The following is a 111461-nucleotide window of genomic DNA, read 5'->3' as shown; positions in this document are numbered from 1 at the left end:
GAGCGGTTGGCCTTCGAACCGGCCGATGGCTTCCCCCAGATGTGTCCCGCTGGTGTACATCAGCGCCGCGCCCGGCGCGGCAAGGCGTGCGAAGGTCTGGAACATGGGCCGCTGGTCTTCAGGCCGCAGGTGAAAGAAGCTGTGCCAGGCGATCAGCCCCTGGAAGGGCCGCAAGGGCGGCAGGCTGCGCATGTCCGCTTCAATCCAGCTGTGTCCTGGGAACGAGGCTCTTGCCCTCGCCAGCATCGCGTCCGAGGCATCCACGCCGGTCAGCCTGCAGCCGCGTTCGATCAGATGGCGGGCGATGGGGACGCCGTTGCCGCAGCCTATGTCCAGCACCTGGGGAGCGGGGCCGGGCAGCAGATCCAGGAACGCGTCCAGCCAGGCGCGTTCGGCCAGCTGCGTGCCGCGCAGTTTCTCGAAGGCGTCGGCATGTTCGCGATACAGCGTGATCACGTTGTCGGCGGGGGAGGTGGACATCGCGGCGTTCCCTAGTAGAGTTGCAAATCCCGATAAGCGAGCAACGCCCGCGTTGCACAAGGACTTCCATGAGCAAGATCGAGCGCCTGCGCCTTCCCGATGACGATCCCGCCTTTGGCGGCAACCGGATCTTCGACCTGTTCCAGTACTCGCCTGCGGTCACGGCCAATGGGCTGGTTTTCATCGCCGGGCAGATCGGATTGCGCGCTGACGGTTCCGTGCCCGAATCGGCTGCGGAGCAAGCCGACGTGGCGTTCCGGCGCATCGCCGCGGTGCTCGGCCATCTGGGCCTCGATTTTACCGACGTGGTCGAAATGGTCTCGTATCACGTCGACATCGGCGCGGACCTTGCCGGGTTCCGCGCGGTGAAGGAAAAGTACATACGGTCCGAGTTCCCGGCCTGGACCATACTCGGCGTCGCCGCGCTGGCGCGACCCGGTCTGGCGGTGGAGATCAAGGTGGTCGCGGCGGTGCGCGATTCGAAATAGGGGGGCCGGAAGCGGCGACTCGTCAGCCGGGATGGTTGATTCGTCATCTTGGACTTGTACGGCGCGCGGTGAACGGCGAATTTCTCAATTTGCCCAATTCCGCCGCTGCAGCCATGATCTCCCCGCAAGATATTCCAAAGCCCGGCCGCAACGGCCTGCGGCTTTCCAGGCTGGCATTGCTTTTGCATGCGGGAATCTCCGCCCTCTACGTCTTCGGGCGGCCGGCATTCTCCCAGACCGCGCCGCTGTCCTATCAACTGCGCGGCGCCGACGGCGCCTGTTGTTCCAGCGGCAATCATCCCAACAATGGCCATGACGGCCAATGGGGCCAGCGCGACTTCGTGCAGACGGACCGCAACCAGCGCATCAGCGCCAATGGGGCCGGCCAGACCGGCATCCTGATCGACGTCAGCGGCGGCCATGGCGGCAACGGCAGGGATGCCAACCAAAATCACTGGGGGGGCAATGGCGGCGGCGGGCGGATCATCGACTACATCTTGTCGGCCAGCACGGTCAACGCTGCTGGCCGCGGAATAGACTTGTATTCCGCGGGCGGCAATGGCGGCCTGTGGGGCAATGCGGACGGACCCAATGGCGGTTACGGCATCGGCGGCGACGGGCATCAGGCGCGCATCACGCTCGACAACGCTACGGTAATGGGCACGGGGTTCGGCGTCGCGGTCCAATCCTGGGGCGGCGCGGGGACTGACAGCGCCATCGCCGACGGCTTCAGCGGCGCTTACACGTCCGGCCACGGCGGCAGCGCCGGACTCGCGTCCGTGATACTGCAAGGGACGAGTTCGGTGACGGCGCGCGGACCGGGGCCGGGTGATGTCAGTGCCGCGGTGGGTCTGATCTCGTCGGGCGGGCCCGCGGGCGCGGCCGAGCACACGGGCGATTTCGGCGGGCATAGCGATGCGGGCCGGGGCGGCGATGCCTCGACGGTCATGTTCACGTCCTCGGCCGGAACGTCAGTCAGCGGCCACGGCGACGGCGTGTACGGCGTGATCGCCCGTTCCATCGGCGGCAATGCGTCGACGTCCAATGGCGTTGACACCAAGGCCGCGGCGGGCGGCAATGCCGGCCAGGTCAGCGTGACCAACGGCGGCGCCATCAGGACCGACGGCAACCGGGGGATCGGCGTCTATGCGCTGACCCAGGGGGGCAATGGCGGCAACGGCGGCAACGGTTCGTGGTCCGGCGGACACGACGGCGGCGCGGGCGGATCGCCTGGCGCCATCTCGATCGTCAATACGGGGAAGATCACGGCTGGCAGCAACGGCAGCGTCGGCGCGAAAGGCATCGTGGCCAGCGTGCTGGGCGGAGAAGGCGGCCCCGGGGGCGCCAGCGGCGCTTTTGGACGGGGCGGGGACGGCGGCGCGGGCGCGGTTGCGGGCCAGGCGATCTCCATCACCAATGCGGGCGTCATCAGCACCTACGGCAACGATGCGGCCGCCGTCATTGCCAACAGTGCGGGCGGCGGCGGCGGGCTGGCTTCGTCCAGCAACGGCATCATCGCCGTGGGCGGCGGGCATGGCGGCACGGGCGGCGCGGGAGGCGGCATCGCCATGGCCAACAGCGGCGGCATCGACACCTCGGGCGACAACAGCGCGGCGGTGCTGCTGCAGAGCATAGGCGGAGGCGGCGGCGTGGGCGGCGACGCCAACAGCACCGGCGTGATCGCGTCGGTCGCCATTGGCGGCACGGGCGGCGCGGCGGGCAACGGCGGCCTGATCCAGTTTTCCTCGCAAGGCAGGATTCTGACCCGCGCGGGCAATGCTTCGGGCGTGATCCTCCAGAGCATAGGCGGCGGAGGCGGCAGCGGCGGTTCGGCCAATGCGGTCGGCGTGGGCGTGGGGCTGAACGTGACGGTGGCGACGGGCGGCAAGGGCGGCAGCGGCGGCTCCGGCAGCACCGTGTCATTCACGCAAGCCCGCCAGGGCACGATCACGACCATGGGCGCGCACAGCAATGGCGTGCTGGCGCAAAGCATAGGCGGCGGGGGCGGCAGCGGCGGACTGGCGAATTCCCGCGTCGTCACGATCGCGCCTCAATTGGGCGACAACCCGAGCGGCGCGGTCACGGTCGCGGTATCCAACGGCGGCGCGGGACAAGGGGGCGGTGATGGCGGCTCGGCGTTGGTCACGAATGAGGGCGGCATCCGCACCTCGGCCGCGCAAAGCAACGGCGTGGTGGCCCAGAGCATAGGCGGGGGCGGAGGCAATGGCGGGGGAGTCCTGGCGCCGGTCAAGACGCCGGTCATCGGCAATTCGCTGATCGATCTGCAACTGTCCGTGCGGCATGGCGGGCAGGGTGGGCAAGGCGGCAGCGGCGGCCGGGTGCAGGCAGCGAACGCCGGCACCGGCGCCATTGCCACGGCGGGGGCCGGGTCGGCGGGCATCGTCGCGCAAAGCATAGGCGGGGGCGGGGGCAATGGCGGCATCGTCCAGATGCACGACGCTGCCAGTTTCAACGACATCCTGGGCGCGCCGGGTAGTCTCGCCGGCCTGTTGGAGAAGGCGGCGGACTGGCTGGAAAAAGGGCCGCAGTTGGCGTTCAGCAAGGCCGTCAGCCTGTCCGTCGGGGTCACGACCGGCGGCAGCGGCGGCGCGGGTAGCGCTGCCAGCGCATTCGACGTGCGCAACGATGGCGCCATCGCGACGGCGGGAGACCAGGCGCCGGGCATCCTGGCGCAGAGCATCGGCGGTGGTGGCGGCAATGCCGGGGCGATAGATTCGGCTGGGGCGTCCACGCTGCTGTCCAGCATCGATGCGCTGATCAAGGCCGCCGAGTCCGGCGCGCAGGACCTGTTCACGGTCGCGTTGCCGCAGACCAGCATCACCCACCAGACCGGCGGCAACGGCGGCGCGGCGGGAGTGGGCGGAGGCAGCGCGTCCGATCCGGCCATCGTGACCAATACGGGAACGATCGCCACGCAAGGCAGCGGCTCGGCAGGCATCGTCGCCCAGAGCATAGGCGGTGGCGGCGGCAGAAGCGCGGCCAGCGGACAGGACCTGCAGGCTGTCGTGTCCGCGGGCGCCGGCAGCCAGGCGCCCGAGATCATCGACAAGATCACGCGCATCGTCGGCATCCTGGGAACCAAGGGGGGATCGCTGCTGGGATCCCTGATCAATGTGCGCAACGGCGGCGTGGCCGGGGCCAGCGGCGCGGGCGGCGCGGTCACGGTCGACGCCGGCGCCTCGGCCAGCCGGATCAGCACGCAGGGCTATCAGGCGCCCGGCATCCTGGCCCAGAGCGTGGGCGGCGGCGGCGGCATATCGATGGTCGACCAGCCCTTGTTCCTGTGGAGCCAGACCGCCGCCACCGTCGCATTGGGGGCCACGGGCGACTCGTGGCAGAGCATGACGACGAGTATGGGCGGCGCGGTCAACGTCAGCCATGGCGGGACGCTGGCGACTGGCGCGGGCGGCTCCGCCGGGATCATGGCGCAGAGCGTGGGGGGAGGGGGCGGCGTCAGCACGCTCGCCTTGCGCAACGCCAGCCTCGCCGCGATCCAGCAGAACGCGTCCCTGTCGATCACCTTGGGCGGCGATTATCCGTCGAACAACAGCAGCGGATTCGGCCTGGCCCAAGTTGCCGGCGGTACGGTCAGCGTCGCCAACAACATCGGCCGCATCGCCACGCAGGGGTGGTTTGCGCCGGGAATTCTGGCGCAAAGCGTGGGCGGCGGGGGCGGCATGGCGGCGGTGTCGTCCAGCGCGGCGCTTAGCGGCGTCGATATCCGGGTGGGAAGCGCGGCGACCGATACGGGTGGCCCTTTTTCGAGCAGCGTGAACGGCGCGGGCGGCACGGTTGCCGTGTCGAACCTGGGCGGCAGCATCGCGACCCACGGCGCGCTTTCCTTCGGCGTGCTGGCGCAGAGCGTGGGTGGGGGCGGCGGCCTGGTGACGATGGACAACGGCTCGGGGCCCGCCTCGAGCGTGGCGAACATCACGTTCGGTTCCAGCGCGCCGATGGCCGGCCCGGGGGGAACGGTCAGCGTGACGCAGGACGTGGGCGGAAGCATCGTCACCGCTGGCGTAAATTCGCACGGCATCGTCGCGCAAAGCATAGGCGGCGGGGGCGGCATCGCCGGCCTGGCAACGCGGCCCGGGCTGGTGACCTTGAAGCCCGTCTCGTCTCCCGCGCAAGGCGGTGACGGGAACGTCGTCAGCTTGTCGATCGCGGGCCGGATCGTCACCTCGGGCAGCGGCGCCGCCGGGATACTGGCGCAGAGCGTGGGCGGCGGCGGCGGGCTGGCGGGCGACCAGTCAGCCGCGCACTACACGACCGGTCTCATACAGAACGCCGGCCTCATTGGCGGCATGGGCAATGGCGGGGCCGTCAACGTGGCCATCGGCACGGGAGGCACGGTCCAGACCTCGGGCGCGAACGCGCCTGCGATCCTGGCGATGAGCGTGGGCGGGGGCGGCGTGTTCAAGGACGGCAGCCTCTATCAGTACAGCACTCCCGGCAACGAACCGGCCTATGGCGGGCCGGTAAGCGTGGACATCGGCTACGCGGCGCAGGTGGTCGCCACCGGCGCCAATTCGCCGGCCGTGGTCGCCATCAGCAATGGCGCCTATGGCGGAGGCCGGGCCATCTCGATCAACCTGGGTCAGAACGCCCTGGTCAGCGCCAGCAGCACATCCGGCACGGGCATCCTGGCGATCGCGCCGCTGGCCAGCGCCACCATCACCAACGCCGGCGTCATCCAGGCGCAGACCGCCATAGACGTGGCCGGCGCAGCCGTCGTCAACAACAACGGAACCGTGGCGGGCGACGTGCTCATGGGTGGCGGCAGCCTCTTCCACAACAACGCGGGCGGCGCCTTGTACAGCGGCGCCCGCTTCCAGGGCGACCTGGACAGCGCCGGCCTCCTGAATCCGGGCGGACCGGGCGTGTACACGACCACGCGCATCACGGGCGCGCTGAACCATACGGGAACCTACCGGCCCGATCTGAATTTCGGCGGCCATAACAGCGACTTCATTTCGGTGACGGGCGCATCGACCTTCGCAGGCACCGTCAAGCCGGTGCTGCACAATCCCGTGAAGAATGTATGGCTGGGAATAGGCCATTTCGCCGCTGCGCAAACCAGCATGCCCGCGACCGCCAGCGACAGTCCCTTGTTCAGCTACGCGCTGAAGAACAATGGCGCGGGCTTCCTGCGCGACCCGCTCGTTTCCGTGGATGCCAATTTCACGCCCGCGGCGTTGCCGCTTTCCGCGGATCGCGCGCGGATCGCGAATTCCCTGCAGACGCTGTGGGACCAGGGGAAAGCGAACGATGCGTCCACCTTCGACAAGTTCACGGGCGTCCAGAACGCGGACCAGTACCGCGACGCCCTGAACCGCATCGCCCACGACGGCCAGTTCGCCCGCGCCGCCAACCAGATGCATGCCTCCTACGCGTCGATGAACCGGATGATGAGCTGCCCGGCCTTCGTCGGCGAAAGCACGATCCTGCGCGAGGGCGATTGCGTCTGGACCCGCCTGGACACGAACTGGACCGAGCGCAAGGCCACCTCGGACGACGAGGGGTACCGCGTTCGCCAGAGCACGCTCACGCTGGGCGCGCAACGCGAGTTCGCCACCAATTGGTTCCTGGGCGGTTCGTTGAGCTATGCCTATGGCAAGACCACGTCGGCCGCCGACTTCTCTGGCAACAGCGATACCTACGCGGGCGGCCTGGCCTTGAAGTACAACAATGCGCCGTGGCAGGTCTCGCTTGCCGTGCACGGCGGTGTGGAGAAGAGCAGGATGTCGCGCGGCACGCTGGACGGCACGGCCAGGAGCAAGCCGGAGTCGTCCTTTCTTGCGGCCAGGCTGCGCACCGCCTACGAGTTCAGCCAGCCGTCCTGGTACTTGCGGCCCTATGTGGATCTGGACGTGAATCATATCCGGCAGGACGGCTATAGCGAACAGGGCGCGGGCGCCTTGAACCTGAAGGTGCGCGGCAACGACACGACCTCGGTCATGGCTTCGCCCATGATCGAGCTGGGCGGGCGCAAGGACCTGGCCAACGGCGCGACCTTGCGCTCATACGTGGCCGGCGGGATGAGCTTTCTGAGCGGCGGCGACGTGGTCACGACGATGCAGCTCAATGGACCGGGCGCGACGCCCTTCACGTTGCGGTCGGGCATGCCCAGGACCTACGGCAACCTGTCAGCCGGCCTGGAATACGTCACGCCCAAGGGCGTGGAATTGAAGACGGAATATGCCTTGCGCGGCAACGGGGAATACCGCGACCAGTCCCTGACCCTGCGCGCCGCCTACCGCTTCTGAGCAAGCGGCGCGGCAGGGTGGAAGGCTACTTGCGGACCCAGCGGCCCAGGCCGTTGTCGTCGTAGAACTTGATGTCGAAGCCCTGGGCCCGCCCCTGGCCCATCTTGAACACGATGGACGCCAGCGAGGCGACCAGTTCGGCTTCGCCCGCGGGCGAGAAGGCGTAGGTATCGCCGTCCCAGTGCCGCAAGGGGAAGCGCATGCCCTTGGGCCCCAGCACCAGGGTCAGCGCGCCGTTGGCCTCCTGGATCTCGGCCGGGCCGTAGTAGGGATTGTCGAACCTGCCGGTGTACTGCGACAGCGCTTTCGACGCCGCCGGCTTGGCGGGATCGGCCTGTCCGGACAGATCGGCCTGGGGTTCGAAGAACGCCTTCATGGCGCCGTTGTAGGCCGCGAACCAGTCGCGCGTGGGCTTGCCGTACAACGCAGTGTCTGTGAACGATGCCGCGACGGATTCGGCCGCGCCCACTGGCGCGCCATTGGTCAGCACCACGATGCCGATGCCGGCGGAAGGGACGATGCGGAAGGTTGTTCCCGTTCCCATCAGGAAGGCGCCGGAATGTCCCATCGAAGGACGTCCGCCCAGTTCGGTGTTGACGTTGAAACCATAACCGTAGAAGCCGGAGCGCGAGTCCAGGTCATGCGCACGGGCGCTGTATGCCTGGGGCGACAGGGCCGGCAGCAGGGCGCCTGGGGCGATCAGGGTCTTGCCCTGGTATTGCCCGTCGGCGAGCAGCAGCTTCAGCCATTCCGCGAGGTCGACGACGGTGGAGGACACGCCGCCCGCGGGCGCCTGCTGGTCGGCGTCGCGCTGGCCCGTGGGAACGAAGCGGCCGTTCTGGTAGGCGTGCAGCACGGCGCGATTGCCGCGCGCCTCGAAGTCGCCGTAGCGGTAGCTGGTCGACTTCATGCCCAATGGTTTGAAAAGCTGTTCGTCGGCCAACTGCTCCCAAGGGCGTCCGGCCGCCTTGGCCACAGCCTGGGCGCCGATGGTGGTGCTGAAGTTGGCATAGTGGTAGGACGTGCGGAAGGCGTCCAGCGGCAGCAGGCGCAGGCGGGCGATCACGTCGTCGCGGCTGAAACCCAGGTCTTCGAGATCGTCGCCCGCCGTGCCCGGCAGGCCGGAGCGATGCGCGAAGAAATCGCCGATCGTGGCGCGTTCGGACACGTAGGCATTGCTCAGCTTGAAGTCCGGCAGGTAGCGCGAGACCGGATCGTCCCAGGCTGCGCGGCCCTTGGACACTTCAATGGCCGCCACCGTCGCCGACAGCGACTTGGAGATCGATGCGATCTGGAACACGGTCTGCGCATCCACCGGCGCCTGTTTGCCGGCCTCGCGCGTGCCGTAGCCCTGCGCCAGCACGGTCTTGCCGTCGATGACCACGGCCACGGCCATGCCCGGAACCTGGCTGCGCTGCATGATGTCCGCGATGATTTGCGGCAGTTCCCGCAGCGCGCGTTCCTTGCTGCCTGCAGGGATGGCGACGGCGTCCGCGGGCGGATTCGGCGCGCTGGCGATGGGCACGGACTGCGACCAGGCTGCGGTGGCGCCGCCCAGCGCAAGAAGGATGACTCCGGTGACGAGCGTGTGTTTGCGGTTCATGATGGCCTCAGAATCCTGCTTGGTAAGCGATGCGGAAAACGCCCTGGTTGATGCGCAGGGCCTGGTCGCGCTGATGCGTGAGCCCGGCCTGCACGATGAAGCCCATGGGCGTGACGTAGGTAACCGCGCCTGAAATGCCCCAATCCGTATCGTCCAGCAGGCCGTACTGCGCCAGCTTCTGGCCGCTGCCGGAAAGCTTGCGCACGGCTGCTGTCGCGGTCAGCTGCCAGCGTTCGCGCGACAACGAGACCGAGGTCACGCCGTTGCCGTTGGACACGGGGGCGCCGCGAAAGGCGCTGGAATAGGTGGCTTCGTTGAACCAGCTCAGGTTCCACGAGTTGGCCAGCGGCGCGTCGTAGCGCAAGCGGGCCGATACCGTGTTGGCGCTTTTTCCTTGATCCGGATCCAGATGCAGCCGGCCCGCGTCCACCCCGCCCGACCATCCTTCCAGTCCGGGCAGATCGCGGAAGTCGTAGGAGAGAATGAAGGACTTCAATTGGTCGCTGAAGAGCGGCGGCTGATCGGGCCCGATGAGGCCGCCGTCCAGGCTGAAGCGTCGGTTCATCGCGGTGTTGTCGCGCTTGAACAGCATGGCGGCCACGGAGTGCGTTCCGCGGCCCGCGGTATCCAGGGTGTAGCGTCCGCCCACCCCGATCGAGCCGCGGAATTCCGAGTTCTCGTTGAAGCCTGTGTACAAGCCGTCGACCACGTGCCAGGCGTCGCCAAAGCCCAGATCCATCTTGCCGCCGTACAGCGCGTAGTTGTCCGCGGTATAGGCGGCGAACAGGTTGTCCAGGTCCAGGCCCAGATCGGAAAACGCATTGTCCTTGGTGTCGTTGGTGGACGAGTTGAAGGTCGCCTTGGTGCGGATCGAAAACTGCCGCGTCAGTTGCAGCACCAGGGCCGCCTCCGCCGTGGGTTGCACGCTGCTCCAGTGCGAGCGGGGAAGCTGGCCGTTGTCGTCCTGCACGCCAAAGAAGCCGGTGTAGCCGGTCATCAGCAGGAAGCGGCCGTTGAGCCGTGGATAGCTTTCACCGCCGTCGCCCAGCTCGCTGTAGGGCGTGAGGAAGATCTCCGTTTTGAAGATGTCCCGGGCTTCCTGCGCGCATGCGCCTTGCGCGGCCATGCTCAGCAGCGCGGCCGTTGCGGCCTGGCGCAGCGGCCGGCAGAATCCGTTCACCGCGCCAACTCGGCCGCCAGTTCACGCACCTGGGAATGGATGTTGTTGAACATGGCGAAGTTCACGCGGCTGGCGACGACGAACACGCCCAGCCCGCGGTTGGGCGACAGCACGGCGTAGGACATGAAGCCGCCCAGGCCGCCGCTCTTGCCCAGCAGCAAGGGCGCGCCATTGCGCGGCAGGGTCACGACCCAGCCCAGGCCCATGCCGTCGGCGTCGGTGACTTCCGTGCCTACGACGGACTTCAGTCCGTCATAGGGCAGCCACATCGTGTGCGCCAGCAACGACGCCTGCTTCGATTGTTTGGCGCCGTCCAGGTGCCAGCGCATCCAGCGCGCCATGTCGTCGGCGGTGGAGTAGATGCCGGCGCTGGCGTACATCACGTCCGGCACCGGGGCATTGGGATCGGGCTTGTCGAAGGGATCCAGCCCGGTCATCAGGCGCTTTTTCTGCGCGTCGTCAAGCGCATTGGTGGTGTCGGTCATGCCGGCGGGCTTCAGCACCTCGTTGGCCAGCACGGTGGAATAGTCCGCGCCGCCGGCCTTGGCCAGCGCATCGCCCAGCAGGCCGAAGCCCAGGTTGGAGTACAGCGTGGTGGTGCCGGGCACATAGGCCGGCTTGTGGCTGCCGATCCATTTCCAGTAATAGGCGCGGTCGAACGCGGCGAACGGATTGTCGGAGGGCTTGGCGTCAGGATTGGGCAGTTCACGCGGCAGGCCGGCCGAATGCGTGGCCAGGTCCAGCAGCGTCAGCGGGCGGCCGTTGGTTTCGACCTTGGCGTTTTCCGGCGCATATTTGGCCAGCGGATCCGTCAGCTTGAGCTTGTCCTTGGCTGCCAACGCCGCCAACACGTCGCCAGCGAACACCTTGGATACTGAAGCGATCCTGAAAATGGAGCGGCCATCCGGCTCCACGCCGCTGCCGGGCGCGGTTTCGCCATAGCCCTGAATCACGACCTCGTCGCCGCGCACGGCCGCGATGATCATTCCTGGCGCACCCGAGTTCAGGTACAGCTGCATGCCGGCCATGGAGACGGCATCCTGCAGCGCCAGGTCGGCCGCGCGGACCTGGCTGGCGCCCAGTGCGCAGGCGGCGCTCAAGGCTAGGGAGGTGATGCGCGGCAGTATGCGGGACGTCAGCATGCGGTTCTCTCTGCGGGACTTCGGGAACGGATGTTCCTTCGCCTGCGATGATCCCAAAAACTCGTTGCGCGGCCACTTGCGGCAGGACGAAACAACATGCCGGCATGACGAACTGCATATTTCAGAGGCGCGCCGGGTTCAGATGCCCATGCGTTCGCGCAGCGGCTTGCGGTAGGAGCGCGACACCGGCCAGGTCTCGTCCACGGCCCGCATCCGGATCAGCCACTTGTCCACGCTGCGGCGGTCCACGTCCATGACATGCAACGCGTTCGCAATGGCGGTGCGGTGCACCCGGAAGAAGGTTTGTTCCGGCAGGAGGGTCGACCATATGCCCAGCGCGCGCGAGTCCAGCACCATCGACCCGTCTTCCAGCCAGATTTCGCTGTAGTTGCCCGCCGAGCGCACGCCTACGATGGTTTCAGGCTGCACGCCGCGGACCACGCCTCGCATGCTGAGATAGATCACCGATGTGGCGCTGTCGTAGCGCGGCGCGCGGCCGCGCTCGCGGCTGTTGCCGTATTTGGCCTGGCCTATCAGGTTGGCGCATTGGTAGAGGGCGCGGACTTCGGCGGCGGACCAGGCCCGGTGCCGCACGGTGGTGTCGAAGCCGATGATGCCGTAGAGCTTCCCGTCATGGAAAACCGGCACGCTCAGCACGCTCTTGTTGCCCTGGCGCTGGAATTCGACCTGGATGGCGCGCGCGGTGCGGGGCAGGTCGTTGACGTCGTGGATGGCGACCGCCTGGCCTTTGACCATGAATTTGTGCAGCCAGGCGATCAGCGTGGTCGGCACGTCCTGGAGTTCGGCGACGAAGGGTTCGGTCTTTCCGCGGCACCATTCATGGGTATTGCGCAGGCGCAGCATGTCCGGGCGGTACTCGATCATCCATGACCGGTCCACGTCCGAGGTCTCGCCCATGTAGGCCAGCTGTTCGGAGATCGCGTCGTCGGCGGGGAGCTTGAGCAGGCTCATCGCGCAGTGGTAGAGCCAGTCCGACGAGGGATCGGGTTCAAGCAGGGTGGCGGGGTGAGTCTGGTACTGGACTGCATCCTTCACTTGCGGTTCCCCCCTGCGGCGACATGGCGCTTGGCGCGCTCGCGGGCCGGGCCCCGCGGCTAGGCTGGATTTTCCCTCTGGTAACGAGGGATGACAAGATCTGAAATCATCATCGCACCGTGGTCGGCGTCGCCGCCTGGGAGGCCTGCGTCGGCATGCGGCCCACGCTGAGCGTGCCGGGATCCTCTGCAGAGGGGCGCACCACCGCCGCCTTGTTGGCGTCGTTGGCGCCGAGCTTGGGCAGGTCGATGGGGCGCGCGGCCACGGTTTCGAAGGGGCCGCCGCCGGCCGATGGCACACCCTCCAGGGTCACGCCGCGGGTCCAGTTGCCATCGTGGCGCGACAGCACCTCGTAGCGCTGCGGGGCGCCGGTGGCGCGGGCGACGATGTAGAGCGTGCCATTGACCAGATTGAGCGCAGGCGGCGAGGCGGCCTGGGCGTCGAGCTTGGACGGCCTGCCGTGTTCCACCAGCCACAGTTGTCCGCCGGCGCGTTCCAGCACGGCAATCATGACGTTGCCGCCGGCGTCGGCGCTAATGGCTGGGCGGCCGATATAGGGCACGCCCATGTCGGTCGGCGCGCTCCATTCCATGTCGAGATCGGTGGTGTCGCCGGTCTCCATCAGGCGGGTCAGATGGTTGTTGCCGCGCTGGCGGAAATAGAGTTCGACGCGGTCCTGGTGATTGCGGATCGCCGCCAGGCCGCCGGCGGCCTGGGGCGCGGGCACGCGGCGCCAGTCCTGCCATTCGGGGAGCTGGCCTTTGGCGGCCGGCAGTTGGCGGGTGTAGTGGAGCTCGCCGGTCCCGGTGAGCGCGAAGATGATGTAGCGTCCGTCGCCGCCCAGCGCCGCAGCGGGGGCGCCGGTCACGCCCTCCAGCGGCGGCAGGTCCTGCCAGGCGCCCCAGCTGCCGTCGACGCCGGAGGGCGTGATCCAGTGCAGCAGGCCGTCGTAGCCCAGCGCCACGGCGGCGGCTTCGCCGCGCGGCGCAACCGCCGGGATCTGGGTCACGCGCAGGCCGCCCAAGGCCTGCCAGCCTTGCCAGGTGCCGTCGTGGCGCTGTTTGTTGGCCCACACGCCGCCCAGCGGGTCGCGCGCCATCAGGCCGGCCGTGCCGTCGGTATGGGTGTACGACACCAGCGGGCCGTTGGTGCGCCCGCCCAGGCTTTGCCAACGCCGCTGGTCCGCGTCCCAGCGGTTGACGGCGCCATTGGTTTCGCCGGCAGCGAACACCACCAGGCCGCCGCGCCCGTCCGGGTAGAGCTGCGGCGCGATGTCCTGGCGCGACACGTAATAGGCGCGCTGCACCCAGGCGGCCGCGGGGCCGGCGGGCTCCTTGCAGCCGGTGGGGCCGGCGCAATAGTGGTAGTCGTTCCAGGCGTAGTGCTGGAAGGTCAGCGACTTGCTGGCGATTTCGGCCTGAGTCAGGTTGGTGGCGCGCTCCTGGCTGGGGTAATCGACGTAGCCCATCTCGGCGTAGTTGCCGGGCGCGCGCAGCATGGCTTCGCGCGCCAGCCGCGCGCTGGCGATATGGTCGGGATGGCCATGGCCGGCGCAGCGCCAGCACAGCTGCGTGTAAGGCACGGCGATCGTATCGTCGAGATGGCGTACCGTGGTCGGCGCGTACTGGCGGATCAGGTCGGCCAGGGTGTCGATCAACTGTTCGCGCGTGTAGGACTCGGCATAGGGGCCGAGCGTGTCGACGTTCTGGCCGGGTACGGATTCAGTGCGGCTCAGCGGCGTCAGGCTGCCCCAGCCCTTGCCCAGCCAGGGATCCTTCAGGCGCATGTGCCAAAGCTGCACGCGCGGATTGCCCTTGAGGGTAAAGCGCGCGATGTGCCGTCCGCCCGCGATGCCGGCGTCTTCCTTCCATTCGTCCGGTTGATGCGCCATATAGGCATAGGCGGAGCGCACGCCGCGCTCGCGTCCCAGCATGTAGGTATCGCCTTCGCCGGCATCGCTTGCGGTCAGGTAGACCAGCCGCACGCAGCCGCCTGCCTGGATGTTGGAGGCGATGTCCGGGTTCATGAACAGCAGGTCGTCGTCCAGGTGGGCGACGAAAGCCATGTCCTTGATGCCATGGCATTGCGCCAGCGTCGGCGGAGCGGCGAACGCTTGGGCGGAGAGCAGAGTGGCGACGGTACAGAGTAGCGCCCGGCCAAGGGGGCGCAGCATGGCCAACAAGACGTGCATAACGGGGCGCAGCAGAAAAGGCGCGGCGCGTAAGGGGTATTGAGGTGGGACCAGTATAGCGGTGCGGGATGGCGGTAAATGGGGGCGGTACAGACGGCCCCGTGGCCCTCATTCCGGCATGGCGCGGCCGGTCCGCCCGCGCTAGCGGTTGGGCGCGGCCATGGCCTTATCGCCCTGGTACGGGCTGAGATCCAGCCCCGCCTGCTGGAAGCGCCGCACGATTGCCGGCAGTTGCTTGCTTTGGCTTGCGCCGTCGACGGCCTGGATGGCCTGGCGGCATGTTTCGATGTCCTTCGGGCAGCCGTGGCCGGGCGCCAGCAGGCTGGCGTACACCGATATGTTGACGGCCAGCTGGGACACCTGGACGGCGGTCGGCTTGCCCAGGTAGAAGTCGTCCAGGTCGCGCTTGAGGCGGGCAGTCTCCTCTTTGCCGGCAAGCGCGCCGTCGCGGCAGTCCATGAAGGTGGGTGACTCGTCGATCAATTCCATGCGGCTGCATGCCAAGGCCAGGCGTGGAGCGGGCAGGAGGCCCGCCGGCAACTGGGCCTGGACAGTCGGCGATCCCGAGGTGGCGAACGACACTATCCGTCCGTTCGTGCGCTTGCCGGCATCGACCGGGCCGGCGATCAGCATGGTCACATCCAGCGACGCAGGAAAGCGCGCAGTCGGGCCGTTGGCATAAGCCCGGGACACGGTTTCGGCGGTCGCGGCGGGCAGGCCGAGCCTTGCGCCGATAAGGCTGTTGCCGCCTTGCAGGTAGGTGTCGAGCTCGTCGCGCAGCACGGCTTCCAGCACGGCCGCCTCGGTGGCGGAAAGACTGTAGGCGGCGCTGGCCAGCGTGGGGACCAGCAGGCCCAACATCGCGCAGAGCTTTTTCATGGATACGTTGCGGCAGTGTGGTTCGGCGCGCAAGGGTAACCGGTTTGCGCGCGCAGCGTGGAGGGCGTCAGTTCGCGCCGGCGCTGGCCAGCAGCCAGTCGCGCAGGCGTTCATGCGCGGCGTCGGCGCGGACCGCATCCTTGCGCAGGCACAGGCTGAAGGCCGCGCCGCTTTCGATGAAGCCCAGCGGCGCGGCCAGCCTGCCTCGGTGCAGTTCGGCCTCCACCAGCACCGCCGGCGCGATGGCCACGCCCAACCCGGCCGCGGCGGCCTCCAGCATGTGGCCCAGATGGTCGAACTCGCGCCCCGCTTGCCGTGGCGTCAGCGCGATGCCCTGGCGCGCCGCCCAATCCTTCCAGGCGTCGGGCCGCGAACTGGTGTGCAGCAGCGGCGTATCCAGCACGTCGGCCGCATCGCGGATATGCGCGGCCAGGGTCGGGGTGCAGACCGGGCCTATGGTTTCGGCGAAGAGCGGGGTGACGCCCCATTCTTGCGGCCAGGCGCGCCCGGCCAGGATCAGCGCATCCACGCGCTGCGTGTTCAACAGGGCGGCATCTGCGGCTGTCTGCAGCCTGATGCGGATGTCCGGATGCAGGGCTTCGAATTGTTCAAGCCGCGGGATCAACCAGTTGGAAAGAAAGCTGGCGGGCGCACCCACCGCCAATTCGGCCGGCTGCGTGCCGCGCCTGAGTTCGTCGCAGCGGCGCTCCAGCAGGTCGAAGGCGTCATGCGCCGCGCGCTGCAGGTCCAGGCCCGCCGCGGTCAGGTGGACGCGCCCCGCGCGCCGCTCGAACAAGGCGCAGCCCAGCCATTCTTCCAGTTGCCGGATCTGCTGGCTGACTGCGCTATGGGTCACGCAGAGTTCCTTGGCGGCCAGCGTGAAACTCGCCTGGCGGGCCGCGCTGTCGAAGAATCGCAGGGCATTGAGGGATGGCAGACGTCTCATGATTGTTAGCTGAGCTTACATATATGGGAAATAAATCATTGATTCAAATAAGTATTTTGTGACGATAGCATAAGGAAAATCCTACTCATCCCGTCACGGAAAACCTATCCATGCCACTCGCCATCCATCCGGCCGCGCCCGACAGCCGAGGCCAATTCGGCCCCTACGGCGGCCGCTACATGCCCGAAACGCTGGTCCCCGCCCTGGACGAACTTGAACGCCAGTTCAAGGCGGCGCTGGCGGACGAGGACTTCTGGCAGACCTACCGCGGCCTGCTGGCCGACTATGTGGGCCGGCCGAGCCCGCTGTTCCTGGCGCGCGGCGTTTCCGGGGAGCTGGGCGGCGCGCAGGTCTACCTCAAGCGCGAAGACCTCAACCACACCGGCGCGCACAAGATCAACAACTGCCTGGGGCAGATCCTGCTGGCGCGCCGCATGGGCAAGCGCCGCATCATTGCCGAAACCGGCGCGGGCCAGCATGGCGTGGCGACTGCCACCGTCTGCGCCCTGTTCGGCCTGCAGTGCGTGGTTTACATGGGCGCCGAAGACATGGAGCGCCAGTCCGTCAACGTGCGCCGCATGCGGATGCTGGGCGCCGAGGTGCGCGCGGTGCACGCCGGCACCGCCACCCTGAAGGACGCGATGAACGAGGCCTTGCGCGACTGGATCGCCCATCCCGCCGACACGTACTACCTGCTGGGCACCGGCGCCGGACCGCATCCTTATCCCTGGCTGGTGCGCGAGTTCCAGAAGGTGATCGGGGAGGAGACGCGCCAGCAGATCGCGGCCAAGACCGGCCGCGTGCCCGACGCCATGGTGGCCTGCGTAGGCGGAGGCTCCAACGCGATGGGGTTTTTCTACCCCTTTCTGGAACTGGCAGACGTGCGTCTGTACGGCGTCGAAGCCGGCGGGCTGGGCCTGGCCAGCGGGGCGCATGCGGCCAGCATCAGCGCGGGCCACGAGGGCGTGCTGCACGGCTGCCGCAGCTATTACCTGCAGGACGAAGACGGCCAGATCGTCAACGCGCATTCGATATCGGCCGGCCTCGACTATCCGGGCGTCGGGCCCGAACACGCCTTGCTGCATGACCGCAAGCGCGTGGACTACGTGTCGGTCACGGATGCCGAGGCCGTGTCGGCCTTCCATTGGCTGACGCGCAAGGAAGGCATCCTGCCCGCGCTGGAAAGCGCGCATGCGCTGGCCTATGTGCGCAAGCTGGCGCCGCGGATGGCGCCCCACGAGATTCTCGTCGTGTGCCTGAGCGGACGCGGCGACAAGGACATGGACACGGTGACTCAATTTGGCGAGGTGGCGGCATGACCCGGCTTGATCGAACCTTGGCGGAGCTGCGCCAATCTGGACGCAGTGGGCTGGTGACCTATTTTGCGGCGGGCGATCCCGATCCTGCCGCATGCCTGGAGCTGCTGCGCGGCTTGCGCGCGGCGGGTGCGGACGTGATCGAACTCGGCATGCCGTTCAGCGATCCGGTCGCGGACGGTCCCGTGCTGCAGCGGGCCAACGTGCGTGCGCTGGCCGGCGGCCAGACCCTGAAGCGCACGCTGACCCTGGTGCGCGATTTCCGCGAGGCGGACGCGCATACGCCCTTGGTGCTGATGGGCTATCTGAATCCCATCCTGCGGCATGGGGTTGAAGGCTTCATCGAGGACGCGGCCGCGGCGGGCGCGGACGGCCTGATCCTCATTGACCTGCCGCTCGAACATGCCGACGAGATCAGCCGCGCGGCGCGCGCGCATGGCCTGCATCTGATCCGGATGTCCGCGCCCACGTCCGAGGACGCGCGGCTGGCGGGCTTGCTGCGCGACGCCAGCGGGTTTGTCTATCACATCATGCTGGCCGGCACGACGGGTGCGGACTTGCCTGACGAGCGCCGCATCGCGCAGGATCTGGACCGGCTGCGCTCGCATACCAGGCTGCCGGTGGCTGCGGGCTTCGGCGTGCGTTCGCCTGATGAAGCCCGGCTCGTCGCGCGGCATGCCGATCTGGTGGTGGTCGGCTCGCGGCTTGCGCAAGTGCTGGCGGAGCAGGGCGTGGCGGGCGCGCTGGGCGAGGTGCGGGGGCTGGCGGCGGCGCTGCGGGGGTAGACGGCGCGTGCGCCGTCCTGAAAGGCCGGGCAGCGCGCATGCCTCAGGCGTACCGCTCCAGCCGGAACGGCCTGATATCGACGGGTGTTTCGTTCCCCTGGATAAGGGCGGCCAAGGTTTCACCCACCGCGGGACCGATGCCGAATCCGTGTCCGGAGAAGCCGGATGCCAAGTAAAGCCCCGGCACGGCGGCGACCGGCGCGATGACAGGCATGGCGTCCGGCGTCACGTCGATGTAGCCGCCCCAGGATTGCGCGATGCGGGCCTGCTGGAACACGGGGAAGGCGCGCAGCAGGCGCTCCCAGGCCTGGTCGATCCCGCGTTTGTAAGGCGCGGGATCGAGCACGCGGCAGCGCTCGTAAGGCGTTTCGCGGTCGGCCGGAAAGCGGCGCGGCGTCGCCAGTTCTTCGAAGAAGCGCTTGCTGAAGCGGATCCGGACCAGCGAGTTGTTGGCGATCCAGGCGCGCAGGAACTTGCCCATCAGGCGGAAACTGTCCGGCACCAGTTCGGCCAGCGAGGCCGAGAACTGCGAGACGGTATAGCCGCCGTCGGCGCGCTTGCGGCAGGTGAAGTCCTTGCCGTTGATTGCCAGCGAAACGCCGGCGTCGAAAGGTTCGGTGCGCAACACCGAACCGCGCACCTTCAACTGCGGAAAGTCCACGCCCAGATTGCCGCAGAACAGGCGCGACCAGCCGCCGGCGGCCACCAGCACCGCCTGCGCGCGCAGCGTACCGCGTTCGGTGATGACGGTGTCGGCGCGGCCGGCGCTGGTCTCCACGCCGCGCACGGCGCAGTTTTCGTATATCAGCGCGCCGGCTTGGCGCGCCAGCGCCGCGACGCCCTGGGTGGCGATCTGCGGCTCGGCCACCCCGTCGGCGGCGCTGTAGAGCGCGCCCGTCCAGGCGCGTCCGGAACTGGGCAGCAGGCGCAGGGCTGCTTCGCGGCCCAGCATGTCGGCCTCTACGCCATAGGCGCGCGCCTTGGCCAGCCAGCTTTCGTGCTCGGCGGCGTCCGTCTCGTTTTCTTGCAGGTAGACCAGCCCGTTGCGGCGGTAGCCGACTTCGACCTGGGCCTGGATCTCGCGCCAGAGCTGGTTGGCGCGCAGCGCCAGCGGCACTTCGGGCAGGTCGCGTCCCAAGGTGCGTACCCAGCCCCAGTTGCGCGAGGACTGCTCGCAGGCCAGCGTGCCTTTCTCGAACAGCGCGCAGCGCACGCCGCCGCGCGCCAGCGCGAGCGCCGTGCTCACGCCTATGATGCCGCCGCCGATGATGGCCACGTCCACCGTGGCAGGAAATTGCGTTTGTGTCGTCATGGCAAAGTGAAAGCGCCAGGGCAGGGGGTCAGGCGGGGTAGCCCAGCGCGTCGCGCAGGCGGTACCAGTTGATGGCCAGCGTGGCGCCGAATTGCCGCGCCGGGTAGAAGGGCATGCGCTCGATGGGCGTGACGGGGAAGTCGAGTTCACCTGCCGGCACGCCGCGGATGGCGTCGGTCAGCACGCGGCCCAGCGCCGTGCCCATGGCCACGCCGCGTCCGCAGTAGCCGTAGGCGGTCCAGATGCCCGGCGCCAGCCGATGCACGCGAGGCAGGTCGTCCATGGTCATGCCCACGCGGCAAGCCCAGCCATGGCGCCAGGCGGCGTCGGCCAACTGCGGGAAGCGCGCGACCGCAGCGCGGCGCAGCTGCTCGCCAGTTGACGGGTCCAGGCGCTCGGACGAGTGCCCGCGGCCGCCGATGACGAAGCGCCCCTCGGGGTCGATCCGGCAGTAGTAGGTGATCTTGCGCGTCTCGGAGATGCCGGCGCGCAGCGGCAACAACTGCTCCTGTAGCGCTTGCGGCAGGGGATCGGTGGCGATCTGCGCGCTGGATACGTTGACGTACGACTGCGCGACGGCCGGCCACAGCCGGTCGGTGTAGGCGTCGGTCGCCAGGACGACGTGGCGCGCCTGGACCGCAAAGCCGTTGACGCTCAGCGTCGCGCCGCCGTCAGGCGTGGGCGCGATGGCGGACACCGGCGAGTGGTCGTGCACCGCCGCGCCTGCGTCCTGCGCCGCGCGCGCCAGTCCGCGCGCGAAGGCCAGCGGCTGCACCGCGCCCGCGCGCTTTTCGCGCAGGCCCGCGGGCCAGAACGAGGATCCGGTGGCTGCGCGCATCGCGCCGGCGTCCAGGTATTCGACGTCGCCGCCATGGGTGTTCAGCTCCCGCGCGCGGTTTTTGAGATAGCTGCCCGATGCCGCCGAGAACGCGCCCTGGATCCAGCCGTTGCGGGTGGGCGAGCAATCGATGCGCAGGCGTTCGGCCAGTTCGAAAAGGTAATCGGCATTGCCGTAGGCAAAGCGCATCATGCGCGTCGCCGTGTCCGCGCCGAAGCGGCGGATCAGCGCGGCAGGGCCGGGCTTGAAGCCCGGCACCACCTGGCCGCCGTTGCGTCCGGAGGCGCGGTGGGCCACTTCATGGGATTCGAACAGCGCCACCTTGAAGCCGGCCTCGGCCAGATGCAAGGCGGCCGACAGGCCGGTGAAGCCGCCGCCGACCACGGCGGCGTCGACATGCAGCGGACCGGCCAGCGCCGGCGAGGCGGCGCGCGCAGGCGCGGTCGCGGCCCACAGCGTGGCTGCGGGCGAAAACAGATCGTTGTTCATGGTGCCGGAGCTACTGGGCGTGGGTGACGCGTTTGAGGAAATCGCGCATGCGTTCGTTGCGGGGATTGGTCAGCACTTCGCGCGAGGGGCCCTGTTCGGCGATACGGCCGTTTTCCAGGAACAGAACGCGGTCAGAGACGTTGCGCGCGAAGTCCATTTCGTGCGTGACGATGACCATGGTCATGCCCTTCTCGGCCAGCGTGCGCATCACGGACAGCACCTCGCCCACGAGTTCCGGATCCAGCGCCGAGGTCGGCTCGTCGAACAGGATGGCCTCGGGTTCCATCGCCAGCGCACGGGCGATGGCCACGCGCTGCTGCTGGCCGCCGGAGAGCTGCTGCGGATAGTGGTTCATCTTCTCGGCCAGGCCGACCGACGCCAGGATCTCGCGGCCGCGCGCGGTGGCGGACTCGACGCTTTCGCCCTTGACGTGCACCGGGCCTTCGATGACGTTCTCCAGCGCGGTGCGGTGCGGGAACAGGTTGAAGCGCTGGAACACCATGGCCACGCGCTGGCGGATGTTCTGGATGTCCTTGCGGCGCGCGTCCACGGTGACGCCGTCGATCGTGATACGGCCGCCGTCGTAGCGTTCCAGGCCGTTGATGCAGCGCAGGAGCGTGGATTTGCCGGAGCCCGACGGGCCGATCAGGCAGACCACTTCGCCCTGCTGGATTTCGGCGTCGATGCCTTCCAGCACGCGGTGGGCGCCGAACGACTTGCTGAGGTTTTCGATCTTGATCATTGGCGGCGCCCCAGTCGGCGTTCAAGTTTGCCGATGAAGTACATCATGGGCAGGCTCATGGCCAGGTACATGAGGGCTACCAGCGTGAAGATGGTGGCGCTCTTGAAGGTGGAAGATGCAATCAGCTTGCTCTGCATGGACAGCTCGACCACGGTGATGACCGCTGTTTGCGAGGAATCCTTCAGCATCATGACCACGTTGTTGCCGTAGGGCGGCAGCGCGACCTTGAAGGCCTGCGGCAGCACCACGCGGCGCATCAGCTTGGCGCGCGACATGCCCAGCGACTGGGCAGCTTCGAACTGGCCGGGATCGACCGCGTCGATGCCCGAGCGGAACACTTCCGACATGTACGAGGAGTACGCGATGCCCAGGCCCAGCGCGCCGGCCTGGAAGGCGGTCAGGCTGATACCGATTTCGGGCAGCACGAAGTACATGTAGAACAGCACGACGATGATGGGAACGCCGCGGATGATGTTGGTGAGGATGCGGCTGGCGTGCGATAGCGGCGCAACGCCGCTGACCCGCAGCAGAGCCCAGAACAGGCCGAGCGCCGTGGCGATGACCAGCGCCGCCGCAGTAATGGCGATGGTCGTCAGCACCCCCTGCATCAGCACCGGGAAGAACTCCGCGGCGTCACTGAAAAATGACTGGAACATCTTGGATACCTGTTAGGCGGCGCGCCGCGGCGGATCGGGCCGCGGCGCTCGGGATCAGGGCGCGACGCCCCACTTCTTCATGATGGCGGCAAGGGTGCCGTCCTGGCGCAGCACATCGATGGCCGCGTTGAGCTGCTTGACGCGTTCGGCGTCTCCCTTGCGCACGGCAAGCGCGATGTTGGTGGGCATGGCAGGCTGATAGCTTTCGACGTAGCGCACGTTGCGCACGCCCTGGGTGCGGACCTGGTAGGAAATCACCGGTCCGTCGCCGAAGGCCGCGTCCAGGCGTCCGAGCGCCACGTCGCGCACCAGGTCGGACATGGTTTCGTACATCTTGATTTCCTTGAGGCCGGGCGCGGCCTTCAACGGCTCGACGTAGAGCGTGCCGATTTGCACGCCGACGGTCTTGCCCTTCAGGTCGGCAATGCTCTTGTAATCGGTCTTGTCCTTCTCCGGCACGATCAGGGCCTCGCCGTACTCCACCACCAACTGCGTGAAATCGACCACTTCGGCGCGCTGCGGCGTCTTGGCGAAGGCCGAGGCGATGATGTCGATCTTGTTGGTCTGCAGGGCCGGCACCAGCGAGGCGAACGGGATGGGCATGACTTCCGCAGTGAAGCCGGCCTGCTTGCCCACTGCGTGGGCGATGTCGATCATCACGCCCTGCAGGGTATTGGTCTTCGGATCCAGGAAGTTGAACGGCACCGCGGTCGGCGTGGCGCCTACCTTGACGGTCTGGGCGTGCGCGCCCGACAGGGCGGCGGCGCACAGCGCCGTCGCCACCAACGTTTTCAACACTTTGTGCAGCATCGGAATCCCCTTGGAAGCTGGAATCGCGCGCCTGCACGGTGTACCGGACGTCCGATTTCGTCCTTGTCAGGTGCGCATTATCGTATCGAATAGCGATAAGCTTATATCGCATGTAGATTTTATAATCCGGCCAAGGAAAGCCTGTCAATCAACTCCGGTTTTAGCTAAGCGCTTTTTATTTAAGGGTTTTCCCGAGATTACCTGATGCGAAAAAGGTAGAATGCATCAAAAGAACCGCGGCTTTTTCTTGCATTCATTTGAATTGGAATGCAATCTCTGCGTATCGAACATTAATAGACTGGGCGGCCTGCGCCGCCCAGCCCAGCCATGAATCCGGAAACCTCCACGCTGTACGTCCAATCGCTGGCCACGGGCATCGCCGTGCTCGATGCCTTCGATGCCGAACACACCTCCATGAGCCTGCCGGACATTGCCGCCGCAGCGGGCATCACCCGCAGCGCGGCGCAGCGCTTCGCGTTCACGCTGGAAGCGCTGGGGCTGCTCAACAAGGACCCTGTCAGCAAGCGCTATTCGCTGTCGTCCCGCACGCTGGACGCAGGTTGCCGCTACCTGGAATCGCATCCGCTGCTGGACCGCGCCAATCCCTTCCTGCTGGAACTCAATCGCAATGCCGGCGAAACCGTGAACCTGGCGGAGCCGGCCGGGCAGGACATGATCTACATCGGCCGCTTTCCCAGCCCCTTGCGGTTACTGGTGCACATGCCCGTGGGCCGGCGCATCCCGATGTACTGCTCCTCCACCGGGCGCGTGTACCTCGCCGGCATGAGCGACGAGCAAGCTTGCGAGGCCCTGGAGGCCAGCGAGCGCGTGAAGTACACGGCCAACACGCTGACCGGCCTGGATGAACTGATGGCGCAGATCCGCCTGTCGCGCGAGCAGGGTTACGCCTGCTGCAAAGAGGAGTACTACCGCGGGGATCTGGCGCTGGCGGTGCCGGTCTACGACCTGAACCAGCGTGTGGTGGCGGGCCTGCAGCTGTCCGTGTCGGCGGCCAAGTGGACGGTCAAGCGCGCGGTGTCGCGCTTCGTTCCGATGATGCTGGAAACGGCCAGGCAAATCTCCACGTCGCCACCCACGCCTCGCGCCTTGACGGCGTTCGGCGGCGGCGCTGCGCGCGACCTGCACGCCGAGCCGCCAGGGCGCGTCAGCGGACGCAAGCCGTGAGGCTGGCGGCCGCTCCAGGCAGTTGCGGCTTCAAGCCGTTTGCGGCGTCTTTGTGCCCGGCTCGCCGCGGCGACCAGGCTTGCCATACAGCAGGCGCGCGCACAGGAACGCGCTGAGCGCGCCGGGCGCCGCGCCGATGGTCAGGGGGAAGCCCAGCTCTTCCAGCCAGGGCCTGCCCTGGGAGATAAAACCCGTCAGGAAAACGAAGCCATAGACGGCGCCGACCAGCGCCATCGCGGCATAGGCGCGCCAGGACGGATGCGCCGGCCGCAACGCGCCGGCCACGATGCCGCACAGCAGGGCGGGCACGAAGCCGAAAATGTAAAACCAGGGCAGGGCGTAGACCAGCATGAGCAGGTTCTCGGGATCCCGGGTCACGGCCGTCAGCGCGATGATGACGCCTGCGCCGCCGATGGGCGGCGCGGCCACGCCGTAGAGTGCGCCGCCCGCGACCAGATCGCTGCCCAGGCGCCGGCCGGCAGTGCCCATTGTGTGTTGCCGCCTGCGGCGGTAAGCGATGGCGGCGAGAGCGCCTAGAAGCAGTATGCCGGCCGAGATATAGGGGGTCATCGCGTCATGCAGAATGTGGGCGGGAGTGGCATGGCCGGCTTGCCGCGGGAAAGCGGCAAGCCGGCGCAACAGGTCTGATGATACCGTGGCGGCCGGCCAGGTTTTCCTGCGCGCGCCGCGCCCGCATCGCACGCAGCGCCATTCTGCGGCGGCGCGGCGCTCAAGTCGGGTCGTTGCCGGCGCGCGCGTCAGCGGCGCCGGCGCTGTCGTTCAATGAGCTGGCCAGCGCGGGGGCGGCCTCGTCCGCTGCGGGCTGTTGCTCCGTGCGCCGCATCAGCCGTTTGCTCACCATGGCGGCGACGAAGGCATTGCGTTGGGCCGCGTTGTAACCGGGGTGGCTGAGTTCGCGTACGTATTCGTTGATCACGGGTTTCATGGATGTTCTCTCGTCTTGAGGCCAGGCAGGGGCCGGGCGTGTTGGCTTGCATCGGCGCGGACGGCTTGCAGCAGGCGCGCCATGGTGACTTCGGCGCCGGTGTCGGCGGTAAAGAGCGCGCGGCTCCAGCGGCGCGCGCGCTGATCCGGCGCGGGCGCCGGAAACTGGACCACGAAGCGCAGCCGCCTCAGGAATGCGCTGTCCAGGTTGGACTTCAGGCTGGCGGCCCGCGACGCCAGGCCGCGGTAGGACTGCATGGGTTGCAACAGGTAGCTGACCTCGATATTGGCGTAGCGGTCATGGCTGTCCTTGACGTTCGCGCGCTTGCCGAAGAGAGCGTCGGCTTCGTCGAAGTACAGGACCGCGCCGCGCTGCTCGACCGACTCGAACAGGCGGCTCAGGTTTTCCTCGGTTTCGGCGATGTATTTGCTGACGATCCTGGACAGGTCGATGCGATGCAGCGCCAGCCCCGTATCGCGCGCCAGTTCCTCGGCAGCCTCGAAGGCCTGCGCCCGAGCGCGCGGGTCATGTTGGACGCCGGTGTCCCAAAACGCGAGGATGCGCGGTTCCGTGGGCGCGTTCATGGCGGACTTCCTTCCGTTTGCCCGGCGCGTTGCTGGACCCGGATGACCACGAACTCGGCCGGCTTGAGCGGAGCGAATCCCACCAGGATGTTGACCATGCCGCGATCCCTGTCCTGTTGCGTGGTGGTCTCGCCATCGCACTTGACCAGATAGGCATCGCGGGGCGTGCCGCCCTGGAAGGCGCCCTGGCGGAACAGTGCATTCATGAAGGCGCTGACGTTCAGCCTGATCTGCGCCCAAAGCGGCTCGTCGTTGGGCTCGAACGCGGCCCACTGCGTTCCGCGCAAGAGCGATTGTTCCAGGTGCAGCGCCAGACGGCGCACCGGCACGTACTTGTATTCCGAGGCGAAGTGGTCCGTGCCTTGCAGGGTCCGCGCGCCCCAGCAGACCGCGCCGCGTCCGGCAAAGGTGCGCAGGCAATTGACGCCCAGGGTATTCAGGTTGCGGCTCTCGTCGTCGCTGACCGCCGCGGCCAGGGACAGGACGCCAGCGAGGCCCGCGTCGATGCCGGCTGGCGCTTTCCAGACGCCGAGGTCGGCGTCGGTGCGCGCATACAGGCCCGCGATCGTGCCGCAAGGCGCGGTCAGGCGCGGCAGGCCATTCTTCAGCGGGTCGGCCGCGCGGGTCCAAGGGAAATACAGCGCGGCATGATCGGACCTGGGCAGCGCCGCACCCATGACTGCGGCCGCCATGGAGGCCGCATCGGCCGCCGCGGGCGGCGCATCGATGATCATGAAGGCGTGCAGCTCTTTGCAGTAGGACACGGCATCGGCCAGCACGATGCTGTGCGTGATGCCGGGCAGGCATAGCAGGTTGAAGGCATGGGCATCGTCCAGCGCGTAGAGGCCCCGGCGCTGCGCGCGCTGGCCGATGAAAGCGGCATGCGCCTCCAGCGGATCGTTCTGCGCAGGCTGCGCCACGCGCACGACCCAGGCTTGAGCGCCGCCGTTCAGGAAGAATTGAAGCACCGCGTAGCCGAGTTCACAGCCCTCGGCCAGCCCGCCGAACTCGCGTTCGTAGTCGGCGAAATCCTGGATGTGGACGGGATGGTTGAGCGGTCCGCGCATGGCCGTGCCCAGGAACGCGGCAACCGAGGTCGGCGCGCCTGCAATGGTGCGCACGCCTGCGGGAATTTCCTGGACATACACCCCGGGATGAGTCAGGGCAGGGACCATGAACTGCTCCTTTCCACGGCGACTTGATGGCGTGAACCTGCAGCAGGAGAGTCTTCGCGGGACGGCCGAAGCGCCGCGGACAGAGGGCCGGGCGTGGGCGCGACACGCCGTAGCGCGGGCGTCTGGCGGGCGTTGCGCCGCGCTTCTAGTTGGATTGCAGCGGAAAGGCAATCGGGCATAAGCAGCAGCCCTGATGAGATGTTTTATAGAAGGTCTGATAAAAGCGGGCAATAGCTTTTCAGCGGTGTTAACGTTCTGTTGCTTATTCAGAAGCCGGCCCTTGCAGGACGCCTTGCAGGCAGGCCGGTCGAGGCTTGGCCCGTAGCGGCGGCGCTGCGGGAAATCAGAGTGGCCGGGGGCCCGACTGGCGGCCGCGGCCCTCAACGAGGAGCGCGAGATGTGTAGCCTGACCCGACTGTGGCGCGTGCATGTTTTCCCGACAACGACGTCTGCGCCCGCGGGTCCGCCCGGGCGCCTGTCTCGCCTCGCTCTCGCGCTTGCCGTGGCCGGCATGGCAGCCGGCGCGGGCCTGACGCCGACCGGCACGGCGCAAGCCCAGGGACAGACCCCGGCGCAAACGGCGCCTGCCCAATCCGATGCGCAGGAAGAGGCCGCGCGTTCGCTGCAATGGCCGCGCAGCTTCGAAGCCGCCGACGGCACGCGGGTGGAGCTCTATCAACCCCAGATCGATACCTGGACTGCCGACCGCATTACGGGCCGCATGGCGGTGGCGGTCGGCGCAGCCAAGGGCAATCCCACCTACGGCGTGGCCGACTTTTCCGCCCGGGCCGAGGTCAACAAGCCGGCGGGCCTGGTGCATCTGTCGGACATCCGGATCGAGCGCGTGCAGGTGCCCACCGCGCCGGAAGCCGCCGCCAAACTGCGCAGCCAGCTTGAAGCCCGCCTGCCCGCCAAGGGCGTGGTCACGCGGCTTGATGCGCTGCAACTGAGTTATACGCTGTCCCAGAACAACCCGGCCACGAAGACCGTCCCGGTGGACAACGCGCCGCCGCGCATCATCTACCGCACCGTGCCGACCGTGCTGGTGCTGATCGACGGCGGACCCGTGCTGGCTGAGGTGCCCGACGCGGCAGGCTGGCGCCGCGTGGTCAACACGCGCGCGCTGATGCTGGCGGACAATGCGGGCCGCTATTTCCTGCAGGCGGCCGGCCATTGGTACGAAGCGCGCACCGCCACCGGGCCGTGGACGGATCTGCCGCAGCCGCCCGCCGCCCTGTTGGCCGCCGCCGACGCGGCGCGCCGCAAGGCCGAGCCGGACCCGATGCTGCCGCATGGCGGCAAGGCGCCGCACCGGGCGCCGGCCATCGCGGTATCCACCGCGCCGGCCGAGTTGCTGGTGACCGTCGGCCAGCCTGAAATGCGGCCGGTGCCAGGGACTTCGCTGCTGTCGGTGGCCAATGCCGATCACGCCCTGTTCATGAATCCGGGCGACAACCGCTACTACGTGCTGGTGTCCGGCCGCTGGTTCCGCGGCGCCAGCCTGGACGGCCCCTGGTACTACGTGCCGGGCAAGCAGCTGCCGCGCGATTTCGCCAAGATTCCATCAAAGGATCCGCAGTCGGGCGTGCTGGCTTCGGTGCCGGGCACGCCGCAGGCCAAGGAGGCGCTGATCGCCTCCACCATTCCGCAGACCGCCACGGTGTCGCGCAGCGCGGCGAAACTGCAGGTGGAATATGCCGGCGGCTCCCCGACGCTGCGGCCCATCGAGGGTACGGCGCTGTATTACGCCGCCAACTCGCAGGTGCCGGTGATACAGGCCGAAGGCCGCTACTACGCCTTGTCGCGCGCGGTCTGGTTCGTGTCGGATTCCCCCCTGGGGCCGTGGCGCGTGGCCGACCATGTGCCGGCGGTCATCTACGCCATACCCGTCAGCTCGCCGCTGCACTACGTCACCTATGTGCAGGTGTACGGCTCCACCCCGCAGAGCGTGGTGTTCGGCTACACGCCAGGCTACATGGGCGTGGTGGCCAGTCCTGACGGCACCGTGGTGTACGGCACCGGTTACGCGTATCCGCCGGTCATCGTGCAGGACACCTGGGTCGGCTATCCGCCCAGCTATGGCTACGACGCGGCTTTCGCCACCGCTACCGGTTTCGCCTTTGGTTTCGTCGCCGGCGAGACCTGGGGGGGCGCCGCTCCCTATTGGGGGCCGTATTGGGGCGCGCCCTATTGGGGTGGCGTCAACGTGAACCAGGTCGACGTCTATGGCGCCTGGGGCGGCTCCGGCGTGGTCACGCACGCGGCCGGCTGGAACGGCTGGACCGGCACCGAATGGCAGGGCACCCACGCCGAGGGCTACAACCCGCAGACCGGCGCAGCCTTCGAAGGCACGCGCGGCGCGGCCTATAACGAGTACACCGGCAATGCGGCTGCCGGGCGGCGCGACGCCTATACCAACCCGACGACCGGCGCCTCGGGCGCGGGCCGGGCGGGCGTGGTCGCCAACGACGACGGCCAATGGGCTGCCGGCCGCCAGGACGTGCGCACCAATACCAACACCGGCCGCAGCACCATCTCGTCGGCCACGGCGACCGGCACGGCGGGCGACGGCGTCAACAGCGTGGACCGGCGCGGCGCCACGTACGACCGCAACACGAATAGCGGCATGGCGTGGAACAACGGCAACGTGTACGCAGACCATAACGGCAATGTCTACGAGCACAACGACAACGGCTGGCAGCAGCACACCAGTTCGGGTTGGCAACCGGTGCAGCCTAGCGCGCAGTCCGGCGGCAATTACCTGAACGGCCAGCGCCAGGCGCGCGACTATTCCGACGACCGCATGGGCGGCACGGAGGGCGGCTGGCAGGACCGCGGCATGCAGGGCGGCGGCTGGCGCGACCGTGGCATGGGCGGCGCGGAAGGCGGCGGCTGGCAGGGCCGCGGCGGGGGTGGCCGGGGTGGCTGGGGCGGTGGCTTTGGCGGATTCCACGGCGGAGGTTTCCGCCGCTGAACGGCAGGCTGCCGGACCGGGCGGTACGGAAAGAGGGCGTGGCGCGCCTGCGGGCCCGCCTTCCATTCCGGCCGCATTTGCGCAGCCCTGGCGCCGCGGTCTAGACTGGCCGCTTTCCCTTCTTTCACGCACTCCGCCATGGCGCTGCATAGCTGGCTCATCTACCTGGTCGCGGTCATTGGGCTGTCGATAACTCCCGGACCGAACACGCTGCTTGCGCTCACGCATGGCGCGCTGCATGGGCACCGCAAGGCGTTGTGCACCATCGCAGGCGGCGCGGTGGGCTTTGTCGCGCTCATCGCCTTGTCCATGCTGGGCATCAGCGCCTTGCTCAAGGCCTGGGGTCCTGCGCTGACGGTATTGAAGTGGGCGGGCGGCGCCTATCTGATCTGGCTCGGTATCCAACTCTGGCGTGCGCCGGGCGTGCAGTTGCAGCCGGCCCCCGACATGCCGCGCATACGCGGCATGCGCATGTTCAGTCAGGGCCTGTTGTCGGCGATCTCCAATCCCAAGGCACTGCTGTTCTACGGCGCCTTCCTGCCGCAATTCATCGATCCGGCCCGCAGTCTGTACACGCAGTTCGCGATCATGGCCGGCACCTTCGTGGTGGTGGAGTTCCTGGTCGAGTACGTGTTGGCGCGTCTTGCGCATCGCGTGCGCCCCTGGCTGGAGCGCGCCGGCCGGCGTTTCAACAAGGTGTGCGGCGGTTTGTTTGCCGCCATGGGGGCGGCGCTGCCAGGGTCTTGATCGCCGGCGTGGTGCGTTGCCGCTTCAGTCCTCAGCGAGCCACCGCCCGGATTCCGGATCGATCGCCGCCCGGGCTCCATCCATCCGCACTTGTTCCTCATCCAGCCGCGCGGCGGTAGCCGGATCGACATCGAAGGCGATGCCGAGCGCGCTTGCGACGCGAGGGTCCTCGATCGGCAGTTCCCACGTCAGGAACAATTGCGCCAACTCCAAACCGGCCGCGAAGTCCGCTTCGCGAAAACCCGTGCCATCGCGCGGGATGACGGCATGCGGCTGGCAGGTATCGAAGATCATGGCGGTGCCGCGCAGGAGCGGAATGCGCAGGCCGGCGGCCGGGAAATGCACGTCCAGGCCCCGGTCTTCGCTCAGGAACAGATTGCAGAAGGCGGCGCCGCCATATTGGCCGCCGTCATGGTGGTAGCGGGCGCCGCGGCAGGCCATGAGGGCGATGTCGGCGTTCGCCAGCACGCCGGGCAATCCCAGATCGCGCGTCCAGCCGCGCATTGCCTGCAGGCATAGCCCGTATTCGGGCCAGCGCGCCTGCGTGCGCGCCAGCGGCATCTGCTCCACGTCCCCGGGCTCCAGGCACAGGCGGGTGGCCATCTCGCGCTCCCAATCCGACTGCACGCGCGCGGGCGGCGCGGGCACGTCCAGCGTGGCGGTCAGCACCGTGCTGCTGACGCTGCGGCTGCGCATGGCGTCGCCGCTCCAGTAAAAGGAGGTCAGGCGGCCGGGCGCGTGGCGCGGGTGCGAAACGTGATTCATCGGACCGGAGGATCCTGGCAGGCGGGTGCGGTGCCGGGACCGGCAAGGAGAGCGGCTGTGGAAAGCCGCTATGTTAACGGCGCCGTATCCAACAGCCCATCGTCGGCGCCCTGTCCGGCGGGCGCACGACGGAGACGCTATTCCCGCATCAGCGCGGCCAGCCGCTCGACCTCGACCGCCAGGCGGTAGGCGCGCTTCAGGTAAAGCTGAGCGTCGTGCTCCCAGGAGAAACCGATGCCGCCGTGCACTTGAATGGAGAGCTTTACCGCGCGCCGCGCCGCGCCGGCGGCCAGGCGGGCGGCCAATGCGGCCAGCTCGGCATCGGCCGAGCCGCGCGCGGCCAGCAAAGCCTCCACGGCGTAGCGGCTGTTGTCCAGCCCGGTCCAGGCGTCGACCAGGGCGTGCTTGATCGCCTGGAATTGCCCGATGGGCCGGCCGAACTGTTCGCGTTCCTTGGCGTAGGCGATAGCCAGGTCCAGCGAGGCGCTGGCGGTGCCGACCAGCTGCGCCAGCAGGAAGGCCAGATGATTCTGCAGCGCGGGCAGAGCCAACGTCGAGGGCAGCGCGGCCTGCGCAACCGCGGGTCCGCACAGGCGGGCCAATGCCGTGGTGGGATCCAGGCCCTGTACGGATTCGAGCATTGCCGGGTCGTAACGCGCCAGCAGCCAGCCCTCGTCCTGACGGGTGAGGCGCAGGTACTGGGCCGTGGACCCGTAGGCGTCTATCCAGCCTTGTTCGTCGCCGGCACGGTCGCAGCGGAGGCTGGCAGGATGTGCCGCCAGGTCCAGCACGACTTCCGACAGGGCAGGCGCCTTTTCCAATAGCGCGCTGGCGAGGAATGCCGACGCGCCATAGGGTAGGGTGAGCAGCGCGCGTCCCGCCCATTCACCCATGAGCTGTGTGCCTGGGCCGTATTCGGCCTGGAAGGCTTCCGATCCCGCTTCCAGCCAGCCGCCCTCGGCCAGCTCCTTCCACAGGGCGCGCTGGGCGGCGTCGTCCGCAGGTAGCGCGCGGCGGGCGTAGGCGGCGGGATGCTGTTGTTCCAGCAGGCGGCCGAAGGTGGAGGACAGCAGTGTCCTGATTTCGCTATGCATGTTGTCCCCTGTCCTTGGGCAGGCCGAGCAGGCGTTCGCCCACGATATTGCGTTGGATTTCCGAGGTGCCCGCGACGATGGTCTCGGCGCGCGACCACAAAAATTCGCGCAGCACGCAAGCCGTGGCTGCATGCGGCGCCGCGGCTTGCGGGCCCAGGATGGCGGCTTCGTCCAGCAGCTCCAGGCGCTGTTCCCAGATGCGCTGGCGGGTTTCGCTCCACAGCAGCTTGAGCATGGCGCCGTCGATACCGGGCGTGTCGCCTGCGGCGACCTGCCGCAGCACGCGGTCCACGCGCCAGCGTATGACCTGGCACTGGTCCGCCAAGTCGCGCACGCGGCGCGTTTGCACGGCACGTTCGTCTGCGTCCAGCGGGGTCTGCGCCAGCGCCTCAGTCAGTTGCCGCAGTTCGTCTTCCAGCTGGACGACGCGCGGCAGGAAGTAGATACCGCGCTCATACTCGGCGGCGGCCATGGCGATGCGCCAGCCTTCGCCGCACTCGCCCAGGATGCGTCCTTCCGGCACCGGCGTCGCGTCGAACAGCACTTCGTTGTAGTCGGCCTCGCCCGTCATCTGGCGTATGGGCTCTACTCGCACGCCCTGGGCCTGCATGTCGATGAGCATGAAGCTCAGGCCGCGGTGAGCCTGGCTATCGGGATCGGTGCGCACCAGCGCGAAGCACCACTTGGCCAGGTGCGCCTGCGTGGTCCAGATCTTGCGGCCGCTGACGCGCCAGCCGGAGGCATCCGGCTTGGCGCGGGTGCGCACGGACGAGAGATCGGAACCGGTCTGGGGTTCGGAGTATCCCTGGCACCAGATCTCGCTGCCGTCGCGGATGCCGGGCAGGAATTGCGTCTTTTGCGCGGGCGTGCCAAAGCGCAACAGGGTGGGGGCGAGGATGGCGTGCGCGATGCTGTTGATGGGCTGCGGCGCATGCAGGCGCGCGCTCAGTTCGTGGAAGGCGATCAGCGTGGCGGTGCTGAGTTCGCGCCCGCCGTACTCGCGCGGCCAGGTGAGCGCGATGAGGTCGGCCTCGCACAGCATGCGGTTCCAGGCCTGGCGGCATTCCTGGGTGTGCGAGGCGGTGACCGGATACCGCTCGCGCAGCTGGACCAGCGCGGTGCGCAGCCATGCCCCGGCGTCTTCGAGAAAATGTTCGGTGCGTATCATGGTTGGGAACAATCAGAAGTTGGGATGGAGGACGCGCGGCGTGTCCTCGATGCGGACGGGCGCATCGATCCAGCGGTTCAATTCGGAGGGCGCCAGGCCGTCCACCAGGGCGAGCGGCACAAAGGCCCCGCCGCGCACGTCGAAGATGCCGATGTCTGCATAGACGCGTCCGACCACGCCCGCGCCGGTCAGGGGCAGGGCGCAGCGGCCGCGAAGGCGCGGCGCGCCCTCGCGGGTCAAGGCTTCCATCATGACCCAGACGTTGCGCGCGCCCACGGCCAGGTCCATGGCCCCGCCCACGGACGGCATGGGATCGTCCACGCCCAGCGACCAGTTGGCTAGGTCGCCCTGGCAGGAGACCTCAAACGCACCCAGCACCGTGATGTCGATGTGGCCGCCGCGCATGATGGAAAAAGAATAGACATGATCGAAGATGGCCGCGCCTTCGGTGAGGGCGATCGACTGCTTGCTGGCGTTGATGAGATCGCCGTCGGCGGTCTCGTGGTCTTGCAGCAGGCGCATGCCGAGGATGCCATTCTCGCTGTGCAGCTGCACGCCGCGCGCGGGGTCGAGGCGGTCGGTGACCATGGTGGGCATGCCTATGCCCAGGTTGACCACGGCGCCGGCGGGCAGGTCGGCGGCCACCAAGGCGGCCAGTTGCTCGCGTGACAGTCGTTTCATTGCGGACTCCCCAACAGGCGGTGCACGAACAGGCTGGGCGTGACGATGGCGTCGGGATCGAGCGCGCCGCAGGGCAGGATCTCTTCGACCTCGACAATGGTGTGGCGGGCCGCCATGCACATGACGGGACCGAAGTTGCGCTGTGCGCGGCGATAGACCAGATTGCCCGACTGATCAGCCCGATGGGCGCGGATGAAGGCGTAGTCCGCGCGGAGCGGCTCTTCCAGCACGTAGCCGCGGCCGCCGAACACACGGGTTTCGCGGCCCTCGGCCAGCGGCGTGCCATAGCCCGTGGGCGAGTAGAACGGTCCCATGCCTGCGCCGCCCGCACGGATACGTTCGACCAGGGTGCCTTGGGGCATGACCTCCACGGCCAGGCTGCCCGCCTGCGCCCGCTCACGGATCACGTCATTGCCCGGCATGCGCGGATAGGAGCAGACGATGCGGCTGACACGTCCCGAGGCCACCAGGGCCAGGAAGCTGGCTTCGCCCGCGCCGGCATTGTTGTTGATCAGGGTCAGGTTATCCACGCCTTGCTTGGCCAGCAGGCCGGCCAGCAGGCGCGCGGGAATGCCCGAGCCGCCGAAGCCGCCGACGAAGATCACGGCGCCGGATTCGATGCCGCGCAGCGCTTCTTCCACGTTTGCGCAAGTCTTGTCTTTCATTGTTCCTCCTTGGCCCAGGCCGCGCGGCCCTGGGCGCACAGGGCGCCGGCCTGGTGGCAGGCCAGGGCCATTTCATCTGACTGGCGCCATAGCGACACCGCCACGTCCAGGCCGGGATAGACCGGCGCCATGAAGCGCAGGTCCAGCTCGCCCAGCCGCCGGCCGGGCAGCTGCCGCAGGCAGGCTTCCAGGGCGCGGTTGACCATGCCCAGCAGCGCCGCGCCGTGCAGGATGGGGCGGTCATAGCCCGCCCGCCGGGCGCTGGCCGGATCAACGTGCAGCGGATTGCGGTCCGCGTTCAGGCGGTACAGCGCGCCTTGGTTGCGGCTGGTGGGCAGGACGATGATGCTGTCCGGCGGCGTCGCGGGAGGCGCGGGGATCGGAGCGGCCAGCGCGTCGCTGAGCGCGGCGTCGCCGCCCGAGTAGCCGCCGTCGCCGCGACAGATGTTCAGTTGCTCGATGACGGCGAATTCCTGTCCGGTGGCCGCGTCGCACAGCGTGCGCCGCGTCACGAAGAAGGCGCCGGGACTCTTGTCGGCGATGCGCGCGACTTCCATCTGGCACAGAACCTCGCCGTGCGGCGGCAGGCGCCGCGGGAAGCGCATGCGCTGTTCGCCATGCACGACCTGGCTCCAGTCCAGGCCGTGGCGCGGATCGCGCATCCAGAAGCCGGGATAGGCCAGCACGCAGGCCATGGCGGGCAGGGCGCGCAGGCCCTGTTCGTAGATGAACCGGGTTTCGTCGCCGACAGGGTCGTCTACGGCCAGGCCCGCGCCCACGCCCAGGGCATAGAGGATGCAGTCGTCCTCGCCGTAGGCCTGGCGTTCCGGCGCGAAGGCATGGGCCTTCAGGCTGCGGTAGTCCAACGCCATGGGAGCCTCAGACCGGATCCCAGGCGAATACCTGGGCGGAGGTGTCCAGCGGCATGAAGGAGGCGCGCAGCGCGGCCATGCCGTGTTCGGCGATGCTCTCGGTGGTCCAGCCGTCCGAGCGATGCACCGAGCGCACCGGGCGCGACTGGCTCATCAGGAAGATCTCGTTCAGGCGGATCGCGAACACCTGTCCCGACACCTCGGCGGAAGCATCCGAAGCCAGGTAGCAGATCAGCGGCGCGATGGTTTCGGGTCCCATGCGGCGGACTTTCTCGACGTGGCGCGCCTGTTCCTCGGTCTTGGCCGGGATGGTTTCGGTCATGCGGCTCCAGGCCAGCGGGGCGATGCAGTTCGAGCGTACGTTGAAGGCGGCCATGTCCAGCGCCATGGCCTTGGACAGGCCGACGATGCCGAGCTTGGCCGCGCAATAGTTGGCCTGGCCGCGGTTGCCGATGACCGCCGAGTTGGAGGTCATGTTGATCAGGCTGCCACTGCCCTGCTCGCGGAAGTGCCGCGCAGCGGCATGGCTGAGGTTGAAGCAGCCGTAAAGATGCACCTTGACCACGGCGTCGAAGTCCTCGGGCGTGAGCTTGTGGAACATCTTGTCGCGCACGATGCCGGCGTTGTTCACTACCGCGTCCACGCGGCCGTAGGTGTCCGCGGCGGCCTCGATGATGCGCTGCGCGCTGGCGTATTCGGCCACCGAGTCGCCGTTGGCGACGGCCTCGCCGCCGGCGGCGCGGATTTCCTCGACCACGTGCGCCGCCGTGCTCTGCGAGGCGCTGGTGCCGTCCAGCGATACATTCAGGTCATTGACCACCACCCGCGCGCCCTGCGCGGCCAGCGCCACCGCCGCGGCGCGGCCGATGCCGTTGGCCGCGCCGGTGACGACCACTACTTTTCCTTCCAGCATGTCGAATCTCCTTCAGTCCATCCAATTGGTCAGCACGGTGGTGGCCTGGGCGCTCAACACCCCGCCATTGCCGTGCACGAGCGCCGTGCGCGCCTGTTTAACTTGCCGTTCGCCGCATTCGCCGCGCAGCTGGCGCACCGCTTCCACCAGGCCGAACATGCTGTACATGCCGGGATGCACGCAGGACAGCCCGCCGCCGTTGGTATTGACAGGCAGCTCGCCGCCGGGAGCGATGCGTCCTCCGGACACGAAGGCGCCGCCTTCGCCCTTGGCGCAGAACCCCATGTCTTCCAGGAACAGGATGGGATTGATGGTGAAGGCGTCGTAGAGCTGCACCAGGTCGATGTCGGCCAGCGCCACGCCGGCGCGTTCGCGCGCCAGGTCGGCGCTTTGGCCGGCGACGGTGCGTGTCAGGTCCGCCATGCAGGCGATCTGCCGGTGCGAGTGCGCCATGGCCGTGCCTTGCACATACACCGGCCGGGCGGCATCGGCGCGGTCCGCCGCCGTCACCACGATGGCGCCCGCGCCGTCGGTCACCAGACAGCAGTCGCGCGCGGTCAGCGGCGAGGAGATCACGCGCGCGCCCAGCACATCGTCGATGGACAAGGGTTCGCGCTTATAGGCTTCCGGGTTCAGCCGCGCCCAGGCGCGCGCGGCCACGGCGACCTCGGCCAGTTGCTCGCGGGTGGTGCCGTATTCATGCATGTGGCGGCGCGTCGCCAGCGCGTAGCTCGTCGGAGGGTTGAAGGGCTGGAACGGTTCCTCGTAGGGAAACGGGTCCAGCCGCGCGCGGGCGCCGGAGGTCGCCGAGACGCCGTTGCCGCCGCGCGGGGCGGCGCCGTATGCGATCACGATGTTGCGGCACAGGCCGGCCTGGATCGCCCCCGCGGCGGTCAGCAGGTGGCCGACGAAGGACGCGCCGCCGATCTGGGTGCTGTCCATGAAGCGCGGGTACAGGCCCAGGTACTCGGAAAGTTTGTTCAGCCACATCGACGAAGACAGGCTGGCGCTCATCAGGCCGTCGATGTCCTCCATGCGCAAACCCGCGTCGCGCACGGCGGCGTGCACGGCCAGCGAGGTGATCTCCAGGTCGTTCAGACCGCCCGCGTCGCCGATGCCGGCCGTGGCGCAGCCGGTGATGGCGATGGCGCCGCGCAGGTTCTTGTTCCAGTCCGTCATGGCGCTTCCTTGCCGAATACTACGCGGGCGCGCTGCGGGTCGGGTCGGGCCGTCAACCGCATGCCGATGCGCGGCTCGCCTTCGTCCAGCAGCGTGGACATCATGCGGAAGCCTTCGTCCATATCAGCCAGGATCACGTTGCGCGCGGGCGCCTGCGGCGTGGCCGGAATCTCGGAATAGGAATAGAGCGTGGCGCCGGCGCGCATGGGCCGCCAGGCGTATTCCTGCGAGCGGCAGTGGGTGCAGTGCGTGCGCGGGAAGAAGAACGAGAGCCCGCAGCTGCGGCACACCTGGACCTCCAGGCGTCCCGCGCGCAGCGCCTCGGCAAAATAGGCCTCCGGCGACAGTGAGCCGATGCGGACCTCACTCATCCTTGACTCCGGCCTGGTTGATGACGGCCTGCCATTTGTCCATCTCGTCGCTGACGAACTTCTGGTACTGGGCCAGATCCATGTCGCCGGGCTCCGACCCGGTGGAGCGGATGTAGTCCTGCGTGGCGGGCTGCATCACCGACTTGCGGATCTCGCTGTTCAACGTCTGCACGATGTCGGCGGGTGTGCCGGCCGGAGCATAGACGCCCACCCAGGTGCTGAGGTCGAAACCTTTGTAGCCCAGCTCGTTGAGGGTAGGCACGTCCGGGTAGCGCGGCTGGCGCTGCGCCGAGGCGATGGCCAGGGGCACGATCTTGCCGGACTGCAGATAGGCGTTGGCGGTCACGGACTCGGCCATGCCGAAGGGCACCTGGCCCGACACCAGATCGGTCATCGCCGGACCCGCGCCGCGATAGGACACGTGCATCAGCGGCAGGCCGCTCTGCGCGCGCAGCAGTTCGCCCACGATGTGCGGCGCGCCGCCAGCGCCGGCCGTGCCATAGGGCACCGAGGCCTGCTTCTGCGCATAGGCCTTGAAGTCGGCGAAAGTCTTGATGCCCTGGTTGGCGTTGACCAGCAGGAAGTTGGGGCTGACGGCCAGCAATGCCACGGGAGCGAAGTCCTTGCGGGCGTTGTACGGCAGCTTCTTCATGGCGGGGTTGATCACGTGGCTGGTCGCGCCTACCAGGATGGTGTAGCCGTCCGGCTTCTGTCGCGACACGTACTCGGTGGCGATCTGGCCGGTTGCGCCCGGCTTGTTCTCGACCACGAAGGGCTTGCCCAGGCGGGTCTGCAGATCGGCCGCGATGCGGCGCGTCAGGATGTCGGTCATGCCGCCCGGGGCATAGGCCACCACCAGGGTGACGGGCTTGGCCGGATAGGTGTCGGCGGCGGCAATGGCGGGAAGGGCGGCCAGCAGCGTCAGCAGCTGCTTCAGGCCAGGCTTGAGTTTCATGTCGGAGGTCTCCTCGTCCTGCGGGCTGGTTTGCCCTGCTTGGTTATGGCGTCGAGGTGACCTTCCGGATGGCGCGTAGGGCGGTGTGCCTCGACGCGCTAATGATGGAAGCGGCCCATCATGCAAACAATTGATTAATTGTCATGAAGGCATTCAAGAAAGAGATGAATGGCCGGCGGCAGCGGGCTGCCCCTGCTCTGCAAGATGGGCTTCGAAAGCAGCGAGAAATGCGGCAGCGGCGCGCGACAGCCGGTAGTCGGCACGGCGCAGGACGGACAGTTCGTGCAGCGCCTGGGGCCGGTCGGCGATGCACAGCGCCTTCAGCCCCATTTCCTGGCAGACATGGCGCACGTAGCCTGGCATGACCGTGATGCCCATGCCGCCGCGGATCATGGCAAAGGCGGTGGTCAGGCTGCCGGTCTGGGCCACGCTGCGCACCGTCAGCCCCTGGTCCCGCAGGATCTGGTCCATCTTGCGGCGCACGGTGTAGGTGCCGCGCAGCAGGATGTGCGGGTAGCGCGCCAGTTCGCGCCAACGCGCCTCTTCGTGCAGCGCCAGCGGGTGGTTGGCCGGCACCACGGCATACATGGGGCCGCGGTAGACGACGCGGCAGTCCAGCCGCGGATCCTGGCTTTCCAGCGCCACCAGCCCCAGATCGGCCTTGCCGTGCAGGACATGCTCGGTGGCCTCGTCGCCGGTGAGCTCGTGCAGGTCGAAGACGATGTTGGGATGACGCGCATGGAATTGCGCCACCACGGGCGCGATCAGCGTGTGCATCATGATGGGCGAGGCCGCGACGGAGACCTCGCCGCGCTCCAGCCCGGCCAGGCTGCTCAGGCTGCGTTCGGCCGCGCGCAGCGATCCGAAGGTTTCCTGCGCGTAGGCATACAGCTCGGCCGCGCCCTCCAGCAGCTCGACGCCGCGCGCGGAGCGCTCGAACAGCGCCATGCCTATCGCCTTCTCCAGTTCGGAGCAGAGCTTGCTGACGGTGGATTGCGTCAGGTTGAGCGCCTCGGCGGCGCGGGTGAAATTCTTCAGCTCGTACACGGCGCAGAAGGCCCGGAGCTGGCGCAGCGTGATACCCATGGTGCGACTCCCGCAAGAGGCGGCTATCGTACCCAAGCCGCCCGTGCTTCGGTATTTATTCCATTCCAGACTTATTTAATGAAAATTACTCGCTTGTTGTGATGAAACCTCGCCCTTAGCATCGGTGACGATAACCCTAGCTGGAGTTTCCATGACCGCGCCTATTCCCGCCTTTTCCCATGCCCTCGTGACCCGCGACGAGCGCGGCGTCTACACCTTGCAGATCCACGATGCCAAGAGCCTGAACATCCTGGCCTCGGCGGTCACGTTGAGCCTGACCGAGGCCGCCCGCTGGATTGGCGCGCAGGACGATGCCCGCGCCGTCGTCATCCGCGGCTCGGGCGAGCGTGCCTTCGTGGGCGGCGCCAACATCTATGAAATGGCCGAACTCGACCCGCAGGGCGCGCGCGAGTTCATTACCCGGCTGCGCGACCTGTGCGACGCCGTGGCCGCGATTCCCGTGCCCACCATTGCCCGCATTCCCGGCTTCTGCCTCGGCGCCGGCATGGAGCTGGCCGCGGCCTGCGATATCCGCCTGGGCTCGGCGGACGCGGTTTTCGGCATGCCCGAGGTGCGCGTGGGCATTCCGTCCGTAATCCACGCCGTGCTGCTGCCGGCCATCATCGGTCCCGGCCCCACCAACTGGCTGCTGCTGACCGGCGAGACCGTGGACGCGACCCAGGCCCGGCAGTGGGGCTTCCTGGAATTCGTCAGCGAGGCCGGCGCGCTGGACGCCCTGGTCGAACGCACTGTGGCGCCCATCGCCGAAAGCGGTCCGATCGCCGTGCGTTCGCAGAAGGCCCTGCTGCGCTACTGGAGCGAGTCGACTGTCGAGGCCGGCCTGGATCGCAGCGTGGCGGCGTTCGGCGAGGCCTTCACCACCGACGAGCCGCGCCGCTACATGGCGCCCTTCGTCAATCGCAAGAAGCAGCAGGAGGCCAAGTAATGGCCGGTCCGCTCGCAGGCGTGCGCGTCATCGACCTGACGTCGGTGGCCATGGGGCCGTACGGCACGCAGATCCTCGCCGACATGGGCGCGGAGGTCATCAAGGTCGAGGCGCCCGAAGGCGACGTGTTCCGCACCTCGGCTCCGGCCGCGAGTCCGGGCATGGGGCCGGCTTACCTGAACCTCAACCGCAACAAGTACAGCGTGACGCTGGATGCCAAGACGCCGGCCGATCGCGAAAGCCTGCTGCGCCTGATCGATGGCGCGGACGTGTTCGTGTCCAACGTGCGTCCGGCGGCCCTGGCGCGCCTGGGCCTGGACGCGGGCACGCTGCGCGCGCGCAACCCGCGCCTGATCCATTGCTCGGCCGTGGGCTTCGGCCAGGACGGCCCCTATGCGGCGCGGCCGGCCTTCGATGACATCATCCAGGCCATGAGCGGACTGGCCGATTTGCAGGGGCGCAACAGCGGCGCGCCGGCCTATGTGAACACCATCCTTGCCGACAAGGTGGCGGGCCTGACGCTGGCCTACGCCATACCCATGGCGCTGTACGAGCGCGAGCGTTCGGGTCAGGGGCAGGCGGTTGAGGTCCCCATGTTCGAGACCCTGGTCTCCTTCACGTTGATCGAACACATGAGCGGCCACAGCTTCGTGCCGCCGCGGGGACCCATGGGCTACAGCCGCGTGCTGTCGCCGCAGCGGCGTCCCTACCGTACGCGCGACGGCTACCTGGCGCTGCTGCCCTACACCGACGCGCAGTGGCGGCGCTTCTTCGCCCTGGCCGAACGTGCGGACCTGGCGGCGGACGCGCGCTATGTCGACGCAAGCGCACGCGCGCGGCACTTCGACGAGCTCTATCAGGACCTGGCGGACATCGTCGCCTTGCGCGGTACCGAGGAATGGCTGGCGCTGCTGGCGGACGCGGACATTCCGCACTCGCGGGTGAACACGCCGGAAGCCCTGTTCGAGGATCCGCACCTGAAGGCGACGGGCTTCTTCCAGCGCGTGGAACATCCGACCGAAGGGCCGCTGGTGGCCGCCGGCATCCCGGTGCGCTTCTCGCGCACGCCGGGCGAGATCAGGCGCCAGGCGCCGCGCCAGGATGCCGATCGCGATATGCTCGAGCCTGCGCGCTGAGGCCGGCATGGCCGGCGGCGCCTGGCGGCGACTTCGACCATGAACATCACTCTCAAGCAATTGCGCGTGTTTTGCGCGCTATACGAACTGCGCAGTTTCACGGCGGCCGCGCGCGCGGCCTTCGTGACGCAATCGGCCGTCAGCAAGCTCTGCGCCGAACTTGAGGCCGAGGTCGGCCAGCCGCTGTTCGAGCGCTCCACCCGCAGCGTCACGCCCTGCGACGGCGCGGCGGATTTCTACGCCTATGCCCAGGAAATCCTGGGCACCGTGCGCGCCGCCGAACGCAGCATGTCGGGCCTGCGCACGCTGGAGCGCGGCACGGTGGGCGTGGCCACTTCGCCGCTGATGATGGTCGGCCTGCTGGGCGAGGTGGTGGCCGACTATCACCGCGCCCATCCCAGCGTGAAGCTGGATTTGTTCGAACTTTCCACCGACGACACCATCGAGCACGTGCGCAACGGCCGCGCCGACTTCGGCATCGTCTCGGTCGAAATCCCTTCGGAAGAACTGGCCACCCGGGTCATCTATCGCGACACCATGTACGCGGTGTGCGCACCGCGCCATGCGTTGACGCGCAAGCGTTCAGTGTCATGGGCCGACGTGGCCGCCCATGATCACATCATGCTACGCAACGTGTATAGCGTGCGGCGCAGCCTGGACCGCGTGGCGGCCGACCTGAACCTGGAATTCCGCTACCGCATCGAGGCCGGCATGCTGACCTCGGCGTTGAAGCTGGTCGGCGCGGGCCTGGGGATAACGGTCGTGCCCGGTTATGCCTGCGATCTGGCGCGGCAGTTGGGCCTGCGCATCCTCGCCATAGACGGCGCTCGCAAGCACGGGCACGAACTCTGGCTCATCCAGCGCCGCAACGCGCGGCTGTCGCTGGCGGCTTCAGCCTTCCTGCAGGCGACCGAGGAATATCTGCGGCAGCGCCAGGCTTCAGAGAATTAATCCCGGTTTGGAATAAGTCTATGAAAATTAGTCCCTTGTTGGGATAAACGGGTCGCAAGCATCATACGGTCAGAGTTCAAGAGGCCGACCCGCGGCCCCTCACAGGAGACAAGCATGATCCGACCGTTCGGCGTCCGCCGCCGCCTGCTGGCCGCTGGCAGCCTCACCGTCCTGACCGCGCTGGCTGGCGCACTGCCGTCCGTGGCATTGGCGCAGGGCGCCTATCCTGACAAGCCCATCACCATCGTCGTGCCGTTCTCTCCGGGCAGCGCCACCGACACCAGCGCGCGCATCATTGCCGAGAAGCTCGGCCCGCGCCTGAACGTGCCCGTCGTCATCGAGAACAAGCCCGGCGCGTCCGGCACCATCGGCGCCTCGTTCGTCGCGCGCGCGCAGCCCGACGGCTACACGCTGATCCTCACCAGCAGTTCGACGCACTCGGCCACGCCGGCGTTGTTCCGTAAGTTGCCGTTCGATCCCACCGGCGACTTCACGCACGTCGTGCGCATCGCCACCATCCCGATGATGCTGGTGGTGCGCGAGGACGTGCCCTACAAGTCGCTGCAGGAACTGGTCAAGGCCACGCAGGCCAAGCCCCTGAACTACGCGTATGGCTCGCCCACCAGCCAGATCGCCGGCGCCACCTTCAACACGGTGGCGGGCGCCGCGGCCAACGGCGTGCCGTACAAGAGCCAGCCGCCGGCCGTGACCGACCTGCTGGGCGGCCACGTCGACTACCTGTTCGCCGACCTCTCTGTCGTGACCTCGTTCATGCAGGCCGGCAAGCTGCGCGGCCTGGCCTACACGGGCCATGAACGCGCCAAGGAGTTTCCCAGCGTGCCGACGCTGGCCGAGCTGGGCTACCAGAAGTTCGACCTGGTCGTGTGGGTCGGCGTGGCCGTGCCGGCCAAGACGCCCGACGCCATCGTGCAGAAACTGAACCAGGAAGTCGCCGCCATCCTGCGCGAGCCGGACGTGCTGCAGCGCTTCGAATCCCTGGGCATGCAGGTCTCGCCCAACAGCGTGGCTGAACACCAGGCCTTCGCGCAGTCGCAGCGCCAGGTCTGGACCCAGCGCGCGATCGACGCGAAGATCGAACCGCAATAAACGGCGGGAAACGAACAGGGCGTCCGACGGGCGCCCATTTTCCATGAGACGGGGTGACCGCTCCTTGGCCGCGCCCCGTGCCGGCCGCCGCCAAAACGAATAAAGTGCCAGACAGCGTCCGCCCGATCGCGGCGGGCAATCATCAAGACACGGAGACAACATGGATACGGCAGGCAAGGGCGCCAGCGTGCGCGAACAGGTCAGCGCAACGGAATGGGAGGTCCGCAAGGATCTGGCGGCGCTATACCGTTTGGTGGCGCTGTTCGGCTGGGACGATCTGATCTTCACCCACATCACGGCCAAGGTGCCGGGGACCGAACATTTCCTGATCAACCCCTACGGCATGATGTTCGACGAAATCACGGCATCGAGCCTGGTCAAGATCGATCTGGACGGGCGCAAGGTGATGGAGTCGGAGTACGACATCAATCCAGCCGGCTTCACCATCCATAGCTGTATCCACGCGGCTCGCAAGGACGCGATGTGCGTGCTGCATACGCACTCCATCAACGGCGTGGCGGTGTCGGCGCAGAAGGCCGGCCTGCTACCGCTGTCGCAGTTCGCGTTCATCGTGCTGCGTTCGCTCAGCTACCACGACTACGAAGGCCTGGCGCTCAATCCCGAGGAACAGCCTCGCCTGGTGCGGGACCTGGGCAGCAACAGCTATCTCATCCTGCGCAACCATGGCCTGTTGACCGTGGGGCAGAGCATGGCCGAAGCGTTCCAGGCCATGCACCGGCTGGAGGCCGCCTGCATGGTGCAGGTGCGGGCCCAGGCCGGTGGCGAACTGACCTACATTCCGCCTGACATTCTGAAGAACGCCACGGTGGAATCGCAGGCCGACCGCGCGCACAAGGCCATGCTGGCCTGGCCGGGATTGCTGCGCCGCCTGGACCGTCGCAACCCGGGCTACGCGGAGTAGCCGCCGGGCGCGGGCCTCAATGGCTTGAGGCCCGCTGACACGGATCAGTACTTGCCCATGTAATCGCGCTTGCCGATTTCCACGCCGTTGTGGCGCAGGAGGTCGTAGGCCGTGGTCACATGGAAGAAGAACTGCGGCAGCCCATAGTGCAGCAGATAGGCGCTGCCGCTCAGTTTCTTTTCCTTGGGCGTGCCGGGGCGCAGCACGATTTCGCGCGCTTCGCTCTGCGCGAACTGTTCGGGGCCGAACGAAGCCAGGTGCTCCAGCGTCTTGGCGATCAAGGCTTGCAGGCCCGCGAAGGTGGCTTCGCTATCCGGCCACGAAGGCACTTCCGCGCCAGCCAGGCGCGAGGCGATGCCCTTGGCAAAATCCGCGGCGATCTGCACCTGGCGCGACAGCGGGAACATATCGGGGAACAGGCGGGCGCCCAGGTAGGCGTCCGGATCGATGTTCTTTTCCGTGGCGTGGGCTTCCGCTTTCTTCAGCACGTCGGACAGGGCCGACAGCATTTGCGTCAGGACGGGAACGGAGGCGCTGTGCATGAAATTGCTCATATCGTGTCTCGCTTGAGAGTGGCGCCGGCGCGGAAGGCGCCGGGCAGGCCTGCGAAGACTACCAGTTGCCGGCGTCGTCATCCGTAATGCATGTTCGCCCTTGCGTCATCATGACATCATGATGTTATGATGATTTCATGCAAAACGACACCGAATACGCTCCTCTTTATGCCCGGGTGGAAATGGCCCTGGCTGCGGAAATCTCGTCCGGCAGCCTGTCGCCTGGCGACCGGTTGCCGACGGAAGACCAACTGATCGAGCGCTTCGCCGTCAGCCGCAGCACCGTGCGCAAGGCGGTGGAAAACCTGGTCGCGCGCGGGCTGGCGGAAATCCGGCGCGGCAAAGGCACGTTCGTCACGGAGCCCAAGCTGATGCAGCCGCTGACGGCCCTGAGCGGTTTCGTCGAGGATATGACCGCGCTCGGCCGCCGGGCGACCGCGCGCCTGCTGGACAAGCGCCCGGTGCCGGCCACGGAAGACGTCGCCCGCCAACTGGGCGTGGCGCGCGGCGCGCTGGTCTATCGGATCGAGCGCGTGCGGCTGGCGGACGGCGTGGCCATGTCGTTTGATGAAACCTATCTGCCGCTGGACGTGGGCGAAAAAGTCGCCAGCAACGACCTGGAGGCCGAGCCCATCTTCGACCTGCTGGAGCTGCGCTACGACCTGCCGCTGATCGAGGCCGAGTACCAGCTGGAAGCGGTGACGGCGGACGAACGCGTCGCGCAGGCGCTGGGCGTCGCCGCGGGAAGCCCGATCTTCCTCATCGAGCGCACGTCCTACACCGAGGGCCAGCGGCCCGTCGACTACGAAAAGCTGTACTACCGCGGCGACCTGATCCGCTTCAGTACCCGCCTGGCGCGCCAGCCACGCAAGCCGACCTGAAGCGGCGGCCATGGAGACCTCGACGATCTTCTGGCTGTTCGCCGCCGCCTTCGGCGCCAGCGCGCTGGGCGGGGTGCTGGGGATGGCCAGCGGCATCTTCATCGTGCCCATCCTGACGTTGCTGTTCGGCGTGGACATCCATGTCGCCATCGGGGCCAGCATCATCTCGGTGATCGCCTGTTCCTGCGGCAGCGCCGCGCCTTTCCTGAAAGGGCGGCTGACCAACGTCAGGCTTGCCATCGTCCTGGAGACGGCCACCACGCTGGGCGCGCTGACCGGCGTGTTCCTCATCGGCATCGTCTCGACCGGATTTCTCTACGGCCTGTTCGCAGTGATCCTGGCGCTGTCCGCGCAGCAGATGCTGGCGCGCCGGCGCGAGGCCGTGGCGATTGCGCCCGGCGCCGCCAGCTGGGCCACCGCGTTGCGCCTGCACGCAAGCTTCCCCGACCGCGCGCTGGGCCGGGAGGTGCACTATCAGGTGGATCGCGTGCCGCTGGGCTTGTCGCTGATGTATGGCGCGGGGCTGATTTCGGCCTTGCTCGGAATAGGCTCGGGCGTGCTCAAGATTCCGGCCATGGATGCTGCGCTGAAGCTGCCCATCAAGGTCTCGTCGGCGACGTCCAATTTCATGATCGGCGTGACCGCCGCCGCCAGCGCCGGCGCCTATTTCGTGCGCGGCGACATCGACATAGGCATCGCCGGACCGGTCGCGCTGGGTTCGGTCGCGGGCGCTTTGCTCGGCGCCCGCCTGCTGATGGGCCTGCCGGCGGACAAGCTGCGGCTGTTCTTCGTGATCGTGCTGTCCCTGCTGGCGGTGCAGATGCTGCTGAGCGCGTTGGGCGTGCATATCCCGGGAGGCCCGGCATGACGCAGACGGTGGACAAACAGGCGCGGCGCGACCGCGCCATCGCCGGCTTGCTGTGGTACGGAACCTGGCTCGCCTCGGCCCTCATCGCCGCCGGCATGGCTGTGGATTTCCTGTTGCCCGCGCATGGCGGCCTGCGGGACCTTGGACTCGTCAAGGTCGGGGTGGCCCTGTTCATCCTGCTGCCAGTGGCGCGGGTGGCGCTGATGCTGGCCATTTTCCTGCGCGAGCGCGACTACGCCTACACGGCGATTTCCGCGCTGGTCCTGCTCATCATCGCCGCAGGCGTGGTGTCCGGACTGCGGTGAGGCCGCCGGCTTTCCTATAATCGGAGCGCGGTGCGATGGCGCATCGTCGCATACTCTCCCCAGGACTTTTCATGCTTGCCGTTACCAGCCAGGATGTCTACGTGAACACCAGCCAGGGCCGCCTTTTCGCGCGGCGCTGGGATCCCGCCGGTGAGACCGCTGCCGCAGCGCCCATCGTGCTGTTCCATGATTCGCTGGGTTGCGTGGAGCTGTGGCGCGATTTCCCTGAACAACTGGCGCAGGCCACCGGGCGCAGCGTCATCGCCTATGACCGCCTGGGCTTTGGCCGCTCCGATCCCAATACCGCCGTGTTCGAACCCGGCTTTGTGGAAGAAGAAGCGCAGGGCGGATTCCGCAGCCTGCGCGCAGCGCTGGGCATCGGCCCCTACGTGGGGTTCGGCCATAGCGTGGGCGGTGGCATGGCTGTCTGCTGCGCCGGCGTGTATGCCGACGATTGCCGGGCGCTGATCACCGAGTCCGCACAGATGTTTGCCGAAGACCGCACGCTGGAAGGCATACGGGCCGCCAAGCAGAATTTCGCAGAACCCGGCCAGCTGGACCGGCTGAAGAAGTATCACGGCGAGAAAGCCGAATGGGTGCTGGGCGCGTGGATCAACACCTGGCTGTCGCCCGAGTTTGCCGCCTGGAACCTGGACGAGCAATTGCGCCAGGTGCGTTGCCCCGTGCTTGCCCTGCATGGCGAAATCGACGAATACGGTTCCCCCAAACACCAGGAAAAGATCGCGGCGCTGGCCGGCGGCCGCCCTGTGCTGCTGGAGAACTGCGGGCATGTGCCGCACCGCGAACAAAGCCGCATCGTGCTGGATGTGGTGAGCGAGTGGTTGAGGGCGGTGCCGTAACCAATCGGGTGCGCACGTACACAGTCCGCGCTTAGAATCGGACTAGCCCTTTCGCGCCGCCGCGCTCGCTTTCTTGAGGTCCCCGATCCGATGTCTGACCGTCAGCCCCTATCCCAAGCCGTCCACAATACGACGACCCGCCACGCGATTTTCATCGTGGCCACCCTCAATGAAGGCGCCGCCGCCGCCGAAACCGTGCGTGGCTGGTGCGCCGATGTCGCCGCCGTTGTCCGCACGGTGGGCACGCGCGCGCCCGAGCAGAATCTTTCCTGTGTCACCGCCTTCGGCTCCACGGCCTGGGACACGCTTTTCGGCGCGCCGCGTCCCGCCGCGCTGCACCCTTTCCGCGAGTTCGGTTCCGGCGAGCGCCTGGCCATGGCGACGCCGGGCGACCTGCTGCTGCACATCCGCGCGGACTCGATGGATTTCTGCTTCGAACTGGCCACCTTGTTGCTGGGCGGATTGGGCGATGCCGTGACGGTCGTGGATGAGGTCCATGGCTTTCGCTACTTCGACCGCCGCGCCATCATCGGCTTCGTCGACGGGACCGAGAATCCGGAAGGGCAGGAAGCATTCGACTTCACCGTCATCGGCGACGAGGACGCCGAGTTCGCCGGCGGCAGCTACGTGCTGGTGCAGAAGTACCTGCACGACATGAAGGCCTGGAATGCGCTGACGGTCGAAGGCCAGGAAGGGGTCATCGGCCGCCACAAGTGGTCCAACGTGGAACTCGACGACGACATCAAGCCCTCGTCCTCGCACAGCGCCCTGACGACCATCGAGGAAAACGGCCAGGAACTGAAGATCCTGCGCGACAACATGCCGTTCGGCCGGCCGGGATCCGGGGAATTCGGCACGTACTTCATCGGCTACGCGCGTTCGCCGCGTCCCATCGAGCTGATGCTGGAGAACATGTTCGTCGGACGTCCGCCCGGCAATTACGACCGCCTGCTCGACTTCAGCCACGCGGTCACGGGCGGCCTGTTCTTCGTGCCGTCGTCCGAGTTGCTGGAAGCGCTTGCCGAGCGCAGCCCGGCGGCCTGTGCGGACGCGGGCGAGCCTGCGGCGCAGGCGTTGGCGTCGGCGGGCAAGGCGGGCTGAGGCACAGCCACGAGCGGCCTTGGCCGCTACCGGGTAGCCGGAATTTCTGGCGCGGCCGCGACGATGGCCGCGCCAGTTTTCATTTTGACGCGCCATTCGACAAGCTACCCGGCCGGCCGGGCGGTCTGCCTGCAACCAGGTTGCGTCCCCAAAACGATACGGACGTCCAGCAGGTGATGCTTGGTTATTCAATAACGCACCTGAGAATTGTTTGCATTACACTTTCTTCTCATTAGAAGTTTCAACATGGGAAAGGAAGCCAACATGCAACACCCCGGGCCCGCCGGCCGCACTCGTTCCGTTCGTCCACGCCTCGTCCTGCGGCGCACGCCTTGCCTGGTGCTGATGGCACTGGCCTGCGGCACTGCCACGGCTCAGGACGAGGGCGTGGCCACCTTGCAGTCCGTACAGGTGATCGGCAACGCCGACAGCACCACCACCGAGGGCACCGGTTCGTATACGCCGCGCGCCACCGCCGCCAGTACGGGGCTGCCGCTGACATTGCGTGAAACGCCGCAGTCGGTCACGGTGGTCACGCGGCAACGCATGGACGACGAGAACATGCTTTCGCTGGTTGACGTGATGGCGAGCACGCCGGGTATTTCGGTGCAGAACTATGACAGCGAGCGGTATTCGTTCAATTCCCGCGGCTTCAGCGTCAGCAACTACATGTATGACGGAATTCCGACGAGCTTCGACACCGGCTATGCCGCGGGCGAGTCATCGCTCGATCCCATCATCTATGACCGGGTCGAGGTGGTGCGGGGCGCCACCGGCCTGCTGACCGGCGCGGGGAATCCGTCCGCGTCGATCAACCTGGTACGCAAGCATGCCACCAGCCGCGAGTTCAAGGCGGACATGAGCGTCAGCGCTGGCAACTGGGACACCTATCGCGGCACGGTGGATCTTTCCACGCCGCTAAACTCCGCCGGCAGTGTGCGCGGACGCATCGTCTCGGCCTATCAGGACAATCACTCCTACCTGGATGGCTACCAGAACCGCAAGAAGGTGTTCTATGGCGTGGTGGACGCGGACATCACCTCCCGCACGACGCTGAGCGTGGGTTTCAATTACCAGGACAACGACCCGAAACGCAGCAGCTGGGGCGGCTTCCCGCTCTGGTACGCCGACGGCGGCCGCACGGACTGGAGCCGTTCGCTGAACACCGGGGCGGACTGGAGTTCGTGGGGTAGCACGACCCAGGGCGCTTTCGCCAGCCTGGAACACCGCTTCGACAATGGCTGGACTGTCAACGCGGTGGGATCGCATTCAAAGAACGAGATGGATGCCAAGCTTCTCTATCTCTATGGCTGGCCCGACCGCGACACCGGCCTGGGTGTGAACGCATCGCCGGCGTGGTACGTGGGAGACCGCAAGCAGAACAGCCTGGACGTCAAGGCATCCGGTCCGTTCACGCTGTTCGGCCGCCGCCACGAGGCTGTCGTGGGCGCCAGCTTCAACCGCCAGCACGGCGACTTCGACTACCGCTCGGCCCTGTCGAGCGCGGCCGTGGGCAATTTCCTCGACTGGGACGGCTCGTATCCGGAGCCGGAATGGAGCAGCGATTCGGTCACCGCCAATCGGTACACCACCAAGCAAACGGGCTGGTACGGCGCCTTGCGCTTCAATCTTGCCGATCCGCTCAAGCTCATCGTGGGCGGCCGCTACAGCACGTGGGAAACGGATTCGGTCGGCTTTGGCGGCGGCAGCCGCCAGTCTTTCAAGAAGAACGAATTCACGCCCTATGCCGGCCTGCTCTACGACATCAACGAGACCTACACGGCCTACGTCAGCTACACCGGCATCTTCAATCCGCAGAGCTATCAGGACCGCAGCGGCAACTGGCTCGATCCGCTCGAGGGCAAGTCTTACGAAGCGGGGATCAAGGGCGAGTTCCTGGACGGCAAGCTGAACGCCAGCGCCGCGGTGTTCCAGATCGAGCAGGACAATGTGGCCCAGGTCGATCCGGGCTACATGGTGCCGGGCACCATCAACCAGGCCTACACCGCTGCGCAGGGCACGCGCAGCCGCGGTTTTGACCTGGAGGTGTCGGGTGAAGTGATGCCGGGATGGAACCTTGCCGCGGGCTGGTCGCACTGGACCGCGCGCGACGGCGATGGCAATGCCATACAGACCGACCAGCCGCGCAGCCTGGTGCGCGTGTTCACGACTTATACGCTGCCTGGCGATTGGAACCGTCTGACGGTGGGCGGCGGCGTCAACTGGCAAAGCCATGTGTACACGATGGCCAGCGGCCCGAACGGAGAAGAGCGAGTCGGTCAGGGCAGCTATGCGATCACCAATCTGATGGCTCGCTACCGCTTCAATCGCAACCTGAGCGCTCAGCTCAATGTGAACAACCTGTTCGATCGCAAGTACTACAGCCAGATCGGGTTCTACAGCCAGGGCGCGTGGGGGGCGGGACGCAGCGCCATGCTGACGATGCGCTACCAGTACTGACGCGTGCCAGGACGGGGGGGCGCAGGCGCCGCGCGCCTAGCGCTCCTGCTCCAGCGTCGCCTTCATCCGCACCATGCTCTCCTGGCTGACCATGATCACGCCGCTGGCTGGCTGGTCGATGTCCAGGATGAAGGTCAGCACCAGGGAAATAAGCGTGGCGAACAGGCCGGTCGAGATCAGCCGCCTGCGCTTGTGCAGCCCGGTGCCGTAGGCGATGAAGCCCATTGCGCCGCCGGTGACGATGAAGAGCAGATAGAAGACGGGCTCGGGTACGTGGTTTTCCAGCGCGACGCGGCGCTTTTCATTGACCTGGGCCATTTCGTTGATGGCCTGGATGAACATGACCGTGGATATCGACGGCGGGTTCTCCAGGACGCTCGCAGCCGTGCTCCGGATCTGGCGCTCGATGCGCCGCGACGTCACGCTGGCCGCGGCCAGGCGCTCCTTGTCGTTGTCGGCGTCGCTGAACTCCAGCGCCGTCGTCGTGTATTCCAGCAGGAGCTTCGCGATGGGATCGCGGGCCGCAGGAGGCAGCAGCTGCGAGCGCCAATAGGCGTTGCCGATGGCGTTGGCCTCTTCCAGCACCAGGTTCTTGCGCGTTTCGAAACGCGTCACCGACATCGCGAAGGTAAAGCCCAGCAGCAGCGCCAGCAGGCCCAGCAAGGCGGTCTGGAGCGCGCCGATATGGGTCTTGGCGGCGTCGTCGGAAGCGCGGCGGTGCCTGCGCCCCAACCGGAAGCCCAGCTCGATGATGGCCAGGCAAGCGATGACGCAGATGAAAAACACGTAGGTTTCATCAATTTCGCGCAGCACGTTGATTTCCGGTGGTTATTTGGGGATAGAGCGTATGCCGAGTGCGGCGCGGCGGGCAAGGGGCGAATAACCCGCAGCCGCGGATCGTTGCCAGGTATTTGAAAAGCTTCTTGGAGTAAGGTGTCGCTTCCCTAGTAAGCGACACCGCACGGAGCAGAAATTGAAATACCGCAAACTCGGCCGTACCGACCTGGATGTCAGCCTGATCGGACTGGGCACCATGACCTGGGGCGAGCAGAACACCGAAGCCGAGGCGCACCAGCAGCTGGACTACGCCCTGGAGCGTGGCATCAATCTGGTTGACGTCGCCGAAATGTATCCGGTGCCGCCCAAGCCCGAAACGCAGGGCCTCACCGAGACCTATATCGGCACCTGGCTGGCGCGCAGCAAGCGCCGCCAGGATATCGTGCTGGCCAGCAAGGCGGCGGGCCCCGTGCGCGACGCGAAGCGTCCGGGCCACATCCGCGACGGCAAGACCCACCTGGACCGCAAGAATCTGACCGCGGCCCTGGATGCCAGCCTGAAGCGCCTGCAAACGGACTACCTGGACCTGTATCAGCTGCATTGGCCCGACCGCACGACGGCCACCTTCGGCAAGCTGTCCTATCCCTGGGTCCAGGACGAGTACACCGTGCCGATCGAGGAAACGCTGGAGGTGCTGCAGGACTTCGTGCGCGCCGGCAAGGTGCGCCACATCGGCGTGTCCAATGAAACGCCCTGGGGTGTCGGCCAGTTCCTGCGGCATGCCGAGAACAAGGGCTTGCCGCGCATCGCAACCATCCAGAACGCCTACAGCCTGCTGAACCGCGTCTACGAGATCGGCCTGTCTGAGTACTCGCACCACGAAGGCGTGGGCCTGTTGGCCTATTCGCCGCTGGCGATGGGCATGCTTTGCGGCAAGTACCTGGACGGAGCGCGCCCGGCCGGCGCCCGCCTGACGCTCTACACGCGCTTCACCCGCTACAGCAATGAGCAGGCCGAGGCCGCCACCCGCGCCTACGTCGAACTGGCGCGCACGCACGGCATTTCGCCCACGCACCTGGCCCTGGCCTGGGTCAACCAGCGCCCCTTCGTCACCAGCAACCTGATCGGCGCGACCACGCTGGAACAGCTGAAGGAGAACATCGACAGCGTGGACGTGACCCTGTCGGCCGAGGTGCTGGAGGCGATCGACAAGATCCACGCCCGCCAGCCGAATCCGGCGCCGTGATGCGCTGATCGCCCCGTCAGCCATGGCGGCAAGAACCCATGACGCTTTCCGGGCGTCATGGGTTTTTTCATGGAGGACGCCGACCCGGCCACGGATACACTTTTTTTCCTGGCGGCTGTCGATTTCGACTGGCGCGGTTCGTCGTGTGGATGGAGCATGCAAGTTCCACCATCCACACAAGGAGACCGAGATGCGATTCATGGTTCAAGTCAGGGCCACCGCCGATAGCGAAGCAGGGGTGATGCCCACCCAGCAACTGCTGGCCGACATGGGGCGGTTCAACGAGGAACTGGTCAAGGCGGGCGTGATGCTGGCGGGCGACGGCCTGAAACCCAGCTCCAAGGGCGCACGGGTGCACTTTTCCGGCAGCAGCCGGCAGGTGATAGACGGCCCCTTTGCGGAAACCAAGGAGCTGATCGCCGGCTACTGGCTCTGGGAGTGCGCCTCGCTGCAGGAGGCCATCGAATGGGTCAAGCGCTGTCCGAATCCGATGCCCGGCCCGTCTGACATCGAGATCCGCCCGCTGTACGAGGCCGACGACTTCGGCGAGGAGTTCACGGCGGAGCTGCGCGCCCAGGAGGAGCGGCTGCGCGATCAGTTGGAGAAAGCGTCCAAGCAGTGACCGCAGGGCCAGAGCGGCATGGGGAAGTTCGCAGTTATTAATATAATTGCGAATCAGTCTTATTTATAAGAAGTCGACATTTCTTCCCCTCCCGCTCTGGAGAATTCAACGTGGTCCGTCCCGCTTCCGCCAGGAAGTGCCGCGCGCGCAAGCACGCGCGGCATGCCGTTGCACCCTATGCCCTAGCCCTGACCCTGGGCATCGTTCATTCCGGGGGCGTCCAGGCCCAGGCCGCCGGCACGCCGCCGCCGACGGTCGGGGGGGATGCGCAAGGCGTGGCCCAGTTGCCGGCAGTGACCGTCAACGCGACCTCGCTGGACGACACGCTGGAGCATCTGTCCGCGCCGGTGAACAGCGGGGCGCTGGGCAACCGCAGCCAGCTGGAGACGCCGTTTTCCACGGCCGTGGTCACCGCCGCGGATATCGAGGAGCGGCAGGTCCGCAAGCTGGGCGACGTGTTCGCCCTGGACGCATCCGTCACCGACAACAGCGCCTCCTACGGCGCCTGGGCCAGTTATCTGAGCGTGCGCGGCCTGCCGCTGGATTGGCAGAATTCCTACCGCATCGACGGCAAGCCCTTCCTTAGCTACGTCACCACCTTGCCTTACGAGCACTTCGAACAGATCGACCTGCTCAAGGGCGCATCCGGTTTCATGTACGGCTTCGGTTCGCCGGGCGGACTGATCAACTATGTCACCAAGAAGCCGACCGACGAGCCGGTGCGCAGCATCGAGCTGGGCTATGTGTCCAAGGGCCTCCTGCGTGAACACGTCGATCTGGGCGGGCGCGTGGGCGGCGACGGCCGCTTCGGCTATCGCCTGAACGCCACGCATGAAGAGGGCAATACCTATAACGGCGGCTCGCTGTATCGGGATTCGGTGTCGCTGGCGCTGGACGCGCGCCTGACCGACAAGCTGACCTGGGACTTCCAGTCCATCTACCAGAACCGCAAGGCGATCGGGCAGGAGCCGACCATCTACGCTGGCCAGATGGCGGGCTCGGAGCTGCCGTCGCCGGTGCGCAACGACAACGGCAGGCTGGTGGGCCAGGGCCCGTATGCCGACAATAAATTCCGCTTCTATTCGACCGGGCTGAAGTACCAGCTGTCGTCCGATTGGTCAGTGCGCACCGACTACAGCTACAGCTCCACTCGCACCCGCCGCAATGAATCGGTGCTGTTCCTGCAGAACCAGGCGGGCGACTACCAGGACTATCGCTCGGATTACGGTGAGGCCTATGCCTACAACCAATGGCAGGGCATGCTCGAAGGCAGGTTCAGCACCGGCCCGCTGAAACACCAGGTGGTGGCGGGCGCGTCCTGGCAAAAGCAGAAGAACGACTACAGCGCCAACGGCGTGTACCAGCTGCAAGGCACGGGCAATCTGCGCACGCAGAACACCAACACCTATTACAGCGAGGGCAGCCTGGACCTGTACCGCGCCGCGGAGATCACGCAGAAGGCGCTGTTCGCAAGCGACACCATCGACCTGACCGGCGGCTGGTCCGTGCTGGGCGGCCTGCGCTATACCGACTACGAACAGGTCGGTTTCGACGCCGCGGGCGTGCGCAATTCGCGCTACGACAAGAACGGCGTGCTGACGCCGACGGTGGCGCTGATGTACAACATCACGCCGCAGACCATGGCCTATGCCAGCTACATCGAGTCGCTGGAGCCGGGGGCGTCGGTGGGCAATACCTACGCCAACTTCGGCGCGCTGCTGGACCCGCTCAAGAGCAAGCAGTACGAACTGGGCATCAAGACCAACCAGGACGGCTGGGCTGCCACGGCGGCGCTGTTCCGCATCGAGAAGAAGGCGGAATACACCAACGCCGCCAATGAGCTGGTGCAGGACGGCAAGTCGATCTACCAAGGGCTGGAGCTGGGAGCCTCCACGCGCATTGCGACGAACTGGAACGTGGGCGGCAGCCTGATGTTCCTGGATTCGGAATACAAGAAGGGTTCCAGCTTCACCGGGAACCGGGTGGCGGGCGCGCCCAAGTTCGTCGCCGCGGCTCAGGTTGCGTATTCGGTGCCGCAACTGCCGGGTCTGAAACTCAGGGCCGACGTGAAGTACACCGGCAGCACCATGCTGGGCGCTTCGAATGCGGTCCAGGTGTCCGACTACGCCATCGTCAATATCGGCGCCACCTACGACACGCGCATCTACGGCTACGAAACCACGTTCCGCGCGGGCATCAACAATCTGGCCGACAAGCGTTACTGGCTATACCAGTCGCCGGACTACGTGAAGGCGGGCGACCCGCGCACCTACGCCTTGAGCGCCAGCCTCAAGTTCTAGACGCCGTCACGTCCCACAGGCGGTCAGGCGCAAAGTCCTGCTGTTCGCCCTTCTTGGCGTAGCCCAGCGGATTGGCCACGATGCGGCAGCCATTCTTCACATAGTCCTGCGGACAGTGCAGATGGCCGTGCATCCAGACGTCGGCCAGGGGCAGCAGGGCGTCCAGCGCATTGCAGAACCCTGCTGTGCCGGGGGTGACGCCGTAACGCGGATCCGCGCTCGCCAAGGTGGGGGCGAAGTGGGTGATGGCCACGGTCGGCCCGTCGTAGGGGGCGCGCAGGGCGTCTTGCAGCCATTGCTGGCATAGCAGCCCCTGCTCGCGCATCTGCTCGGCCATGAAGGGCGCGCCGTTGCGGCGCATTTCGGCCTTTTCCAGATAGAAGTCCGCCGCGCGAAACGCTTTTTCGCGCTTCTTCAGGGCCGCGCCGACGGTGTCGCCGGGCGCGGCCAGCGCGTCGAAATCCGTCCACAGCGTGGTGCCGACAAAGCGCACGCCATCGATGACCAGCGTCTCGCGTTCCAGCCAGTGGATGCCGAGTTCGCCGCAAAGCTGGCGCAGCCGTGCGTGGGTCTCGTCGAAATCGACGTTGTCGTATTCGTGGTTGCCGGGGACATACACCACGGGCGTGGGCCAGCCCTTGCTCGGCGCATAGCTGCCCAGGCCGAAGTCGTCGCCGGTCATGAGCGAACCGCGGCGGTATGAGCCTATGTCCCCGGCCAGCACGAGCAGATCGGCGCCGGGCGCGGGCCGGGCCAGGAAATCCGGGTCGGTTTCAAGATGCAGGTCGGAGAGCAATTGGATCTTCATAGCCGCCATCTTAGGCCACTGGCGGCGCAGCCGCCGCTGCGGGAGGCCATTGTTCCATGCGACACTTTCCTGGTTCACCAGCCACACAGGAGGAATTCCATGCGTATCGCCATCATGACCGCCGCTGCCGCGCTTGCGCTGGCCGCAAGCGCGCAGGCGCAGCCGCTGGATTGCGGCAACGCGGCCACGCAGACGGACATGAGCCTGTGCGCCGACCAGGCGTACCGCAAGTCCGACGCCGCCTTGAACGCCGCCTACAAGGAAGTGACCGCGCGCCTGAAGAACGACCGGGACGCGACGACCCAGCTGCATGCCGCCCAGAAGGCCTGGCTGTTCTTTCGCGATGCGGAGTGCGCCTTCGCGTCCAGCAGCACGTCCGGCGGCAGCGCCTATCCCATGACGCTGAGCCTGTGCCTGGACAAACTGACGCAGGCGCGCACCAAGGAACTGCAGGCCTACCTGAAGTGCGAGGAAGGCGACCTGAGCTGCCCGGTGCCGGGCAAGCAGTAAGCCGCCGCATGAAGACCGATGAGATGAACAAGAACGATCCGGGCCTGATCACGGACGAGCAGGGCGTGGCGCGCTGCTTCTGGCAGCCGTCCATGCCCGACTATCACGACCATGAGTGGGGCAGGCCGGTGGCGGATGACCGTCGCCTGTACGAGAAGATCTGCCTGGAGGGTTTTCAGGCCGGCATGGCCTGGATCACGATCCTGCGCAAGCGCGAGGCGTTCCGCGCGGCCTTCGATGACTTCGACTTCGAGCGGGTGGCGCGCTACACGGAGCGCGACGTCGAGCGCCTGATGGGCGACGCGGGCATCGTGCGCAACCGTAGCAAGATCGTGTCCGCCATCAACAATGCCAGGCGCGCACGCGCCCTGGCCGACGAGACGGGTTCATTGTCGGCCTGGCTCTGGAGCCATGAGCCGCCGGCCCAGGACCGTCCCGCGACCGTGGACCTGGACTACTGGAATGGCAATCCGACCTCGCCGGCGTCGGCGGCGCTGTCGCGTGACCTGAAGAAGCGCGGCTGGACCTTCGTGGGCCCGACAACCATGTACGCCTTCATGCAGGCCGTGGGCATGGTCAACGATCACATGAGCGGCTGCGTCTGCCGCCAGACGGTCGAGGCCGCGCGCGCGGGGTTCAAGCGGCCGAAATAGGCCGCGGCAGCGACTGACGCGAAAAATGTTGAATTGGTTGCGATCCGCAAGTATATTGGTTGCGAATCGCAACTTTAAGGGCGCGCCATGGATCTGATCGATACCCCCATCCAGTCCCGCGATCAGACGATCCGGGATTTGCGGGAGTTCTCACGCAAACTGGTGCGCGAGCTGGGCTTCATGCGCAGCTCGCTGGCCGGCAGCGAGCTGGCCCCGTCCGCCGTCCACGCCATCATCGAGATCGGCCTGCAGCCGGGCATCCAGGCGCGCGATCTGGCGGCCATCCTCAGGCTGGACAAGTCCAATACCAGCCGTCAGGTCGCCAAGCTGGAGTCAGCCGGGCTGCTGACGCGCGAGGCCGACAGTGACGATGCGCGCTCGTCGCGGCTGTACCTGAGCGAAGCCGGCACCCGGCTGCGTACGCAGATAGACCAGTTCGCCACCGACCAGGTTTCGCGGGCATTGCGCCAACTGGCGCCCGAGGACCAGCAGTCGCTGATCCGCTTTCTTTCCCTTTACGCCGACGCCCTGTCGCACGAAAACCCCAACACCGCGCCCGCCGTCACGGGCGGCATCGCAGAGCAGATCCACGCGGGCTACCTGCCCGGCTGCATCGGCGACGTGGCCAGCCTGCATGCGCGCTATTACGCGCAGGCCTCGGGATTCGGCGTGTACTTCGAACGCAAGGTCGCGAGCGAGCTGGCCGAGTTCGCAGAAGGCCTGCCCGCCACCGGCAAGAACATCTGGCTGTACGTGGACAACGGCAGGACGCTGGCTTCCATCGTCATCGATGGCGATCTTGCCGCCCGTGAAGCGCACCTGCGCTGGTTCATCGTCGACGAGTCGCTGCGCGGCATGGGCGTGGGCCGCGTCCTGCTGGAGCGGGCCATGGCGTTTGTCGACGCCCACTACGACGAGACGTACTTGTGGACCTTCAAGGGGCTGGATGCAGCCAGGCATCTCTACGAGGCTGCCGGCTTCACGCTGGCCGAGGAGTCCGAAGGCCGGCAGTGGGGCAGCGTGGTGGTCGAGCAGCGCTTTGTCCGCCGCAGCCGGCGCGCTTCAGATCACGCTGATGCGCAATTCGGCCAGTAGGGCTGCCGCCTGAGTCTTGGATATGGTGGCGCCTGCCAGGCGCGCGGCCGAATTCAGGTCCAGGCCGCCCAGGTCGGCTTCGCGCAGGTCGGCGCCTTCGAAGCGGACATTCTTCAGGATGGCGTTGCGCAGGCTGCCGCCATGGAACACGGTGTCGCGGAAATCGCTGCCGGTCAGGTCGGCATCGGAGAAGTCCAGGTGCCGCACGTCGGTCTTGCGAAACGACACGCCGCGCAGCAGCGCGCCGACCAGCAGGCATTCCTCCAGCGACCAACCCAGGCAGGCGATGCCGTCGAAGTCGCTGCCGGTGAGCTTGCAGCCCTGGAAACGGGCGGCGGCCAGCCGGGCGCGGCGCCAGTTGGCATTGTTGAGGTCGCAGTTTTCAAAGACGGCATCGCTGGCGTCGCATGAGGCGAAATCCACCTGGCCGCCGCGGCAGCGCAGCCAGACGGAGTCCGCCAGCGTGGCGCCCTGAAAGGAAGCGCCAGCGATCGCGCACGCGGTCAATTGCGCGCCGCGCAGATCCAGGCGCGAAAAATCCGCGTCCTGGAAGTCGCAGTCATGGAACGACAGCGGACGGCCGGCCGACTGTTCGATCAAGCCCTGCATCAGCTTGCGGTCCACTTCCTGGCCCGCCACCGTCTCGATTGCTTTTTGCGTCATGCTGCGCGTTCCTGCCTGAATTTCCGGAAAACGGACAGCCTACTGGAAGATTTCGCTTTCGACGCAGAAGGCGATCAGTTCCTGGTCGGTGCGGACGTTGAGCTTGCGCATGGCCGAGATCTTCTGGCCGCTGACCGTCTTGACGCTGCGCTTCAAGGCCTCGGCCACCTGCATCATGGATTCGCCGCGGATGAAGTGGCGCAGCACTTCGAATTCCTTGGGCGACAGGCTGTTGATGAGTTCGCCGATGAACTTGCTGCGCTCATCGGCCGCGCCGTCGCGCTGGAAGCCGGGCGGATAGTACTTGCGGCCGGCATGCAGCGTTTCCAGCGCGGTCATGATTTCGGTGAGGTTGTCGCGCTTGAGCACCACGGCGGCCACCCCGGCGTCGTAGAGCGCCGAGATGATCATGGAGTTCGACACCATGGTCAGCACCACGATCTGGACGTCCGGATAATGCCGCGTCAGGTATTTGACCAGGCGGATGCCGTCGCCATAGGTGTCGTCGCCGGGCATGGAGTAGTCGGTGATGACCACGTGCGGCATATCGCGTTGCAGGTGCTGGATCAGCGCGGTCGGCCCGGGCAGGGTGGCCGTGACCTCGAAGTTGAGGTCCTTTTCCAGCAGGTCGCGCATCCCCATCAAGACCAGGGGATGGTCGTCGACCAGGACGATGCGGAGTCTTTCCATGCGGGGGAGTGACTTCAAGCGAGCCCGTGCTTCAAGTGGAGAGAAGGCGGGCGGACTCAGGGTTGGGGGCGGAGGCAAACCCATAGCGTAGTGGTTTTTGCGTAGCGGCGCGCCCCGCGCCCGAGAACCGGGGCGGGGACCTGTGCGCAATAGGGATATCGGCGGCCTCAGCCGGCCGCTTCTTCCTGCAGGCGGCCCAGCACGAAGCCGTCGACCGCGCTGGTGCGGCCGCGCCACAGCGTGGGCTGTCCGGCGATGGGGGTGCCGTCGGCAGTGAAGAACAGGGCGTCGGCGAGATGGATGTAGTTCGGCAGCGGGTCAGCGGGTTGGGGCACGCGGAAGACGTCGCCCAGTTCCGTCAGCGAGGCATGCACGGCCTTGCGAGTGGCGTCGTCCACCTTGTCCAGGGATCCCGTGAAGCTGGCGGCGAAGCTGTCGAAGTACTCTGCCCCGGACACGATGGAACCCGACACCAGCATGCCGCCCATCTGCAGGGTGACGCCGATGCTCTCGATCTGGCTGCCGTTGTTCACCAGGTTGACGAGGAATTGCAGGAAGGCGTCGGCGTCGGGAACGTTGCTCATGGCGTGATTTCTGGAAATGTTTGGAAAGCAGCCAAGATACTCGAATCGCGGGCGAAATACACAGAATGGGATAGGCCGAAAAACAGCCAAATCCGACCGCTATCCGCGCGCTTTGGGAACTGCCATTTTTTCCAGGCTGCGCCCCAGCCGTTCGCTGGCCAGACGCAGGCGGTCCTGCAGCGCCGCAGGCGCCAGCACCTCGAATTCGACGTCCAGCGCCATCAGCCAATACACCAGCGCGTCCAGGCTGGGCACGGCGCATTGCAGTACACAGCGTGCGTCGTCCAGCGCTTCGATCTGGCCGGCGCCCGGCGGGATGCGCGTGGCCATGACGGCGCGCGGCGCGTGCAGGACCACGCGCGCGGGTTCCTGGTGGGGCGCCATGTTGACCGAGCGCGAGACATAGGCGCGCAGATCGCCGCCTTCGGGCGGAGGGCGCGGCGCGAAATGCGCGCCGACTTCCGGGGCGCCCGCGATGCGGTCGATACGGAAGGTGCGCCAGTCCTCGCGCGCGGGATCCCAGGCCACCAGGTACCAGCGGTATCCGGTATGCGCCAAGCCTTGCGGCTCCACCAGCCGGGTGCTTGCCCGGCCCTTGCCGTCCGCATAGTCGAAGCCGACCCGCAATTGGTCGCGGCAGGCGGCTGCCAGCGTGGCCAGCAGGGTGGCGTCGACGGCCGCGCCGTCGCGCGGGATCGGCACGATGGCCGATCGCAGCGCGTCGACCCGGTGGCGCAGGCGCTGCGGCATGACCTGCTCCAGCTTCACCAGCGCCCGCAGCGCGGTTTCCTCGATGCCGCCCACCGTGCCCGTGGCCGCCGTGCGCAGCGTGAGCGCCACGGCCAGCGCTTCATCGTCGTCCAACAACAGGGGTGGCAGCGCCTTTCCCGCGCGAAAGGCGTAGCCGCCGGCCACGCCGCTGCTGGCATGGACGGGGTAGCCCAGTTCGCGCAGCTTGTCGATGTCGCGCCGCAGGGTGCGGGGGTGGATCGCCAGCGTCGCGGCCAGTTCGGTCCCGGCCCAATGGCGGCGGGTCTGCAGCAGCGACAGCAGGCGCAGGAGGCGGTTGCTGGAAGTAAGCATGGCGGCACGATAGCGCGTATCGAGGGCGGAATCTGTCCTCAATGGATTCTACAGTGGCCCCCGTAGTCAGCGGCAGGGGCCGCGACGCACATCCCTTGATCGAATTGGAGATTTGCCCATGTCTATCGTCTTCTATTGGCACCCCATGTCCAGCGCAACCCCGGTTGCCAGCGCGCTCGCTGAACTGCAAGTGCCGCATGAACGCATCAAGGTGGACATCAGGACGGGGGAACAGCATCGCCCCGAATTCCTGGCGCTCAATCCCAACGGGAAGGTCCCCACGCTGACAGTGGACGGCGCTCCCTTGTTCGAAACCTTGGCGATACAGCTATGGCTGGGAGAGCGCTACGGCGTGGAGCGCGGCCTGTGGCCCGCCGCCGGCACGCCCGAACGCCTGCTGGCGATGTCGTGGTGCGCCTGGTCCTATGTCAGCTACGGCGCGGCGGTGATGCGCCTGTATCTCGCCACGCAGGGCGCAGACGCGCCCGGCGGCGTCGAGGCGGAACGCGTATTGGATGACGTGGACGCGTTGCTGGCTGTGCTGGACGGCCATCTGTCGCGGCAGCCCTGGATGTTGGGCGCGGCCTACTCATTGGCCGACCTGGTGGTCGGTTCGGTGGTCGGCTACAGCGCCTATCTGGGCGCCAGAGTGGCGTCGCATCCGCATGTGCGGGCATGGATGGACCGGGTCCAGGCCCGGCCCGCCATGCAGATCGACGCTTAGCGCGCGTGGGCGGGCGCCGCGGCTTACCAGCCCCAGCAGGTGCCGGTCGCGGGCTTGCCGCAGTTGCGGTAGTTCACGGCGAACCACAGCTTGCCTGCGCCCCGCGGACTGCCATCGTTCTTGGCGTCGTTGCGCGGCAGTTCTTCCAGGGTGTCGCGCGCCTTCTTGGTGGGCGAGCCGCTGGCGGCGTCGGGCGACAGCGCGATACGTCCCAGGCCGGCAGCGTCGCGGTCATCGAAGACGATGTCGGTGTCCTTCAATGCGCTCATCTTCAGGGAGGCGTCGCGCACCGCGGCGGCATAGCTGTCATTGGAGCCGGCAGGCGCCAGGCTCTTGTCGAGCGTGCTGACAGCGAGGATCTGCGCCGGCGCGGCGGGCGCCATCATCTTGTACTGGTCCAGGCCCGGCAGCTGGCCGCCCGCGGCCTGGCGGCGCAGCCAGTCGCCCCACAGGAACTCCGCGAACTCCGGCAGGTTGCCATTGCTGTAGGCGATGTCGCGGGTGAAGTACACCAGCGAGCGGTAGCGGTCCTCTTGCATGCCGCCGGCTTCCTGGGCGCTGGCCAGCCCCAGGCGGGCGGGCAACTGGTCCACGGTGATGGGTTGGTTCTGGCCGTCGCGTAGCCAGGCGCGGCGTTCGTCGACCATGCGCTGCCAGAACGCCGCCGCATTGGGCAGGGTGCTGTAGTTGGCGTCGACCTTGACCCAGACCGGCAGCTTGGGGCCGCCATCGGCGATTTCGCGCAGCGACGAGAAGGTATGGTGGCCGTCGGTCAGATACAGGTTGCCGTCCCAGCCGACCACCACCGTCTTGAGGTTGGCCGCGTTGGTGCCCGGGGCGTTCTTGCAGGCATAGGTGGCCGGCTGGTCCAGGCGGGCGGCGCGCGCCTCGGCGATGCTCTGGAATTCCTGCGCGCGCTCGGCGCCGCCCATGTCTTCGCAGTAGTCGTCGAACTTCTTGCCGACCGTGCGGTTCAGGTAGTCCAGCTGCAGTGCCGGCTTGTCCGCCCAGGTCGGGCGTTCGAAGTCCCCTTGCCAGCGGCCGAGCTTGTAGTAGATCTGGTCGTAGCCGATCGCGGCCTGGGTGGGATGCAGTTCCTCGATGCGGACCTGGATGACGTCGCCCGGCTTGGCCTGCAGATAGGCCGTATTGCGCGGCGGCTGGGATTCTGCGGGGGGCGTTTCTTCGACGGGAGGCGGCGCGACGGTGACGGGTTCGTCGTCATGGTCGTCGCCGCCGCCGTTGCAGGCTGCGAGGGCCAGCGGCAGCAAAGCCGCGGCCAACGCATGCAACAAACGTTGCCGGCGGGCGGGAAAAGCGCGACGCGCGGGAAGAGAGGTAGAGGGCATGGTCCGTTTCAGGATCTGGTTTCAAAGATAGCCGATCATGAGGGACGCGTGTTTCCTGCAGATTGCACCGGAACGGGTTGCCACGCATGCAGCCTGTCCATCAGGCCGCGCACGACGGTGGCCTGACGGCGGATTCTGGCGGCTGCGGCGGCGGACAGGCCTTCTGCCAGTTCTTCTTCCAGCGCCTCGAAGTGCGAGGCTGGCGCGCGCATCTGCAGGGCCAGCAGCGCGCCCTGTATGCGGTGCAGCATCTGGGCGGTGGCAAGGGCGTCGGGTTTCTCGGCGGCTTGCTCCAGCGCATCGAGATCCTGGGTCATGGTGTCCTTGACCAGTTGCCGGTGATCCGGCGCCAGCGCGGCGTATACCGCGAGCGTACCCGCGGCGGGGAAAGCAGAAGTATGGGGGAGCGGTTTGTGCATGAGAGCCTCCTGGACGTACATGCGGATGACGTCAGGCTCTCGGGCGATATTAAAGAAGCCCGATACCAGGGGGCTTCGAATCGGACGGATTCGCCGACAGCGGAGCGGCCCCGCAGCCGCTCCGCTGACTTGCTTAGAACGTGTGGCGCACGCCGACGCCGGCGGCCGTGCTCTTCAGGCCGTCGATGAAGGCATAGTCCTTGCCGTACGAACCATAGGCGTACAGGTTGGTGCGCTTGGACAGGTCGTAGGTGTAGCCCACGCTCCAGACGTTCATGTTGGTGTCGCCGCCGGTCAGCTTGTCGTTGTTCGGCGACACGTGTTGCCACGACGCGAACAGGCTGCTTGCGCTGCCCAGGGGCAGAGTGGCGCCCAGCATGTAGGAGTTGGCCTTGAAGCCGTCCACGAAGCGGTTGGTGCCGAATTCATCGCTGAAGGGCGTGCCTGCCGGCAGGTCCTGGCCGACGAACCAGCCGTCGGTGGTGCGGCCGTAGGCGGCGGCGAGCTTCACGACCTCCAGGTCGTAGGACACGCCCAGCGCGTACTGGCGCGGCGTGGCGTCATGGTCGATGGAGCCGCGGTTGGAGCCGTTGAGCTGGTCGTAGGTCAGCGCGACGTTCAGCGGACCTTGCACGTAGCGCAGGCCGGCGGTGATGCCGCGGGTATTGTCGGCGGTGCGAAAACCCGTCTGGTCGGCGGTCGTGTCGTCCGCATTGAACGAGTAGCCGATGCCAAGTTCGAAGCCGTTCACCGAAGGCGTCTTGTACATCACCATGTTGTCCCAGCGCATGGTGTTGGCGGCGCTGAAACCCAGGCCCATGTTGGACTGGGTGTAGCTGGTGTAGAAGGGGTCGATGTCGGCAAGGTAGTTCGAGCCCACCGTGGCCTGGCGGCCGAACTCCAGCGAGCCCCAGGCGTCGTTGGCCAGGCCGATGGTGGCCTGGCGGCCGAACAGGCGGCCGGACTGTCCGCGCTGGCCGTTGGCCGAGTCGAATCCGCTTTCCAGCTTGAACGTGGCGCGCAGGCCGTCGCCCAGATCTTCGGCGCCGCGCAGGCCCCAGCGCGAGCCGGCCTGGATGCCGTTGATCATGCCTATCTTGCTACCGTCGTATCCATCGCCTTTGATCTTGTTGTAGCCGATGCCGGTGTCGATGACACCATAGAGAGTTACCGACGATTCTGCCTGAGCAACGCCTGCAAAAGTCGTGAATATTGCGGCGGCGAGCAGCGTCTTTTTCATCCTTGGGGACTCCTGGTTGAGGGGTGGAAAAAACAAAAGGGAACAGCACGCGAGCATGTAGCTCAGCGCTGTTCCCAGCCCTCATTGTAGGACACCGGCCGCAGCCGGCGGATTCAGCCCTTGCGGCGCGCGCGCTTTTCCTCGCGCACGAAGATGAAAACGCCGACCAGCACCATGGCTGCCAGGGCGTACCAGGTGATGGCGTAGCTCAGGTGATTGTTGGGGAAGTTCAGCACCGTCAGGCCGCCGACGGGAGCGGTGCGCCCGCTGCCGTCCTTGCCCGTCGCATCGGCGTCGATGAAGTAGGGGGCCACGTCGGTCAGGCCGCGCGCCGCAGCGATGGCGGGCAGATCGCGCGAGTACCAGAGGTTGGTCGCCGGATCGTTGTTGCGCAGGAAACCATGAGCGGGCTCGCCCATGCGCAGCAGGCCGGTGACGCTGGCTTCTTCGGGCGTTTGTTGTATGGCCGACTTGCTTTTGCGCCATTCGGGCAGCACGAAGCCGCGGTTGACCAGCACCGTGCCGCCTTCGGGCAACTGCAGCGGAGTCATGACCCAGTAGCCGCTGCCCAGCTCGGTCGCGGCCTGCACCAGGGTCTGGCGGTCGTACAGGTAGGTGCCCTTGGCGGTGACGCGGCGGTATTCGGCGTTGTCGGAAGTCAGCGCGGGCCATTCGGCCTGGGCCGGCGCCGGCGTGGGCGCCGCATGGGCGCGTTGTTCGACCTGCGCGATCAGGGTGCGTTTCCAGGCCAGCCGGTGCACCTGCCAGGTGCCCAGGGCGCAGAGGCCCGCAAAAATGGCAACAGCAAGCACCCCCAGGATGACCAGGGTAACTTTGCTGCGCGGATTACGGGAGGAGGTGTCGCGGGAAGTGGAGTCGTTTACTGCGGCCATCAGGGCATTTTCCGCATGTCGTGTGTGGACATGGGCATCATATTGGAGTCGAGGTGGTACATGATCCAGATGGATCCGCTGAGCGTGATTACGACCAGCACCAGCGTGAATATTAACGCCAACATGTTCCAGCCGCTTTCGGACTTGGTGTCCATGTGCAGGAAGTAGATGATGTGGACCACGATCTGCACCGCGGCGAACGCCAGGATCACCAGCGCGGTGGTCCGGGACTGAGAGAAGACCTGGTTCATGACCAGCCAGAACGGGATGGCGGTCAGGATGGTCGCCAGCACGAAGCCGGTCATGTAGCTTTTGAAGGTGCCATGGGCGGCGCCGTCATCGTCGTCGTGGTGGTCGTGGCCGCCGTGGCCGTGATCGGCCGGATGATCCAGGTGCGCGGTCATGGCAGCACTCCCATCAGGTACACGAAGGTGAAGACGCCCACCCAGATCAGGTCCAGGAAGTGCCAGAACATGGACAGGCACATCAGGCGGCGGCGGTTTTCGGGGATCAAGCCGTGCATCTGGACCTGGATCATCATCGTCACCAGCCACACGATGCCGAAGGTGACGTGCAGCCCGTGGGTGCCGACCAGGGTGAAGAAGGACGACAGGAAGGCGCTGCGCTGCGGGCCGGCGCCCTGGTGGATCAGGTGCGCGAATTCGTACAGTTCCAGCGACAGAAAGCCCAGCCCCAGGATGCCGGTCACGGCCAGCCAGAGCTGGGTGGCGCCGACGCGGTTGCGCCGCATTTCCAGCATCGCGAAACCGTAGGTGATGGAAGACAGCAGCAGCAGCGCGGTATTCACCGCTACCAGCGGCAGGTCGAACAGGTCCGCGCCGGAAGGGCCAGCCGCATAGTTGCGTCCCAGCACGCCATAGGTGGCGAACAGGCAGGCGAAGATGAGGCAATCGCTCATCAGGTAGACCCAGAACCCGAGCAGGGTCCCGTTCTTGGGGTGGTGTTCGCCCGGGACGTGGAACATGGGCTCCGCGGGCGGCGCGGCGCCGCCGGGCAGGTTGGGGGCCAGGGTATCAGACATTTTTCGCTAGCAACCTTGTGCGGGCGTCTTCGGCGCGCACGACCTCTTCGGCCGGCACGTAGTAGTCGCGCTTGTAGTTGAAGGTGTGAATGATGGACACCAGTATCAGCGCCGCGAACGACAGCACGGCCAGCGGCCACATATGCCAGATCAAGGCGAAACCCATAACCACGCTGATACCCGCCAGGACGATGCCCGCCCAGGTGTTCTTGGGCATGTGGATGGGAATGAAGCCCTGCTGCGGCCGCAGGTAGCCGTGCTGCTTCATCTGCCACCAGGCGTCCTGGTCATGCACGCGCGGCGTGAAGGCGAAGTTGTAGTTGGGCGGGGGCGACGAGGTCGACCATTCCAGCGTGCGGCCGTCCCAGGGGTCGCCGGTGTCGTCGCGCAGCGACTCGCGGCGGCGATAGCTGACCACCAGCTGGATCAGGAAGCTGGCGATGCCGCAGGCTATCAGCAGCGCGCCGAAGGCCGCCACCTGGAACCAGATCTGCAGGGACATGTCCTCGAAGTGATTCACGCGCCGCGTCACGCCCATCAGCCCCAGCACATACAGCGGCATGAAGGCGACGTAGAAGCCCACCAGCCAGAACCAGAACGAGCACTTGCCCCAGAACGGATCGAGCTTGTAGCCAAAGGCCTTGGGAAACCAGTACGTGATGCCGGCCATCAGCCCGAACAGCACGCCGCCGATGATCACGTTGTGGAAGTGCGCGATCAGGAACAGGCTGTTGTGCAGGACGAAGTCGGCGGGCGGCACGGCCAGCAGCACGCCCGTCATGCCGCCGATCACGAAGGTCACCATGAACCCCAGGGTCCACAGCATGGGGACCTCGAAGCGGATGCGGCCGTGGTACATGGTGAACAGCCAGTTGAAGATCTTGGCGCCCGTGGGGATCGAGATGATCATGGTGGTGATCCCGAAGAACGAGTTCACGCTTGCCCCTGATCCCATGGTGAAGAAGTGGTGCAGCCACACCAGGTACGACAGCACCGTGATCACGACCGTGGCGTACACCATGGACGCATAGCCGAAGAGGCGCTTGCGGCAGAAGGTGGAAACCACTTCGGAGAAGATGCCGAAGGCCGGCAGGATCAGGATGTAGACCTCGGGATGGCCCCAGATCCAGATCAGGTTCACGTACATCATGGCGTTGCCGCCGAAGTCCGCCGTGAAGAAGTTGGTGCCCACGTAGCGGTCCATGGACAGCAGCGCCAGCACCGCGGTCAGCACCGGGAAAGCCGCCACGATCAGCACATTGGTGCACAGCGCGGTCCAGGTGAAGATGGGCATGCGCATCATGGTCATGCCCGGCGCGCGCATCTTGACGATGGTGACCAGCAGGTTGACGCCGGAAAGCAGTGTGCCTACCCCCGCTATCTGCAGGGCCCATATGTAGTAATCGACGCCCACGTCGGGGCTCTGGAGGATCCCCGATAATGGCGGATACGCCAGCCAGCCGGTACGCGCGAATTCACCGACGAACAGCGACATCATGACCAGGATGACGCCGCCCGTGGTCATCCAGAAGCTGAAGTTGTTCAGGAACGGAAAGGCCACGTCGCGCGCGCCGATCTGCAAGGGCACGATGTAGTTCATCAGGCCCGTGACCAGCGGCATGGCAACGAAGAAGATCATGATCACGCCGTGCGCGGTGAAGATCTGGTCGTAGTGGTGCGGCGGCAGGTAGCCCATGGAATCGCCGAACGCCACCGCCTGTTGCAGGCGCATCATGATGGCGTCGGCGAAGCCGCGCAGCAGCATCACGATGCCCAGGATGACGTACATGATGCCGATCTTCTTGTGGTCGATGCTGGTGAACCACTCGCGCCACAGATAGCCCCATTTGCCGAAGTAGGTGATGGCGCCCACCACCGCGATGCCGCCGATGGCGACCGCGATGAAGGTGAAGAGCAGGATCGGTTCGTGGTAGGGAATGGCTTCCCAGGTCAACTTACCGAAGATCAGCTTGGTGAGGTCTGGTTGATCAGGCATCTCGATTCCAGCAAAAAGACCGCAATTTCACGAAGCCCCGTGCGCCAGCGATCCGCTACAGGACCAGTCCTTCGGTGGCGGTGCACATCGCGCCCACATACTTGCGCGGCGCGCCGGTCAGGCCCAGGCGCTCGCGCGTTCCGGCGTCCAGTGTGGTGACATTGAGCGCGCCGGGTATGCCCATGCCGCCTTGCGCGTCGATCGCCATCGCGTCGCGCATGCACATGCGGTTGGGTTCCACGCAGCGGTTGACGATCGCCTCGAACAGGCCGGGCGCGCTGGACGCATAGCGTTGCACCGGGTTGCGTTCGCTGGGTTGCTCCAGCTTCAGGTAGGTTTCGCGGCTGAGCGTGGCGTTGGAGGCGCGGGCGTCAGCCACCCATTTGTCAAAGCCCTGCTGATCCACGCCGTGGAACTTGAAGCGCATGCCGGAAAAGCCCGAGCCGCTGTAGTTGGCGGACAGGCCTTCGTATTCGCCGGGATGGTTGATCACCGCGTGCAGGGTGGTCTGCATGCCCGGCATGGCGTAGATCTGGCCCGCGAGCGCGGGCACGAAGAAGGAATTCATCACGGTGGACGAAGTGATCTTGAACTGGATGGGACGGTCCACCGGGGCCGCCATTTCGTTCACCGCGGCGATGCCCTGTTCGGGATAGATGAACAGCCACTTCCAGTCCAGCGCCACGACCTCCACGACCAGCGGTTTGGTGCCGGCGGGCACTTCGCGGCCCTCGGACAGGCGCACAAGCGGGCGGTAAGGATCCAATTGGTGCGTGCTGACCCAGGTGAGCGCGCCCAGCGCGATGATGATCAGCAGCGGCGCGGCCCAGATCAGGAGCTCCAGCATGGTGGAGTGATTCCAGTCAGGGTCATAGTGCGCTTCCTTGTTGCTGGCCCGGTAGCGCCACGCGAACACGAAAGTCAGGAGGATCACCGGCACGATGATCAGCAGCATCAAGCCGGTGGAAATGATGATCAGGTTGCGCTGCTGCAAGGCGATGTCGCCCGAGGGCGAGAGCAGGACTGCATTGCATCCGGCGAGCAATGGCAGCGCGGCAACCAGGACCAATCCGCGGAACCTTGGGAAGGACGGCATGACCATACCCCGAAACGTAACCGTGGGAAGTAAACGCAACACTACGCTGGAAGCCGCGAAAAATCTAGGGTAAAAAGAACAAAAATGTGCAGGGCGACGCGCGCAGACCAGGGCTGCATCCCAATGACGGAGCGGCTCTGCGCGATATGGGCTGCAGGCGCGCGGGTGTGTTTCAGGATCTGTTCCGAACCTCCTTTCAGCGAGCATTCACATGGCGACCACCACGCAATATCCCGGTCATGCTCCCTCACTTCCCGCGGCCGGCGGCGGTAGCCACGCCAAGGTGGCGCCAGGGGAAATCGCGGTGGGCGTGGTGGTGGGGCGCGCTTCCGAATACTTCGATTTCTTCGTCTTCGGCATCGCCTGCGTGCTGGTTTTTCCGCAGGTCTTCTTCCCCTTCGAACCGCGGCTGGAAGGCACGCTCTGGTCCTTTGTCATCTTCTCGTTCGCCTTCATCATGCGGCCCATCGGCACGGCGCTCTCGATGGCGGCGCAGCGGCGCTGGGGGCGTGCGACCAAGCTCACCATCGCCCTGTTCCTGCTGGGAACGGCTACGGTGGGCATGGCCTTCCTGCCGGGCTACAACGTCATCGGCGCGCATGCGATCACGCTGCTGGCGGTGTTCCGCTGCCTGCAGGGGCTGGCGCTGGGCGGGTCATGGGACGGCTTGCCGTCGCTGCTGGCGCTGAATGCGCCGCCCAACCGCCGCGGCTGGTATGCCATGCTGGGGCAGCTTGGCGCGCCCGTGGGCTTCATGGTGGCCAGCGCGCTGTTCCTGTTCCTGCACGTGACGCTGACCGAAGCCGATTTCCTGGAATGGGGCTGGCGCTATCCCTTCTTCGTGGCGTTTGCCATCAATGTGGTGGCGCTGTTCGCGCGGCTGCGCCTGGTCGTCACCGAGGAATACACGCAGCTGCTGGAAGAGGGCGAACTCGAACCGATCAGCGTTGCGCAGATGGTGCGCGAGCAAGGCTACAACCTCTTCATCGGCGCATTCGCGGCGCTGGCCAGTTATGCTTTGTTCCATCTGGTCACGGTGTTTCCCCTGTCCTGGATCGCGGTCAGCGCCACCCAGCAGATCCAGGACGTGTTGATCGTGCAGATCGTCGGCGCGGTGCTGGGCATACTGGGCACCATCGCCTCGGGCTGGCTGGCCGACCGCATCGGACGGCGCACCACGCTGGGCCTGCTGGCCCTGCTGATTGCCGTGTTCGCGCTGTTCACGCCCTGGCTGCTGGGCGGCGGGCCCAAGGCGCAGGATGCGTTCATCCTGGTGGGCTTCGTGCTGCTGGGGCTGTCCTATGGCCAGGCTTCGGGCACTGTCACCGCGAACTTCACGCGGCGCTTCCGCTATACCGGCGCTGCGCTGACCTCCGACATGGCATGGCTGATCGGCGCGGCATTTGCGCCGCTGGTCGCGTTGGGCCTGTCCGCGCGTTTCGGGCTGGTGGCGGTCAGCGTCTACCTGTTGTCGGGGGCTGCCTGCACGCTGCTGGCGCTGCGTATCAACAAGGTGCTCGAAACGCGGGACTGAAAGCGTCTGCCGTTCAGCCTGCGTAGCCTTCCAGCACGTTGGCGACGTTGACGCCCACGTCCGCCACGGCGTAGCCGCCTTCCATCGTGAACACCGCCGGCAGGCCCAGGCCTGCCAGCAGGCGGCCCACGTGCAGGTAGTCGGCGCTCTTGAGCTGGAACTTGGAGATGGGATCGCCTTCGTAGGTGTCCACGCCCAGCGCGATCACCACTGCGTCAGCCTTGAAGGCGCGCACGGCGGACAGCCCTTGTTCCAATGCCCGCGTCCAGGCGGCGAAACCGGTGCCGGCGGGCAGCGGCAGGTTCAGGTTGGCGTCCAGGCCAGCGCCTGCGCCGCGCTCATCGGCGTAGCCCAGGTAGAAGGGGTACTCGGTGGTCGGGTCGCCGTGCACCGATACGGTCAGCACGTCGGCGCGTTCATAGAAGATGCTCTGCGTGCCGTTGCCGTGGTGGTAGTCGACGTCCACGATGGCAACGCGTTCGGCGCCGGCTTCCCGCAGCGCTTGCGCGGCCAGCGCCGCGTTGTTAAGGAAGCAGTAGCCGCCAAAGAAGTCAGGGCCCGCGTGGTGGCCGGGCGGGCGCGTGAGCGCCATGGCGACGCGAGGGCCGCTCGCCGCCGAAACGGCGCGCGCGGCGTCGATGGCGCAGGCGGCGCCTGCGGTGGCGGCCTCCCAGGTGCCCGCGGTCAGCGGGCAGCCGCTGTCGAACGAGAACAGGCCGACCCGCGCGGCGAAGTTGGTCGGTTCGATGTCGTGGCGGAATCCGCGCACGGGCCAGACCGAAGGCAGGATGTCGAGGCCGGCATTGGCCGGATCCAGCGCCACCCAGTCGCGCCAGGCCGTTTCCAGGAAGTCCACGTAGCGCGGGGCGTGCACGCGCTTGACCAAGCCCAGGTCCGCCGCCGATGGCGTGCGCAATGCGCCGATGCCGCGCTGGTTCAGCGCTTGCAGCACGTACTCCAGGCGCGCCGGGGTTTCGTGACAGGGCACCAGCTTGCCGCGGAACATTTCCTGTCGGCCAGCGTGTTTTTCGTGGACAGGGTTGTGGAAAATCAGCACGGCGGGGGTGTCCTCGGACGTAGAGCCTGGTGGGCGGAAGCGCAACTATAGCGGCCGCGGCGTTTGCGGCGCCATTGCGCAGGGGGGGATTTTCGGGGGGATTGGCGCCTTAGCGGCCAGTCCGCGCGGCGCATGTGGCGCCCTTGGCGCCGGGATGCGGAATCTTGCGCTCCGATTCGCCTTCGCGCCGGGTCCAGGAAATGATCCGCGCCGAGCCGTCCGGGCACACCCGGTACTGCTCGAAGCCATAGGTGTCGGCGCTGTAGCGGCACGCCACGGAAATAATGGGCTTGGCCGCGTCGAATTCGGGATTGACGAAGCCGCGGCATGGGCTGGCCACTGCATCGGGATACGGGATCTCTTGGTAGCGCCCGTCCTGGGGGCGGTACAGGAAGATGCGCGAAATCGCTTGCGTACTGCCGCCAGTCTGGCCGATGACGAAGTCGAGGTAGCCGTCATGGTCAATGTCCACGTCCTGGAACTGGTCCACCTCCTCGTCGCCGGAGATGTCCGCGATTTGCTGAGCGGACCCGTCCCCCACGCGTACGCTCAGGCGCTGTTGCGGCAGCTCGGTAATGGTCACCACGGCAGGCAGGCCGGGCCGGACAGCGTACGAGTAGTCGCGCGCGGCGGCATCCTGGCCGGGCATGAAGAGCGCGGCCAGTGCCGCCAGCGACAGGAATCCTTTCATGCGGGCGCCCTCCGCGCCGTGAACTCGGTGAGGCATTATGCCGCAGCGGCTTGCGGGGAAACCAGGACTTGCCGCCCGGCGGGCGGCGCAGGATCCTGGGTAGAATTCCAAGATACGCAAGATTGCCGCGACGCGCTCCGCCCGCCATGAATTTTCCGTTTCCCATCCGCCAAGAATGTCCGCCGGGCGCCTGTATGTGTGACCGTGACCGGCTGCTGGCCGATCCGTCTGCCGACGTCCGCGTGTTGCGGCTGACCAAGGAAGAGGAAAAGCGCCTTGTGGCGCGGTTGGAGAACATCTCCAGCCTGGAGGACCTGCGCGCCATGCAGGGACGCATCCATGCGCAATTGGGCATCGTGATCCACATCACGCCCAGCGAGAACGAGGTGCGCACCTCGCGCGGCATTGCGATCCAGCTGGAGGACCAGCTGGGGTTGTGCCGCAAGACGCGCACGGCGATTCCCGCCGCCATTCGCCGCGGTTTCGATAACCGGCCCGAGATCGTCTATGCGCTCCTGAACGAGCGCGACCTGCTCAGCGGCACCTGAACGCGTTCAGGATTTCTTTGCTCCGGCGGCCGCGCCGCAGGGCGCCAGCGGCACCACGTCGGCCGGCGTGCGGCCGGCATCCGGGCGCGTCGCGTCGCGCTTCTTGCCCAGGGTGACGGGGTAGATCAGCAGCACGGCGCTCCCGGCTTCCAGCTTGGGATCCTGTTTGGTGCCATAGGCCACTGTCCAGCCGCGTACGGCCAGCGGAGCCAGGGTGTATTGCAGGGCTGAGCCCGGCGAAACGTGCGCCACCTTGCCGGCGAAAAGATCCTGCTGATGGGTTTCCGCGCCATTGGCGGTGACATAAGTGGCGATGCTGACCAGCGCGGCGCCATTGCCGGGACGTCCCAGCACGGCAGTCTTGTACTTGCCGGCAGGGATGTCGGTCAGATTGACGGTGAGAGGACCGGCCGCGTGGCCGCTGGAATCCAGGCTGACGCCGTTGACTTCGGCGCGGGCCAGGGGCGCCGTGCCGGTGTTGCGCACGCGCACGCTGTATTCCCCGGAAGTGCCCGTGACCGTGCAGACCTCGACGCCGTAGGCGGAGCGCACGGGGTGCGCCTGCGCCGCCGTGGCGGCCATGGCCAGCAGGGCCGCCAGCAACAGCTTCGGGGCAGGGGAATGAACGGTGGGCACGGCACGCTCCTCTTGTAAGGGGCAGCGCGCCGGGTTGCCGCGTTGCCTGCCCTATTACACCACTTGGCGGCCGGGCGCCGCGGCTTGCTCGCGCTTGCCGGCCAGCCAGTGGAGGATCAGCGCCAGCACCAGCAGGCCGACGATGATGAAGCCCCAGAAGATCCAGGCCAGTACGGAGATCAGCGTGCCGAGGCTGCCGGCGAAGGGCAGCATCTGGTTCAGGCCCTGTGCGGCCCAGACCAGGCCGCCCTGCAGCGTCTGCAGCCAGGCGGGGTCGACCCAGGCCGCCGCCCAGGCGGGCGGAACCCATTGCGAGGTATCCAGCGCCGTGCCGGGAACCTGGGTCGTGGCGATGGTCGACAGGACCCAGTTGGTCAGCTGCAGCGTCAGCGCAACCAGCCCGGTCCAGAGTGCTGCAAGCACGGCGAAGGCGAGCCAGATGATCTTTTTCATTGAGGTGGTACTCCGATGTTTCAAAAGAGGGTCCACGATAAGGCGGATTCTATTTCTGAAAAACCAGCGTGGTTGTGACAAACATTAAGAAAAAACCGAAGTTTTTGCCTTGGCGAGCACGATCTGGACCAGCGGATGGTGCTGCCCCCGGCGGTTGCGGATGGCGTGGATTTCCTCGTGCACGTCGTCGCAGCGGGCCAGGGGACGCAAGCCCCGCAGCACGCCGATATCGCCGCCGCCCAGGCGGCTGAGCGGAAACACGCCCAGGCCGCGGGCGGCGAATACCGACATCAGGGCGCTGTCCTCGAATTCGCCGACCACGTTGGGATAGATGCCTTGTTCGGAAAACCAGCGGTCCAGCGTCTGGCGCAGCACGGAATGGCCGGTGGGCAGCAGCACCGGCAGGCGTTCCAGGCAGCGTGGAAAGTCCAGGGTGTCGGCCTTGCGCACCAGCTTGGCGGGGCCGTACCAGTCCACTGGCGACGAGACCAGGCGGTCGCTGGTGAGGCGCAGGTTGGGGTTGGCGGGCGCACCCTGGCCGGCCAGCACCAGGTCCAGGTGATGCTGGGCAAGTTCGCCCAGCAGTTCCTCGACCTCGCCTTCGTGGCAGGTCAGGCGCAGGTCCGGCGTGTGCAGCACCGGGCCCAGCAGGGCCTGCGCGGCCAGCTTCGAAATGCCGTCCGACAGGCCCACCGACAGGCGTATGACGGGCTTGGTGGCGGCCGCGCGGACTTCCTGGGGCAGCATCTGGCCGATCTGGAAGATCTCTTCGGCGCGGGCGAAGGCGGCCTCGCCCGCGTCGGTCAGCGCCACGCCGCGTCCGGCCGGCTTGAGCAGCTGGTGGCCCAGGTTTTTTTCCAGTTCGCGCACTTGCGCGCTGATGGTCTGGATGGCCATGTCCAGCCTTTCGGCGGCGCGGGAAAAGCCGCCTTCCTTGGCAACCATCCAGAAGTAATACAGGTGTCGATAATTGAGCATGGCAGGAATCACTTCGGTTTTTTCGAACCTTAACTCACTTTCAGGCTGATTTCTCCATCGGCCCCGGATCCGGATCATGAGCCCCTTCGAACACAAGCGGGAACATCATGGACACCTTGCTCACCTTACTCTCCGCCGATTTCTTCGGCACCCCGGCCTGGAGCTGGCTGCTATTCATCGGCATCGTGGTCGCCTTGCTGGCCTTTGACCTGGGCGTGCTGCACAAGGAAGACCGTGAGATCGGCGTGCGCGAGAGCCTGCTGCTTTCGGCTGGCTACATCACCGCGGCGCTGCTGTTCGGCGCCTGGGTCTGGTGGCAGATGGGTTCCGCCAGCGGCATGGCCTACTACACGGGCTTCATGATCGAGAAGTCGCTGTCGATGGACAACGTCTTCGTGATCGCGCTGATCTTCAGTTTCTTCGCGATTCCGCGCCAGTACCAGCACCGCGTGCTGTTCTGGGGCATCCTCGGCGTGATCGTGCTGCGCGCCATCATGATAGGCCTGGGCGCGGCGCTGGTCAGCAACTTTGGCTGGCTGCTGTATCTGTTCGGCGCCTTCCTGGTGTTCACCGGCATCAAGATGTGGATGATTGCGGACCAGACGCCGGATATCGCGTCCAATCCGATCCTGAAGTTCCTGAAGCGCCGCATGCGCGTCACGGAAGGGCTGCGCGGCAACGCGTTCTGGGTGATGGAGACCGATCCCGCCACGTCGAAGAAGGTGCGTTGGGCTACGCCGCTGTTGCTGGCGCTGGTGTTGATCGAGTTTGTGGACCTGTTGTTCGCGGTGGACTCCGTGCCGGCGATCTTCGCCATCACCACTGACCCGTTCATCGTCTACACCAGCAACATCTTCGCCATCCTGGGCCTGCGTGCGCTGTACTTTGCGCTGGCTGCGATGATCCACCGCTTCCATTACCTGAAGTACGCCCTGGCTCTGGTCCTGGTCTTCATTGGCGGCAAGATCTTCCTGGTCGGCTTCATCGGCAAGGTGCCGGCTGCTTTGTCCCTGTCGGTGACCTTCGGCCTGATTGCTGGCGGCGTGTTGTTCTCGCTGTGGAAAACCCGCTCGGACGCCTCCAAGCAGGAACTCGCGGCTGAATAATCCCGCGACCAGAGGCAAAGCGCCCGCCATATCCAACGGATATGGCGGGCGCATTTTTTGGGATTTGTCGCGCCTGTGCGGCGGGCGTAGAGTGCTGGACAGTCCAAAAGCCGCAAGGAGCCGTCATGACCAGCTGGTCCGCCAAACAGTATTCCGCCTTTGAAAACGAACGCACCCGTCCGGTGCGGGATCTGGTCGCCGCCTTGCCCAACCAGGACGTGAAGCGCGCCGTGGACCTGGGCTGCGGCCCCGGCAACTCCACCGAAGTGCTCGCCAGCCGCTACCCCGACGCCGAAATCAGCGGCATGGACAGCTCGGAGGACATGCTGCAGTCGGCGCGAAAGCGCCTGCCGGGGCTGCAATTTGAACTGGCCGACATCGCCACGTGGAATCCGCCCGAGACCTACGACGTGATCCTGGCGAACGCCGCGCTGCAATGGGTGCCGGACCACGCGACGCTGTATCCGCGCCTGGTCGGCAAGCTGGCTCCGGGCGGCAGCCTGGCGGTGCAGACGCCGGATAACCTGGAAGAGCCGGCCCACCGCCTGGCGCGCCAGGTGGCAGGCGAAGCGCCCTGGGCCGCCGCCATCGGCGGATTCAAGCATCCGCCGCGGCACAGCGCGGGCTGGTACTACGAACTGCTCAAGCCGCATTGCGGCCTGCTGGACGTGTGGCGAACGACCTACCATCATCCGCTGGCAGGCGCGGCCGCGGTCGTGGAGTGGTTCAAGGGCACGGCGCTGCGGCCCTACCTGGACCGGTTGGACGCCGCCGGGCAGGCCAGTTTCCTGGCCCGCTACCAGTCGCTGATCGAAGAGGCCTATCCGGCGCTGGCCGACGGCACGGTGCTGCTGCCGTTCCCGCGGCTGTTCATCATCGCGGGGCCGAAGCAGGGCTGAGACCCGCAGCGGGCGGTTCCCAGCCGCCGCCCAGCGAGCGGTACAGATCCACCAGCACCAGCGACACCGCGGCCTGGGTCGACACGCGGGCCTGGTCGCTGGCCAGCACCGCGTTCTGCGCGCTGAGCACGTTCACGAAGTCCGACGCACCCGCGGCATATTGGCGTTGCGCGTTGAGCAACGCCTGGCGGGCGCTCTCGGAGGCGCGCTCCAGACTCACCCGGGTCAGTTGCTGCGCCTGGTAGGCGGTCATGGCGTTGTCGACTTCATGCCAGGCATTCAACACGGTCTTCTGGTACAGCAGCGCGGCTTCCTGAGCTTGCGATTCGCGCAGCCGCAGCCGGCCTCGCAGCCGGCCGCCCTGGAAAATGGGAATCTGCAACGCGGGGCCGACGCCGAAGACGCCGGCATTGTCGGAGTCCAGGTCTCGCAACTGCAGGGCCTGCAGGCCGAGGTTGCCCGATAGCGTGATGCGCGGATAGAAATCGCCCTCGGCCACGCCGATGGCTGCGACGGCCGCATGCAGATTGGCCTGGGCGCGGCGGATGTCGGGCCTGCGTTCGGCCAGTTCGCTCGGCAGCCCGACGGGGACTTGCAGCGGACCGCCCGGTATCGGGCCCACCGCCGCCAGGCGCGGTTGCAGCGCGCCGGGCGGTTGCTCCAGCAGCAGCGCCAGCGCATTCATCAGCTGTTCGATGCGCAGCACGAGCGGCGGCACGCCGGCTTCGATGGAGGCGGCCTGCGCATCGGCTTGTGAAACGTCCAGTTCGGTGGCGACGCCTTCGCGCTGGCGCAGGCGGGTCAGCGCCAGGTTGCGTTCGGCATTGGCGAGCGTTTGGCGCAGCACGTCCAGCTGGTTCTGCGTGCCGCGCAGCAGGATGTAGTTGCGCGCCGTTTCGGCGCGGATGGCCAGGACCACGCCGCGCTGCGCCTCCAGCGCCGCCTGGGATTGGGCGCCGGCCTGTTCGACTTCGCGCCGCACGCGGCCCCACAGGTCCAGTTCCCAACTGGCGTCCACGCCGGCCTGCCACAGGTTGAATGAGGACTTGCCGCCGTGGCCCGACGGGTCGGCCAGGCCGACCTCGCTGTTCTGGCCGCGCTTGTAGCTTGCGCCCGCACCGACGGCGGGCAGGCCGTCGGCTTCGGTCACGCGCAAGGCCGCGCGGCTTTGCAGCAGGCGTTCGTGGGCGATACGTATGTCCAGGTTGGCCTCGGTCGCTTCGGCGATCAAGGCGCTCAGGGTGGGATCGCCGAAGCTGTCCCACCAGGACGTGTTCACATCTTGCGGCACGGGGACGCTGTCCGCGGCGGAGGCGTCGGGTACTCGCCACTGCGCGGGCAATTGCGCCTGGGGAGCCTGAAAGTCGGGGCCCACGGCGCAGCCTGCCAAGGCGGAAAGTGTGCAGGCCAGCATGGCATTGAGCAAGCGGTGCGGGATCATTGCGTGGACTCCTCTGCCGCGGCGCCGGTATCGACCACGGCTTCGACGGACATGCCGGCGCGCAGCGGCGGCGCGCCTTCGGCCGGCGCATCCAGCACGATCTTGACGGGCAGGCGCTGCGCGACCTTGGTGAAGTTACCGGTGGCATTGCTGGGGACTACCGGTGAAAAGCTCAGGCCCGTGGCTGGCGCGATGCTCTGGACGCGGCCGCGCAGCGGCGTATCCGGATAGGCGTCGACCGTGATGGTCGCGAGCTGGCCCGGACGCATGCGGGTCAACTGCTTTTCGCGGAAGTTGGCCACCACATAGGCTTGCTGCAGCGGCACCACTGCGAGGATGGGCGTGCCCGGGCTGACGTAGGCGCCCACGCGCAGCGAGCGCCGGCCGACGATGCCATCGATAGGGGAGACGACCTGGGTATGCGACAGATTGAGTTCCGCGCGGTCCTTCAGGGCCTGCGCGCGCAGCTGCCCGGCCTGTGCCGCCTCGCGGTTGGCTTCCAGCACGTCGCGCTGCTTGCGAGCGGCTTGCAAGGTAGCTGTGTGTTCGGCTTGCCGAGCCTGCGCCATGTCCAGCCGGCTGCGCGCCTGTTCATAGGCTTGCTGGGTGCCCGCGCCCTCGCTGGCCAGCCTGCGGTGGCGTTGGGCCTCGCTTTCGGCATAGCGGATGTCCGCCAGGTCGGCGCGCGTGACGGCGACGGCCTGCTCGATCACGGCCTGCTGGCGTTCCAGGGTGGCGGCCGCGTCCGAGAGGCGCGCCGCCGCCACCGCGAGCTCGGCGCTTGCGGCAGCCAGCGCGGCCTGATGGTCGCGGTCGTCGATGCGGGCAAGCAGTTGGCCCTGCTTGACGGCCTGGTTGTCTTCGACCAGCACGGCGTCGATGAAGCCGGACACCTGCGGCGCGACGATGGTGTGATCGGCGACGACGGTGGCGTCGTCGGTGGATTCAGCGGCGCCGGTGGCGGACCATGACCAGCCCGCATAGGCCAGGAGGACCAGGGCGCCGAGGGCGCCGGCGCGGGGAAGGGGAGAAGTCAAAAGAGGGAATGGCATGATATGGACTCGATTTCAGGCCGCGGCGCGCGGAGGGTAGATCCGGGTCGCGACGAAGGGGATGAGCAGGATGAGGAGCACGGCCACGCCGGCCATGCACAGATAGAGGTCGGCGGAGGTCAGCACGGCGGCCTGCTCCTGGATGCGGCGGGACAGCGCCGCAGCGTTTTCGCCGGCCGTGCTCAGCGGAAAGTTGCCCAGCTGGTCGGCCAGCATGCCGGAGTGGTAATTGCGGCGCGAGGTGGTCAGCGCGTCCAGCAGGCCGGTGGCGGCCACCGCGGCAAAACCCTTGATGGTGTTGAACCACGATGAGGCCCAGGGGCCGTCCTGCGGCGCCAGGCCGCCCGTGGCCAGCATCAGCAGCGGGATCACGGCCATGGGCTGGGCGAAGATCTGCACGGCTTCGAGCAGATAGAACTGCTCGCGCGACCAGACGGGCGTCAGTTGCGACCCCAGCAGGCAGGACACGGCCAGCAGCCCGAGGCCCGAGGCCAGCACCCAGCGGCAATCCACCTGGCGCAGGTTGCACAGCGCCGCGACCAGCGGCAGCGCGATCAGCTGCGGCAGGCCCATGGTGAGCAGCACCGGCGCCGTTTCCAGCGGCCGGTAGCCGCGCAATTGCGCTAGGAACGACGAGGGAATCAAGATCACGCCCAGCAGCACGATCAGCACGCCGCCCAGCGTCAGCAAGGCATGGCTGAGATTGCGGTGGCGCAGGAGCTGGATCTTGAAGAACGGCAGGGGATGCGACCATTCGTTGACCATGAACAGCACCATCAGCACGCCGCCGCCGCCCAGCAGCACGGAGATCAGCGGCGAGTTGAGCCAGTCCAGCCGGTCGCCCTGCAACAGGCCGATGACCAGCATGGACAGCGCCGGGGCGCCCAGCAGCAGGCCGCGCCAGTCGAACAGGCGCAAGCGCTCGAGCTTGAGCGGATCCTGGGGCAGTCCGCGCCAGACGGCCCATGCGGCGAGCGCCGCGGGAGCGACGATCAGGCAGAAGGCCCAGCGCCAACCCAGCACCTCGGTGCAGAAGGCCGCCAGCGGTATGCCCAGGCTGGGCGCGAAGGTGGCCGTGAGGGCGTAGCCGCCCAAGCCGTAGAGCTTGATGCCTGGCGGCAGGAAGCGCAGCGCCACCGTCATGAGCATGGGCGGCAGCGCGCCGCCCGCGAGGCCTTGCAGCGTGCGCAGGAACAGCAGCACGGGCAGGTTGGGCGCAAACGGGCAGAGCGCGCCGAACAGCGCGAAGGCGGCCAGCGCCGTGACCGTGAAGCGGCGCAATGAAAACGTGACCGAGCACCAGGGCGCGAACGCCATGGCGCATACCGACGCCGCCGCGTAGACGGCGACGAACCAGGTGCCCTGGTCGTAGCTGATGCCCAGCGCGCCGCGGATGTCGGGCAGCGCCATCTTGGTCACGTTTTCGTTGAGCCCAGCGAGGATCACTGCCAGCAGCACGCCGAGCAATCCGGTCAGGATGCGCCAGCCGAAGGCCGCAGCAGCGGGCGGGGTGGGGGGAGCGGCGGCCGTCATGATCGTGGGCCGCCCCTGCCCGGAGATGAGGAAGACAACATGGAATAGCGTCCTTGGATAACAGGAGCTATTCAGTCTAGGTAGATGCGGGGGGCGGAAAAACCATCCCTGGATCAACCCACCCTTGCGCCCGACGCAAGGGTGCGTGGGGTGCTGCGCGGGTGTGCGGCGAGGCTTGCGCGGCGGGCAACCTTCGATTGCGCCGCGCGGGATTTATCCCGGCGGGCAGGCGAACGAATATTGCAGCACTCGTTAACCGCAGAGGATTTCATGAATACATTTCGACTCTCCGTCCTGGCGCTGAGCATGGCGCTCGTCGGCGCCGCCGCGCATGCCGAAGGCAAGACCCGTGAACAGGTGCGCGCAGAACTGATGGAAGCCAAGGCCGCCGGCCTGGTGACTTACGGCGAACAGCAATACCCGGTGGATCTGCCTCATGTCAGCACCAAGACCCGCCAGCAGGTGCGCGAAGAACTCGACGCCGCGCGCGCGGCCGGCCTGGTCACGTATGGCGAACAGGATTATCCGCCCGCGCTGCCGTCGCAATCGGACCAGACCCGGGACCAGACGGTCGCGGAACTGCGCGAGGCGCGCCTGCGCGGCCAGATGAAATCGGGCGAACTGGACTATCCGCCCGCCGTCAATTGATACCGTCGGCCTTGTCCGCGAAGTAGCGGGCAGGCGTCTTGCCCAGCGTCTTGCGGAACATGGTGATGAAGGCGCTGACGGACTCGTAGCCCAGGTCTTCCGCCGTGCGCTGCACCGAGATGCCCGCGGACAGGCGCTGCAAGGCCTGGATGATGTGCATCTGCTGGCGCCAGCGGCCGAAGCTCATGCCGAGCTCCTGCTGCACCAGGCGCGCCAGCGTGCGTTCGCTCATGGCAACGCGCCTGCCCCATTGCGCCACCGTGCTGCGGTCGGCGGGATCGGCGTGCAGGGCATCGGCGATTTCACGCAGGCGCGGGTGTTCCGAAATGGGCAGGTGCAGTTGTTCGGCCGGCATGCGCGCCAACTGCTCGACCAGCACTTCAGCCAGCTTCCGGTTGGAAGGCGTGGCGGTGTCCTGCGGAGCCAGGTCGGCCAGATAAGCGACCAGTTCGCGCACCAGCGGCGAGATCGCCAACGTGCAGCACTGTCCAGGCAGGCCCGCGGCGTCTGGCGGTACGAACAGGAAACACACCCGGCCGTTCTGCGTGACGCGGTTGCTGTGCGGCACGCCGCCAGGAATCCAGACGCCGCATTGCGGCGGCACCATCCACAGGCCTTGCGGCACGGAGCAGGTCACCCCGCCCTGCAAGGACAGCACCAGCTGTCCCATTGCGTGCCGGTGCGGCGGGGATTCCTGATCGTTCTCGTCCGCGTGCACGCGCATGGCATAGGTCCATTGCGAGTCGATATCGGGGTTGAAGAACGGGGCGGGATCGTCCAGGCGGTGCATTGAATATCACCTTGACCGAATTTAGGGATAATTTGTCATTATGTCGAAATTCGGCGAAGGCGGCGATGCTTAAGCTGATGGCATGAATTCGCATCCCCTTACTTCCAAACGTCCCGCCGGCCATCCCGTGTTGCTGATCGCCGGCATTCTTTGCATGTCCATGGCGCTGCGCGCGCCCATTACCGGCGTGCCGCCGCTGACCGGCATGATCCGCGAGCAGCTGGGGCTGAGCGCCACCGCCGCGGGCATGCTGATCACCTTGCCCCTGCTGGCCTTTGCCGTGGTGTCGCTGTTCGCCGCGGGCCTGGCGCGCCGCCACGGGCTGGAGCGCAGCTTGTTTGCCGCCATGCTGCTGGTCGCGGCGGGCATCGTCGTGCGCACGCTGGGGCCGGCCTGGAGCCTGTTCCTGGGCACCGTGGTCATCGGCGCCGGCATCGCCATCGGCAACGTGCTGTTGCCCAGCCTCTTGAAGCGCGATTTCCCGCAGCAGGTCGCGGGCCTGACCTCGGCCTACGTGCTGACCATGAGCCTGGCCGCGGGGCTGGCGTCCGCCATCGCCATCCCGCTGGCTGGCCTGTCCGACGCGACTTGGCGCTTTTCCTCGGGCTGCCTGCTGGTGGTGCCCGTGCTCAGCGCCTTGCTATGGCTGCCGCAACTGGCCAACCACACCGCGCCTGCGGCATCCACGGCGCATGCGCCGCACGGCCCCCGCTTGTGGCGTTCTGCGCTGGCGTGGCAGGTGACGCTGTTCCTGGGCATCAATTCCTTCGTGTTCTATGTGGGCGTAAGCTGGCTGCCGGCCATTTTGCGCGATGCCGGCTACACGGCGGAACGCGCCGGCGCGCTGCATGGCCTGCTGCAGCTCATGTCGGCCGTCCCGGCCCTGTTCCTGGCTCCGGTGGTGCGGCGCCTGAAGGACCAGCGCGGCGCGGCGTTCTGCTCGGCCGCGGCCTCGTTTGTCGCGTTTGCCGGCCTGATCGTCGCGCCTGGCTGGGCGACGCTGTGGATCGTCCTGATGGGCCTGGGCACGGGCGGCGGCATCATCCTCGGCCTTGCATTCGTGGGCCTGCGCGCCAGCCATGCGCAGCAGGCAGCGGCGCTGTCGGGCATGGCGCAATGCGTGGGCTATCTGTTCGCGGCAAGCGGCCCTGCGCTGGCGGGCACGCTGCATGACACGCAGGGAGACTGGAGCCTGGCGCTGGCCCTGTGCGCGGTCTTGTGCCTGGCGATGGCGGCTACCGGTCTTTACGCGGGCCGCGCCATCCAGATCGGGCAATACCGGGACGCCGCGCTCAAGGCTGTCCGGCCCGGCTTTTCCACAAGCGCACCAGCGGCTCGGGCGCGTCGGTCTCCGGCACGTCGAAGCTGACGTCCGCGACGCCGTCGCCTTCGTACACGACCTCGACGTGGAAGTAGCGCTGGTCGCCGCCCGCCGGTGCGCAGCGCGGAACGGCCACCGGCGCGGCGCGTTGCAGGGCGTCGCAGACCTCCTGCCGCAGGTCCGGCGGGCAGGTGACGAGGTCGATGCTGCGATGCTGCGCCAATGCGGGCACATAGGCCAGCCCGCCTTCGCGGGTCAGGCGCACCAGCATGGCAAGGTCCAGGGACGGCAGCTCGATCATGTCTGGACTCCCACGCCGGCCCACGCCCGGGCGACGGCGTCGCGCACGGCGGCCTCATGGCGTTCCGCCGCGACGGCCAGTGTCAGTTTCGCGAACTGCACGAAGTCGGCGTCGTGGCGCAGGCGCTTGTCGCACAGCGCGTCGTACCAGACGCGGCCCGCGCCGGCCCACGCGGGGCCTTCCAGCGCTGTGGCCGCCAGATAGAAGGCGCGGTTGGGAATGCCGGAATTGATGTGCACGCCGCCGTTGTCGTTTGGCGTGTCCACGTAGTCGCGCATGTGCGCGGGCTGCGGATCCTTGCCCAGCAGGGGATCGTCGTAGGCGCTGCCGGGCTCCGCCATGGAGCGCAGCGCGCGAGCGCGGATCCTGGGCTTGAACAGCCCGGCGCCCACCAGCCAATCGGCGTCGCGCGCGTCCTGGCCCAGCGTGTGCTGCTTGACCAGCGCGCCGAAGACGTCGCACAGGGATTCGTTCAGGGCGCCGGACTGGCCCTGGTAGAGCAGGGCGGCCTCGGCGTCGATCACGCCATGCGTGAGCTCGTGGCCGATGATGTCCACCGCCACCGTGAAGCGGTTGAACACTTCGCCGTCGCCATCGCCGAATACCATCTGCGCGCCGTTCCAGAAGGCGTTGTCGTAGTCTTCGCCGTAATGCACGGTGCCCACCAGCGGCAGGCCCTGGCCGTCGATGGAGTGGCGCTTGTAGACATCCCAGAACAGCTTGTAGGTCGAGCCCAGATGTTCATAGGCTTCGTCCACTGCCACGTCGCCGCTGGCGGGGGCGCCTTCGGCGCGCACCAGCTTGCCAGGCAGCGTGGTGGTGTTGGCGGCGTCGTGCACGGCGCGCTGGGGTGTGCCGGCGGGCGCCGCCTTCTTGGGGCGGGCTGGCTTGGCGCGCGGCGGCTGCACCGCCATCTCGCGCAGGCTGCGCTGCTGCTGGTCGATGATCAGCGTCTTGACCGCGGGCATGCTGACCCGCGCGTCGGCGTGTTGCGCCAGGCGATCGAGCATGTAGGGGGGGATCACGCCGATCAGCGGCGCGGACTCGGAAGGACGTGGCATGCGCGGTCTCCGTCGTGGGCGCCGGGCCAGGGCCGCGGCGCGAGGCGATTCAACGGTAGCAGATAGATCCGCGGCAGGGACGTAACAGTGTGCGGCCTGATGCTAGGAACTATGGACGCCGCGTGGCGGCGTCCATGACGCGCGGCGCCTAGTTGAACACGCCCGTGAGGACGTCCGCGACGACGGCGGTGGCGATGGCCACGAGGATCAGGTCGCTGCCCGCGACGCGCCATTCGTAGCCCGGGTGCACGGGCAGGCGCGCCAGCATGGGGCCGGGCACCATCTTCTTGGCGATGCCCGGAGGCAGGGGCTTGCCGCGCGCCAGGTTCTTGCGTATGCCCGGCGGCAGCGAGCCATAGCCCGTCGCCCCGGCCTGCACGGCATAGCCGCGCGCGGTGGAAACGGTGATGCCCGCGGTGCTGAGCGTGACGCTGACCCCGCCGTCCTGGCTCTGCTGGCCCTTGTTCTTGCCATTGCTATTGCCGTTACCGTTGCCATTGCCTTGGCCCGCGTGATCCGGCTTGCCTTTGCCCTCGGGCGGCGCGGCCTGGGCTGGCGCGCCGAGCGCGGCGGCACAGGCAAGGATGGCAATGATCATTGAGGGTGTGCGGTGCATGGTTGCGGCTCCTGCAGTGTAGAGGTGCCTAGCGTAGCGCTGTCGTTGGACTCGCGCCACTGTCTGCTGTCGTCGCCATCGCAACAATCGCCACAATTCGTTTGATGTTCCACTCGCGATAGAATCCCCTGCTTATTTTCCGGGGGGGAACGCACGATGAGGTATTTCCTGATCTTGGTTGGGGCGGCCGTGGTCGCTTATTTGCTGGCGCGCGGCATCGCCGCCGTGCTCTCGGACCGTAAACGTTCAAAATCAGAAAGGGATTCGAAGTGAAGCCGACAGATATCCAGATGGTCAAGACGATTGGTGCCGTAAAGCCGCGTAGTTTCAAGATCGCGTTGATCACGGCGGTGTTGTTTTTGCTGATCCTGTTCCTGGCTTTCGATTCCTGGTTCCAGGTCGATCAGGGCGAGCGCGGCGTGGTGCTGCGCAACGGCAAGCTGGTGCGCGTGTCGGAGCCGGGCCTGGACTTCAAGACGCCGTTCATCGACAACGTGATGACGGTGTCGGTGCGCGACCACACGTTCGTGTTTGAAAAGCTGGAAGCCTACAGCTATGACCAACAGCCGGCCACGCTACGCGTGTCGGTGACCTATCGCGTGCCGCCCGAGCACGTGGCCGAGCTGTACTCGGAGTACGGCACCATCAGCAATCTGCAGATGCGCGTGCTGGAGCGCAAGACGCCGGATTCGGTGAAGAACGTGTTCGGCCAGTACACCGCGGTGCGCGCCATCCAGGAACGTCAGAAGCTGGGCCAGGACGTGAACACTGCCGTGCTCAAGACGATGGAAGGCGCGCCGGTGCAGGTGGTGGGCGTGCAGATCGAGGAAGTCGGCTTCTCGCAGGCCTATGAGCATTCGATCGAACAGCGCATGCTGGCGCAGGTGCAGATCGAGACGACCCGCCAGCAGAAGGAAACGGCGATGATCAACGCCGAAATCCAGGTGGTGAAGGCCAAGGCGGAAGCCGACGCGCGCCGCCAGCAGTTCACGGCCGAGGCCGACGGCATCCGCATGCGCGGCGACGCCGAAGCGGCCGCGATCCGCGCCAAGGCCGAGGCCCTGGCCGCCAACACCAATCTTGTGAGCTTGAACGCGGTGGAGAAGTGGGACGGCGTGCTGCCGACCACGCAGGTGCCGAACGCGGCCCTGCCGTTCATCGGCATCAAGTAGGCGCCGCGGGCGCAGGCTGCGCCCGCAGCGGCGGTGCAGCCTGACGCTGCCGCGCGTAGTCCATGAGGCTGTCGCCCGACAATGCCTTGCTGTAGTACCACCCCTGCACGACGATCTCGGCGGGGGATTCCAGCGCCATCAGCTGCTGGTCCGTTTCCACGCCTTCCACCACGATCTGCAGGTTCAGCGCTTCGCAAAAGCGCAGCAGGCCGTTCAGGACCAGCGCGCCGCGGGCGCTGTCTTGCGCCACGACGAAGCTGCGGTCGATCTTGACCGCGTCGATTTCGAACTGGTGCAGATAGCTCAGGGCGGAATAGCCGGTGCCGAAATCATCGATGTAGATACGGGCGCCTATTGCGTGCAGGCGGTCGAAGGCGGTGTGCAGCGCCTGCGTGTCCTCCACCAGCGCGTCCTCGGTCAGCTCGACCGAGACCTGGCCGCCAGCCTGCGCCAGCACCTTGATCAGTTTCTCCAGGTAGTCGCCGGACGTCAGCGTGCCGGCCGTGACGTTGATGGTCATCGGCAAGGCGAAGTCGCGCTTGCGCCATTGCAGGCATTGCTGCACGGCCTGCCTGGCCACCCACAGGTCCACCTCCCGCATCAGGTCGGCCTGCGCCAGCCAGCGCAGGAATTCCACCGGCGTTTGCCGCGCGCCGTCGGGGCCGGTGGCGCGCAGCAGCGCTTCGCAGCCCGTGCACAGGCCACTGCGCAATGACACCTGCGGCTGGAACTCCAGATGGAAGTCGTATTGGCTGATGGCGCGGATGCGGGTGTTCTCGGCGTTGCGGCGCGCGCGGTCGGCGTAGGTCTGCACCACGGGATCGTGCGCGTACAGCAGCGATTCTTCTTGCAACCGGGTGAAGGTCGTGTCCAGCGATTTGAAGTAGACGGTGGCGCTTTCCTGGCGCTGTCGCTCCAGCGCGACGACAAAGGGCGCGTACAAACACGCGCCCAGCGCCACCAGCACCAGCTGCAGCGCCACGCCGCCCAGGCTGCCGCCGGCCGCGATGTAGGCGTTGAACAGCACCGGCGAGGTCAGCGGCAGGGTCGTCGTCGCGGAAGGCAGCCAGCCCAGCTGCACGACGGCCAAAGCGAGGATGGCGTTGGTCACCGGCGCCAGGATGAACGGCGCCAGCAGGCGCGGATTCAGGATCAGGGGCAGCCCGAACAGCAGGATTTCATTCACGTTCAGCAGCGCCACTGGCAGGCTGGCCAGCGCCAGCAGGCGCAGCGATTCGCCGCGCGCAAACACCAGCATGGCCACCGCCAGCGACAGCGTCGCGCCCGATCCGCCGATGAAGACGAAAGCGCCCAGAAGGGTGCTGTTCAAGGCATACATGCCTTCGTAGCCGGCGGACTGGGTGGCGGCATTCAGCATGACCGCCTGGTCCATGACGCTCATCAGGGGAGCCAGCGCGTGGTAGCCGTGTATGCCGAAGAACCACAGCAGGGAATTCAGGCCGGCGACCAGCGCGCCCGAGGTGAAGGGGCTGTCCAGCGAGGCCAGGCTCAAGGGGATGTTGAATTGCGCCACGGCGGGAATCTGCAGCGCGGCGGACAACGCCAGCACGACCAGGGTGGCCGTAAGCAGGCCCGGCACGACCATGTTCAGCGTGTCGCGGACGTTTTCGCTGATAACGCCGTCGGGCGCCAGCTGGGTCCAGCGGCGGCGGTGCAGCCACGCCATCAATGGCACGGTCAACAAGGGCGAAACGATGGCGATGAACAGAACCAGGGTGGCGGCGGCCTGGGGGTAGGGCGCCATCAGGCCGTCGGCGATCATCACGTAGGACAGGCACAGGAACGCGGTGGGCAGATGCGGCACCCGGTGGCGGAACGACAGCATGTAGCCGATGGATGTGCCGGCCAGGATAGGCATGAGGTTCGTCAGCTTGTCGTGGACGGCGGTCAGCAGTTCCACAACGGTGGCTGGCAGGCCCAGTTGCCGGGCGACGACGGACAGCACCAGGAACAGCGCCGTGACCAGCAGGCACGGCAGGGTCCAGAGCAGGCCCTCGCGTATGGCGCGCAGCGCGCTCGCGCCCGCCAGCGCAGCCAGCCGATCTTTTGGATAACGCATCAGGGCCAGTTTCGGCATGGCGGTTCGCCCAATAGTCCGTGCAAGCGAAGACCCCCCCGCTCCCGTGTTTGTAAGAATATTTTGCTACATCCTAGCCCCGCTTTTCCCGGTTTAGCAATCGACGCCTAACAGAATGTCAGGGATTCCCCTCTATCAAGAATTGCAAAGCGGGCGCAAGGTGGCAGCACAGGTACACGGGGACGCTATACGATCAAGCGTCGTTCGCCCGGTGGCGGGACTACAAGCTTCAGAAAGAGGAGACGTGGATGTCTCAGTTGGATTGGACGTCCGGCGATACCAAGCCGGACCGGCAGGGGTACTACGAAACGCGATACGACACAGGATGCACGGCCATCACGCTGTACAGCGTGCTGGGTTGGATGCCGGTGAAAACGCCCGGCAACATGGTGAGCTGGCGCCCTTTGCCGCCAGCCGTCGAAAGACAGGAAGCCGAGCGCCACATCCAGGAACTGCGAGAGGCGCAAAGCCACGTTCCCATGGATTACTGACGGGATAGGCAGGCCTGTCCGCTACCAAGCATTACCCGTGCGGCGCCTGGCATGCCGCTGTAGCCGCGGGCGCGTCCATGGCGGGCGGGGGGATACGCTAGAATATAAATAGTTCCTATTTAGATTCTATAGCCAGGTGCGCCTTGCCTACGTCCGACTCGCCGCCCGCCGATCCCGTCGCGCAACTCTATCGTGACCACCACGGCTGGCTGTCGGTCTGGTTGCGCAGGAAGCTGGGCAATTCTTTCGACGCGGCGGATCTGGCCCACGATACCTTCGTGCGGCTGATGGCCGGGCGGCGCAGGACGGACGCGGGCGCCGAGCCGCGCGCGTTGCTGACCCACATTGCGAAGGGCTTGGTGGTGGACCACTGGCGCCGGCGGGCGCTGGAAGAGGCCTATCTGGCCGCGCTGGCGCAATTGCCCGAGCAGCAGGCGCCTTCGCCCGAAGCGCGCGCCCTGATTTTGGAAACCTTGCGCGCCATCGATACGGCGTTGCGGACGCTGTCCGCCAAAACGCGCGAGATCTTCCTGATGTCGCAGTTCGACGGCATGGGCTACGACGCGATCGCGCAAAGCCTGGGCGTGTCGCTGTCCACGGTCAAGCGCCATGTGCAGGCGGCGCTGGCCGCATGCCTGATCGCAAGCCAGGCCGACGCGTGATCGATCCCGCCATCCTGAAGGAAGCGGCCGGCTGGCTGGTGCGCTTCCAATCCGAGACCTTGTCGCCGGCGGACTGCGAGTCCTTCGACCGCTGGCGCGGCCGTAGCGCCGCGCACGCCGCGGCTTGGCAGCGTGCCGAAGAAATGCTGCGCGGATTCGGCCAGGTGCCGCCGCGTGTCGCCGCCGATACCTTGCGGCGGCTGGATCGCCCGCGACGCCGGCAGGCGCTGCGGGCGCTGGCTGGCCTGCTGGTGCTGGGACCGGCGGCCTGGCTGGCCGGACGCGAGCTGCCCTGGCGCGAATGGAGCGCGGATGCGCGCACTGCGACGGGCGAACAGCGCCGCATGAACCTGACCGACGGCACGCAGCTGGTGCTCAACACGGCCAGCGCGGTCGATATCGAATACACCGCCAGGCAGCGCACGTTGTGGCTACGGGCGGGCGAAATCCTGTTGACCACGGGCCGCGACTCGCCACAGCTGCAGCGGCCCTTTGTCGTCCAGACCGCGCAAGGCGCGATACGCGCGCTGGGCACGCGGTTCCTGGTGCGCGACGAAGGCGACGCCGTGCGCGTGGCGGTGTTCGAGGGCGCAGTGGAGATCCGGCCCAAGTCGGCGGGGGCCGGCGCCACGGTGCTGCCGGCCGGGCAGCAGACCGTCTTCAATGGGCGCGAGGTGCGGCCCCAGGCGGCGGTGGACGCCACGGCCGCCTCATGGGAGCAGGGCATGCTCGCCGTGCGCGACTGGCGCCTGGCGGACCTGGTGGATGAGCTGGGCCGGTATCGCCGCGGCGTGTTGCGCTGTGATCCGGCGGTGGCAGGGCTGCGGGTATCGGGGGCATTTCCCTTGAACGACACCGATGCCAGCTTGCGGTTGCTGGAAAAGACCCTGCCCGTGAGAGTGAGCCGGATCACGCCGTACTGGACCACGGTTGCCGCCCGCGCCGGCGTTACAAATTAATCGCAGTCGGGCTGAACCTTTTTTCCGCTTCGTCCGGTGTACCGGGTGAACCGCCGCGTATCGCGCGCCACCCAGACCCTTACGAAGGATAGCTTCATGGTTTCCCGAATCTCCCGTCCGCCATGCCCGGCCCGTGGAACAGCTGTCCTGCCGCCGCTGGCGGCGCTGCTGCGGGCCGCCGGCATGGGCTTGGCCCTGCTGGCTGGGGCGGGGACCACGCCGCCAGCGCTGGCCGCCGACGCCGTCAGCGCGGCGGCGCGCAAGTCCTACGCGATCCCGGCAGGCGCGCTGGGCGATGCGCTGGCCCGGTTCGCCGCCGTCGCGGGCGTGCCGCTGTCGTTCGATCCGGCCATGGTGGCGGGACTGCACAGCAACGGACTGGACGGCGACTACACCGTGAAGGAAGGCTTTTCCCGTTTGCTGTCGGGGTCGGGCTATGGCTTGTCGGAGCAGGGCGGCGGCGCCTATTCGCTGCGCAAGCTGCCGTCGGGGTCCGACGAGTCGGCCACCGTGCTGCCCGCGGTCACCGTCGCCGGCGCCGCTGCGGCTCCCTTCGCGCTGCCGGCGGAGTACGAGGGCGGCCAGGTGGCCAGGGGCGGACGCCTGGGCCTGCTGGGCAACCGCGACGTGATGGATACGCCGTTCAACGTCACCAACTACACCTCGGACCTGTTGGCGAACCGTCAGGCGGTCACGCTGGCCGACGCGCTGAACGTTGAACCCTCGGTGCGTTTCACCGGACAGATCGGCGGCGTGACCGACTCGTTCTACATCCGGGGCTTTCCCATCGGCGAAGGCAACCTGGGCGAAATCGCCTTTGACGGGGTTTATGGCGTGGCGCCCAACTATCACGTCTTCACCGACTACATCGAGCGGGTCGAAGTGCTGAAAGGGCCGGCCGCGCTGCTGTACGGCATGTCGCCCAACAGCGGCGTGGGCGGCGTGATCAACATGGTACCCAAGCGGGCGCTGCCGCAGGACCTGAGCCGCGTGTCCGCCGACTATGTGGGCGACTCGCAATTCGGCGCGCGCGCGGACCTGAGCCGTCGCTTCGGCAAGGACGGGGAATGGGGCGTGCGCGTCAACGGCATGCACCGCCAGGGCGATACGCCGCTGGACAATCTGTATTCGCGCACCGACATCGGCGCGCTGTCGCTGGACTACCAGGGCGAGCGGCTGCGTGCCTCGCTGGACCTGCTGACGCAGAATGAAAAGATCGACGCGCCCACGCGGCCGTTCCTGGTGGCCGCCGGCATCGACGTGCCGCATGCGGCAGATGGACGGCGCAACGCCACCCAGCCCTGGGGCTGGTGGAAGTCAGACGGGCAATCGGCCCTGCTGCGGGTCGAGTACGACATCAGCGACCGCCTGACGGTATTCGCCGACGCGGGCGGCTCGGACACGAACGTGGCGCGTCTGTCGGACCAGACGCCCACCATCGTCAACGCGGCGGGCGACACGGTGGTTACGCCGAACAACTTCAGGTTCGAGGTCAACCGCAGCACCTACAACGCAGGCCTGCGCGCCAAGCTCGACACAGGCCCGGTGCGCCATGCCATCAGCTTCATGGGCAGCCTGTACAGCGACCGGAATTCGCAGGCCAGCGTGATGGGTACGCCGCTCACGTCGAACATCTACCATCCGATCACGCGGCCGCAGCAAGATATCCCGGCGCCGGCCAACGTGCCCAAGATTTCCTCGTCCGATCTTTCCGGCCTGGCGCTGGCCGATACGCTCAGCATCCTGGACGAGCGCGCGCAGCTTACGCTGGGCGTGCGCCAGCAGCGCATCCAATCCCGCAATTTCAATGCCACGACCGGCGCGCGCACCGTCAGCTATGACGAAAGCGCGACCACGCCGCTGGCGGGCATCGTCATCAAGCCCTGGAGCAATGTCTCGCTGTATGCCAACTACATCGAAGGCCTGAGCAAGGGCGACGTGGCGCCGGCCACCGCCTCCAACGCCGGCCAGGTGTTCAAGCCCTACAAGGCCCGGCAGAAGGAAGTGGGCGTGAAGGTGGACCTGGACAGCGCCATGCTGACCCTGAGCGCGTTCGAGATCACCAAGCCCAGCGGCCAGTTGACCAACGGCGTGTACGGCGCGGACAGCGAGCAGCGCAATCGGGGCCTGGAACTGAACCTGGCCGGCGAACCGTGGCGCGGCCTGCGCCTGCTGGGCGGCGTGACCTGGCTGGACGCGGAGCTGACGCGCGCCGGCAATAGTGCTTTGGTCGGCAACCGGCCGGTGGGCGTGCCCAAGGTGTCGGTGAACCTGGGCGCGGAATGGGATACGCCTTGGGTCGCGGGCCTGACCCTGACCGGCAGCGTGATGCACACCGGCAGCGAATACATCAATCAGGCCAATACCCAGTCGGTGCCATCGTGGACCACCTTCGATCTGGGTGCACGCTATGCCACCAAGGTCTATGGCAAGGACCTCACGCTGCGGGCCAACGTGGTGAACGTGTTCAACAAGGCTTACTGGTCGGGAGTGGCCTCGTATGGCACGATCTCCCAAGGGGTGCCGCGCACGTTGATGCTATCCGCGTCGATGGACTTCTGACCGGCGCTAGGACGCCAGCAGCCCGCTGATGCGGGCCAGGTTGTCCAGCGTGCTGCGCAGGTGCTCCGCCAGCTGCGCCGCGGCCTCTTCGTTGCGTTCGTGTTCCAGCAGGTCCAGGATGGCCAGGTGCTGTTCGCAATGCTGCTTGTAGCGGCTGCGGTCTTGCATGGATCGGTACGAAAGTAGCCGGCGCACGCGGTTCACCCGCTTGATCGCGTCGATGAAGAAGGGATTGCCCGAGGCCTCCACCAGAGATTCATGGAAGCGTACGCCGCGCTCGTGCAGCTGGTCGGCGGTGTCGGTGGCGATGCCGCCGTCCAGCAGGTGCTTTTCGGCCGCGCGGCAACGCGCCAGCACCTGTTTGTCGATGTGAAATCCCGGTTCGAGCAGCGCGGCCGGTTCCAGCGCCAGCCGCAGGCGGTAGGACTGCAGCAGGCTGTCAGGGGTGGTCATCATGGATGAAAATTCCCAGCCATAGCCGGGCCGCCGCTCTGCCCAGCCTTCCTGCGCGATGCGGCCCAGCAGGGCTTGGGTCTGCGCCGCCGTCAGGCCATAGCGGGCGCGCAGCAGCGCTTCGCTGCATTGCACGGGCAGTTCGCCGCGCAGCAGTTCATCGGCCAGCTTGAAGTAGCTGTGCGTGACGATGTCGTCGACGGAGGGCGGCGCCAGGTCCCCGTGCAAGTCCGCCAGCGCGGCGTGATCCCGTTCCAGGAAGTAGCCGCGGTTGGGCTTGCGCGAGACGACGCCGCGTTGCTCCAGGATGCCCAGCGCGTCGTTGACCGGCGAGCGCGACAGGCGCAGCCGGTCGGCGATCTTCTGCGCGGTCAGGTGCGCGCCCGCGGGCAGGCGGTCTGCCTGGATCAGCGCCAGGATTTTCGCGGCGGTATTGGATTGGGCGCTCATGCGTTGCGGACGGCGGAATGGATGGTGTCCGAGAGGATAGCGGGAATGACGCCGCCCATGCGCAGCAGCCTGACTTCCAGCCGGGTCTCGACCGCCGCCGTCGCCTGTAGCGTCTCGGCGGCGCCGCCGGCGCGCAGGAGGCGCACGGCCACGGGCATGCGCGGCGTCAGCGCGGCGGCCGGGGCATCGATCTCGATCCGGTCGCCGGGCCGGATGCGCAGTGTTGCCGGCGTGACGCCGGCGGGCAGGCGCAAGGGCAGGATGCCCATGCCGATCAGGTTGGAGCGGTGGATGCGTTCGAAGCTGACCGCCAGCACGCAGCGGATGCCCAGCAGGCGCTGTCCTTTGGCGGCCCAGTCGCGCGAGGAACCCGTGCCATAGCGTTCGCCTGCCACCAGGACCACGGGCTGGCCGGCCCGGGCGTAACGGCCGGCGGCCTCCCAGATCGGCTCCACCCGGCCGCTGGGCGCATGCAGGGTGTGGCCAACCGGCGCTTCGGGTATGAGCAGATTGACGAGGCTCTTGCTGTAGAACGCGGCGCGCAGCATGACCTGCCAGTTGCCGCGGCGCGATGCGAAGACGTTCAGGTCGTTGCGGTCGTCGCCGCGTTCGACCAGGAAGTCGGCGATCAGGCTGTCCGGCGGAATGGCGCTGGCGGGCGACAGGTGATCGGTGGTCACGTCGTCGCCCAGCACCAGCAGGGGATGCGCGGTGTAGCGGCCCAACTGGCCGGCCGCTTCGGTGCTGGCGAACGGCGGGCGGCGCAGCGCGGTGGAGGCGGGGTCCCAGGGAAAGCGCGCCGAGTCTGGCGATTGCAGCGCATGCCAGGCCGGGTTGGCGCTGGCGATCCGGAAGGCCTGGCGGTAATCGGCGGGCTGCTGGCCGGCGGCCAGCGCGGCGTCTATCTCCGCGTCGTCAGGCCAGAGCTCGCGCAGATGGATGGCGCGGCCGTCGGGGGCGGTCTGCACGGGTTCGCAGCTCAGGTCGCGTTCGGCGTCGCCCGCCAACGCGTAGGCGATGACCAGCGCCGGCGACATGAGAAAGCCCAGGTCCAGGTCCGGATGGATGCGGCCAGCGAAATTGCGGTTGCCAGACAGCACCGCCACGGGATGGACCGCGCCCGCCGCCATGGCCGCGCGCACGGGCTCGGGGAGGGGGCCGGAATTGCCGATGCAGGTGGTGCAGCCGTAGCCCACGATGTCGAAGCCCACGGCGGCCAGATCTTCCAGCAGCCCGGCGCGCGCGAGATACGCCGCCGCCGCGGGCGAGCCGGGAGCCAATGAGGTTTTCACCCAGGCGGGCACGCGCAGGCCGGCCTGGCGCGCCTTGCGGGCCAGCAGGCCAGCTGCGGACAGCAGCCGTGGATCCGAGGTATTGGTGCAGCTGGTGATGGCTGCGATCGCCACGGCGTAGCGGGGCAGGCCGCGCGCAGGGACCGCCGGCGCGTCCGCCAAGCCGGCCAGGATGGCCTTGGTGTGTCCGTAGGGATGCAGATCCTGCGGCCGACGCGGCCCGGCCACATGCATCTGCACGCGGTCCAGCGCGATGTCGACGACGCGGGTGTAGCGCGGCGCGGCAGCGGGGTCATAGGCGATGCCGGCGCGCTCGGCGTAGGCCTGTACCTGCGCGATCAGCGTCTCGGGCCGGCCCGTCTGGCGCAGATAGGCCAGCGTCTGCCTGTCGATGGGGAAGTAGCCCGTGGTGGCGCCGTACTCGGGCGCCATGTTGGCCACCACGCAGCGGCTGCCGGCCGGCAGCGTGGCCACGCCGGGTCCGAAGAACTCCACGAATTCGCCGGACACCTGGATCTCGCGCAGGCGCTGCGTCACGGTCAGCGCCAGGTCGGTCGCGCTGACTCCCGCGCTCAGCGCGCCGGTCAGCCGCACGCCGATCACGTCCGGAATGCGCAGCAGCGTGGGCATGCCGAACATCACCGTCTGCGCCTCCAGGCCGCCCACGCCCCAGCCCAGCACGCCGATGCCGTTGACCATGGGCGTGTGGCTGTCGGTACCTATCATCATGTCCGGATGCAGCGCGATGCCGTCGGCGTCTTCCTGCCCGCAAACCACGGTCGCCAGCTGTTCCAGGTTGATGGTGTGCATGATGCCGGTGCCTGGCGGATGGATGCGCACATTCGACAGGGCTTTGGAGGCCCAGCGCAGGAAGCGGTAGCGCTCGGCGTTGCGGCGCAGCTCCAGGTCCAGATTCAATTCCGCGGCGTCGGCGCGCGCATAGGACTGCACCGCCAGCGAATGGTCTACCGACACGTCCACGGGCAGCACGGGATTCAGCGCGGAAGGATCCACGCCGGCCTCGGCCAGCGCGTCGCGCATCGCGGCGATGTCGACCAGGGCCGGGGTGCTGGTGGTGTCGTGCATCAGCACGCGCCCGGGCTGGAAGGCGATCTCGGCTTCGCTGGTGCCGTGCTCCAGCCAGCCAAACAGCGCCGCGGCGGCCGCGTCGCGCTCCGCGTCGTGCATGTTGCGCAGCGCGTTTTCCAGCAGCAGCCGCAGCACTACGGGCAGGCGGAAGTACTGGGCGCCGTACATGCCGGGCAGGTCCAGGCAGGTATGGCGGGCGTCATTGAGGGTGAAGGCGGCGTGGCGGGGCGTGACGGCAGGGATATGCATGACCGTCATTTTGCATATTGAATTGTCAAAATGCAATTGTAGAAAACTGGGACGGATGGCTCGAGGTTCCGCGCCGAAGTCGCCTGGAGCCCGTCCGTCGCGGGCTCAGCGCATGACGGCGTCCAGTGCGCTCGGCGCCGGCGGCATCATGGCCCGCCGTTGCGGATCAGGTCTGTCGGAATTTGATGCCAGGCGAGCCTCCTGCGTTGCGCAGGAGGCCTGCAGTATGCTTACCGGCTTCATGGACATTCCCGACGTTGCTGCAATGACTGATTTTCCCTTCGATGCCGTGCTGTTCGACTGCGACGGCGTCCTGGTCGATTCCGAACCCATCACCAGCCGCGTGCTGACCGACATGCTCAATGAGTTGGGCTGGGGCATCACGCATGCGGAAACCATGCAGATCTTCACGGGCAAGGCCGTCAGGGACGAACTGCCGCTGATCGAGTCGCGCACGGGCGCCACGATCACGCCGGACTGGTTCGATCAGTTCCGCCAGCGCCGCAATGCCGCGCTGGACCGCGACCTGGTCGAGATCCCCGGCGCGCCGGACGCGGTGCGGGCCTTGCACGTGGCCTTGGACGGCCGCATCGCCGTGGCCTCGGGCGCGGACCGCCGCAAGGTGGAGCTGCAGCTGGCCAAGGTCGGCATTGCCGACTGCTTTCGCGAGCGGGTCTTCAGCGGCCACGAAATGCCGCGCAGCAAGCCCTATCCGGACGTGTACCTGGCCGCTGCGCAGGCGCTGGGCGTGGACCCTCGGCGTTGCGCCATCGTGGAAGACACGGTGACCGGCGCCACGGCTGGGGTGGCCGCCGGCGCTACTGTGTTCGGCTACAGCCCCGATGCCAATGGGCATAGCGGCGCCGAAGCCTTGCGCGGCGTGGGCGTGGCCCACGTGTTCACCGACATGGCCGCCTTGCCCGGTCTGCTGGCGGGCTGGCGCCAGGCCGCCTAGGGCCAGACATGCGGGACGGGCTTCAACGCGCGTACTGCTCGCCGCCGTCCAGGTCTATCACCGTGCCGCTCAGGTAGCCCGCGCGCGGCGAGGCGCCGAAGACGATCATGTCGGCCACCTCACCGGGTTCCATCAGGCGTCCGAAAGGCAGGTCCGACAGCGTCTCCTGCCAGCGGTTTTCGTCGCCCCAGCGCGCCTGGGCGCGCTGCTTGGCCAGCGTCAGCACGCGGTCGGTGCGGGTGCGCGAAGGATTCACGCCGAAGACGCGCACGCCGTGGCGCGGCGCATCCCCGCCCAGGGCGCGAGTGAAGGCGATGAGCGAGGCATTGCCTGCCGCGCCGCAGATGTAGTCGGCGCGCGGCGCGGAGCCCGCCATGCCGATGATGTTGGCGATGACGCCCGCGCCGGCGTCGCGCATGCGCGGGTAGTAGTGGCGGGCCAGGTCGATGTAGCCGTGGACTTTCAGTTCCCAGCCCGCGCGCCAGCGCTCGTCCTGCACCTGGTCCAGCGCGCCGCCCGGCACCGCGCCGGCGTTGTTCACCAGGATGTCGATATCGCCCGCTTCCTGGCTCAGGCGTTGCGCCGCGCCGGATTGGGCCAGGTCCAGCGTGACGGCCCGCGCCTGCTTCCCGGTCGCATCGCGTATGGTCTCGGCCGCCGTGCGCAGCGCCGCATCGTCGCGCGCCACCAGTATCGGTTCGGCGCCTTCGCGGGCGAAGGCCAGCGCGCAGGCCAGGCCTATGCCCTTGGATGCGCCCGTGATGAGCACGCGTTTACCGTCTAGCTGCAAATCCATGTAACCCTCCGGTCGTTTCCGTCCGCGATGCCGCGCGACGCCAGGTCGGTTGTAAACCAGTTGTGCCCACATGTGCCAGTGCGTGCGCAGCTTGGCGGCCGTCGCGCGGCGCCTGCTATGCTGGTCCGACCATTTCCCATGAGGGGGCGGCGATGACGGAAATCTGGCTGGAAATCTGGTCCACCGTGCGCAGCGAATTCGCCGACATCCCCGATGTGGGCGAGGCGACCCGCATCGTGCTGCGCCTGGGCATGGCCATGCTGCTGGGCGGCCTGTTGGGTTATGAGCGGGAGCGCAGCGGCAAGGACGCCGGCTTGCGCACCCATATGCTGGTGGCGCTGGGGGCGGCGATCTTCGTGCTGGTGCCGCTGCAAGGCGGCATGGAAGTCGGCGACCTGAGCCGCGTGCTGCAGGGCGTGATCGCCGGCATCGGCTTCCTGGGGGCGGGCGCCATCATCAAGCTGAGCGACGAGCGCGAGATCCGCGGGCTGACCACGTCGGCAGGCATCTGGATGACGGCGGCGATCGGGGTGGCGGCGGGCATGGGACGCGAAGCCACTGCCGTGGTCAGCACCGTGATGGCGCTGTTCGTGCTGGCAGTGCTGCGGCGCGTCGAGGCGCGCATCGCCGCCAGGCACGAGCACAAGGTCATTGCTTCCGACGCCAAGCCGTAGCGGCGTTTCAATTGCCGCCGGACACCTCGATGAACGAACCGCTGGTGTAGCCGGCCTCATCCGAGAACAGCCACATCACGGCGCCTGCGACTTCTTCGACCGTGCCGCCGCGACGCAGCGGAATCGCGCCCTTCAGGCGGTCGACGCGGCCGGGTTCGCCGCCGCTGGCGTGCATGTCGGTGTAGATGGTGCCGGGACGTACGCCGTTGACGCGGATGCCTTCAGGCGCGACTTCCTTGGACAGGCCGATGGTCATCGTGTCCATGGCGCCCTTGGAGGCGGCGTAGTCCACATACTCGTTGGGCGAGCCCAGCCGGGCGGCCACGGACGAGACGTTGACGATGGCGCCGCCCTGGCCGCCATGGCGCGTCGACATGCGGCGCACTGCCTCGCGGGCGCACAGGAAGGCGCCGACCACATTGGTGGACAGCACGCGCAGCAGGCGGTCGGCGCTCATCTGGTCCACGCGCATCTGCTGCTCCAGGATGCCGGCGTTGTTGACCAGCGCGTCGATGCGGCCCAGCTGCTGGTCCAGTTCGCCGTACATGCGCAGCACCTGGTCCTCTTGCGAGACGTCGGCCTGCAGCGCGACGGCGCGGCCGCCGCCCCGCACGATTTCCTCGACCACCGCGCGCGCGGCGTCGGCGTTGGAATGGTAGTTGACGCCTACCGCGTAGCCGCGGCGGGCGGCCAGCCTGGCGACGGCGGCGCCGATGCCGCGGCCGCCGCCGGTGACGAGCATGATCTTTGACATGGCTTGCTCCTGATGGGATTACACCTTAGCAGATGGCGGCGGGCTCAGATCCAGACGTCGTTGGGAGCGCTGCGCTCGCCGCCCTGGTCGCCGGTGTTGCGCACGCCGCGCGGCTCGATCAGCAGCATTTTGACTTCCTCGGGCGCACAGGGCTTGTGCTCCACGCCCTTGGGGACCACGGCCATTTCGCCAGGGCCCAGGTCGATGTGGCCGTCGCGCAGCTGGATGCGCAGACGGCCCTCGATGACGATGAAGGTCTCGTCGGTGTCGGCATGGCTGTGCCACACGAATTCGCCCTGTATTTTCACCAGCTTGAACTGGTAGTCGTTCATCTCGGCGACGACTTTGGGCATCCAGTGTTCGGAGATCAGCGCCAGTTTGTCGGCGAAGTTGATGGTGCGGATTTCGGGCATGGGGAGGACTGTCGCATAGGGTTGAGCAAACCCCAGCATAGAAGGCTGCGCCGACGCCGTCTTGTACGATCGAGCAGCTTTGCGCGAATCCGCGTTCAGCGGCGCAGCATGCGCCGCCAGCGGTCGGGCGCCATGCCGTAGGTCTGGACGTGGCGGCGCGTCAGGTGGCTCTGGTCGGTGAAGCCCGACGCGGCGGCCGCTTGCGCCAGCGGCATGCCCGCGGCGATCAGGCGCCGGGCCTGGTCCAGGCGGCGCAGCATTACGTAGCGGTAGGGGCTGGTGCCGAACAGCGCGCGGAAGTCGCGCGACAGGCTCCAGCGGTCCGTGCCCGCGGCAGCTGACAGCTGTTCCAGGGTGATGGACCGTTCGAGCGAGGCGTGGATGTATTGGCGGGCGCGCTCGGCCGCGGCGTAGTCGGCGCTGCGGCGGCCGGGCTTGCCGCCAGCCGCGGCGCACAGGGCATGGCTCAGCTCGTACAGCGCGTCGTCTTCCTGCAGCGGGTCGATCGGATCATGCGTGTCCTGCAGCAGGCTGGCGCTGGCGGCGTACAGGCGTGGATCGGCCGAGATGCCGCCCGGGATGAATGGCAGCGGCCGTCCGCCCAGGATCTGCTGGATGAGCGCCGGCTCGACGTAGATCATGCGGTAGTGGAAACCGGCTTCGGTGCCGGCCTGGCCGTCGTGGACTTCGTCGGGATGCAGCACGATGGTGCCGCCGGGCAGGCTGTGCCGCAGCCCGCGGCGGTAGTGGAAGCTCTGCACGCCTGACAGCGTGCGGCCGATGGCGTAGGTGTCGTGGCGGTGCATGCCGTAGCCTGGACCGCCGAAATAGGCTTCGATGCGCTCCAGCTGGCCCGAGGGCGCGGCTCGCAATATCCAGTCTTGTTTCAATCCGCCTCCCGCAGCAGCCTCAATCCCACCAGAGGATAGCGCGTTTCCTGCGTGTTCCAGTTGCGGTAGGAGGCGCGCGTGTACAACGCCCAGGTATGCCAGGAGCCGCCGCGCCGTACGCGCACGTTGCCGCTGGCGGGGCCTTGCGGGTCGTCCACGGGTGAATGCGCGTAGTAGTCCTCGCCATACCAGTCCGAGACCCATTCCCAGGCGTTGCCGTGCATGTCGTACAGGCCGAAGGCATTGGGCGCATAGCTGGCGACCGGGGCGGTGAAGGCGTTGCCGTCGGCGCGGGCGGAGGCATGCGCCTGCCATTTGGGCCAGAGCGGCGCGGCGTCGGCGTCGAAGCCGTTGCCGACGTCGGGCATGGCGGCGGGATCGTCGCCGTTCTGGTAGCGGGTGCGCGCGCCGGCGCGGCAGGCGTATTCCCATTCGGCTTCGGTGGGCAGGCGGTAGACCTTGCCTTCGGTCTGGGTCAGCCAGCGGGCCAGCGCCGTGGCGTCGTTCCAGCTGATGTTGACCACGGGATGGTCATCGCCTTGCGCGAAGCCTGGATTGCGCCAGGAATAGCGGCGGTCGCGGCCTTCGAAAGCGTCGCCGCGCTCGGATTTGTCGGGGTCGTACTGCGGGTTGTAGCCATAGCCGCCGGTGCCGTCGGCCTCCGACTCCGGCACGTAGCCGGACGCCTCGATGAAGCGGCGGAACTGGCCCACGGTGACTTCCGTGCGTTCCAGGTAGAACGGACGGGTGATGCGCACCGTATGCACCGGCGCTTCATCGAACAGCTGGGCGTAGCGGTCCGGCGGGTAAAGCGGATAGTCGCGCGCCAGCGCCTCGGGCGTCTCGTCGCTGCCCATCTGGAAGCTGCCGGCCGGCACGCGGACAAAGGTCATGCCCAGCGAATTTTCGATCAGGGCGGGCGGTTCATCCGACCAGGAAGGCGCCGATACGAGGGTGCAGAGCAAAGCCAGGGCGGTGCGTGTGCGCATGGGAATCCGGTAGGCGGAGCATGAGGGGTGCGCAATAGTAGAGCCGCCGCTTGCGCCCGGCCAGACGCGGGGAACCCTCATGCCGCGCTCAGCCGGCGCGGCGGATGGTGAAGTTGATGCGCTGGCTGCCCAGCCGCGGATGCGGCAGGTCCTTGATGGGCATGATGCCGTGGTAGCGCAGCCGGTCGACCCCGCCCCACACGGCCACGTCGCCATGGAACAGCGGCGTGCGGCTGGCCTTGTCCGCGCGCTGGTCGCCGCCGAAGAGAAACATGGCGGGCATGCCCAGCGATACGGAGACGATGGGCGCGCCGTAGTCGCGTTCGTTCCTGTCCTGGTGCAGCGACAGCCGCGAGCCCGGCTCGTAGCGGTTGACCAGGCAGGCGTCTGGCTCGAAGCCAGGAAAACCGGCTTCGGCCGCGGCGGCCTGCGCCAGCTGCATGAAGGCCTGGGGCATGGCGGGCCAGGGCTGGCCGGAGAGCGGATCGATGCGCGCATAGCGGTAGCCGCGCGCATCGCTGGTCCAGCCCAGCTGTCCGCAATTGGTCAGCGCCACCGACATGGTGTAGCCGCCGGGGGTTTCCATGTGCCGGAAGGGCGCCTGCGCGGTCACGGCATCGACCCCCGCGAGGAGCGCGTCCACCAACGGCAGGGCAAAACCGCGCAGCACCACGGATTGCGGGCCGAGCGCGACGCGTCCGCCTTGCGCGGCGCCGTCGTCGCCGTCCTCCCCAAACAGGTCCAGGTTGGTAGCCATGCCGGCCTACAGCAGCGGTTCCAGCGGCAGCAGCGACACGAACCAGACCGACAGGCGTTGCCACACGGTCGTGCCGGGCTCCGTGTCGTGGCGGATGGTGTCGCCATTGCGCTGTTCCAGCCAATAGAGCTGGCCCTTGTCGTCCAGGCAGACGCGGTAGGCGGCTTTGGGGATGTCCTTGTCGAAGGCGTCGGCGATGTGGCGCGCCAGCGTGGGGCTGTCTATGACGAAGCCCAGCTCGGTGTTGAGCTTGGCCGAGCGCGGGTCGAAGTTGAAGGAGCCGACGAAGATGCGCCTGCCGTCGACGGCGAAGGTCTTGGCGTGCAGGCTCGAGCCCGAGCTGCCGAAGGGGCCCATGCTCTTGTTGCGCTCGACTTCGGCGCCCATGCGCTTCATTTCGTAAAGTTCCACGCCGCTGGCCAGCAGATCCTTGCGGCGCTTGGCGTAGCCGGAATGCACCACGGCGACGTCCGTGGCTTCGAGCGCATTGGTGAGGACCTTGACCTTGACGCCGCTGCGCGCCATCTGTCCGAAGGACTCGGTGCCGACGGCGGTAGGCACGAAATAGGGCGACACCAGTTCGAGATCGGTGGTGGGGGTGCCGATGATTTCATGCAGCTGATGCGGCAGCATCGCCTCGGGCGGCGCGGTGCCCAGCGTCTTGCGCGGATCGTCGCTGACCATGCGCGTGTCGGCCCATTCCAGCGTCAGCTCGCCGCGCAGCAGCTGCTGGATGAAGGGCAGCTTGCGCATGGCGTCGGCATAGGCGGCGGCTTCGGGAGAGCGCTCGACCCGGGCGGCGGCCTGTTCCAGTTCGTCCAGTTCGCCGGGGTCGGTTTTCTTAAGCAGCCGGTCGACCGGGTAGGCCGAGTCGCTGGCCCAGTAGCGGTCGAAATCCGTCGACACGTCATTGACCGCGGCGCCGATGGCCAGCACGTCCAGGTCGGTGAAGAGCACGCCGCTGGCCGCGCCGAAGTACTCGTCGCCGACGTTGCGCCCGCCGATGATGGTGGCCTGGTTGTCGGCGGTGAAGGACTTGTTGTGCATGCGGCGGTTCAGGCGGCTGAAGTCCGTCACGTAGCCCAGGGGCTTGGGCCAGCGCAGCACGAAGGGGTTGTACAGCCGCACTTCGATGTTGGGATGCGCGTCCAGGGCGGACAGCTCCTCGTCCAACCCCGAGGTGCCGTTGTCGTCCAGCAGCAGCCGCACCCGCACGCCGCGGTCGGCGGCTTCGTGCAGGGCCTCCAGCAGCATGGTGCCCGTCATGTCCTTGTGCCAGATGTAGTACTGCACATCCAGGCTGCGTTCGGCGGCGCGCGCCAGCAGCATGCGGGCGGCGAAGGCGTCATAGGCGTCGGGCAACGGGTGGATGCCGGACTTGCCCGGGTGCTGGGCAGCAAGCGGCGCGATGGCCCGGCCCAGCGGGGTGTCCTGCGATGCCTCCGGCGTCAGCGCATGGGATTCGCTGCGGTTATCCAGCGGCGGCAAGCCGCAGCCGCTCAGCAGGCTCAGGCAAAGGGCAGTCATCATCAAGGGTTTGGCCAGGTACATGACCCGTATTGTGCCGAAATCGCGGCGCGGGCCGGTTCCGGCAGCCACCTTCCCCTGGGAAGCTTGACGATTTTCCGTATTTGAGAGAAATTCTCTTATATGGAAAACAACATCACCGCCGAGGCCGATCTGGACGGCCGCATCGCCGCCCGGCTCAAGGCGTTGCGCCAGGAGCGCAACTGGTCGCTGGACGAGCTGGCCGCCCGCGCCGGTCTCAGCCGCGCCACCCTGTCCCGCCTGGAAAACGCCGAAGTCAGCCCGACCGCCAGCGCGCTGGGCAAGTTGTGCGCGGCCTATGGCCTGACCATGTCGCGCCTGATGCTGATGGTCGAGGATGACTTCGTGCCGCTGGTGCCGCAGCAGGCGCAGGCCGTGTGGGTGGACGGCAGCGCGGGATTCCGCCGCCGCTCGGTGTCCCCGCCCGCGCAGCAATTGGCGGGCGAGGTGCTGGCGTGCGAACTGGAGCCTGGTACGCGCATCGCCTACGAGCGGTCGCCCCGGCCAGGGCTTGAACACCACCTGCTGATGCTGGACGGCGAGCTGGCCATCACCGTCGATGGGCAGGCGCACCGCCTTTCCCAGGGCGACTGCCTGCGCTACCAGCTATTCGGCGCGAGCGAATTTTCAACCCCGCCGCATTGCGGCGCCCGTTATCTGCTCTTCATCGTCTGAGCCTGCCATGTCCCATCCGAATCCTGAATTGATCCTGCTGTCAGCGGATGCCGCCGACGCTCTCGTGCCCGAGCTGGGCGAACTGCTGCGCGCCTGCGTGCAGGGTGGCGCCAGCGTCAGCTTCGTGCTGCCGTATTCGTCGGGCGACGCGCAGGCGTTCTGGCGAGCCAAGGTGCTGCCGGCGGTCGCCGGCGGCAAGTCGGCGCTGTGGGTGGCGCGACAGGACGGACGCGTCGCGGGATCGGTGCAGCTGGATTGGGACACGCCGCCCAATCAGCCGCACCGCGCCGAGGTGCGCAAGCTGCTGGTGCATCCGGACTTCCGCCGCCGCGGCCTGGCCCGTGCCTTGCTGGCCGAAGCGGAAGCCATGGCGCGGCGCCAGGGACGCAGCCTGATCACGCTGGACACGCGCACGGGCGATAGCGCCGAGCCGCTGTACGCGTCGCAGGGCTATCAGACCGTGGGAGTGATACCGGGATTCAGCCGCGATCCGCATGATGCCGCCAAGCTCGACGGCACCACCATCATGTACAAGCAGCTGTAGCGGACGCTGCCGCCGCGGGCGGCAGCGGCAGGGCTTTAGCCCAGGGGCTTGATGCCCACGCTGTAAGGCGGGGCATTGCCGCGCGCCGGAGCCTTGATCTTCAGCATCGAGCCGCCGGGGGTGAATTCGAATTCCTGGTACGGAACCTCGAACCACTGGTGAAAGCTGGTGCGCGAGAATTCCGGCACCCAGACCTTGGCGCGCTTGGGATCGCAGTGGAACTCGACCAGCGTGCGGTCTATGCCCAGCGGGCGGGTATTGCCGATGCGGTAGCTGACTTTGAGTTCGGCGCGCTCGGTCGAGCCGGGGCGCCAGGCCAGGCCGACGGATTCCATGAATTTTTCGATCGCCTCGATACCGCGATGCATGACTGACTCCGAATGCGGGCGGGCACGTGGCCCGGAAAAACTGTGCCGTTCCCCGCGGCGCCGCGGGAAACACCCGAATTATCCGTCATTCCAGCTGCGGGCGCTTCCAGGCTTGCATGCCGTCAATCGGCGCCATTGAACAAAGCAAATGGACGGCGCGCGGCCAGGCCCGCACCATGGCATCCATGTCCTCTATAAGACCTGCGCGGCCCGCGCCGGTCCGGACGCGAAATCCTAGGAGTCATCATGGCAAATTTCATACTGGCATTGGTCAACGCGGAACTCTCTCTCTTCGGCGTCGAGACGCCTGGCGCGGCGCAGGAACCGTCAGCAGCGCCGCAGGCGGCAAGCGCGCCCGCATTCGACAGCGAACACTACCGCAGCGCGCTGGGCTGAGCGCCAGCGGAACACACCGTTGCAGGAATAGGCAGGATTCACGCAAGAACGAGCCTGTACGCGCAGGCTCGCGATTCTTACCATCTCTTCCAGGGTCGAGACGGCGTGTCCATTGCGGATGCGCTGGCTCTGCCACGCTGCCGGGCGCATTGCCGGCAGCGCACGCAAGGGAAGGGAATCGCATGAATACCGAAAAAATCTGGTTGGTGACGGACGCATCCGCGGGGCTGGGCCTGGTCCTGGTGAAGATGCTGCTGGACTTGGGCCACAAGGTCGCGGCGACCTCGCAGGACGGCGATGCGCTGCTGGACGCGGTGGGCGCCAAGCTGGAGGGGCAGTTCCTGCCCCTGACGGTGGACCTGGCCGACGAGCGCAAGGTGCAGCGCGCGGTGGATGCCACGGTGGCCGCCTTCGGCGGCCTGGACGTGGTGGTGAACAACGCGGGCCATGGCCTGCGCGGCGCGCTGGATAGCCTGCCGGACGAGGACCTGAGAGGCACCTTCGACATCAATGTGTTTGCCACGCTGAACGTGATCCGCGCGGTCCTGCCGCGCATGCGCGCGCAGCGCAGCGGGCACGTCTTCAACATCTCGTCGATCCTGGGCTTCGATGGCGGCAGGGCCGATTGGGGCGCTTATAGCGCCGCCAAGTTCGCCGTCAGCGGCCTGACCGAAGCCCTGGCCGCCGAGGCCGCGCCATTCGGCATCCGGGTGTCGCTGGTCTACCCGGGCGCGTTGCGCACGGCGGACGGCGAGCAAGCGCCCGAACTCGCGGCGCGCAATGCGCAGGCGCGCGACGCGGACGGCGATCCGGCCAAGATGGCGCGCACGCTGATCAACGCGGCGCAGGCGCAATATGCGCCCCTGCACCTGTTCCTGGGGCGCGACGCCTTCGACCAGGCGCGCGCCAAGATCCAGTCGGTGCAGCAGGAACTGGCGCGCTGGCGCGAGATGTCCGTGTCCATCGGCTTCGTGGACGAAAGGCGGATGGCCGCCTGACGCTCCGGCTGAGAGCCGGGCTCAGGCCGTCCAGCCCCGCACCGCCTGGTAGGCGCCCAACAGCGCCAGGCTCACCATGAAGCAGCGCTTGAAGGCCTGCGCCGACATCCTGCCGCGCAGC

At 67.2% G+C, this 111461-nt stretch carries 109 protein-coding genes (2 of these 109 only partly in view); 42 read left to right on the top strand and 67 right to left on the bottom strand.

Features of this window, described 5'->3' with window-relative positions:
• A protein-coding gene (locus tag IB259_RS13435; RefSeq protein ID WP_119451909.1) for a class I SAM-dependent methyltransferase crosses the window boundary here: on the bottom strand, positions 1-480 show its 5' portion. The gene continues 132 nt to the left of window position 1, outside the view; the window shows 480 of its 612 coding nt (coding positions 1-480); it begins with the start codon at positions 478-480; its stop codon lies beyond the left edge, outside the window.
• A 68-nt stretch (positions 481-548) separates the two neighbouring features.
• On the opposite strand from IB259_RS13435, the gene IB259_RS13430 reads away from it, so the two are divergent.
• A complete protein-coding gene (locus IB259_RS13430; protein ID WP_125471240.1) occupies positions 549-968 on the top strand; it encodes a RidA family protein in 420 nt (139 codons plus the stop codon).
• 113 nt (positions 969-1081) lie between these two features.
• Positions 1082-7255, top strand: coding sequence for an autotransporter outer membrane beta-barrel domain-containing protein (locus IB259_RS13425; RefSeq protein WP_192329261.1), 6174 nt, complete (start codon positions 1082-1084; stop codon positions 7253-7255).
• A 25-nt stretch (positions 7256-7280) separates the two neighbouring features.
• Here IB259_RS13425 and IB259_RS13420 read toward each other — a convergent pair whose 3' ends face one another.
• The 7 genes from IB259_RS13420 to IB259_RS13390 all read right to left on the bottom strand — a co-directional run bounded on the left by IB259_RS13420 (position 7281) and on the right by IB259_RS13390 (position 16252).
• A complete protein-coding gene (locus tag IB259_RS13420) occupies positions 7281-8858 on the bottom strand; it encodes a serine hydrolase (protein ID WP_192329259.1) in 1578 nt (525 codons plus the stop codon).
• A 7-nt stretch (positions 8859-8865) separates the two neighbouring features.
• On the bottom strand, positions 8866-10038 hold the full coding sequence (locus IB259_RS13415) for a hypothetical protein (RefSeq protein WP_370528701.1): 1173 nt from the start codon (positions 10036-10038) through the stop codon (positions 8866-8868).
• A complete protein-coding gene (gene ampH / locus IB259_RS13410) occupies positions 10035-11180 on the bottom strand; it encodes a D-alanyl-D-alanine-carboxypeptidase/endopeptidase AmpH (RefSeq protein WP_054451787.1) in 1146 nt (381 codons plus the stop codon). The genes IB259_RS13415 and ampH overlap by 4 nt, the downstream gene beginning before the upstream one ends.
• Positions 11181-11318: 138 nt before the next feature.
• Positions 11319-12236: a GAF domain-containing DNA-binding protein gene (locus IB259_RS13405; protein ID WP_233564540.1), complete on the bottom strand. Its 918-nt coding sequence runs from the start codon at positions 12234-12236 to the stop codon at positions 11319-11321.
• A gap of 109 nt (positions 12237-12345) precedes the next feature.
• Complete coding sequence (locus IB259_RS13400; RefSeq protein ID WP_054451785.1) at positions 12346-14427, bottom strand: PIG-L family deacetylase; 2082 nt, start codon at positions 14425-14427, stop codon at positions 12346-12348.
• 141 nt (positions 14428-14568) lie between these two features.
• A complete protein-coding gene (locus IB259_RS13395) occupies positions 14569-15306 on the bottom strand; it encodes a hypothetical protein (protein WP_125471237.1) in 738 nt (245 codons plus the stop codon).
• Positions 15307-15373: 67 nt separating this feature from the next.
• A complete protein-coding gene (locus IB259_RS13390; RefSeq protein ID WP_119450118.1) occupies positions 15374-16252 on the bottom strand; it encodes a LysR substrate-binding domain-containing protein in 879 nt (292 codons plus the stop codon).
• Between the two features lie 110 nt (positions 16253-16362).
• On the opposite strand from IB259_RS13390, the gene trpB reads away from it, so the two are divergent.
• Positions 16363-17571 (top strand): tryptophan synthase subunit beta, encoded by a 1209-nt coding sequence (trpB, locus tag IB259_RS13385; protein ID WP_054451780.1) that lies wholly within the window; start codon positions 16363-16365, stop codon positions 17569-17571.
• Complete coding sequence (gene trpA / locus IB259_RS13380; protein ID WP_175160247.1) at positions 17568-18353, top strand: tryptophan synthase subunit alpha; 786 nt, start codon at positions 17568-17570, stop codon at positions 18351-18353. The genes trpB and trpA overlap by 4 nt, the downstream gene beginning before the upstream one ends.
• 43 nt (positions 18354-18396) lie before the next feature.
• Here the strand turns inward: trpA and IB259_RS13375 are convergent, their stop codons facing one another.
• The 5 genes from IB259_RS13375 to IB259_RS13355 are packed head-to-tail and all read right to left on the bottom strand — an operon-like array spanning position 18397 to position 23200.
• The gene (locus tag IB259_RS13375; protein WP_192329257.1) at positions 18397-19665 is read right to left on the bottom strand and encodes an FAD-binding oxidoreductase; all 1269 of its coding nucleotides are present in this window, start codon (positions 19663-19665) and stop codon (positions 18397-18399) included.
• A gap of 28 nt (positions 19666-19693) precedes the next feature.
• Positions 19694-20992 (bottom strand): FAD-binding oxidoreductase, encoded by a 1299-nt coding sequence (locus tag IB259_RS13370; RefSeq protein WP_192329255.1) that lies wholly within the window; start codon positions 20990-20992, stop codon positions 19694-19696.
• A gap of 10 nt (positions 20993-21002) precedes the next feature.
• Entirely contained in the window at positions 21003-21734 is a 732-nt protein-coding gene (locus tag IB259_RS13365; RefSeq protein ID WP_054451772.1) for an amino acid ABC transporter ATP-binding protein, read from the bottom strand.
• The gene (locus IB259_RS13360) at positions 21731-22390 is read right to left on the bottom strand and encodes an amino acid ABC transporter permease (protein ID WP_054451769.1); all 660 of its coding nucleotides are present in this window, start codon (positions 22388-22390) and stop codon (positions 21731-21733) included. The genes IB259_RS13365 and IB259_RS13360 overlap by 4 nt, the downstream gene beginning before the upstream one ends.
• Before the next feature lie 54 nt (positions 22391-22444).
• Positions 22445-23200, bottom strand: coding sequence for an ABC transporter substrate-binding protein (locus IB259_RS13355; protein ID WP_175160237.1), 756 nt, complete (start codon positions 23198-23200; stop codon positions 22445-22447).
• A 327-nt stretch (positions 23201-23527) separates the two neighbouring features.
• Here IB259_RS13355 and IB259_RS13350 point away from each other — a divergent pair, with 327 nt between their 5' ends.
• Positions 23528-24385 (top strand): IclR family transcriptional regulator, encoded by an 858-nt coding sequence (locus tag IB259_RS13350; protein ID WP_054451768.1) that lies wholly within the window; start codon positions 23528-23530, stop codon positions 24383-24385.
• Positions 24386-24415: 30 nt separating this feature from the next.
• On the opposite strand, the gene IB259_RS13345 is transcribed toward IB259_RS13350, so the two are convergent.
• The 4 genes from IB259_RS13345 to IB259_RS13330 form a co-directional block, all read right to left on the bottom strand.
• Positions 24416-24874, bottom strand: a complete 459-nt coding sequence (locus tag IB259_RS13345; protein WP_225596850.1) for a hypothetical protein — start codon at positions 24872-24874, stop codon at positions 24416-24418.
• 241 nt (positions 24875-25115) lie between these two features.
• A complete protein-coding gene (locus IB259_RS13340) occupies positions 25116-25331 on the bottom strand; it encodes a hypothetical protein (protein WP_147400236.1) in 216 nt (71 codons plus the stop codon).
• On the bottom strand, positions 25328-25915 hold the full coding sequence (locus tag IB259_RS13335; protein WP_054451764.1) for an ATP-binding protein: 588 nt from the start codon (positions 25913-25915) through the stop codon (positions 25328-25330). Before IB259_RS13335 ends, IB259_RS13340 begins: the two co-directional genes overlap by 4 nt.
• Positions 25912-27090, bottom strand: a complete 1179-nt coding sequence (locus tag IB259_RS13330; protein ID WP_192329251.1) for a phage tail sheath subtilisin-like domain-containing protein — start codon at positions 27088-27090, stop codon at positions 25912-25914. Before IB259_RS13330 ends, IB259_RS13335 begins: the two co-directional genes overlap by 4 nt.
• Positions 27091-27601: 511 nt before the next feature.
• Here IB259_RS13330 and IB259_RS13325 point away from each other — a divergent pair.
• Both IB259_RS13325 and IB259_RS13320 read left to right on the top strand, forming a co-directional pair.
• The gene (locus tag IB259_RS13325) at positions 27602-30064 is read left to right on the top strand and encodes a carbohydrate-binding family V/XII (protein WP_225596878.1); all 2463 of its coding nucleotides are present in this window, start codon (positions 27602-27604) and stop codon (positions 30062-30064) included.
• 138 nt (positions 30065-30202) lie between these two features.
• Positions 30203-30811: a LysE family translocator gene (locus tag IB259_RS13320; protein WP_054451758.1), complete on the top strand. Its 609-nt coding sequence runs from the start codon at positions 30203-30205 to the stop codon at positions 30809-30811.
• Between the two features lie 24 nt (positions 30812-30835).
• Here IB259_RS13320 and IB259_RS13315 read toward each other — a convergent pair whose 3' ends face one another.
• From IB259_RS13315 to IB259_RS13265, 11 genes are all read right to left on the bottom strand, one after another.
• Positions 30836-31576, bottom strand: coding sequence for a hypothetical protein (locus IB259_RS13315; protein WP_192329249.1), 741 nt, complete (start codon positions 31574-31576; stop codon positions 30836-30838).
• Between the two features lie 137 nt (positions 31577-31713).
• A complete protein-coding gene (locus IB259_RS13310; RefSeq protein ID WP_192329248.1) occupies positions 31714-32670 on the bottom strand; it encodes an acyl-CoA dehydrogenase family protein in 957 nt (318 codons plus the stop codon).
• Positions 32663-33838, bottom strand: a complete 1176-nt coding sequence (locus IB259_RS13305; protein WP_192329247.1) for an acyl-CoA dehydrogenase family protein — start codon at positions 33836-33838, stop codon at positions 32663-32665. Before IB259_RS13305 ends, IB259_RS13310 begins: the two co-directional genes overlap by 8 nt.
• A 12-nt stretch (positions 33839-33850) precedes the next feature.
• Complete coding sequence (locus IB259_RS13300) at positions 33851-34519, bottom strand: CoA-transferase (protein ID WP_192329246.1); 669 nt, start codon at positions 34517-34519, stop codon at positions 33851-33853.
• The gene (locus IB259_RS13295; RefSeq protein ID WP_192329245.1) at positions 34516-35184 is read right to left on the bottom strand and encodes a 3-oxoacid CoA-transferase subunit A; all 669 of its coding nucleotides are present in this window, start codon (positions 35182-35184) and stop codon (positions 34516-34518) included. Before IB259_RS13295 ends, IB259_RS13300 begins: the two co-directional genes overlap by 4 nt.
• Positions 35181-36056 carry a MaoC/PaaZ C-terminal domain-containing protein gene (locus tag IB259_RS13290; protein WP_192329244.1) on the bottom strand — a complete coding sequence of 292 codons (876 nt, stop codon included), beginning with the start codon at positions 36054-36056 and terminating at the stop codon, positions 35181-35183. The genes IB259_RS13295 and IB259_RS13290 overlap by 4 nt, the downstream gene beginning before the upstream one ends.
• Positions 36057-36063: 7 nt before the next feature.
• Entirely contained in the window at positions 36064-36969 is a 906-nt protein-coding gene (locus tag IB259_RS13285) for an SDR family NAD(P)-dependent oxidoreductase (RefSeq protein WP_192329243.1), read from the bottom strand.
• Between the two features lie 12 nt (positions 36970-36981).
• Positions 36982-38148: an acetyl-CoA acetyltransferase gene (locus IB259_RS13280; protein WP_192329242.1), complete on the bottom strand. Its 1167-nt coding sequence runs from the start codon at positions 38146-38148 to the stop codon at positions 36982-36984.
• Positions 38145-38519: a Zn-ribbon domain-containing OB-fold protein gene (locus tag IB259_RS13275; RefSeq protein WP_013396006.1), complete on the bottom strand. Its 375-nt coding sequence runs from the start codon at positions 38517-38519 to the stop codon at positions 38145-38147. Before IB259_RS13275 ends, IB259_RS13280 begins: the two co-directional genes overlap by 4 nt.
• Entirely contained in the window at positions 38512-39474 is a 963-nt protein-coding gene (locus tag IB259_RS13270; RefSeq protein WP_192329240.1) for a tripartite tricarboxylate transporter substrate binding protein, read from the bottom strand. The genes IB259_RS13275 and IB259_RS13270 overlap by 8 nt, the downstream gene beginning before the upstream one ends.
• Before the next feature lie 153 nt (positions 39475-39627).
• A complete protein-coding gene (locus IB259_RS13265; protein WP_192329238.1) occupies positions 39628-40560 on the bottom strand; it encodes a LysR family transcriptional regulator in 933 nt (310 codons plus the stop codon).
• A 151-nt stretch (positions 40561-40711) separates the two neighbouring features.
• On the opposite strand from IB259_RS13265, the gene IB259_RS13260 reads away from it, so the two are divergent.
• The 5 genes from IB259_RS13260 (at position 40712) to IB259_RS13240 (ending at position 45622) form a co-directional block, all read left to right on the top strand.
• Positions 40712-41506, top strand: a complete 795-nt coding sequence (locus IB259_RS13260; protein WP_054451754.1) for an enoyl-CoA hydratase — start codon at positions 40712-40714, stop codon at positions 41504-41506.
• Positions 41506-42642 carry a CaiB/BaiF CoA-transferase family protein gene (locus IB259_RS13255; RefSeq protein WP_192329236.1) on the top strand — a complete coding sequence of 379 codons (1137 nt, stop codon included), beginning with the start codon at positions 41506-41508 and terminating at the stop codon, positions 42640-42642. The genes IB259_RS13260 and IB259_RS13255 overlap by 1 nt, the downstream gene beginning before the upstream one ends.
• Positions 42643-42681: 39 nt before the next feature.
• Positions 42682-43593, top strand: a complete 912-nt coding sequence (locus IB259_RS13250; protein ID WP_054451750.1) for a LysR family transcriptional regulator — start codon at positions 42682-42684, stop codon at positions 43591-43593.
• A 114-nt stretch (positions 43594-43707) separates the two neighbouring features.
• Positions 43708-44700 carry a tripartite tricarboxylate transporter substrate binding protein gene (locus IB259_RS13245; RefSeq protein ID WP_192329235.1) on the top strand — a complete coding sequence of 331 codons (993 nt, stop codon included), beginning with the start codon at positions 43708-43710 and terminating at the stop codon, positions 44698-44700.
• Positions 44701-44860: 160 nt separating this feature from the next.
• Positions 44861-45622 (top strand): class II aldolase/adducin family protein, encoded by a 762-nt coding sequence (locus IB259_RS13240; protein ID WP_054451747.1) that lies wholly within the window; start codon positions 44861-44863, stop codon positions 45620-45622.
• 44 nt (positions 45623-45666) lie between these two features.
• On the opposite strand, the gene IB259_RS13235 is transcribed toward IB259_RS13240, so the two are convergent.
• Positions 45667-46176 carry a DUF1993 family protein gene (locus IB259_RS13235; protein ID WP_054451745.1) on the bottom strand — a complete coding sequence of 170 codons (510 nt, stop codon included), beginning with the start codon at positions 46174-46176 and terminating at the stop codon, positions 45667-45669.
• A 137-nt stretch (positions 46177-46313) separates the two neighbouring features.
• Here IB259_RS13235 and IB259_RS13230 point away from each other — a divergent pair, with 137 nt between their 5' ends.
• From IB259_RS13230 to fhuE, 6 genes are all read left to right on the top strand, one after another.
• The gene (locus tag IB259_RS13230) at positions 46314-47057 is read left to right on the top strand and encodes a GntR family transcriptional regulator (protein WP_192329233.1); all 744 of its coding nucleotides are present in this window, start codon (positions 46314-46316) and stop codon (positions 47055-47057) included.
• Between the two features lie 10 nt (positions 47058-47067).
• Positions 47068-47925, top strand: coding sequence for a sulfite exporter TauE/SafE family protein (locus IB259_RS13225; protein ID WP_054451742.1), 858 nt, complete (start codon positions 47068-47070; stop codon positions 47923-47925).
• Positions 47922-48230, top strand: a complete 309-nt coding sequence (locus IB259_RS13220; RefSeq protein ID WP_054451740.1) for a DUF1634 domain-containing protein — start codon at positions 47922-47924, stop codon at positions 48228-48230. The genes IB259_RS13225 and IB259_RS13220 overlap by 4 nt, the downstream gene beginning before the upstream one ends.
• 71 nt (positions 48231-48301) lie before the next feature.
• Positions 48302-49090: an alpha/beta fold hydrolase gene (locus tag IB259_RS13215; RefSeq protein ID WP_054451738.1), complete on the top strand. Its 789-nt coding sequence runs from the start codon at positions 48302-48304 to the stop codon at positions 49088-49090.
• 90 nt (positions 49091-49180) lie between these two features.
• Entirely contained in the window at positions 49181-50191 is a 1011-nt protein-coding gene (locus tag IB259_RS13210) for a Dyp-type peroxidase (RefSeq protein WP_054451736.1), read from the top strand.
• Positions 50192-50455: 264 nt separating this feature from the next.
• Positions 50456-52651: a ferric-rhodotorulic acid/ferric-coprogen receptor FhuE gene (fhuE, locus tag IB259_RS13205; protein ID WP_054452280.1), complete on the top strand. Its 2196-nt coding sequence runs from the start codon at positions 50456-50458 to the stop codon at positions 52649-52651.
• A 36-nt stretch (positions 52652-52687) separates the two neighbouring features.
• On the opposite strand, the gene IB259_RS13200 is transcribed toward fhuE, so the two are convergent.
• Positions 52688-53464: a DUF4239 domain-containing protein gene (locus tag IB259_RS13200; RefSeq protein WP_054451734.1), complete on the bottom strand. Its 777-nt coding sequence runs from the start codon at positions 53462-53464 to the stop codon at positions 52688-52690.
• Between the two features lie 160 nt (positions 53465-53624).
• On the opposite strand from IB259_RS13200, the gene IB259_RS13195 reads away from it, so the two are divergent.
• From IB259_RS13195 to IB259_RS13185, 3 genes are all read left to right on the top strand, one after another.
• Positions 53625-54674: an NADP(H)-dependent aldo-keto reductase gene (locus IB259_RS13195; protein ID WP_125471222.1), complete on the top strand. Its 1050-nt coding sequence runs from the start codon at positions 53625-53627 to the stop codon at positions 54672-54674.
• A 190-nt stretch (positions 54675-54864) separates the two neighbouring features.
• Positions 54865-55296: a YciI family protein gene (locus IB259_RS13190; RefSeq protein WP_054451730.1), complete on the top strand. Its 432-nt coding sequence runs from the start codon at positions 54865-54867 to the stop codon at positions 55294-55296.
• A gap of 110 nt (positions 55297-55406) precedes the next feature.
• On the top strand, positions 55407-57596 hold the full coding sequence (locus IB259_RS13185) for a TonB-dependent siderophore receptor (protein WP_175212518.1): 2190 nt from the start codon (positions 55407-55409) through the stop codon (positions 57594-57596).
• Here IB259_RS13185 and IB259_RS13180 read toward each other — a convergent pair.
• Positions 57586-58404 (bottom strand): metallophosphoesterase, encoded by an 819-nt coding sequence (locus IB259_RS13180; protein WP_192329231.1) that lies wholly within the window; start codon positions 58402-58404, stop codon positions 57586-57588. The genes IB259_RS13185 and IB259_RS13180 overlap by 11 nt on opposite strands.
• 99 nt (positions 58405-58503) lie before the next feature.
• Here IB259_RS13180 and IB259_RS13175 point away from each other — a divergent pair, with 99 nt between their 5' ends.
• The 3 genes from IB259_RS13175 (at position 58504) to IB259_RS13165 (ending at position 60662) form a co-directional block, all read left to right on the top strand.
• The gene (locus tag IB259_RS13175) at positions 58504-58914 is read left to right on the top strand and encodes a lysozyme inhibitor LprI family protein (protein WP_119449469.1); all 411 of its coding nucleotides are present in this window, start codon (positions 58504-58506) and stop codon (positions 58912-58914) included.
• Positions 58915-58922: 8 nt separating this feature from the next.
• Positions 58923-59567: a DNA-3-methyladenine glycosylase I gene (locus IB259_RS13170; RefSeq protein WP_054451725.1), complete on the top strand. Its 645-nt coding sequence runs from the start codon at positions 58923-58925 to the stop codon at positions 59565-59567.
• A gap of 87 nt (positions 59568-59654) precedes the next feature.
• Positions 59655-60662 (top strand): helix-turn-helix domain-containing GNAT family N-acetyltransferase, encoded by a 1008-nt coding sequence (locus tag IB259_RS13165; RefSeq protein WP_054451724.1) that lies wholly within the window; start codon positions 59655-59657, stop codon positions 60660-60662.
• On the opposite strand, the gene IB259_RS13160 is transcribed toward IB259_RS13165, so the two are convergent.
• From IB259_RS13160 to IB259_RS13145, 4 genes are all read right to left on the bottom strand, one after another.
• Positions 60630-61325, bottom strand: coding sequence for a pentapeptide repeat-containing protein (locus tag IB259_RS13160; protein ID WP_119449467.1), 696 nt, complete (start codon positions 61323-61325; stop codon positions 60630-60632). The genes IB259_RS13165 and IB259_RS13160 overlap by 33 nt on opposite strands.
• A 39-nt stretch (positions 61326-61364) precedes the next feature.
• Positions 61365-62015: a response regulator gene (locus tag IB259_RS13155; RefSeq protein WP_192329230.1), complete on the bottom strand. Its 651-nt coding sequence runs from the start codon at positions 62013-62015 to the stop codon at positions 61365-61367.
• A gap of 167 nt (positions 62016-62182) precedes the next feature.
• On the bottom strand, positions 62183-62599 hold the full coding sequence (gvpU, locus tag IB259_RS13150) for a gas vesicle accessory protein GvpU (RefSeq protein WP_175160217.1): 417 nt from the start codon (positions 62597-62599) through the stop codon (positions 62183-62185).
• Between the two features lie 99 nt (positions 62600-62698).
• Complete coding sequence (locus IB259_RS13145; protein WP_192329228.1) at positions 62699-63682, bottom strand: YafY family protein; 984 nt, start codon at positions 63680-63682, stop codon at positions 62699-62701.
• Positions 63683-63800: 118 nt separating this feature from the next.
• On the opposite strand from IB259_RS13145, the gene IB259_RS13140 reads away from it, so the two are divergent.
• A complete protein-coding gene (locus IB259_RS13140) occupies positions 63801-64406 on the top strand; it encodes a glutathione S-transferase family protein (protein ID WP_054451718.1) in 606 nt (201 codons plus the stop codon).
• A 23-nt stretch (positions 64407-64429) separates the two neighbouring features.
• On the opposite strand, the gene IB259_RS13135 is transcribed toward IB259_RS13140, so the two are convergent.
• The 8 genes from IB259_RS13135 to cyoA form a co-directional block, all read right to left on the bottom strand.
• Positions 64430-65755 (bottom strand): ParB/Srx family N-terminal domain-containing protein, encoded by a 1326-nt coding sequence (locus IB259_RS13135; RefSeq protein WP_192329226.1) that lies wholly within the window; start codon positions 65753-65755, stop codon positions 64430-64432.
• 35 nt (positions 65756-65790) lie between these two features.
• On the bottom strand, positions 65791-66174 hold the full coding sequence (locus tag IB259_RS13130; protein WP_054451716.1) for a hypothetical protein: 384 nt from the start codon (positions 66172-66174) through the stop codon (positions 65791-65793).
• A 133-nt stretch (positions 66175-66307) separates the two neighbouring features.
• On the bottom strand, positions 66308-67414 hold the full coding sequence (locus tag IB259_RS13125; RefSeq protein WP_192329224.1) for a porin: 1107 nt from the start codon (positions 67412-67414) through the stop codon (positions 66308-66310).
• Positions 67415-67527: 113 nt separating this feature from the next.
• Entirely contained in the window at positions 67528-68307 is a 780-nt protein-coding gene (locus IB259_RS13120; RefSeq protein WP_125473163.1) for an SURF1 family protein, read from the bottom strand.
• Positions 68307-68711, bottom strand: coding sequence for a cytochrome o ubiquinol oxidase subunit IV (cyoD, locus tag IB259_RS13115; RefSeq protein ID WP_192329222.1), 405 nt, complete (start codon positions 68709-68711; stop codon positions 68307-68309). The genes IB259_RS13120 and cyoD overlap by 1 nt, the downstream gene beginning before the upstream one ends.
• The gene (cyoC, locus tag IB259_RS13110; protein ID WP_054451712.1) at positions 68708-69349 is read right to left on the bottom strand and encodes a cytochrome o ubiquinol oxidase subunit III; all 642 of its coding nucleotides are present in this window, start codon (positions 69347-69349) and stop codon (positions 68708-68710) included. Before cyoC ends, cyoD begins: the two co-directional genes overlap by 4 nt.
• Positions 69342-71345, bottom strand: coding sequence for a cytochrome o ubiquinol oxidase subunit I (gene cyoB / locus IB259_RS13105; protein WP_054451711.1), 2004 nt, complete (start codon positions 71343-71345; stop codon positions 69342-69344). The genes cyoC and cyoB overlap by 8 nt, the downstream gene beginning before the upstream one ends.
• A gap of 55 nt (positions 71346-71400) precedes the next feature.
• Entirely contained in the window at positions 71401-72441 is a 1041-nt protein-coding gene (gene cyoA, locus IB259_RS13100; RefSeq protein ID WP_054452277.1) for a ubiquinol oxidase subunit II, read from the bottom strand.
• A 211-nt stretch (positions 72442-72652) separates the two neighbouring features.
• Here cyoA and IB259_RS13095 point away from each other — a divergent pair, with 211 nt between their 5' ends.
• A complete protein-coding gene (locus tag IB259_RS13095; RefSeq protein ID WP_054451710.1) occupies positions 72653-73975 on the top strand; it encodes an MFS transporter in 1323 nt (440 codons plus the stop codon).
• Positions 73976-73988: 13 nt separating this feature from the next.
• Here the strand turns inward: IB259_RS13095 and IB259_RS13090 are convergent, their stop codons facing one another.
• Positions 73989-75032, bottom strand: a complete 1044-nt coding sequence (locus IB259_RS13090; RefSeq protein WP_054451709.1) for a histone deacetylase family protein — start codon at positions 75030-75032, stop codon at positions 73989-73991.
• 109 nt (positions 75033-75141) lie between these two features.
• The gene (locus IB259_RS13085; protein WP_192329220.1) at positions 75142-75723 is read right to left on the bottom strand and encodes a hypothetical protein; all 582 of its coding nucleotides are present in this window, start codon (positions 75721-75723) and stop codon (positions 75142-75144) included.
• A 146-nt stretch (positions 75724-75869) separates the two neighbouring features.
• Between IB259_RS13085 and IB259_RS13080 the strand changes: the two genes are divergently transcribed.
• Positions 75870-76271 carry a hypothetical protein gene (locus IB259_RS13080; protein ID WP_054451707.1) on the top strand — a complete coding sequence of 134 codons (402 nt, stop codon included), beginning with the start codon at positions 75870-75872 and terminating at the stop codon, positions 76269-76271.
• A gap of 6 nt (positions 76272-76277) precedes the next feature.
• On the opposite strand, the gene IB259_RS13075 is transcribed toward IB259_RS13080, so the two are convergent.
• The 3 genes from IB259_RS13075 to IB259_RS13065 all read right to left on the bottom strand — a co-directional run bounded on the left by IB259_RS13075 (position 76278) and on the right by IB259_RS13065 (position 78338).
• Positions 76278-76907 carry a hypothetical protein gene (locus IB259_RS13075; RefSeq protein ID WP_119449459.1) on the bottom strand — a complete coding sequence of 210 codons (630 nt, stop codon included), beginning with the start codon at positions 76905-76907 and terminating at the stop codon, positions 76278-76280.
• A gap of 54 nt (positions 76908-76961) precedes the next feature.
• Positions 76962-77360: a hypothetical protein gene (locus tag IB259_RS13070; protein WP_054451706.1), complete on the bottom strand. Its 399-nt coding sequence runs from the start codon at positions 77358-77360 to the stop codon at positions 76962-76964.
• A gap of 84 nt (positions 77361-77444) precedes the next feature.
• Positions 77445-78338: a LysR family transcriptional regulator gene (locus IB259_RS13065; protein WP_054452273.1), complete on the bottom strand. Its 894-nt coding sequence runs from the start codon at positions 78336-78338 to the stop codon at positions 77445-77447.
• Between the two features lie 107 nt (positions 78339-78445).
• Here IB259_RS13065 and IB259_RS13060 point away from each other — a divergent pair, with 107 nt between their 5' ends.
• Complete coding sequence (locus tag IB259_RS13060) at positions 78446-79444, top strand: TerC family protein (RefSeq protein ID WP_119449458.1); 999 nt, start codon at positions 78446-78448, stop codon at positions 79442-79444.
• Between the two features lie 125 nt (positions 79445-79569).
• Positions 79570-80343, top strand: coding sequence for a trans-aconitate 2-methyltransferase (gene tam / locus IB259_RS13055; protein ID WP_192329218.1), 774 nt, complete (start codon positions 79570-79572; stop codon positions 80341-80343).
• Here the strand turns inward: tam and IB259_RS13050 are convergent.
• From IB259_RS13050 to IB259_RS13040, 3 genes are read right to left on the bottom strand one after another with little or no spacing between them, the layout of a single operon-like run.
• Positions 80318-81784: an efflux transporter outer membrane subunit gene (locus tag IB259_RS13050; protein ID WP_192329216.1), complete on the bottom strand. Its 1467-nt coding sequence runs from the start codon at positions 81782-81784 to the stop codon at positions 80318-80320. The genes tam and IB259_RS13050 overlap by 26 nt on opposite strands.
• A complete protein-coding gene (locus IB259_RS13045) occupies positions 81781-82836 on the bottom strand; it encodes an HlyD family secretion protein (RefSeq protein ID WP_192329214.1) in 1056 nt (351 codons plus the stop codon). The genes IB259_RS13050 and IB259_RS13045 overlap by 4 nt, the downstream gene beginning before the upstream one ends.
• 15 nt (positions 82837-82851) lie before the next feature.
• The gene (locus tag IB259_RS13040) at positions 82852-84369 is read right to left on the bottom strand and encodes an MFS transporter (protein ID WP_192329212.1); all 1518 of its coding nucleotides are present in this window, start codon (positions 84367-84369) and stop codon (positions 82852-82854) included.
• 270 nt (positions 84370-84639) lie between these two features.
• Here IB259_RS13040 and IB259_RS13035 point away from each other — a divergent pair, with 270 nt between their 5' ends.
• Complete coding sequence (locus IB259_RS13035) at positions 84640-85017, top strand: DUF4148 domain-containing protein (protein ID WP_192329210.1); 378 nt, start codon at positions 84640-84642, stop codon at positions 85015-85017.
• Here IB259_RS13035 and IB259_RS13030 read toward each other — a convergent pair.
• A complete protein-coding gene (locus IB259_RS13030) occupies positions 85010-85807 on the bottom strand; it encodes a helix-turn-helix domain-containing protein (RefSeq protein WP_054451700.1) in 798 nt (265 codons plus the stop codon). The genes IB259_RS13035 and IB259_RS13030 overlap by 8 nt on opposite strands.
• Before the next feature lie 82 nt (positions 85808-85889).
• On the opposite strand from IB259_RS13030, the gene IB259_RS13025 reads away from it, so the two are divergent.
• Entirely contained in the window at positions 85890-87176 is a 1287-nt protein-coding gene (locus IB259_RS13025; protein WP_125473155.1) for an MFS transporter, read from the top strand.
• Here IB259_RS13025 and IB259_RS13020 read toward each other — a convergent pair.
• The 3 genes from IB259_RS13020 to IB259_RS13010 form a co-directional block, all read right to left on the bottom strand.
• Positions 87100-87429, bottom strand: coding sequence for a protealysin inhibitor emfourin (locus IB259_RS13020; protein ID WP_192329208.1), 330 nt, complete (start codon positions 87427-87429; stop codon positions 87100-87102). The two genes, IB259_RS13025 and IB259_RS13020, sit on opposite strands and share 77 nt — an antisense overlap.
• Positions 87426-88490, bottom strand: coding sequence for a M4 family metallopeptidase (locus tag IB259_RS13015; RefSeq protein ID WP_175160194.1), 1065 nt, complete (start codon positions 88488-88490; stop codon positions 87426-87428). Before IB259_RS13015 ends, IB259_RS13020 begins: the two co-directional genes overlap by 4 nt.
• Positions 88491-88638: 148 nt before the next feature.
• Positions 88639-89106, bottom strand: a complete 468-nt coding sequence (locus IB259_RS13010) for an anti-virulence regulator CigR family protein (protein ID WP_192329206.1) — start codon at positions 89104-89106, stop codon at positions 88639-88641.
• A 290-nt stretch (positions 89107-89396) separates the two neighbouring features.
• Between IB259_RS13010 and IB259_RS13005 the strand changes: the two genes are divergently transcribed.
• On the top strand, positions 89397-90278 hold the full coding sequence (locus IB259_RS13005; protein WP_119449450.1) for a prohibitin family protein: 882 nt from the start codon (positions 89397-89399) through the stop codon (positions 90276-90278).
• On the opposite strand, the gene IB259_RS13000 is transcribed toward IB259_RS13005, so the two are convergent.
• Positions 90271-92376 carry a PTS sugar transporter subunit IIC/EAL domain-containing protein gene (locus tag IB259_RS13000; protein ID WP_054451694.1) on the bottom strand — a complete coding sequence of 702 codons (2106 nt, stop codon included), beginning with the start codon at positions 92374-92376 and terminating at the stop codon, positions 90271-90273. The genes IB259_RS13005 and IB259_RS13000 overlap by 8 nt on opposite strands.
• 248 nt (positions 92377-92624) lie before the next feature.
• On the opposite strand from IB259_RS13000, the gene IB259_RS12995 reads away from it, so the two are divergent.
• The 4 genes from IB259_RS12995 to IB259_RS12980 all read left to right on the top strand — a co-directional run bounded on the left by IB259_RS12995 (position 92625) and on the right by IB259_RS12980 (position 97050).
• Positions 92625-92867 (top strand): hypothetical protein, encoded by a 243-nt coding sequence (locus IB259_RS12995; protein ID WP_054451693.1) that lies wholly within the window; start codon positions 92625-92627, stop codon positions 92865-92867.
• 143 nt (positions 92868-93010) lie between these two features.
• A complete protein-coding gene (locus tag IB259_RS12990; protein WP_175212511.1) occupies positions 93011-93529 on the top strand; it encodes a sigma-70 family RNA polymerase sigma factor in 519 nt (172 codons plus the stop codon).
• Positions 93499-94488 (top strand): FecR domain-containing protein, encoded by a 990-nt coding sequence (locus IB259_RS12985; protein ID WP_175180710.1) that lies wholly within the window; start codon positions 93499-93501, stop codon positions 94486-94488. Before IB259_RS12990 ends, IB259_RS12985 begins: the two co-directional genes overlap by 31 nt.
• A gap of 96 nt (positions 94489-94584) precedes the next feature.
• Positions 94585-97050 (top strand): TonB-dependent receptor, encoded by a 2466-nt coding sequence (locus IB259_RS12980; RefSeq protein WP_192329204.1) that lies wholly within the window; start codon positions 94585-94587, stop codon positions 97048-97050.
• A gap of 6 nt (positions 97051-97056) precedes the next feature.
• Here IB259_RS12980 and IB259_RS12975 read toward each other — a convergent pair whose 3' ends face one another.
• Together IB259_RS12975 and acnA are read right to left on the bottom strand one after the other, a co-directional pair.
• A complete protein-coding gene (locus IB259_RS12975) occupies positions 97057-97953 on the bottom strand; it encodes a GntR family transcriptional regulator (RefSeq protein ID WP_175180712.1) in 897 nt (298 codons plus the stop codon).
• The gene (gene acnA / locus IB259_RS12970) at positions 97950-100583 is read right to left on the bottom strand and encodes an aconitate hydratase AcnA (protein WP_192329202.1); all 2634 of its coding nucleotides are present in this window, start codon (positions 100581-100583) and stop codon (positions 97950-97952) included. Before acnA ends, IB259_RS12975 begins: the two co-directional genes overlap by 4 nt.
• A gap of 265 nt (positions 100584-100848) precedes the next feature.
• Between acnA and IB259_RS12965 the strand changes: the two genes are divergently transcribed.
• Complete coding sequence (locus IB259_RS12965; protein ID WP_175160182.1) at positions 100849-101538, top strand: HAD family phosphatase; 690 nt, start codon at positions 100849-100851, stop codon at positions 101536-101538.
• A gap of 22 nt (positions 101539-101560) precedes the next feature.
• Here IB259_RS12965 and IB259_RS12960 read toward each other — a convergent pair whose 3' ends face one another.
• On the bottom strand, positions 101561-102334 hold the full coding sequence (locus IB259_RS12960; protein ID WP_054451684.1) for an SDR family oxidoreductase: 774 nt from the start codon (positions 102332-102334) through the stop codon (positions 101561-101563).
• A 152-nt stretch (positions 102335-102486) separates the two neighbouring features.
• Here IB259_RS12960 and IB259_RS12955 point away from each other — a divergent pair, with 152 nt between their 5' ends.
• Positions 102487-103008, top strand: a complete 522-nt coding sequence (locus IB259_RS12955) for an MgtC/SapB family protein (protein WP_054451683.1) — start codon at positions 102487-102489, stop codon at positions 103006-103008.
• A gap of 7 nt (positions 103009-103015) precedes the next feature.
• On the opposite strand, the gene IB259_RS12950 is transcribed toward IB259_RS12955, so the two are convergent.
• From IB259_RS12950 to IB259_RS12925, 6 genes are all read right to left on the bottom strand, one after another.
• Positions 103016-103762: an SDR family oxidoreductase gene (locus tag IB259_RS12950; protein ID WP_054451682.1), complete on the bottom strand. Its 747-nt coding sequence runs from the start codon at positions 103760-103762 to the stop codon at positions 103016-103018.
• A 44-nt stretch (positions 103763-103806) separates the two neighbouring features.
• A complete protein-coding gene (locus IB259_RS12945) occupies positions 103807-104175 on the bottom strand; it encodes a cupin domain-containing protein (protein WP_054451681.1) in 369 nt (122 codons plus the stop codon).
• A gap of 95 nt (positions 104176-104270) precedes the next feature.
• Entirely contained in the window at positions 104271-105065 is a 795-nt protein-coding gene (locus IB259_RS12940; protein WP_119451084.1) for an AraC family transcriptional regulator, read from the bottom strand.
• Complete coding sequence (locus IB259_RS12935) at positions 105062-106054, bottom strand: formylglycine-generating enzyme family protein (RefSeq protein ID WP_156337327.1); 993 nt, start codon at positions 106052-106054, stop codon at positions 105062-105064. Before IB259_RS12935 ends, IB259_RS12940 begins: the two co-directional genes overlap by 4 nt.
• Before the next feature lie 88 nt (positions 106055-106142).
• Positions 106143-106811, bottom strand: a complete 669-nt coding sequence (gene alkB / locus IB259_RS12930) for a DNA oxidative demethylase AlkB (RefSeq protein WP_192329200.1) — start codon at positions 106809-106811, stop codon at positions 106143-106145.
• Positions 106812-106817: 6 nt separating this feature from the next.
• Positions 106818-108362 carry a phospholipase D family protein gene (locus IB259_RS12925; RefSeq protein ID WP_119451081.1) on the bottom strand — a complete coding sequence of 515 codons (1545 nt, stop codon included), beginning with the start codon at positions 108360-108362 and terminating at the stop codon, positions 106818-106820.
• 99 nt (positions 108363-108461) lie between these two features.
• On the opposite strand from IB259_RS12925, the gene IB259_RS12920 reads away from it, so the two are divergent.
• Positions 108462-109034 carry a helix-turn-helix domain-containing protein gene (locus IB259_RS12920; protein ID WP_054451678.1) on the top strand — a complete coding sequence of 191 codons (573 nt, stop codon included), beginning with the start codon at positions 108462-108464 and terminating at the stop codon, positions 109032-109034.
• 7 nt (positions 109035-109041) lie between these two features.
• Positions 109042-109578, top strand: a complete 537-nt coding sequence (locus IB259_RS12915; RefSeq protein ID WP_192329198.1) for a GNAT family N-acetyltransferase — start codon at positions 109042-109044, stop codon at positions 109576-109578.
• 35 nt (positions 109579-109613) lie between these two features.
• On the opposite strand, the gene IB259_RS12910 is transcribed toward IB259_RS12915, so the two are convergent.
• Positions 109614-109946, bottom strand: a complete 333-nt coding sequence (locus IB259_RS12910; protein WP_054451676.1) for a hypothetical protein — start codon at positions 109944-109946, stop codon at positions 109614-109616.
• Between the two features lie 246 nt (positions 109947-110192).
• On the opposite strand from IB259_RS12910, the gene IB259_RS12905 reads away from it, so the two are divergent.
• A complete protein-coding gene (locus tag IB259_RS12905) occupies positions 110193-110342 on the top strand; it encodes a hypothetical protein (RefSeq protein ID WP_165867857.1) in 150 nt (49 codons plus the stop codon).
• Positions 110343-110524: 182 nt separating this feature from the next.
• On the top strand, positions 110525-111340 hold the full coding sequence (locus tag IB259_RS12900; RefSeq protein WP_119451080.1) for an SDR family NAD(P)-dependent oxidoreductase: 816 nt from the start codon (positions 110525-110527) through the stop codon (positions 111338-111340).
• 21 nt (positions 111341-111361) lie between these two features.
• Here the strand turns inward: IB259_RS12900 and IB259_RS12895 are convergent, their stop codons facing one another.
• A protein-coding gene (locus IB259_RS12895; RefSeq protein WP_192329196.1) for a sulfite exporter TauE/SafE family protein crosses the window boundary here: on the bottom strand, positions 111362-111461 show its 3' end. The gene runs 671 nt beyond the window's last position; only the last 100 of its 771 coding nucleotides appear in the window; the start codon falls outside the window, past its right edge — the gene reads right to left on this strand; its stop codon occupies positions 111362-111364.

It is taken from the genome of Achromobacter sp. ACM04, from assembly GCF_014851465.1.
GTDB classification, from domain to species: Bacteria; Pseudomonadota; Gammaproteobacteria; order Burkholderiales; family Burkholderiaceae_B; genus Achromobacter; species Achromobacter aegrifaciens.
The sequence above is the reverse complement of the archived record's forward strand: the minus strand, read 5'-3'. Positions and strand labels throughout refer to the sequence as shown.

Bases quoted from the DNA above. Each gene is read 5' to 3' on its own strand.
- IB259_RS13430 (WP_125471240.1), top strand. From the start codon at position 549: ATGAGCAAGATCGAGCGCCTGCGCCTTCCCGATGACGATCCCGCCTTT.
- IB259_RS13425 (WP_192329261.1), top strand. From the start codon at position 1,082: ATGATCTCCCCGCAAGATATTCCAAAGCCCGGCCGCAACGGCCTGCGG.
- IB259_RS13420 (WP_192329259.1), bottom strand. From the start codon at position 8,858: ATGAACCGCAAACACACGCTCGTCACCGGAGTCATCCTTCTTGCGCTG.
- ampH (WP_054451787.1), bottom strand. From the start codon at position 11,180: ATGCTGACGTCCCGCATACTGCCGCGCATCACCTCCCTAGCCTTGAGC.
- IB259_RS13400 (WP_054451785.1), bottom strand. From the start codon at position 14,427: ATGCACGTCTTGTTGGCCATGCTGCGCCCCCTTGGCCGGGCGCTACTC.
- IB259_RS13395 (WP_125471237.1), bottom strand. From the start codon at position 15,306: ATGAAAAAGCTCTGCGCGATGTTGGGCCTGCTGGTCCCCACGCTGGCC.
- IB259_RS13390 (WP_119450118.1), bottom strand. From the start codon at position 16,252: ATGAGACGTCTGCCATCCCTCAATGCCCTGCGATTCTTCGACAGCGCG.
- trpB (WP_054451780.1), top strand. From the start codon at position 16,363: ATGCCACTCGCCATCCATCCGGCCGCGCCCGACAGCCGAGGCCAATTC.
- trpA (WP_175160247.1), top strand. From the start codon at position 17,568: ATGACCCGGCTTGATCGAACCTTGGCGGAGCTGCGCCAATCTGGACGC.
- IB259_RS13375 (WP_192329257.1), bottom strand. From the start codon at position 19,665: ATGACGACACAAACGCAATTTCCTGCCACGGTGGACGTGGCCATCATC.
- IB259_RS13370 (WP_192329255.1), bottom strand. From the start codon at position 20,992: ATGAACAACGATCTGTTTTCGCCCGCAGCCACGCTGTGGGCCGCGACC.
- IB259_RS13365 (WP_054451772.1), bottom strand. From the start codon at position 21,734: ATGATCAAGATCGAAAACCTCAGCAAGTCGTTCGGCGCCCACCGCGTG.
- IB259_RS13360 (WP_054451769.1), bottom strand. From the start codon at position 22,390: ATGTTCCAGTCATTTTTCAGTGACGCCGCGGAGTTCTTCCCGGTGCTG.
- IB259_RS13355 (WP_175160237.1), bottom strand. From the start codon at position 23,200: ATGCTGCACAAAGTGTTGAAAACGTTGGTGGCGACGGCGCTGTGCGCC.
- IB259_RS13350 (WP_054451768.1), top strand. From the start codon at position 23,528: ATGAATCCGGAAACCTCCACGCTGTACGTCCAATCGCTGGCCACGGGC.
- IB259_RS13345 (WP_225596850.1), bottom strand. From the start codon at position 24,874: ATGGGCACTGCCGGCCGGCGCCTGGGCAGCGATCTGGTCGCGGGCGGC.
- IB259_RS13340 (WP_147400236.1), bottom strand. From the start codon at position 25,331: ATGAAACCCGTGATCAACGAATACGTACGCGAACTCAGCCACCCCGGT.
- IB259_RS13335 (WP_054451764.1), bottom strand. From the start codon at position 25,915: ATGAACGCGCCCACGGAACCGCGCATCCTCGCGTTTTGGGACACCGGC.
- IB259_RS13330 (WP_192329251.1), bottom strand. From the start codon at position 27,090: ATGGTCCCTGCCCTGACTCATCCCGGGGTGTATGTCCAGGAAATTCCC.
- IB259_RS13325 (WP_225596878.1), top strand. From the start codon at position 27,602: ATGGCAGCCGGCGCGGGCCTGACGCCGACCGGCACGGCGCAAGCCCAG.
- IB259_RS13320 (WP_054451758.1), top strand. From the start codon at position 30,203: ATGGCGCTGCATAGCTGGCTCATCTACCTGGTCGCGGTCATTGGGCTG.
- IB259_RS13315 (WP_192329249.1), bottom strand. From the start codon at position 31,576: ATGAATCACGTTTCGCACCCGCGCCACGCGCCCGGCCGCCTGACCTCC.
- IB259_RS13310 (WP_192329248.1), bottom strand. From the start codon at position 32,670: ATGCATAGCGAAATCAGGACACTGCTGTCCTCCACCTTCGGCCGCCTG.
- IB259_RS13305 (WP_192329247.1), bottom strand. From the start codon at position 33,838: ATGATACGCACCGAACATTTTCTCGAAGACGCCGGGGCATGGCTGCGC.
- IB259_RS13300 (WP_192329246.1), bottom strand. From the start codon at position 34,519: ATGAAACGACTGTCACGCGAGCAACTGGCCGCCTTGGTGGCCGCCGAC.
- IB259_RS13295 (WP_192329245.1), bottom strand. From the start codon at position 35,184: ATGAAAGACAAGACTTGCGCAAACGTGGAAGAAGCGCTGCGCGGCATC.
- IB259_RS13290 (WP_192329244.1), bottom strand. From the start codon at position 36,056: ATGGCGTTGGACTACCGCAGCCTGAAGGCCCATGCCTTCGCGCCGGAA.
- IB259_RS13285 (WP_192329243.1), bottom strand. From the start codon at position 36,969: ATGCTGGAAGGAAAAGTAGTGGTCGTCACCGGCGCGGCCAACGGCATC.
- IB259_RS13280 (WP_192329242.1), bottom strand. From the start codon at position 38,148: ATGACGGACTGGAACAAGAACCTGCGCGGCGCCATCGCCATCACCGGC.
- IB259_RS13275 (WP_013396006.1), bottom strand. From the start codon at position 38,519: ATGAGTGAGGTCCGCATCGGCTCACTGTCGCCGGAGGCCTATTTTGCC.
- IB259_RS13270 (WP_192329240.1), bottom strand. From the start codon at position 39,474: ATGAAACTCAAGCCTGGCCTGAAGCAGCTGCTGACGCTGCTGGCCGCC.
- IB259_RS13265 (WP_192329238.1), bottom strand. From the start codon at position 40,560: ATGGGTATCACGCTGCGCCAGCTCCGGGCCTTCTGCGCCGTGTACGAG.
- IB259_RS13260 (WP_054451754.1), top strand. From the start codon at position 40,712: ATGACCGCGCCTATTCCCGCCTTTTCCCATGCCCTCGTGACCCGCGAC.
- IB259_RS13255 (WP_192329236.1), top strand. From the start codon at position 41,506: ATGGCCGGTCCGCTCGCAGGCGTGCGCGTCATCGACCTGACGTCGGTG.
- IB259_RS13250 (WP_054451750.1), top strand. From the start codon at position 42,682: ATGAACATCACTCTCAAGCAATTGCGCGTGTTTTGCGCGCTATACGAA.
- IB259_RS13245 (WP_192329235.1), top strand. From the start codon at position 43,708: ATGATCCGACCGTTCGGCGTCCGCCGCCGCCTGCTGGCCGCTGGCAGC.
- IB259_RS13240 (WP_054451747.1), top strand. From the start codon at position 44,861: ATGGATACGGCAGGCAAGGGCGCCAGCGTGCGCGAACAGGTCAGCGCA.
- IB259_RS13235 (WP_054451745.1), bottom strand. From the start codon at position 46,176: ATGAGCAATTTCATGCACAGCGCCTCCGTTCCCGTCCTGACGCAAATG.
- IB259_RS13230 (WP_192329233.1), top strand. From the start codon at position 46,314: ATGCAAAACGACACCGAATACGCTCCTCTTTATGCCCGGGTGGAAATG.
- IB259_RS13225 (WP_054451742.1), top strand. From the start codon at position 47,068: ATGGAGACCTCGACGATCTTCTGGCTGTTCGCCGCCGCCTTCGGCGCC.
- IB259_RS13220 (WP_054451740.1), top strand. From the start codon at position 47,922: ATGACGCAGACGGTGGACAAACAGGCGCGGCGCGACCGCGCCATCGCC.
- IB259_RS13215 (WP_054451738.1), top strand. From the start codon at position 48,302: ATGCTTGCCGTTACCAGCCAGGATGTCTACGTGAACACCAGCCAGGGC.
- IB259_RS13210 (WP_054451736.1), top strand. From the start codon at position 49,181: ATGTCTGACCGTCAGCCCCTATCCCAAGCCGTCCACAATACGACGACC.
- fhuE (WP_054452280.1), top strand. From the start codon at position 50,456: ATGCAACACCCCGGGCCCGCCGGCCGCACTCGTTCCGTTCGTCCACGC.
- IB259_RS13190 (WP_054451730.1), top strand. From the start codon at position 54,865: ATGCGATTCATGGTTCAAGTCAGGGCCACCGCCGATAGCGAAGCAGGG.
- IB259_RS13180 (WP_192329231.1), bottom strand. From the start codon at position 58,404: ATGAAGATCCAATTGCTCTCCGACCTGCATCTTGAAACCGACCCGGAT.
- IB259_RS13175 (WP_119449469.1), top strand. From the start codon at position 58,504: ATGCGTATCGCCATCATGACCGCCGCTGCCGCGCTTGCGCTGGCCGCA.
- IB259_RS13170 (WP_054451725.1), top strand. From the start codon at position 58,923: ATGAAGACCGATGAGATGAACAAGAACGATCCGGGCCTGATCACGGAC.
- IB259_RS13165 (WP_054451724.1), top strand. From the start codon at position 59,655: ATGGATCTGATCGATACCCCCATCCAGTCCCGCGATCAGACGATCCGG.
- IB259_RS13160 (WP_119449467.1), bottom strand. From the start codon at position 61,325: ATGACGCAAAAAGCAATCGAGACGGTGGCGGGCCAGGAAGTGGACCGC.
- IB259_RS13155 (WP_192329230.1), bottom strand. From the start codon at position 62,015: ATGGAAAGACTCCGCATCGTCCTGGTCGACGACCATCCCCTGGTCTTG.
- gvpU (WP_175160217.1), bottom strand. From the start codon at position 62,599: ATGAGCAACGTTCCCGACGCCGACGCCTTCCTGCAATTCCTCGTCAAC.
- IB259_RS13145 (WP_192329228.1), bottom strand. From the start codon at position 63,682: ATGCTTACTTCCAGCAACCGCCTCCTGCGCCTGCTGTCGCTGCTGCAG.
- IB259_RS13140 (WP_054451718.1), top strand. From the start codon at position 63,801: ATGTCTATCGTCTTCTATTGGCACCCCATGTCCAGCGCAACCCCGGTT.
- IB259_RS13135 (WP_192329226.1), bottom strand. From the start codon at position 65,755: ATGCCCTCTACCTCTCTTCCCGCGCGTCGCGCTTTTCCCGCCCGCCGG.
- IB259_RS13130 (WP_054451716.1), bottom strand. From the start codon at position 66,174: ATGCACAAACCGCTCCCCCATACTTCTGCTTTCCCCGCCGCGGGTACG.
- IB259_RS13125 (WP_192329224.1), bottom strand. From the start codon at position 67,414: ATGAAAAAGACGCTGCTCGCCGCCGCAATATTCACGACTTTTGCAGGC.
- IB259_RS13120 (WP_125473163.1), bottom strand. From the start codon at position 68,307: ATGGCCGCAGTAAACGACTCCACTTCCCGCGACACCTCCTCCCGTAAT.
- cyoD (WP_192329222.1), bottom strand. From the start codon at position 68,711: ATGACCGCGCACCTGGATCATCCGGCCGATCACGGCCACGGCGGCCAC.
- cyoC (WP_054451712.1), bottom strand. From the start codon at position 69,349: ATGTCTGATACCCTGGCCCCCAACCTGCCCGGCGGCGCCGCGCCGCCC.
- cyoB (WP_054451711.1), bottom strand. From the start codon at position 71,345: ATGCCTGATCAACCAGACCTCACCAAGCTGATCTTCGGTAAGTTGACC.
- cyoA (WP_054452277.1), bottom strand. From the start codon at position 72,441: ATGCCGTCCTTCCCAAGGTTCCGCGGATTGGTCCTGGTTGCCGCGCTG.
- IB259_RS13095 (WP_054451710.1), top strand. From the start codon at position 72,653: ATGGCGACCACCACGCAATATCCCGGTCATGCTCCCTCACTTCCCGCG.
- IB259_RS13085 (WP_192329220.1), bottom strand. From the start codon at position 75,723: ATGAAAGGATTCCTGTCGCTGGCGGCACTGGCCGCGCTCTTCATGCCC.
- IB259_RS13080 (WP_054451707.1), top strand. From the start codon at position 75,870: ATGAATTTTCCGTTTCCCATCCGCCAAGAATGTCCGCCGGGCGCCTGT.
- IB259_RS13070 (WP_054451706.1), bottom strand. From the start codon at position 77,360: ATGAAAAAGATCATCTGGCTCGCCTTCGCCGTGCTTGCAGCACTCTGG.
- IB259_RS13065 (WP_054452273.1), bottom strand. From the start codon at position 78,338: ATGCTCAATTATCGACACCTGTATTACTTCTGGATGGTTGCCAAGGAA.
- IB259_RS13060 (WP_119449458.1), top strand. From the start codon at position 78,446: ATGGACACCTTGCTCACCTTACTCTCCGCCGATTTCTTCGGCACCCCG.
- tam (WP_192329218.1), top strand. From the start codon at position 79,570: ATGACCAGCTGGTCCGCCAAACAGTATTCCGCCTTTGAAAACGAACGC.
- IB259_RS13050 (WP_192329216.1), bottom strand. From the start codon at position 81,784: ATGATCCCGCACCGCTTGCTCAATGCCATGCTGGCCTGCACACTTTCC.
- IB259_RS13045 (WP_192329214.1), bottom strand. From the start codon at position 82,836: ATGCCATTCCCTCTTTTGACTTCTCCCCTTCCCCGCGCCGGCGCCCTC.
- IB259_RS13040 (WP_192329212.1), bottom strand. From the start codon at position 84,369: ATGACGGCCGCCGCTCCCCCCACCCCGCCCGCTGCTGCGGCCTTCGGC.
- IB259_RS13035 (WP_192329210.1), top strand. From the start codon at position 84,640: ATGAATACATTTCGACTCTCCGTCCTGGCGCTGAGCATGGCGCTCGTC.
- IB259_RS13030 (WP_054451700.1), bottom strand. From the start codon at position 85,807: ATGCACCGCCTGGACGATCCCGCCCCGTTCTTCAACCCCGATATCGAC.
- IB259_RS13025 (WP_125473155.1), top strand. From the start codon at position 85,890: ATGAATTCGCATCCCCTTACTTCCAAACGTCCCGCCGGCCATCCCGTG.
- IB259_RS13020 (WP_192329208.1), bottom strand. From the start codon at position 87,429: ATGATCGAGCTGCCGTCCCTGGACCTTGCCATGCTGGTGCGCCTGACC.
- IB259_RS13015 (WP_175160194.1), bottom strand. From the start codon at position 88,490: ATGCCACGTCCTTCCGAGTCCGCGCCGCTGATCGGCGTGATCCCCCCC.
- IB259_RS13010 (WP_192329206.1), bottom strand. From the start codon at position 89,106: ATGCACCGCACACCCTCAATGATCATTGCCATCCTTGCCTGTGCCGCC.
- IB259_RS13005 (WP_119449450.1), top strand. From the start codon at position 89,397: ATGGTCAAGACGATTGGTGCCGTAAAGCCGCGTAGTTTCAAGATCGCG.
- IB259_RS13000 (WP_054451694.1), bottom strand. From the start codon at position 92,376: ATGCCGAAACTGGCCCTGATGCGTTATCCAAAAGATCGGCTGGCTGCG.
- IB259_RS12995 (WP_054451693.1), top strand. From the start codon at position 92,625: ATGTCTCAGTTGGATTGGACGTCCGGCGATACCAAGCCGGACCGGCAG.
- IB259_RS12985 (WP_175180710.1), top strand. From the start codon at position 93,499: ATGCCTGATCGCAAGCCAGGCCGACGCGTGATCGATCCCGCCATCCTG.
- IB259_RS12980 (WP_192329204.1), top strand. From the start codon at position 94,585: ATGGTTTCCCGAATCTCCCGTCCGCCATGCCCGGCCCGTGGAACAGCT.
- IB259_RS12975 (WP_175180712.1), bottom strand. From the start codon at position 97,953: ATGAGCGCCCAATCCAATACCGCCGCGAAAATCCTGGCGCTGATCCAG.
- acnA (WP_192329202.1), bottom strand. From the start codon at position 100,583: ATGCATATCCCTGCCGTCACGCCCCGCCACGCCGCCTTCACCCTCAAT.
- IB259_RS12965 (WP_175160182.1), top strand. From the start codon at position 100,849: ATGACTGATTTTCCCTTCGATGCCGTGCTGTTCGACTGCGACGGCGTC.
- IB259_RS12960 (WP_054451684.1), bottom strand. From the start codon at position 102,334: ATGGATTTGCAGCTAGACGGTAAACGCGTGCTCATCACGGGCGCATCC.
- IB259_RS12955 (WP_054451683.1), top strand. From the start codon at position 102,487: ATGACGGAAATCTGGCTGGAAATCTGGTCCACCGTGCGCAGCGAATTC.
- IB259_RS12950 (WP_054451682.1), bottom strand. From the start codon at position 103,762: ATGTCAAAGATCATGCTCGTCACCGGCGGCGGCCGCGGCATCGGCGCC.
- IB259_RS12945 (WP_054451681.1), bottom strand. From the start codon at position 104,175: ATGCCCGAAATCCGCACCATCAACTTCGCCGACAAACTGGCGCTGATC.
- IB259_RS12935 (WP_156337327.1), bottom strand. From the start codon at position 106,054: ATGCGCACACGCACCGCCCTGGCTTTGCTCTGCACCCTCGTATCGGCG.
- alkB (WP_192329200.1), bottom strand. From the start codon at position 106,811: ATGGCTACCAACCTGGACCTGTTTGGGGAGGACGGCGACGACGGCGCC.
- IB259_RS12925 (WP_119451081.1), bottom strand. From the start codon at position 108,362: ATGTACCTGGCCAAACCCTTGATGATGACTGCCCTTTGCCTGAGCCTG.
- IB259_RS12920 (WP_054451678.1), top strand. From the start codon at position 108,462: ATGGAAAACAACATCACCGCCGAGGCCGATCTGGACGGCCGCATCGCC.
- IB259_RS12915 (WP_192329198.1), top strand. From the start codon at position 109,042: ATGTCCCATCCGAATCCTGAATTGATCCTGCTGTCAGCGGATGCCGCC.
- IB259_RS12910 (WP_054451676.1), bottom strand. From the start codon at position 109,946: ATGCATCGCGGTATCGAGGCGATCGAAAAATTCATGGAATCCGTCGGC.
- IB259_RS12905 (WP_165867857.1), top strand. From the start codon at position 110,193: ATGGCAAATTTCATACTGGCATTGGTCAACGCGGAACTCTCTCTCTTC.
- IB259_RS12900 (WP_119451080.1), top strand. From the start codon at position 110,525: ATGAATACCGAAAAAATCTGGTTGGTGACGGACGCATCCGCGGGGCTG.